The organism is uncultured Limosilactobacillus sp., from assembly GCF_934202235.1.
Classification (GTDB): domain Bacteria; phylum Bacillota; class Bacilli; order Lactobacillales; family Lactobacillaceae; genus Limosilactobacillus.
Map to the genome: position 1 here is coordinate 1 of NZ_CAKPXS010000001.1, position 112346 is coordinate 112346.

A 112346-nucleotide genomic window follows, 5' to 3' on the forward strand; every position below is an offset into this window, starting at 1 on the left:
GTGCACACCAGAACGGGCCGACTATTGCTGAAGTGATCAAACACGTTGATTTGAGCGTTGACGATATTGAGCAAATTGAAAAAGTTCTGGAAGAAAAAAGAAAAACAGCACCAGCAGTGGTGCGTTGCGACTGTGTAGGTTGCGATCACCAAGCTGATGCTTCTTAATGTGAATGGCTCCCGAGGGGGGCTTTTTTTAGTTAGTAAAGCCGATGCGGTGTTCTTCCGTTTGCATGGACATTTTCTTCATGTAAGCTGGAAGGGCGCGACTGATCTGGTGGGGCAAAACGATGTATTGTTGCGCGGCAATTTGTTCGGCGACGTCACTGTGGGCGTAAACTGCGGCCAGGACAGCCCGCACGCCTTGCTGGTGGAACTGGGCCGTGAAACCGCCAACCATTCCCGCCAGGGTGTCGCCCATCCCGCCGACTGCCTGGGCAGGCGTCCCAAGTGGTAACTGATAAATTTGGGCGCCGTTATAGATTTCCGTGCGGTGGGACTTGAGGACGACCGTTGCCCCCAGTGACTTGACAACTGGCTTGTTGACACTTGGCTGTTGGTCAGCAATTTTAATTTTTGATAATCGTTGCCACTCCATCTGGTGGGGGGTTAAGACGACATGTGAGTCGGGCATTGCCAGGTGGTCACGAGCCATAATGGTGATGGCCGACCCATCAATGACGACCGTCTGCTCCGGCTTTAAGTGGGCTAAAACAACGTGGAGGGTGTGAGTACTAGCTTGGTCATCACCTAATCCCGGACCAACGACAACGGTTGTTGCTTTTTCGACGAGTGCTGCTAATTGAGAATCGTTATTCATGTCAGCAAACATTGCCTCGGGGACCTGGGCATGGAGTGCGCCAGCATTCAGTGGTGCTGTACAAGTGGTGACGAGCCCGGCGCCAGAATAAACGGCGGCCATGGTGGCCATAATGATGGCGCCACCGAAGTTCTCATTGCCGCCGACGAGGGTCACCTTGCCAAAAGTTCCCTTGAAACTATCAGCCGGACGGGGCCGGACGACTTCCGAAACGATCTGACTGTTAATTTTTTTCACGATAAACCCCTTCCCTTTCTACTAATTGCCCCTATTATGACATTCTTTGACTACCAAAACCAGAAAGGTTGGCGGACTAATGATATAATTAGCGTAATTGATTACGGGAGGCGGTATTATGACGGCGTATCAGAAAGTACTAGTGGGGATTGATGGTTCGAAACAGTCAGCGATGGCATTGAAGAAGGCAATCGCAACGGCTAAGCGTAACCAAGCGCAACTTTACCTTCTCAGTATCGTTAATGGGCCAGCGAGTGGTCGGCAGTCGTCTTTTGGTTTTCTTGACCAGTCAGCTTACCAGCAAAATACCACAGCAATGGAGAAGCTATTAGCCCAAAAGAAGAACGAAGCAGTAGCGGCCGGGGTGTCGGCAGTGGCAACGAAGGTCCTCAGCGGTAATGCGAAGGTTGAGTTAAGTACCGGCTTTGTTACCCGGGAAGGGATCGACTTGGTTGTCGTGGGAGCTTCGGGCCTGAACGTTGTGGGACGGATGATTGTTGGTTCGACTACCGCCTATGTTGTTCGGGAAGCCCCTTGTGATGTCATGGTTGTCAGAACAGATGAGGATAATCAGCCCTTAGCAATTGAGAAGGCGTCATACCCAAAAATGTAAGGAAGTAACGGTCGCTGCGACCGTTTTTTAGTTTAAGCTTTCTTTTTTTGCCGTACTTAATAGTGAGGAGGGCAAAATAATGAAAGCAAGGATATTGGTGACAACTCTCGTGATTACCCAGCTCATTGGTCTTGTTCCGATGAAAAGTGTCAATGCTGTGGAGTCGACAGAAGAACAACGCTATTGGTCCGGTTACCGCGTGGGGAGGAATGACGCTCGTCAGCATTGTCAGCGGCAGTGGCAGGATCCTTTTATCTTGGCAGGTTATCAGCGGGGGCTAAAAGAGCAACAGGAAGAAGATCGGCAGCAAGAATCTGCAGTTCCCAAAGAGCAGCCGGCACCACCAGCGGCCCCGGCAGCGTCGGTGGTCGACGAAGAAAGGCCGCCAGCTGACAAGGCACTGCCGATGTCAGTCAGTCAGCGTCAGTTTGTGAATCACTTGGCGCCAGCAGCCCAGCAGCTGGGTTCGCAATACGATCTTTTTCCGTCAGTGTTGCTGGCCCAGGCAGCTTTAGAGAGTAACTGGGGGCAAAGTGATTTGGCACTCGGCCACCATAACTTATTTGGGATTAAGGCGTTACCGCACCAACGGGCAGTCACTTTGCCCACAACTGAAGATAGTGGGTCGGGGATGGTGAAGACTACCGCTGCATTTTGCCACTACGCGAGCGATGCAGAAGCACTAGCAGCCTATGCTCAGCTTTTGCAGTCGCCACTTTATGCGGGAGTCCACCGGCAACAGGCTCACAACTATCAAGCAGCAACGCGGGCGCTCACTGGTGTCTTTGCAACCGACCATCTCTATCATCAAAAGCTGAACTACCTGATTGAAGCTTACCAGCTGGATCGTTACGATCGTCCGGCAACTGCGGAGAATCAGCAAGAAAAAGATCAACAGCCACCGGTTCCAGCAGCTAATGAAAAGAAACCGGCTGCTGCGGCTAGACAAAAACCAGCTGAGTCGATTGAGACAAATAATGTCGGGGCAACGAAGAAAATGGCTTGGTATTGGTGGCCAGTCTCAATTATCAGTGGCGGGTCACTGACCTGGTTAGTTGACTTTTGGCGTCACCGGGTCCGTTGAGTTTGTCAAACCTCTCCGGCAATGAGACAATAAATTGTTTGAGGAGGAAAGATTAATGAAAAAAATGAGTCCGGCAGTAATTCGTAGTGAACTGACAATTGCGCAGCAACAGGGAACCCTCGTTGAGATTTATAACCTGGGGAGTGACGACAGCTTTGATGTGGGCTTTGTCATTACAATGGATCATTTGTATGTCTTGATGCTGGTAATCGACTGGGATGGTAAACTCAATTGCCTGATGGTGACCCGTTTGTCAAGCGTTGACCGGGTACGGAGCAACACTGACTATTTGACGACGGTAACCGCAAAGAGCAAAGTCGCCCGGGAAAATGGTTACTTTGATATTTGGCATTTGCAGCACTTTTTACAAACTCATGATTTTACCAACCAACCACTACTGATGACATTATTAAAGGATTCGGCGGAAAATCACCTGCCAGTGGTTGTTGGCACTAATAAGTACAAGGGGCGGGATGATTTTGAAGGCATTATTACCGTTATCTCACCACGTTCTTTGACAATGAATTACTACAATGAACACGATCTATCATCATTGTGGGAATACCAGGTACTGCTCGCTAACGTTGACTACCTCCGGGTGCGTGGCTACCAGATGGCACAGACGCGTGGGGTCTTTCGTGATATTTTTCACCAATAAAAGTCGAGAAAGCGTTTGCTCATTAAAAACAGTTGGCGTAAACTGGATACAGTAAACTGATTTACTGAAATCGGAAGGATATCTTTTAATGAAGAAAAAAGTGACTATTCGCGATGTCGCCCGCCAAGCGGGAGTATCCGTAACGACTGTTTCACAGATCCTCAACGGCAAGGGCCAGCGCTTTAGCAAACGAACGCGTGAACATGTTTTGGAGTTGCGTGACAAGCTGAACTATGTTCCCGACTTTAATGCTCGGAACCTGATCCTCCATAGTTCACAAACCATTGGGGTTCTCGTTCCTAGCATGTCGAATTCATTCTTTAGTTCTTTTATCCAGGGAGTACAGGACAAGTGCCGGACGCGAGAAATCATGCCACTGGTTTTTGGTGCTAACCATGATGAAAAATTGGAGCGTTACTACTTAACTCAGCTGGTGGCACGGTCGGTGGATGGCTTGATTATTGCCTCGTCAACGATTACCACCAAGACGATTGATGAAATTTTGCTCCCAGCTCACTTGCCATATGTTCTCTTTGACCAAAATGGCAGCCGGGGTGGTGACCGCTTGGGTGTTGATGATTACCAAGGAGGGCGTCTTGCCGCTCAGCACCTGGCGTCACTGGGGCACCGGCACGTGGTAATGGTGATGCCGGATGATGCCACGACAAATATTCAACAGCGGCTGGCGGGATTTGTGGCCGGATTAGAAGAACACCACATTCACTTTGTTCCTGACGAAGATGTCGTTTCAGCCAAGTTAACAATGCGCGGCGGTTACGAATCGACCGCGGCAGTGCTGGCCAAGCAACCGACAGCTATTTTTGCTGCTAACGACGAAATTGCTGTTGGCCTGATGAGAGGGCTAAAGGAGCAGGGCATCCAAATCCCAGATGATATTTCCGTCATGGGCTATGATGGTATCAACTTTGATGAATACGTCACACCAACCCTGACCACCGTTCAGCAGCCGACCCACCAAATTGGTGCGGCAGCCGTTCAGATGCTTTTTAAGCGGATTGACAATAGTGCATTAGAGTTACAACGGGCCTTTTTGCCAGTTCAATTGATCAGGCGCCAGAGTACCGCAGAGTTGAAATAATCGGAGCCGTCCGTTAAGATAGGCACATTAATAACGGACAGGTGATAATAATGGATAATAAGCGACAGATGATCCACCAGCGACCGTCAACCAGTCTTTTCAAGCGAGTGTTAATCATGGTTGGCCTCGGGTTGATTATTCAGATTCCACCGACGATTTTGCTGGCATTGCATGACCACCGGCAATTTGACAAGGTAACGTGGTCAGTTTTAAGTGTTTATCTTGTCGCCTTTGCTCTTATTATCTTGGTAGCCTTGAAAGTTTATCGGACCTACGATCGTCATTTGCACCGCCCGCAGGGGTTAGGGAGTCGGTTAAAATGGGTGGTTGGCGGTTATGTTGCCATCCTTATCGGTGAGGGGGTGCTATCACGGCTTAATTACCTGCTTTATCACCAAACATCAACGGCTAACAATAATAATATTGCGCAGCTAATGGGTAATAACCCGGTAACAGTGATCACAATGGGACTAACCGCTGTGATTTTGACACCAATCGCGGAGGAACTGATTTTCCGTGGAGCCTTGATGAACCTGTTCTTTAAGGACGGGTCAGTCCTTTGGCAAGTCATCTTATCTGGTGTGGTTTTCGGGAGCGAGCATGCTAGTACCAACCCCGTTAGCTTCTTAATCTACGTTTACCTGGGGATGGTTCTGGCAGTTGTTTATGTGAAGAGTGGTGACATTAAAAATTCAATGTTGCTGCACGCGCTTAATAACCTTATTGCGATGATGATGCTCCTTAATAGCCTCCACGGCTGAAGTAAAGATGATAAACGTTTCGTTAAGACGACGGAACGTTTTTGTTTTTCTTTAAGAAAAGGTAAAGCCTTAGCATTTAATTGCAACCGCTTACAAAAGGTGGTATATTAAAGGTGTGGAAGGACAGATCAGAAAGTACGAGAGTAGTTTTCTGTGGACGCCTGGCAGTCGAAAGTTAGTAGGCTAGCAGCAGCGTAAGGATGACTAGAAACAGTAACTATAAAGATAAATCATAAAGTCATCAGCGTGCACCAGTGCTTATAATTAGCAGCTTTGCGGAAGATTGAATCAAAAGAAAAGATACCAATACTTATCAAACACATGCTTCAGCGCAAAGGTGCAAATAGATTCCTTCCCAAAGTGGCTCGTCCCGTCCCGGGGCGGGCTTTTTTGATTTTAGTGTTGACAAGCATGAAAATGAGTGTATTATTAAAACAACATTAAAAAACAAAGAACAGACTAGTAGCGGGAAAGTTGTTACCAGAAAGTCGCCGGTTGATGCAAGGAGACAGCAAGCTGACCGTGAATCACATCTGCGAGTTGATTTTCTGAAATTAGTAAGAAATTCCGGTAGCCGCCCGTTACAGCGCAGAGTTTACTTTTGAACTTGCTAAGGCTGCTTTTGTGAGAAAGCAGCACGATGAGGTGGAACCGCGGAATCGCCCTCGTACCAGAGATGGTACGGGGATTTTTCTTTTTCAGGAGTGAACTTATTGAGGTGGTCAGTGTAAGCTGGCCATAAAGGTGAGGTGGAACCGCGACTAGTCGTCCTCCATGGGGTCAAAGCCATGGGGGACTTTGTTTTTATTAAGGGGAGGTTTTTAACCATGTCATTACACTATATTAGCGAAATCCTACCGTCGATCTTTAGCGGCTGTGGGGTGACCTTATCATTATTCTTTTGGACGTTACTGGGCTCATTGCCGCTAGGAATCTTAGTCAGTCTCGGCTTGAATTCACGTTTGGCACCACTACGCTGGGTGTTGAATATCTATGTTTGGCTGATGCGGGGGACACCATTGCTGCTGCAACTGATCTTTGTCTTCTATGGACTGCCGATTTGGGGGATTGTCTTCCAACGGTACCACGCCGCAGTGTTTGCCTTTATTTTTAACTATGCTGCTTACTTCGCGGAGATTTTTCGTGGCGGCTTCCAGTCAATTGACGATGGGCAATATGAAGCAGCCCGCCTGTTGGGACTCAGCTATGGTCAAACCATTCGCAAGATTGTGATTCCACAAGTGGTTAAGATTGTGATCCCGTCGATCGGTAACGAAGTCATCAACTTGGTTAAGGATTCATCACTGGTTTACGTTATTGGGTTGGGCGACTTGCTGCGTGCTGGTAACGTTGCAACGGCGCGCGATGTCACGCTAGTTCCGCTCTTGGTTGTGGCGCTGATGTACCTGTTAATGATTGCAATTTGTACCTGGGGATTAAACCGGGTTGAAAAGCGCTATGCCTACTTCAAGTAAGGGGGAAATAAGATGTTAACTGTCAAAAATTTAAACAAGGCTTTTAATGGTCGCCAAATCCTTGATAACGTAACTTTAACGGTCAATGATTGCGAGGTCCTTTGTATTGTGGGACCTTCTGGGGCAGGGAAAACAACCTTACTGCGGTGCATCACTGGACTGGAAACGGCCGATAGCGGTGAATTTAAACTGAATGGTCAGTCATTTGACCCCCAAACAGAGGGGGAACGGATCTTTGGGGTTGTTTTTCAAGACTTTAACCTCTTTCCGAACCTGTCAGTCAACGAAAACATTACGTTGGCGCCGCGACTAGTCCAAAAGCTCTCCGTTGCCGCAGCCAATCAGAAGGCGGCAAGGCTGGAACAAGAACTAGGGTTAGTTCAAGTTAAGGACCAGTATCCCTGGCAACTCTCTGGTGGTCAAAAACAACGGGTGGCAATTGCCCGTGCCCTGGCCATGAAACCCCAGATTCTTTGCTATGACGAACCGACCTCGGCACTTGACCCGAACTTGCGGGATGAAGTTGCCAAATTGATCCTCAAGCTAAAGCAGGGGGGAACTACCCAGCTGATTATTACTCACGATATGGAATTTGCGCAGAAAGTGGCCGACCAACTCTTGCAGGTTGAAGCAATCGCTGATGGTCAAGACTAGGATGAAAGGGGGATACTTTATGAGCAAGAAAAGGGTCAAATATGTCTTATTCTTGTTATTGTTACCGTTCTTTTTGCTTAGTGGCTGTACCAATGAAACCCAGCGGGCTAACCACCAGGATACGTGGCAACGGATCGAGCGTCGCCACAAGGTGATCATTGGTCTCGACGACAGCTTTGTGCCCATGGGTTTTCGCAAAAAAAATGGCCAACTGGTGGGCTATGACGTTGACTTAGCGCGGGCCGTCTTTAAGCAGTACGGGATTAAGGCCGAATTTCAGACTATCGACTGGTCAATGAAGGAAACTGAACTGAAAAACGGGACGATTGACCTTCTCTGGAATGGTTATTCCGTCACCCCGCAACGGGCGAAAAAAGTTGCCTTTAGCCGGGTCTATTTGAAAAACGCCCAAGTCTTGGTCACAAAGAAGAAGGCTGGGATCAAGAACTTTAATGACATGAAGGGCAAAACATTGGGGACCCAGAGTGGTTCCACCGGTCAACAAGCACTGGAAGACAAGCCCCACCTGCTGTTAGACAAAATTGCGAAGAAAAAGCCTGTCCTCTACGATACTTACCCGGATGCTTTTATCGACCTCAACGCCGGGCGAATACAGGGAATTTTGATGGATAAGGTTTACGCTGAGTACTACATCAAGCACATGGCAAAGCCAGATGAGTACTCCATTTATTCCAACCCACAAATGCCTGCCGACCTTTTTGCTGTTGGGATGCGCAAGGGTGATAAAACACTGCGTCGGAAAATTAATGCCGGCTTAGGACGGTTGCAACGGGATGGACAGTTAGCCAAGATTAACGAAAAGTGGTTTGGGGTAAAAAGTTCTTACCTGGGACCAGCTAATTGAGAGCAGAAGAAAAGCACAGCGTGGCGAATGAAGTGCCAGGCTGTGCTTTTTAAATTGTTACATAGCAATGGTTAGGATATGCGCTTGGGCGGTTTCGAGTTCATCAGCGGAAAGGCTGATGTACTTGGCCACTATTCGTAGATCGACGTGGGCATCGTTGATTAAGAAATCATGGATGCTGACGGGATCGATATGCGCATGGTACAAGTGCTGAACGGTCATGGCAACGGCTAGCTCAGTTGTTTTGGCCGCCGAAAGCGCCGCCGGGGCCGTTTCGATAACGCCCTGGAAATAGCCAAGCATAAATGTTCGATTCATCATAACACCCTCCTTCGTCAATTATATAACGCGACTGGTGTTTCGGTTATCGATTTGCTTAGTCCAGGTTAGTGACGGTCCGACTATTTTTCGCTAACATGAAGTGAACAGCTAAGCCGAGAACCAGTCCGACTAGTGCTGGCACCACCCAGGAGAGGTCCATTGAGGCCAGCGGTAGCATGGCACGCCATCCAGCAACCATTTTGCCAAAGTGACTCGCGCTTACGACGCTGGGGAAGGCAACAACCATGTCGCCCAGTGCCGGGAAAACTGTGAAGAGGACGACAAAGAAATAAACGACGCCGTCGCGGTGGAAGAGTGGTGAAGCTACTGATAAAACGATGAGGACCATTGACAAGGGGTACAGGAACATCAGCATTGGCGTTGACCAGGCGATGATCTGATCCAAGCCAAAGTTAGCGGTGAGAAACGATGCCAGGCAGGAGAGCGCTAACCAGGTGTGGTAGGAAACACTTGGGAAGTGTTTGTGGAAGTCCTGAGCAAAGGCGGCCACTAAACCGACGGCCGTCGTTAAACAAGTCACGGTGATCAGAAAGGCGAGGACGACTTGGCCAAAGACACCAGCGTATTCGTTTACTAACTGGTTAAAGGCGACTCCACCATCGGCTGACACTTTAAACCGTCCCAGTGACATTGCGCCCATCAGGATAAGCAGGAGATAGATAACGCCGATGGCACCAACCGCGAGAACACCAGATTTGGCAACTACCCGGGAAACAGCGGAAGCACTACGTTGGCCCATGGACCGGACGGCAGTAACCACGGTAACCCCGAAGGCCAGGCCGGCTAAAGCATCCATCGTGTTATAGCCTTCCAGAAAACCGTTCGTTAAGGGAGCATTCAGGTAGGCTTTCGTGACTGGTGCAGTTGCTGGATTACCAAGCGGTTTGGCAAAAGCAACAACAAAAACAAGGAATAATAGTGCCAAGAATACAGGGTTTAAAACCTTCCCGACGTTCGCAAGGATATCATTTTCCCGGTATGAAAAGGCAAAGGCAGCTGCGAAGAAGAGGGCGGAAAAGCCAAACAGTGCCCAGTGTTCGACCCCCTTCGGTAAGAATGGTGCTACCCCAACCGTAAAGGAAACAGTAGCGGTCCGGGGAGTCCCAAAGAGCGGGCCGATGGTTGCGTGGATAAGTACCATAAAGGTCAAAGCAAAGGCAGTGCCAAGGGGGCGACCAATGTCATAAACCCCGTTTGCCCGGGTGATGGCAACTGCCAGGACAGAAAATAGTGGTAATAAAACACCGGTAACCAGGAACCCGAGTGCGGCGGTTCCCCAATTTGCGCCCGCCAGCTGCCCCAGGTGTAAGGGAAAAATCAGGTTGCCGGCACCAAAGAACAGGCCGAAAAGTAGGGATGCAACCACCAGGTAATCTCGCCAGGTGAGTGATCGTTTGCTGAGATCTTGCATGAATAATTCCTCCAATCGATAATTACGCTTGACTCGATCCCAACAAAAAAGTCCCTTAACCAGCGAAAGCTGATTAAGGGACGCCTGAGCGCGGTACCACCCTTTGATTACAGTGTTGGACACTGCCTTCACATACGGCCACTTGGCGATATGCTGACACGGTAATGGGTGTAACCACTAGGTCTTATTGGTAGTTAAGACTTAGACTCGAAAGTGATTTTCACCAGGCAGTTAAACTATCCCCTTGCACCAAACGGGACTCGCTGAAGCTAAGCTGAGTGGTTACTCTTCTTTCTCATTGAGATCGATTAATTAAATTGTTGTCTAACATTCTAATGATATTTTAATGATTGTCAAGAGCAAAAGTGGGAAATTTTTTGTTGGGGGAGAAAAAATAGATTGTTGTTGCGAAAACCCCTGGTTTAATAACGATTCAGAGCATTCAAAAAATAAATTCAAAAAATTTGCCAAAAGGCCTTGCAAGAAATGAAGATATCAGGTATATTAAATATCGTTGTTTGAGGGCAAGCCAATGACAACTAATTAAAGAAATGCCCCAGTGGCGGAACTGGCAGACGCGCAACGTTCAGGTCGTTGTATGGGTAACCATGTACAGGTTCGAATCCTGTTTGGGGCATTAGCGAGGAAATCTGAGAAGATTTCCTCTTTTTTGTTGTTATTGAAAAAGTGCTATGAACGTTGATATATCAACGTTTATCGGCATTTTATATAGACTTACTAAAAGTGAGCAAAAACCAAGAAAAACCCAGAAAATTTCAATTTGGGCCACAAATGGGCCACAAATAGGACACGCGATTCTGCCCGTCATCACAGGGTATTCAGCGCCGCCACAATTTGTTTGTCCCGTTTTTCCTTATATTCGTCGAACATATCCCCATAAACATCGAGGGTGATTGAAATACTACTGTGACCAAGTCGCTTACTAATGTCATAAGCATCGATGCCTTGATCAACCAGTAGAGCCACATGGCTGTGCCTAAGACTGTGAAAGTGGAAATTCTTTTTACTGATATTAAGGCTAGCTAACAGGTTACGCAGGGTCTTATTGACACCGTTACTAGTGGGGATGGTGCCAAAGATATTTTGAAAAACCATTGTCGAGTTATTTTTAGCGCGTAACTGTCGCAGGTATGTCAAAAGCTGATCGTTAATAATGATGGTCCGATTGCTTGATTGTGTCTTAGCCGGCTTAAAAGTATATTCCGTAGCGTCCCATGATTTATTGATTGTAATGGTGTGTTTCAGGAAGTTGATGTCTTTCCAGGTTAAAGCTTGTAATTCAGATAGACGGGCACCAGTATAGATCGCTGCAATGATCATGTAACGGGAAGTGTATCGAGGGTCTAAGCGGCTTGTAGCAGCTCCTAGCAGTCGTTTAATCTCTTTGAGGTTTAAGTACTCAACTTTTAAAATACGATTGCGATTGGCTGTCAGGGTAACTCTCTGGGTGAAGTCGCGATAAATATAGCCATCTAAGATAGCCGATTGAACGCATGCGCGGATGATGGAATTAGTTTTCTTGACCGTTTCTGGCGCATGGTCGCTGCCAAACTCATTGATAAAGTGCTGATACTGACTTCGAGTAATGTCTTTAAGTTCAACATTACAGAAGTACCTATCAAGAAATTTCTCGATGATTTTATAGCGGTTTAAGGTAATATGGGAAAGTTTAGGCTTTTTGTATTCCTCAACCCAACTATGGTAGTAATGTAGCAGGGTAATGTCTTGCGATAGATCAACACCTTTATGAAATTTTTCGTTAACTTCGGTTGCCCAGATACGGGCAGCAGCCTTAGTCTTAAAACCGCCTTTAGACATGTTATGACGTTTGCCATTGCGGTCATAAGGACGCAGGCGGGCTTCCCAGCCACTGCCACGTTTAACAAATTGTGCCATAGTAATTTATACCTCCTATGTGTTAGAATGAAAGAGCACGCCTCCTATAGCTTTTTAGAGCATAGCAGGATGTACTACGCCTCTGCGTAGTTTGTTGATTAAACGTGTCTGGTTTTATATCAACATTTGGTCCACTGACAGCTGCCACTGTCGGTGGGCTTTTTTATCTACAATAATCTTTCTTGTGCCGATAAGATATGTGGTAGGTCATGATCCTCAAATGGATTGCAAACTGCCCAAGAATCCCAAAAATCAATTTGTTGCCAAATGAATTCCTTAGTAGCTAGTTCTTTGCTGATACCCTTGCGTCGTGCGTATTGAGCAATAATTTGTTTCCATTCATCTAGTGAGTAAAAACTATCAAGACTGGCTGGTTCAATCTTAAATCCAGGAAATTTTTTGCCGTTATTTTTCACGTTATAAATAGCTTGCATAATCATGTTTGACGACTCAACAAGTTTCTTGGCGGTATCATACCAGTAGATAAGGGCGTGTTTTTTGCTAGATTCATTTGAAACATCGGCCGATTTGCAAAGATACAAACCGGTATCTAAATTCTTAATCCTACATAGTTCCATAATTGTCTCCTATTGCTATTAATAATCATATTTAGGGCGTTTTATTACAATGTCACCGACTCGTATTGGTTTCATATCATCAGTAGGCAGATCACCGGTAATTTGATTGGGGTCAACATTTAAATCGTCTTGCTCATCAAAACCATAGATGCTACTTGCACTGCGAAGGATACCTGACAACTGTTGCTTTGGAGAAAAATTGGCTGATAAGGTAGAATCGACATGGTGACTTGGTGCGTCAGCAATTGCCATTTTTGGATATACCTTAGAAACATAAACAATGCCTTTGCTTACGTCTAACGTCCCAAGGTTTTCTCCAGTATCCGGATCTATTACCGGTTCAGTCCCAAATTTGTCAATAATTTCTAATCTATCTCCAACTTTTAGACCATCATCCTTACCTGAATTGACAACAATTTGCTTAGTACTAATTATCTTCGCTATTTTCATTTGTTTCTTCAATTTCCTTAATCTCCTTCATTAACATCAATTTTTGATTAATGTCTTTTGCTTGTTGCTCAGATAGAGAATTCATTATCAGATTAAGAACTGATTCTTGAAAAGAAATTCTCTGTTTCAGTGCCTTTTTATCCTTAACATCTATCTCATGTTGATTTTTAAGGCCATCTCGATTTCGGTTGAGGTCTTCGATGTTTTTTGTAAGTTGATATACGTTGGTAATTAGACATATTACATAGCTCAAAGCAAGAAAAACAATATAGGCTATAATGATGGTAGCACCATGCCCACTAAACCAATGGGCCATGCCATACGCACCTTCCGTTATAGCAAAGATAAAGCTACCGATTCCAAACAGTGTTCCACAATGAGGAGGCCAGAGTATATGTTTAAAAGAACGAATGTTATCAACTCCTTTCTTGAGAGATTAGACTATTGGCAAACCATTAATCTGCACGTAACTTTATTACAGGCAGAACAAGATATTTCGTTTGAAAAGGCTCGGGAACGAGCGGTAGTTGATTACAGTGATCCTAGTAAATTAAGATATTTGCTAGAAGAAGCTATTAATAGCCCAAAGCCTAAACACCATTTAAATTTGTAAACATAGCCAACTACAAATTAGCAGAATAACTAATTGCTTTACCGATGATACGGCCCGGATGTTCTTTATCAAGGACAATCGGGTCGTATTGTTGGTTCTCGGGCATCAGCATGACTAACTTGTCCAGATACTTGATGCGTTTGAGGGTAGCCTCCGTGTCACCATCAACCAAGACGGCAGCAATCTCACCATTCTCAACTTCTGATTGTTGGTGGATAATTACCAACGAGCCATCGGGTATGGTTGGTTCCATGCTGTGACCTTTGCAACGCAGGGCAAAGAGGGTGCCATCAGGAACGTGGCCATCAAAGACCTGCTCGGTATAGCCTTCGATGTTCTCTTCAGCGGTGATCGGGTCACCACAGGCAATCTCGCCGACGATGGGGATGTGATGTAGGTTTTTACTTTGTGGATAAAAGATATTTGAAGTGTGAGCTTTTACATCCGTTGGTGCAAAACGAGGATCGATTTCTGATTTTTTTACGTTGAAGAAATCAGCTAATTTTTGTACATTTCCTGGTGTAGGTAGTGTGCGTCCTTTAAAATACCCAGTTAATGTACTACTGGGAATGTGTGTTGTTTTATGAATGTCTACTTGTTTTTTCCCGTGTGATAGAAGTAGTCGATTAAGCCTATTTGCAATAACCTTTTTATACTTCTCGTCCTGCGGAGTAAGACCAGATCGTGCCATAACGGGGATCTCCTTTCTTAATTACAATATTATTTTCACATTAACTCATATTTTTTTCAAGTATATTCGACATTTGTATTGAAATACGTATTAATTCGTAATATAATTCGGTATGAATAGAAAGGAGGTAAACCATGAAGAATATGTTCAGCTTAGAAGCATGTCGTAAAAATGCTGGCTTAACACTTCGCCAAGCGGCATCATATGCAGGTATTTCCTATCAGACGTTGTCTAAATATGAAAACAATAGTGCAGATATTCCAATTTCATTGCTGAATAAATTAGTATTTCTGTATCAAGTGGATAAGGATCTTATTTTTTTGGGCAATAAATACGAATTAATTCGTAAAATAAAAGAAAAAAGACAAAAGAAGAAAGCTAGTTAGGGGGATGAGGACATGAGCGTAAAAGAAAAAAGCTTACAAACTACCGCCAGTAGTCTGCAAGCCTTAAAAATCATTATTCCTGATGCTGTTCATCGCCATCAACTAAAAATTCTTTTAGAAGATTATGTACCAGCGTATCGGTATAAGCACGACCCATTATCATTGCTACGCGAACTGGGTCATCGCCTTTTTTCACACCGTAAGAATTGAGAACTTTTTCGACGTTTTCTTTATTGTCAACGATGTCTAGAGTTTGATTGTAAATTTTTTGAAAACGTTGTTCAAATTCTTCACTTGTCATAAGATTCACCTCCTTTCACGAGGATCTGAATCAAGTATAGCAAAGAAGAAAGTTAGCTAGGGGGTGAGAACTTGAATATCTACGAAGCATGTAAGCTAGCTGGCGAAGGTGGCAAAATTGCCCAGCGCTCCGACTTAACTGACGACAACTTTTATCTAGTTACTGACCGTCATTCAGGCATTTCAATGTTTGCTGATGGTCAACGGATCAGTGGGATGTGGAATCCACAATATCGTGACTTAGTTGCTACTGATTGGGTAGTAATCAAAAAAGGCCCCTTTAGAGGGCCTATGCCAGATGTTATTAAAGAGAACAGGTTTTAAGGACTACAAGGGGTTTGTAGATGATAATAGTCTTTTCAATCTTTTTAATATTTTTTCTCCTTTTGGTTCTTCACGTTCCACTGCCTTTAATTGCTCTTGGGTTTGCTGTTTACGTCTTTTTTGCCACCCGGTAATGTCGTAATGCATTCCTTTGTACCAGTACTTTTGGAACAAGCCGGAACTGAATGGGTCACGATTGGTAAATTCGTAAGCACGTTGATGACGAAGATAAAGGGGTCGCCAAAATGGAGACCCCTGGTGGGATACAAAGCCTACAGGTAATCAACGAATCAGGACTTTATGCATTGATTCTTAGCAGTAAACTTCCACAATCAAAAGAATTTAAACGCTGGGTAACAAGCGAAGTTTTACCAGCCATCCGTAAGCATGGTGCTTACATGACACCTCAAACAATTGAGAGGGCATTGCTAAATCCAGACACAATTATCAATTTGGCAACCCAGCTGAAAGATGAACAGGAGAAAAGGAAGAAACTTCAGGCAGAAAATAACACGATGAAACCAAAAGCTATATTTGCTGATGCTGTTACCACTAGCCACACAAGTATTCTTGTTGGGCAGTTGGCTAAAATTTTACGTCAAAATGGTGTTGATACAGGCCAGAATCGCTTATTTAAATGGTTGCGTGATAACGGTTATCTCGGCAAGCGTGGTAGCAATCGGAATGTTCCCACTCAATATGCGATGGATTTGGGATTATTTACGACTAAGGAAACTGCTGTTACTCATGCTGATGGCCATACAACGGTTCAAATTACTACAAAAGTAACCGGTAAAGGACAAACATACTTTATTAATAAGTTCTTAGGAGATTAATCAATGAAGACATTAAAATTTTCTGACGGCGTTGTAAATATTGATCTTGCTAAAGAGGTCCAAGTTGAGGTCAATTTGGAAAGAGAGCAAACGATTCTTATAATTCCCGATCGGCCCACTAATATGTGCGACCTTGATTAGAGAATATGGAAATGAATTTTATAAAACAATTACTTAAAAGCTTGCGACACCTTTTAGAAGACATATGGAATGTAATAGATGATTGGATTTGGGACCATCCACATATCGTAGCATTCGTTGTATCAGTTTTCATTACAAGTTTGTTGTGGGGTTTCTACGCGTGGTGTTACTGGTATGAGTACTTACGACATTAGCGCATAAGTGCGTCGAGTATATTCTTGTTCGTTGATTAGTAATTCTTTAACTGATAACTCAATCGTTTTTTTACTTCGCTTGTTGTACTTAAGGATTAGTTCACATTGTCCAGGTTTCAGTTTTTCCAAGTCGATATCTACAGATTGAAAAGGCAAAATAATATTCCTACTTGTAAAAGGATTTATATTGACTGGAAATCCTGTAGACCAACATACCTTAGCTGGGTCAGTGAATGTGGCTAACTGATATGACTTCTTATCTTTTAAATGATGTTCAGGTTCTTGAGAAGAAAGAATTAACGGGTAGCTTATGGCTTTGAACTTAATTTTTCTGTTAATTGTGATGTTTGCTTTTCGTAAAGAAATCGGTTTTGAAGATGGGTTGTATATCTCTAATGAAATGTTGTATTGGCTAGAAATTTTATGTATCCAATTAATATGGAAAAGTGGTTTGGCATGTTTAGTAATCCAAGTATTGACCCCAGAATACACGGACAACAGAAAAGCTAAAGTGGCGACGATTGGGCTCCAGTACTTCAAGAAAAAAGAAATTATCAGATGTGTGTTCATAATTAGTTTTCACCTCAATGAGATTATATCAAAGCATAAATATTATCAGACACGACAAATCAACAGGTAGGAGGTATAACCGGTGGAATTAAATTTAAGCGATGACGAATTAACGAAGATTGCAGTTCAACTTCAACCATATGTCGAGAAGCTGATTAGCAAACATCAACAGCAAGAAGCTATCACTCATCCGGAGATAACCCGGTGGCTAACAACCCCGGAGTTTAGGAAGAAGTTGCCGCGTCGGAAAAATGATAATTGGATTCGTGAGGTGCTACTTGAGGCACCCAAGTTTCAGAAGTACGTCGATAAAGGCGGCGCTGATCGTGGCAGAGGTCATGCGTGGGCCATCGACCCGAAACTATTGCACTGGATCGACAAGCATCCAAACCACATTAACTGGAAGGCTAAGAACCCAGCGGAGGTGTATCTGTATTGAAAGGATTTCGCAGACAGAACGGTGTTAATTGGCTAAACGAAGAAGTTGTCACTTATAGCAACAGTCGAGTATTCGGCGGTGTGGTAACTAAGAACATCCTACGGAACAACTTACCACCTAGCGATTGGTATGCCGCCAAAGAGTTTTTGTATGGGAGGAGGATGCCTCATGTTTTACATCGCCATTGTCATGGGCGTAATCGTTGGCTGCTTACTTATAGCGGCTATCATCACACTGGCCCAGCACGAGCAACGACTGCGTCAGTTGGAAGATGAGAGGGGTGAACACAGTGTACACAACGCTTAGTTTGTTTGGAGTTGCCTGGACCGCAATCATCGCTTGGGGATTGCACACCGGTAATTTCTGTCAGGCATGTGGTGGAATAGTCGTGTTAATTATTTGGTTCATCATGACTTTAACCACTGATATCAAGACACAAAAAAAGCGCTAACTGCCGGTCGCAGTTAGCACCAAAACAAAAAATTCTACGTAACCAGTATATCACACAAACAGGAGATTCTACGATGATACACGATCAATACTTACGAATTAAATGCTATCGTGCCTGCCTACGAGAGGTTTGGCACCAAATCATGTTGACACCTAATGACATGGTTAAGCCCTTATATCAGCCGCAAAATAACATCATGACCATGATTGATCTGGTTTACAAGGATATGGGGGTGATCGGGGATGCTGAATAGTGTCATGATTCAGGGCCGCATCACAAAGGAATTAAAGCCAACGCGGACCCAGAATAATACCCCGATGCTGCGGTTTACTTTAGCTTGCGACGCTGATCGAAAGGACCAACAAGGCAACCGTGATGCAGATTTCATCAACTGCATGGCTTTTGGCAAGACTGTCGGCATGATGAACCAATACCTCCACAAAGGCAGCAAGATCATCGTTCATGGCCGCTGGGTAACCAGTCAGGGGCAGGATCAGAATGGCAATACTACTTACTACAATACCTGTGCTGTACAGCGTTTCTGGTTTGATGAGCCGGCACCAAAGAATCGGCAAGGGAATAATCATCCCCAGCAAGGTGGTCCGCAGGGGCAGCCTAACTATCACCAGAATGATCAGTATCATGGTGGACCTCAGCAAGGCAATCAAAGCTATAACGGCCAACAAGGCTACAACAATGCACCAAATGGCGGATACGGCAACCAGCCGCCGCAGGATAACAATTATCAAGGCTACAACGGCTACTAAGTAAGGAGTGTAGACCATGCGAAGAATTATCGGTAATGAGAAACGAGCCTTCAAAGGCGTCTTCATTCCTGCTGAATTTTGGCTGGATGAGAACCTCAAACCAATGGAACTGCTACTAATCACGGAAATTGATAGTCTCCAGTCCAAAAAGGGTTGCTATGCCAGCAATAAACACTTTGCTGACTTCCTTGACGTTTCAGAGAGTTGGATATCGCGTATTATCAAGAGTCTGGCTGATCGGGGTTACTTGGAACTTCACTACAACAAGAAAGGCAAGCAATACTTGGGCCGTGTGATTCAGGTGGTTCGTAAAGGAAATACCCCTATTTCTAATCCGAAAGAGGGGTATGTCGAATCCGGTGAGACCCCTATTTCTGATCCGAAAGGGGGGTATTTCGGATCGTTAAAAGAGAGTAATACATCTAAAGTAATACAAGATAGTAATACAGATAGAGTATTAGGTACTGGTAATGAGTATCCGGACGCGCGCGACAAAAAATCTGACGAACCACAACCAGACAATCTGCGTTCGTTTGGTCTCTGGGAACAAAACTGGGGATGGCCAAACGCTATCGCAACCCAGGACCTGACTGATTGGGTCCATGAGTTCGGGGACGATTTGGTTGCTTGGACGATTGAGTTTGCGCTGCGGCGCAACGTTTCATCGCAAGGAGCTAACAGCTGGCTACGGAAAGCCTTTGACCGTTACCGCCAAGAAGGGGTGTCAACGGTCGAAGAAGCTGAACAGAAAGCTGAGGCTCATCGCCAGCAAGTCGACCGGGAAATGAAGGGTAGGCAATCACGGCATTACAGTCGTACCAAGCGAGTTGAGAAGCTGCCGGACTGGGCAAAGGATCAACATCCGCAACAGGATCAGGAAGGCAACAACGATCATTACGGGGATGATAGTCAACCTGCTGCGAATGAGAAAGCCACTCCGGAACAACTTGCGGAAACGCAGCGCCTGCTGGCTCGGTTGCGAGAAAAACATAAAAAGCATCAGGAAGAACAGGCAGATCAAGAAGAACAACGAGTACAGCAGAAACGTGATGAGGGGAGAGACAAGAATGGCTTGGCGGACTTGTTACACAGCAACGGTTAATGGGCGGCAGATTGTGGTGCGTCACCGAACTCCTGATCCGGATGAAATGGCGTTGCATCTGTCAATGTCATTGGACTGGTATACAGGCTACGTTGAAGTATTGCCAACTGACGGCATTGATGCGGAAGATTATGAACGCTATGACAGTGAGATTGAAGCTCCTGGTGGTTTGACCTTCGGAGGTTCACTCAATGAATATCCAGATCAGCAGTTCTTGGGTTTTGATACTGCGCATTGGGGCATGGAGGGTTACACAATGGCCGATGCGATTAACGGCACAGCAAAAATGCAACGAGACATTGAAAAATATCGTGAACAACACGGAAAAGAGAGTGAGAACTAATGGCTAAACAAGCAATTAATTTTGAGATTAGCAAAATCGCCAATGGGGGGGCACAGGTCAAATTGGATCGGGCCCTCAAACCGGTATTGGCGTAATGATTAAGCTAACGTTTGATATTCCGCCAGTACCGCAGGCTCGACCACGTGCGCGGCACATCCCGGCAAAGATGGCCCGTGCGGTTACTAGCATGGGAATCAAGATGAAACACCGCAAAGGTAAAACTTATCTTTACGATCGCAAAGATGTCAAGATTTTTAAAGGTCAGTTGGGGATGTTGGCACGTAACCAATACAAGGGCGAACCGTTGGATGAGCCATTGATGGTTTCACTGCACTTCTATCGGCTAAGTGCCAAAGTCAGCAAGAAAGAATTGGCACGGCGTTACTCCGGACAAGAACCACATGGCGATTCGGGGGATGAATGGTGCCATTGTTCATGGTGATTCACTTGAGCCGAAAGGCCAAAGATGTTTACTTTATCCGCAATGATACTGACAACTTTTTAGCGTTTAGTGAAGTACATCGAATGCAGCACACGGAGGAGTTAGCAAAAATGTATGACATACATGAATGGGTTGATCAATTATGAATTATGCTAAAGCGCGAATGCGATTGGAAGCTATGTCAGTAGTCTACTGGCACGGCCACCACTGGCGCATTCAAGGGCTGAATAAGATTAAGCAGACAGCGGACATGATCATGGACGACGGGGATGAGGTTGCCATGAAGTCAGATGTGCCATAAAAGAGATTAGTGAGTAGGGGTGCCAGATGAAAACGCAAGAACTAATTAATAAACTGCAAAATTTACCGTTTATTCAGTTAAAAGTTACAAATATGGTTGAATGTCCGACGGAAATTAGCATTGGCGATCAGAGTGATGTGGGCGCACGAATTCATTTCAAAACAAATGCGATTGGTTGGCTGAGGGTTGATAACTTCAGTTCAAGCAGTATTTGGACTGATGAAGAATGCAAGACTATTGAAGACTTACTTGATGAGTATTTAAAGACTCCTGTTAAACAACGGGCCCCGGAGAAGAAATACCGGTTATATCTGGGCTTAATCCCTGGCACACGCGACACAGAGTATTGGTTAATGAAGTCGGAGTTTCCTAACGATACAACGCCCTTTCAGTTAGCACGCGATTATAAGAATCCAAGAACAATTTGGACAGAAGATGAGGTAAATCAGCTAAAACGGCAGCTTCCTATCATGGCAGACAGCATCGAAAAAATGAAAGCACCTGTGATTGATAGCGATAAACCACTCCATACTCGGATAGAAATCAAACGAGGTTTAAATAATGACATTAACTAAACAACAGAAGAACTGCCCGTACTGTCATGGGATGCTGGATTTACTTCCAGCCATCCCCAATCATCCAAGACATTTGTTGATGTGTGGAGGGTAAAAACGAGAAGTATGCAGAAATTATGTACAACAAAGAGGGACGTGTAGATTGGTTAATCTATATTGATTACTGCCCTGAATGCGGACGCAAGTTAGGAGAATCAAGTGATGAGTAGGCAGCGAAAGAAACATCCCAGAATGGTTGCTTGGCAGCAGGATATGAAATTATATGACAGGTTTTATCATGATCGAATTCATTTTCAAAATTGGATGGAAACAGAAATGATGATTTTTAACCTTCCACCGTATCGAGGCACCAAATATCGAGGATACAGGAGGTGGGCCGGAAAATGCAGGTAAGTGATTTTTTACTGCTTATCGCAGTAGTGCTGATCTGGATGGTGCTATCGCTTTTCTCACCCTTCTGGGCTGCCTGGGCGACCTTTCCGGTGATGGTGACCATATCGTGGCTGGTAGTGAAGACTTTGGAAGGTAACGAATGAGTGACAAAAACGTCATTATTAAAGGCGCTCGTTCTTTTATGAAAACAAAATTGTCGGATTATTTAGCTTTAACAGGAGAACAGCGGGCAGATCTTAAAAGTGGCCCTTGTGTAAAAATATCCAATTCTGTTTACTCTGGAAATTCTACTGAGAAACGCTTCCTTGATATTGTGGAAGCTGAGAAAGTGATTAACTGTGTTAAACATGCAATTGAAAATTGTTCGAATATGAACCGACATATTTTAACGTTGTGTTATTTAGATGAAATCATGGATAAAAATGTAGCTATTCGTCTGGGCTACAGCATTTCCAGGTATAAAGATTTAAAAAGGCAAGCACTTTATGAATTTGCTTTACGATACCGGTATCAAGCTGCTAAGGCTGGGTTAAAAACAAAGGTGGGGATGGCTGATGAGTAAGCGTCGCAAAAAGAAAAAGCGGTCGCAGGTCAAGAAGAAACTGCGCCGCATGAAGCGTCATGCTGAGGAACATCAAAGAAAGGCGGTTAAGTAATGGATAAAGAGATTTCAATTCTTTTGAAGATGCTGAATGGGACATTAAGTCATGCACCAGCTTTTCTACATCGCACCATAATCCAATATCAATGGCAACAATCAATTGAAGGCTTAATGTATTTAATTGGTGCCGTTGTCATCGGAGTCATTGTATTGAAGGCGGTCCGCTTTATTATCCAGCGCACAAATGATAAGGATTATAGGGTGCTTGATGATTCATTTTTCTTTGTATTCTGTTTGCCAATGATCCTATGTGGAATGGTTATGTGTGCTGCTTATTGTTTCAAGACGGGTATTAGCGATATCGGTCATGCGATTTCGCCAATTACCAGTTTAATCCAGACCCTACATACCATTTAAAAAGGAGAAAATAATGCAAACTTGGATATACTGGATAGTATTTGGATTAATGTGTATTGCAACAGTGCTAAATGTTATTGGCTGTTTTAAAGCCCGAAGAATAAGATTAAATTTGCGTGATTCTTTAAGGGAAGTCAATAATCAATTACAGCAATTTCCAATAGCAGCGGCTAATGATGAGATTTACTATGTTATTAAAGTTAGATCATTATTTTTAATGGATCATCACTATCCTAGTGATCAATTTGAATTTACAAAGAAGGCTGCTTGGGCAAAGCAATATACGGACCTATCCTTAGCCATTGATATAGCTAACGACTGTAATGGCAAGGTAATCGCATATGGACCAATTAATCCGGTTGAAAAAGCTAACAAATAAAAAAACACCCCAGCTCGGCTGAAGTGCTTAACAATCCAATAAGCTAAGTATACCACAGCGAGTGAGGGGCGTAATGATGAGGAAATCAACGATTTTACGGGTAGAAGATATTTTGCGGGATTATCCCAAACTTGACCGTTATATTGCCCAACGGTTGGACGATTTAAAGCATCCGGTTTATGAGCGCGATGAAAATGTGGGTGGCGGCAGAGCGGAGAACAAGCGACGTAATCCTATTTTAGACATGCTCATCACGATTGACGAGGATGAGCGCATCAATGCTTTAAAGCGACAGAAGAGAGCCATCGCTGATTGCTTGGATGAGAGTGATCAGCTAACTCAAGTCTTGATTGAAGATTACTACTTCTATAATCGCAAGCACTTATCGCTATCAGGCGTTATCGCTGAAAAGCAGCTAGCAGTATCTAATCGGACAGCATTCCGTTTGCGCCATGACTTCATCAGTCGCCTAGCTCACAAGCTGGGGATGTACGATCCAGATTAATATCATCCCCCAAAAATCGTTATTATGCGAGTGTATGGTACCAGCAGCCTTTCTTGACACGAGAAACTCCTTTGATCGGAACAGATAACAATTGTACGTATGCTGCTGATTGGGTTCGATCCCCAGTGCTCGCTTTGCAGGCACCATGTCACAGGTGGTGGTCCGCATAGCTGACGTCCTACGGCTAGGGCCTTGATAGAAGCTCGACAAACCACGAGAGTTTAATCATCGCATGAAGTCCGGTTCAACTCCGGCTCTCAGCTTTGTCCGAAATGACGTTAAACTACATCATATATTCACTTACGAAGTCTGGCAGGAAGTGCTGGACTTTTGTATTATTGTGATGAGGTGAATATTTGATGATTAAAGATTTATATGATGAACCAAATGATGTTAAATGGAAGGCTGAAAGTATAATGTCTGCTAAATATGTATGTGGTTATTGTGGTGCTTTAGTTTCTAGCGAAAAAGGAATGCCAATTACTGAACAAGGTGACTATAGCACACGACCTCAAAAGGGTAATTATGGTGTCTATGTTTGCACAAATTGCCATATGCCAACTTTTTTATACGAAGACATTCAGGTGCCTGGTAGCAGATTTGGCGCTCCTGTTAAAAACGTTCCTGATAATGTTAATTCTATTTATGAAGAAGCGCGAAGTTCATATGCAGCAAATGCTTATACAGGTGTTGTTTTGCTTTGCCGAACTCTGTTAATGCATGTTGGTGTTGATTTTGGTGCTGACACTGGAAAGAGCTTTCAATACTATGTAACTTATTTGAAAGAAAAAGGATACGTAAGTATTCGCAGCAATGAATGGGTTGATGAAATTAGGAAATATGGGAATACATCAACGCACGAAATAAAAATAAATACTAAAGTGGAAGCGCAAACCATTTTGCAATTTTGTGAGATGCTATTAAAGATGAACTATGAGTATCCATCAATTGTTAAACACGAACAGAATGATTAACGTCTATACTTTGGAGTCGGCTTAACCTTGGGGTTTTATTTCATTATTTCCCTAAAAGGCTTGCATCATATGAGTTAATAACTTATAATATAAGTGTAGTTAAGTAAGGGACGCCTGAACGACTACAGCGTTCCGGAAGTGATTCCCTGAATCCGGAAAGGGGATGATCGGATGGAAATACAAGTTTGCCGGAAAGCGAGGATGCCTGGTTATCGCTCTGACGATATGGCTGTTGTCCATAGCCGCGATTAATTTCGCGAGAGCTTATGCGATAATAAAAAAAGCCAATCGCAAGTAGCGATTAGCTAGCAAAATCAATTTCCGGAACGCAATGGGTCAAGAGCTACTACCTCTTGGCCTTTTGCATATCTAGTATATCATATCAGACGAGAAGGTAAAATTATGAAGACTAGCAAAGCCCAGATGAAGGCTACTAATAAATGGTCAAAGAAGAATCCTGATAAAAAGCGGCTCTATCGCTATCGATCATATGCGCGAAAGTATGTCCGTGACCTAGCGAGCGAGGAAGATTTAAAAGAGCTGCAGGGGATGATTAATGAACGACTACAAAATAAAGATTGAAAGTTGGCACTAATTTGGCACTAGCGGGGTCAACTTCCGTGTTATATTGATAGTGTCGAAAAGTAATGAGGCGATAGCTTATGGCTGTCGCCTTTTTTAGTGGAGTGATTTACATGCAACGAATCAACGTCTATAAGATTCATAGCCAGCAAGCGCTCAAGGATAAGATTGAAGAACTGCGGGAGCAAGGGCAGCATCCATTTAGCGTGGCACGAACCATCGGGGATGATAGTGATTGGCATGGCGATCCAACTTATCTGCTGGATCCGCCAATCGGTTACTCAACACGGCCAGCCGATGCTATCCAGCAGTATGTATCTCAGTACAACATCATTGAGGTTAAGTCATGAGGACACATGAATGTTGGAAACGTGGTTGTCATGTTTTGTGTCGTCCTGGACATGACTATTGTCCCAAGCATGAAGCAGAACATCAGCAAGAACGACTCGCTGCTCTGAAACGGTTTAAGCAAAGCAAGGCATATCAGCAGTACAACAAGAACCGTTATCGTAAGTACAATGCTGAACAACGTGATCCTGAAGCCAATGTTTTCTACCAATCTAATCGTTGGGCGAAGACACGCGACTTCATCAAGATTAGAGATATGATGATCGATGGTGCGACTGGTCGAGTGTTAGCTGACCATGACTACATTGTTGACCACATCGTGCCACGAAGGCTTTGTAAAGATCCTTTTGATCCAAACAACCTTTGGCTGCTGAGCCGCAAGGAACATTATCGCAAAACGCAGATTGAAGAACGGATTGCCAGCCAGTCACATGGTGACATCAAGCTGCGGCATATCGATAAAAAAATTTGGATCAAATGGTTGAACGAAAAACAAAAAAATTAATCAAACATCCCCCGCCCCGGTGCCTCCGAAAAAAGCACCACAGCCAACTCCATGTAACTAATGGACGGCGGCAGAAAAAATTAGTTTTAGGGGAGGGGGGTCCATAAAAATTGAAAATGGTTGAATACCGCTGAAATTCAGCGGATTCGGCCATTTTGCGTTAAGGGGGTGACAAGATGGGACGTAAAAACAAGATTACCGATAGCAGAAAAGCCAAAAAGTATCAACGCGACCGGACTAAGCAGCTAAAAAAGGTGACTGACGGTTGGGATGGCTTGCAAAAGACACCGCCGCGTTATCTCAGCAAGACTGGTGCCCGGCTATATCGTCAATTGTGGCTCCTGTTGCAAGATACACAGGTCGTCAAGCAAGCCGATCATTCCGTTGTGGAAGCGTTAGTCGTTCAAATGGAGCTTGCACGAATGGCTTATGCCGACATTCAAGAGAACGGGATCCAATCTGCCATCTATCAAACCCCTGTATCACCAACCGGTGAGATGGGTGAAAAGGAATTTGTTGGTTTTCGGAAGAATCCAGCGGTCAATACGTTATCGGATTCAACACAAAAAATTAAACAGCTATCTGCTGAATTGGGATTAACACCAGAGTCGCGGGCTTCGTTACTAAATATGACGAAACCAGATGATGAAGGGGATCCAATGGCCCAGATTGCGGCAATGTTAAACGGTAAGGGGGATAAGTAATGGCAGAATATGACTTTACAGATTCCAGTAACCTTGCCGCTGACGTGGTGAAGGCTTACCGACATGAGAAAAGCGCTGGTAGCTATGACCATATCTTTCATACCTATAATGACCCGGCTACTGTTTACGCTATTAAATGCTTAGAAGGCGACTTTCTATCATCGAATATGATGAAGCTAGACAGCTTTCGCCATTTGCAGGACTTGGTGCGGTCAGAGACTGATCCAGACTTCCCTTATCATTACGATCTGGACAAGTGTCGGGTAATTTTGAACTTTGCGCGCCTTGTCCCTGATGTCTCAACGGGTAATCCATTGCCGCTTATGTTGTGGCAACAGAAAATTCTCTGCACAATGCAGGGATGGCGTAACAAGGATGACAACAAACGGTTTGACCGGGTGATTGTCAGTGTGGCGCGGACCAACGGGAAGACTTATCTTTCTAACATTATTTTGGCCTTTGCTTACATCATCGAATCGGCGGGTAAAACCAACCAGGACTTGGCCTACATTGCTCCAGTTACTCAGCAAGCTAAAAAGGGCTTTGCCTATGTGAAGACGACCTTTAATTACTTGTCTGAGCAACCAGGATTCAAGCAGCTGTTCAAACAGGATGCTGTGGCAGTCCTGAACGACAACGTGATTTCCCGTAAATCGCAAAACGTCATTCTCCGGTTGTCTCATGAATCCGGGCATTTCGATAGTCGGCACTTCGTTTCGGCGATCCTAGATGAATCGGGGTCCAATGGGGCACATGGGTCAACAGCTGCCATTGGGAAGATCAGAGAAAACGTTGGTAAGGTCACTTCGGGGATGATTCAGACTCCCAATCACCAACTATTCCAGATTTCCACTGCTTATCCCGATAGTAACTCTTACTTCTACCAAGACGAGCGGATGATGGAACGGGCGATGCGTCAAGACAACAACCGTGATCTTGATACCTATGCTTGCATGGTCTGGGAACAAGACGATGTGAAAGAAACGGAACAGCCTGATACCTGGGAGAAGTCGAATCCTTTACTGACATTGAGCGCAAAAAAGCACGACCTGATGATTAAGTCGATGTTGTCCGAACGGGACACCAAGATGAACTCCGGATCGCTAGCTGAGTTTCAAAATAAGAACCTCAACATGTGGCTGGCTACTAAGCAGAACACCTACTTACACCTGGATGATATCAACAATGCGGTGGTTAAACGGCCGCCAATTGATATCGACGGGCGCGATTGCTTTATTGGTTTTGACAAGTCGCAGTTTGCCGATGATACAGCGGTTGCCTTCATCTTCCCGTATCTCGACGGGAATGAGCACCGTTGGTTCGTCATGCAGCATACTTGGGTGCCATTAGCTCATGCGCAGAACTCCGTGACCGTCAAAGAGAAGATGGATGGGGTTAACTACCGACAAGCTGCTGATTTAGGCTTTGCCGACATCACCAAAGATCGCTTCGGATATATCGATGATGAAGTGGTCTTTAAGTGGATCCTGGCATTTGTCGGTAAACATCATTTAAAGGTTCAAGCCTTCTGCTTTGACGCTTGGCACTCCGAAGAACGGGTTAACTTGTGGATCGATCAAAAGACCGACTGGTTAACGATTCCAGTGCGGCAGGGGACATTGACTCTGAACCAACCAACGGTTGAATTTCGCCGTGCGATCGGTTCAGAACAGATCAAGTGGCTTGATGATCCGTTGATTCAGTATTCTTTCAAGAACGCCATCTTGTTGCAGGATAATAACGGGGTCAAGGTCGATAAGAACCTACGTACTGCGAAGATTGATATTGTCGACGCGACGATTGATGCCTTTTTCCGGGCCCAATACGCTTTCGATGACATCAATCTGGATAAAGACAGCAAGGATGCCTTTGCAGGAATGACCAAGCAACAGCTGGAAGACTATTGGAACCACTTCACCTTTTAAGGAGGCAAAGACTATGAAGACTTATTTACTTAGTTTAGGCATTATCATTATCACTTTAAGCTGTATTACTGGTGTGGGTTGGGGACTGTACCTTATTCTGCGCGCGCTATTTGCATGGTCGGCAATTGTTGGCGGCATTGTATTAGGTATAGTAGTCATTTATTTTGCTGTTTCAATTCTTCTTGGACTTTCCAAAGCAATCGACCGTTATAACGCGAACCAAGGTGATAAATAATGCATCTACCGAACCCACTGCATTTTATTCAACGTAATCGCTATTTAAACAGCAGTACTAGTCATTTCATGGTGGTTGGTAATGGCAAAATCATTACCACGCAATCGGTTGATCCACAGGAAGCCATGAAGAACTCAGATGTCTTTGCGGTGATTAATCGGATCAGTTCAGACATCGCTGCCTGCAGTTTTTCAGCGCCACAATATGAATCCTTGTTGAAAGATCCCTTTAACCTGATGAACCCTTACGCCGGATGGCAAGAGATTATGGTGCAGTTGCTGCTGTACGGTAATTCGTATGTGGTCATGCACCAAAATCCCAAGACTCATCAAGTTGCTGCATTAGAACCAGTGCCTAGCGACAACGTGACGCTGGAACTCACTAATGACGCTAAGGACATTATTTATCACGTTCAATACAACGATGAACGCGAAAATGTTGATTATATGAGTGCTCAGATGCTGCATTTTAAGTTAGTTGCGCCGGGGATGTCAGACAACCAGTACGTGGGGATTAGCCCTTTACAATCATTGGTTCCAGAACTAGGAATCCAAGACCAATCCCACAAACTGATGTTAGCTAGCCTGAAACACGCGATTGCACCAACCAGTCTTTATGAGACCCCATCTGCTTTGACAGAACCGGGGGCTAAAGAGAAGATTCGGGAGCAGTTTGAAAAAGCCAATACGGGTGATAATGCCGGTAAATTGTTAGTGATGGATGCGGGAGCTAAGTTATCCACGATTGATGTGACACCTAACATTGACAAGCTCCTCCAAAATGCTAACTTCTCACAGACCCAGATTGCGAAGGCATTTGGGATTCCAGATAGCTATTTGAACGGGCAAGGGGATCAGCAGTCCAGTATTGAGATGATCCGCTCAATTTATCAGAATGCTTTGACGATGTACATCCGTCCATTGGAATCTGAACTGTCTTATAAACTAGGAACTCCAGTTAAGCTCAACATCGCTGACACGATCGATGTGGATGGTCAACAACTGGTTGATAACGTCCAGAACCTGGTTAAGAATGGCGTACTAACTCCACGCCAAGCCCTGGGGATGATGATTGCTCGTGACGTGATGCCTGGACTGACAGTCACGGACGATGACATTAATCAGTTAAACCAAGCACAAGCGAAAAATTCAATGAAAGGAGGTGATACTAATGCCGAAGATCAAAACGAAAACGGCGCATGATATTCGTACCTTTTCAATTCATGATTTGACTATCTCACGTGACACCTCATCAGGTGGTCGACAAATCAGTGGGTATGCGGTGATGTTTAATGAACCCTCCAAACCATTACCATTTACGGAATATATCCAACCAGATGCATTTAAAGATGTTGACTTTTCTGAAGTTCAATTACTTTATGCACATGACTATGACAACATTCTGGCGCGGGTCGATAGCAGCACTTTATCTCTCAAGGTAGATGATAAAGGGCTGTTTTTTTCTGCCCAAATTCCGGATACCACACTGGGTAATGACGTGTATGAGAACGTCGCAAACGGCAATTTGAAAGGATTGTCGTTCAGCGCAGATATCGCACCAAATGGTGATGACTGGGACACACAAGATGATGGCACTGTAATCCATACGATTACACAGTTTGCTCATCTATTTGAGATTTCACTGACGTCGATTCCGGCCTACACCGAAACCAGCGTTCAAGTGTCACGAGACTATAAGGAGGTACTCAGAGACATGAATAACGACAACGATAAATCTTCAACCACTCAACCAGCTGATGGGTTGAGCAAAGAAGAAGTTCTTAGTTTTTTAACAAAGCTGTTAGGCGAAAAGCAAGGTAGTCAAGGCGGCAACAGTAATGCTTCTGACGATCAAAAGCCAGCTGATAATGCTCAGCGTGCCGATGACCCTAAGAAGGATGATGATACGTCAGATCCAGCACCAGAAGAAAAACCTGCAGCAAACCAAACGGCTGAAAAGCCTACAAATCCAGCACCCGCCCCGACTTCTAATCCTGCACCTGCAGCAAAACCTGCAGATAATCCAGCTCCAGCTGCTAACACTGATTCAGGTGACAGCGACACTGGAGATGATAGCAAGAAGAAGCAACCAGTATCACGGGATGCAAATCCAACAGAAAAAGAGGTAAACAAAATGGATATCACGCCAAAGAATCAAGATAAGAAAAACACTGTCGTCCGTGACTTTGCTAACTTTCTGAAGACTGGCCAAGTCGCAGATAGCATTCGTCGGGATACCACTGGTGTCGGTTTGTCAGATGGTTCAGTAATTATTCCTGAAACCATTCTGACGCCAGAACATGAGCAGCACCAATTCCCACGTCTAGGATCATTAGTACGAACGATTAAGGTTTCGACTACTACTGGTAAGCTGCCAGTATTCCAAACTTCTGACGACAAGCTGTCGCTGCACACTGAATTTACTCCGTCGCAACGACACGAAGCACCAAAGATTGTTCCAATTAATTGGGATCTTAAAACTTACACCGGTAACTATCCTTTCTCACAAGATCTGATTTCTGACAGCTCATACAACTGGGAGTCAGAACTGCGTGAGCGGCTTCAAGAGCTGAAGGACAACACAAACGATTCACTAATCATGGGTCAATTGACCAATGGCGTGAACGCTGTGAAGTCGACCGATTTAATTAAGGACATGAAGACGACCTTAAACGTTACTCTGAAGCCACAAGATTCAGCAGCTGCTACGATCGTACTTAGTCAGTCAGCTTTTAATGAACTGGATCAGATGAACGATAAGGAAGGTCGTCCACTAGTTCAACCAGATGTTACTAAGGCCACTGGCAAGTCGATCCTGGGCAAGACAGCAGTTGTGGTCGATGACTTATTGTTCCCATCTGCAAAGGCCGGTGACACTAACGTCATTATTTCGCCACTTCAAAAGTCAATCATTAACTTCCAGAACAATGAAATTACTGGTCAGTTCCAGGATAGCTATGACATCTGGTACAAGCTTTTAGGTATCTACTTGCGTGAAGACGTTGTTCAAGCACGTAAGGACCTGATTACTCTGATTACTACAACTACTGCTACCCAGAAGGCAGCATCCGAACCAGCTGCACCGGCATCTGGCAAGTAAACATCAAGAACTGAGAGGAGGTGACACGATTGGCAGAAATTAACACCATAGATAGCCTGGTTAATGAAGCGATGGCCGAACTTAACTTAGATGATGTGGGAACTACGAAACAAACCATTCAATCATTAGTCGTCCAGTCCATTGAAATCGTTAAGCATTCGGTCAACTCAAAGATCGATACCGATAAGTATCTACAAGATGAATTATTTAAACGGGCCGTTCTAACAATGACCACGCAGCTGTTCTATGATCGAACACTTGAGAGTGGAATGAGCCTGGGTTTTCAAATGCTAGTCGTTCACCTGCAAGCTGAGTATGGATTGGAGGGATCAGACGATGGCAATGCCAAGAACAGTTAAGTATCAACCATACTTGTTCAATTCGGTTGCTGAATTTGGGGATGTTAAGTCCACGACTAATCGCCACACAGGCATGCAAGTGCCACAGTTTATTCGTAAGTTCTCCCTTCACGTCTATCCGCAAAAAACTACGCTGAATCGTCTGTTTGCTCAATTTGGTACCCAGTATCAGGACTCCATTACGCTGGTCATCAAACATAATCCAGCAGTTCATGACAAGTTAAAGGTTAAGTACCAGGGAACGCTGTATAAGATCATCAATATTTCGGTTGATGATTCCGCCAACTACCAGACCTATGATTTTCTGTCACTTCAGAAATTAGAAAGGACGGGGAATGCCAATGGCTGAGTTTGATGACCAAGTGAACGCCTTTTTAAAGCAGGTTAAGCGATTGGTTCCTAATCAGGAAACTAAGCGTCAGATGACACGGGCTGGTGCCCAGGTCTTGTCAAAGGGATTAGCCGAAGATACTAGGTCGAAGCACTACGATGCTAATCATCAAGTGCCCAAACGTCTGCGTGGACGAGTCAAGCACCTGGCCGATTCTGTTGATTACACCGATACTACTTTGGACGGTTTAGTTGATGGAACTTCAACGGTCGGTTTTAAAGGCACCCAGACAACGGGTGTCAATCATGGTCGCATTGCCCGTTTCCTAAATGATGGGACTAAAAAGATGCACGGCGACCACTTTGTAGAGCATTCACGTGAAGATCACGCCAATACAATGTTCCATAAGATGGCTGATGTTTATCATAAGTCAGTGAAGGAAGGGAAGTAACAATGGACCTTCCAGTTAATCAAGCAGCTGATCTAATTAAAGCGGCCCACTTTTCGTGGATCGCTGACGATCATATTTTTACAACGTCTATTCCTGATGAGTTTGTCAATGACACTTCTCAGACCGTGATGCGGATTGACGAGTATCAGAACCAACCATCGGGTTATGCTAATCGACGTTTTAACACGATGGAAATCGGGGTTGAAGTTCAGATCTACTATGCAGCTGATGCGGATTTTGATATCCAATCAGCTGAGATTGCTTTGCAGCGTTGGTTTAAGAACCATCGTTGGGAAGTAGCAATCTCACGCGAACATTCTTTTGACCCCGACACGGATCAACTGACTAAAACGATTTATTTTGTCAAAACTGAATTTTTAAAGGCGACCGATTAGTCGTCTTTTTTTATTGGAAAAAGGAGGAAAAAACTATGGCTAAAAAGATGGGTGCTAGCTTTACCGGTATCGATTACGTCGCCTTTGGGATTATCGATGGCGATACTGGCAAGCTAGTTGCTGATAAGGATAAGGGCCTATCCGCTGACGGGGTTGTGATCGTCGATGGGGATGGGCAAGGTGCTACAACCGCCAATATCACTCAATTGGGTGCTACGGGTGCTGATCAGTACGCTAACAACAAGCTGAAGCGGATTGCTTATGGTCTGCAACGGCCACAGCTCGCATTGACCATGCTGGACATGCCATTTGACATTGCTCAGAAGATCAAGGGTTATGTTTCAGATGGCAAAGGTGGCTATGTACTGGGAAAGATTCGACCACATGTGGCTGTCCTGGTTGCCAGTGAAGACTACTGGGGCAACATGGTCTTTGATGCTTTTGCCAATTCTAGCGTTGATGAAACGGCTCACAATCACGGGACTGATAATCAAAACGAAGTTGACTACAATGCTGCACTGACGATTCAAGCCTTGAATCCAATTGACGATAATGTATTTATCGACCCAGATACTGGTACACAACGTGCTTACAAGCAGTTCCAATCAGGGGATGACGGATTCACTTATGATGCAATGCTGAGTGAAGTCTTTGGTGGTTACAAAGATACTAACAAGCAGTTTGCAAATCACGGCAAGACTGCCGCAACTTATGATCCAACTAACCAGTCACACACTTCTGGGACTGGTCAGGATACTACCCCAGTTTCCTAATTAATATAGCGGTTTAGATTCTAATTTTTTTGGAGGGATTTCGAATGAAGATTAAAGCAAATGCAATGGGCTTTCAAAAACCTTTCACGGTTAAGCCATCTGTAAAGAAGTACAAGCTTGCTAACAAGATGCTTATCAAGGTGCTTAAAATGCAAGCTCTGTTCACTAAAGCAGATGCAATTAAGCCATCAGACGATCACTATGTGGATGCCATTACTGACATTCTGGAAAGCGAAGATCAGTTTATGGACGATGGCATGAAGTTTTTACAGGAAACTTTCCGCTTGAACGATAAGCAGATGGAAGTGGTCGAAAGCCACTTAACTGACAGCAATTCTCTTGCTGATTACATCAGTTATGTGATCCAACGTGTTAAGGGTGCTTCAGATCAGCAAATCGAAGCTGATGAAAAACGGACCCGCCAAGAACGAAAGAATCAAGACCCAAAAAAATAGTTGGTGACCTGTTCCAGGCAATTGATGATACCAAACAAGAACAGGAAGACATCGAATACTTTGAACAGCAATTATTGTTTAACAGCGGGGTTTTGCCGTCTCAAATAGAAGATGAGGATATGGTTGAACTGCTTAAAGTTCGGTCTGCTCGCAGTCGTGATGATCGGCCAATGTCTAGTGCTGAAGCTCACGCAAAACTGCGAAGTATGTAACCTTGCCGGGAATCTTTGAGGAAAGGAGGTAAGCACATGGCAAATTCAAACGACATTCAAGCCTTGATGTCGACCAAAATTAGTGTCGATTCTGCACAAGCAAGTGACAACGTCACTCGATTGACGAACGGCTTTAAAGAGCTGACTTCCAGTTGGAAGGCGGAACAGGCAGTTGCTAAGGCTAACGGGGATGTTGTTAAAGCTGCTGAAGTTCGGTATAAAGGATTATCCGACACACTAGATGTTCAAAAGCTCAAGCTGGAACAGTTACAGACTCGTCGCCGGGCTTTAAAGTCTGAGATGGAATCATCGGCAGTGGTCACTAAAGACCAAACTGATGAGATGAAGGTCTTAGACCGTCAACTTGGATCCACAGCTCGTAGTGTTGCCAGCCTGTCTAAGCAACAGGAACGCGCTAAACACAGTTTTGAGTATGTTTCTTCAGGACTCAAGGAACTGAGAAACGAATACTATACCAATAACCGGGCAATTGACGCTAATGTTGCGAAGTTGGAAGCACAAGGCCACAGTGCTGAAGCCCAGAAGGCTAAGTTAGCTGGTCTACGTGAGTCACTGCAAAACCTGTCAAAGCAAGAGAGTGCTGCTCAAAAACTAGCTGAGAAGGCTGCTGATTCTGAAGGCAAACAGTCCAACATTTATTTGCGCCGGAAGACTGACCTGGACAAAGTTTCGCGATCAATTGCTGAAACTAAAAACCAGATCAAGTCAATGGAGTCCACCATGCAGAGCAACACCGGCTGGTCGAAATTCCATCGTGATCTTTTCGGAGTATCTCGTGCGGAAAAACAGGTAGTCGACAATGGACACCGGATTCGTGATATTTTCACCGGGGCTTTTCTCAGCAACCTTGCGACTAGTGCATTAACGACGTTGCAAACGCACTTAACCGGGATCATCAAAACCGGGTACAAGGTTGCATTAGCTGGTCGTGAAATTCAAGCTCGTTGGTCTAACTTAGGGGTTTCTAACAACGGTGTTCAACGGTTGACTAAGGAAATGGCCGATCTGAAGGCTAACAGTAATATGTCGGCTGACTCAGTTACAGCGTTGCAAATGCGCTTCTATGACTTAACAGGTCACTCAATTCCGCAGACGATGAAGCTAACTAAGGGTGTTGCATCACTGACTGATACACTCCACTTGTCATCTGAACAGACGGAGAGCTTTAGTCGGACACTGACCCGAGTCGAATCGGCTGGTAAGGTTACTCAACAGAGCTTAGGACGAATTGAACGAGCTGCACCTGGTTTTTCAACTGCCTTACAGCGGGCCAGTGGAATGAGTCGGAAGTCATTTGACCAACTAGTTCAATCTGGGAAGATGACTAGTAGCCAGTTCAACGACATTTTGGCTAAGGCGTCAAAAGACTACGGTAAAAACGCTAAGTACTTTAACAATACTTATGATGGGGCAATGCACCATCTAAGTGAAACATGGAAGAGTACTCAGCGGACGATTGCACGACCGTTGATGAACGTTGCAACGGCAGGATTGCAAAGTTTGGACAAGGTTTTGTCTAACAAAAACATTCAGAATGCCTTAAACGGCGTTGCGCAGGCTGTTGCACATGTTGCTGACGGGGCAGCTAAGGTTCTAACTAAGCAAAATATCACTGGAATGGCAGAAGTAGCCATTTCTTTGACGAAAATTGCCGAAATCATGCTGAAGACCGTGTGGAACACGTTCTCCGGCATTATTTTGGGTATTGCTAAAGCATTTCATCTTGCTGGTAAAGGTAGTAAGACTGCTAAGAGTGGAATAAAAGTCTTTGGGGATGCAATGGAAGGCATTGCCAAACATCAGAAGGCGATTGAGGGGATCACTAAAGCCCTCATCGCCCTTTTTGCGATCAAGAAAACCGTTAAGCTGATTAATGACCTGAACGCTTTTCGCCGGAGCGTAATAGCTGCGGCTCGTCACGTTAAAGTGTTGGGCAAGGATTTATTATCTCTGCCAAAAGACACTAAAACCCGAGTCGTTGCTATGACGCAACAAGCAAAAGTGCGGATTCAAAAACTAGGTTCATCGATCAAGAAGGTAACCAAGTTTGTTAGGGTGAAAATTGGTGCAGCGACTACGGCCGCTCGTAATGGTGTTCGCAAGGTGGGCGCTGCAGTCAAAAGATTGCCAAAGAAGGTGAAAGTTGTTGCGACTGCAGCAACTCGTTCGGCTCAAGCCAACATTCGCAAAGTTGGATCAGCAGCTAAATCGGCAGCTAGGACCACCAAGAATGCGTTTGTGGAAACTGGACAAGTTATTGGATCAGTAACAAGATCGTTTGCTTCTAAAAGCAAAATTGCTTTTCTTCAAATCGGACAAAGCGCTAGGACTCTTGGTACTACGCTGAAAATGGCCTTTATGAGTAATCCATTTGGAGTAATCATGACGGCCATTAGTACTTTGATTGCTGCTTTTCAATGGCTTTATGACAACGATAAGCCTTTCAGAAAATGGGTTGATGGAATCAAAAAAGGTTTAGTCAAGACACTGAATGGCGCTTTTGGTAAAGCTGTTAAATTCATTACTGGCTTTGGTAAAAGCGTCGCTAGAATTTTCAATTCACTTGGCAAAACATTTGATAGATTCCAAAAGAACGTTAAGAAGCGCCATATTCAGTCGGAAAAGGAATGGGATAAACACAATCGTTCTTTACAAAAGTCCCTTTCTCGCGCTGGGAAAAACATGGCAAAACAAGCTAGTCGTGATGGCAAGACTATCTGGCAACAGATGACCCGTTGGGGCGGTCAAGGTAGTAAAAAGATTAGCCGCCAATTTGACTGGTTAAGCCGGCAGACCCAAAAGCAAACCCGACAGATGTTCCGTCGCCACCGTCAAGTATTCCAATCAGGATATAAGGTCCTTCAAGATCGTACACGAACCTGGCACGATGTCATGACTGGTCATTGGGATCGTTTATCTCGCGATACACAACGTACATCTCGTGATATGAGTCGGTATCACCATGCGATCTTCCGAGACATGTACAACCGGTTGAACGACCTCACTGATGGTCGGCTGGGCGATATGGTTAAGTCTTGGCAATCTAAGATGGGCAATATTGGCGATACAGTCGCTAATGCAAAGAAGTCCATACATGATCACTTTGTTGACTTAGTTCGTGGAATCATTCAGCCGTTTAACGATATGCTGGAGGACTTACATAAAGGTATCAACTGGGTTTTGGAAAAGGTCGGTGCTTCCAAGATTGGTGGCACCTGGTCGGTTCCAATGCCTAGCTATGCTGTGGGTACTCCTGGTACTCATCCGGGCGGATTAGCAAAGGTCAATGATGCACCTACCAGTCACTACCGAGAACTTTATCGTCTGCCAAACGGCAAGATGGGGATGTTCCCGGCTGTCCGGAATATGGTGGTTCCTTTACCAGCTGGTACGTCGGTATTAGATGGGGAACGAAGCTATCAGCTGTCACGAATGATGGGGATCATTCCTCATTACGCTGATGGGACGTTGGATGCCGTTGGTAACTTCTTTGGAAATCTTAAAGATGATGCTGAGAATTTCCTGGATAATACAGAAAAGTTCTTGGCACACCCAATCCAATTTATGGAGTCTGTTTTCAATAAATTTGTTAAGGTATCTACACCTGTCCAGTTTGCTACTGATTTGGTACAACACGTACCTGTATTTATTGCTAAGAACATGGTGAACTGGGTTAAAAAGCAATTGGAAGTCATGGCTAATCCTGGCGGTTCTGGGGTTGCCCGTTGGCGTCCATATGTCCGGCGTGCTTTAGCTATGTTGCATTTGTCTTCGAGTCTCGTTGATAAGGTTTTAAGACAAATTAAGACAGAATCAGGTGGCAATCCTCTTGCTCGTCAACCAGGTGCTGACCCTGATGGTGACGGCTCAGGACCTGCATTAGGTCTAATGCAAACTAAGATGGGTACTTTCAATGCGTACAAGCTACCTGGGCATGGCAACTTATGGAACGGCTTTGATGATATTCTTGCTGGATTGAACTATGCCTTACATCGTTATGGACCAAGTTTATCCGCTTTAGGTAATGGTCATGGGTATGCCAATGGTGGAGAAATTACAACTCATGGTCTGTATGAAATTGCCGAACGCAACAAGCCAGAATTCATTATTCCGACTGACATTACGCGACGCGATCGTGCTTACCAGTTATTAGGTCAGTTGATGACTCGCTTTAAAGCTGACGATCCACGCATTAGTACTTTAGGATCAGGTAATGACAACCTAAAGAACGTTGAAAAGAAGATGGATACCATGATTGGTTTGCTATCTGAATTATTAGGCAGTGGCAATGCAACTGTCCAAGCCATTAAGAATCAAGGCAGCTTAGATGTAAAGCGCCTTTACAAGCGCCAAGCACTAGATGCCTCAATGCGTGCTTTTAGCTAGGAGGTGGATGCATGAAACCATTTTTTAAAGTCAAAATCAGTAGCGGGGATGAATTCGATATCACGGATAAGATTCCTGGTTTATCCTATTTAGGGCTAGATGATGGATCATCATCTCCGCAGTTTACTAATGCTTATCAAGACGCGTCCGGTCGAGACGGGTCTATTTTTATAGGACGAACTTTTGCTAAGCGGACTTTCAACGAAAGATTCTTGTTGTCATTTCGGAATTGGACTGATTATCAACTTGCTAAGCACCACATTTATAAGATCTTTGGTACAAGGCAGTTGACTAGGGTCAGAACCGATACCAATAGTGCCAAAGTTTACTTCGGATATGCGACGCCTTTTGATATTGCACCAACTGAGGCCGGATCATCCTTTGCTAACTTTACAATTCCGTTTGAAGTGCCCTCCGGATATCGCTACAGCTTGTACCGCAGTGATAGTCCTTACACCTTCAAACAGAATGGTTGGCAAATGGGGATGAACTTACCGCTGCATCCGGGGAATACTGGTTATCACTTTATGACTGACCAGTTCAAGGTGTACAACGCTTCTGACATTGATGTTGATCCTTATTATCAGAACCACGACTTACAGATGATTATCCGTTTTACGGGTAGTTCGCTAAAAGTCCACAACAAGACCACTGATACCACATGGACTTATAACGAGAGTTCTGATAACAGTCATAAGATTGTTTGGGATGGACGTTTGTTGACGACTTACTTGGATGATCAACAAGCTAATGGGAAAACAGACTTTGGCTATATCAAATTAGCCACTGGCTGGAATGATATTGAGTGTACTGGAGCAGATAATCTCGATGTCACTTTTAGTTTTCCATTTATCTATCTGTCATGAGTAAGACACTTACGACCCCACTTAAGGTGTTGAAACCAAAGAGCGGTGCTTTTAATCCGCTAAAGGCTTCGTCACAGGATACGCTGGCAGTGCTCCAGTCTGTTTTAAGCGACTCTGTGTCCGTTGAGTGGGAAGTTAACTCAAACTACCAAGCCAGCTTTACTGCCTTTGATGACGGCAGTGAAGCTTTTAATTTGCTGCAGGTACAGAATATGATTGAAATTGAAGGTCAATGGTTTGTCATTAAGCAATTACAGTCGGACTATTCAGCTGGTATTACGACTGTGCAGGTTAGTCTGACGCATATTTCTAATGAGCTATCTCGATTTAGAGTCTATAGCGACGATATTGACTGGGGAGATATAGAGCATAGCGGCGGGAGTGGTAATCCATCAACAACCGTTCCAAACGATGATAATAGTGATCAGCAAATATCTGTCACACCTGATGCATTGTTGAAGTGGATTTCAACAAACAACTCTTATGGGGTCACTTATCAGATCATCGGTAACTTCCAAGCAGTCAACGTCACTAATCCATATACCTCAATGTCATACAAGGATATGATTGATCACATCCTTGAGTATTGGCCCGGCACGGTATTTTTCCCAGATAATTTGAATCTGCGGTTTTATACCAACGAAGCTTTTTATCAGAATCATGGACATCGTATTGATTACTTGCACGACACTTCCGAAATCTCGCTAACTTACGACAGCACGAACATGATTAATGGCGCGCGTTTAGTTGGCGCGACGTATACGCAGGATACCTCTACGGATACTGGTTTACCCAATGGCGCTGCAGGTAAAGGTGCTGCCGCAGTTCAAGCAGACGCTCGTAAGTATCTCGGTGTTCCATATGTTTGGGGCGGTGCTGGTGGTGCTCGTGGTGGTAACCCGATGTCAGGGATGGATTGCTCATCCTTTGTGAGTCAAGTCTACAAGGACTTTGGGATTAATATCCCAGCCTACACAGTTTCGATGGAAGCCTATGGTCATGAGGTCAGTTCACCACAAACGGGTGACATGGGATTCTACGGTTCTCACGGAAGTAGCTATCACATCACTTTAGCTTTAGATGGCTCAAACATGATTTTTGAACCTCAGCTGGGCGAAGTATGTAAGGAAGAACCAATTAGCTGGTATCCACCGTCATGGTGGGAACGTAACGATGATATGGCTAAGGTAGTTGGTGATGGTGGAGATGATGGAACTGATGCCACCACTACTGACAGCAAGGAACTGTACTACTTTCCGCCATTCTGGTATCAAGATGATGACAGCATAAAGCGTTGGGGTCCCTTCGACGGAGATGACATCACTTCTGACACAATCCAAGACAAAGAAGCGATGAAGTCTTATGCAGAGACACAATTTAAGCCCAACCCGGACTTATCGATTGAGGCCACCCTGGATCCAAAAGATCAGCCAACTCCTCAGCCAGTCGCACGGCCGATTGCCGGAGATGTGGTCCGTGTCGCTGTACTGCCCAAGAATTGGATCACCACAGTCAATCTAGTTGGATTTACCTGGTATCCAAGATCGAACAGCACACAAACCACGATCAGCTATAACTCCAATGCTAAGAACATCCTAGACTTCGATAACTCAACCACGTCTAACGCTGGGAGTGCTCGTCAACGTGAACAAGTAGTTGTCAATGAAGCTACCAATTCTGGTCGTGAGACGTGGACAGAAAGTGAGGTGCAGCAGTATGACACAAGCCAACGTGGTTGATGTTTCTGAATACCAACCAAGAACCATTGATTTTGAAGATTTGAAAAACAATGGTGTTAAGGCAGTGATTGTCCGGCTAGGTCATGGGACCACGCAGGATAAGAATGCTGCTAGTCACCTCACTAGAGCTAAACAGGCTGGTCTGTTCGTACATGGTTATCACTATTACGAAGGCGTAGATGGTGAAGTTTCCTGGTCAATCAAGAACGCTCATGACTTAGGTCTATTTACCAATGCTTATTATTTCCTAGACATAGAAGGGAAGATCACTGGTAGTTGGCCTGGTATTTTTCGCGGTTTTTATCGTAATTGGCTTCAAGCTGGCTACCGCACGGGATTGTACTGCTCACTGAGTAAGTACAGTCTTTTTAGCAACAAAGAGTTAACCAGTAATAATGTCTACCGGTGGATCGCTGATTGGGATGTTGACCAGGCACCTAGCCAGGCAGATGTCTGGCAATTTAACTGTTCAACAGGGCTTGGCCAGTATCAAGACAAGTTAGATAAAGATGTTGATCTAACTGGACATCTTATTGAGCAACAAGAAACACCAAGTACTGTAACTGATCCTGATGGTGATTATCCACTCAAAACCGGAGCATTTGTCGACTTTGATTTTTCTACCACATCACTTAGCGGTGGGAAGATGCTAGTGGCTTCACCAGACGGAATCAATAAGATACCAAAGCTGGATCCAAAAGGCGACTTTCTATTTGGTAAAAGAGATTATCAACATATCTGGGACCATATTAAAGCCAATATCGACTTGCCAAGTGTAGCCAATTTAGTGACACAGGATGATTTAAAAAAGATTGAGTTAACGCCCGGACCACAGGGACCACCTGGCAAAGGCGGTGCACCAGGACCCGCAGGACCGAAGGGTGATGTTGGTGAAACCGGGCCAGCTGGTCCCAAAGGTGACGCAGGCCCTCAAGGACCACAAGGGGAGCCTGGCCCAATTGGTCCTCAAGGCAAGACAGGCGCTGATGGTCCAGTAGGTCCACGTGGTCCACAGGGACTACCAGGACAAAAGGGTGATCCAGGTCCACAAGGAACCCCAGGGCCACAGGGGCCAAAGGGAGACAAAGGTGATCGTGGACCGCAAGGACCTCCTGGCCAAGATGCGACGATTGTCATTGATTCAACTTCACAAAACACAAACAAAAAGCCTTCCGAATACTCGGAGGGCTTTTATCGTGAAATAAAGTCAATGTCAGTCATGGGCATTAACCGTTCGCAACTGGCATCTGATGCTCAAGATGGTAATACTGCGCTGGTGTTGACCTACTCATATGGCGGTTTTGCCCGTCAAACAGTGATGGTCATAGATAGTCAACGGCCCATGACTTATAAGCGTAATGGCAACGGTGACCGGTGGTTCCCGTGGGAAGTCGTCACAACCACTGGTGGCGATTGGCTACAAGGATAGCGAGGCGATTTAAGTGAAATTACATACTACTGATCTATCCGATGATCTAGATGATAAGTTTTGGAACCAACTCGTCGAAAACTTTTTGATAATTGAAAAGAATTCCAATCGAGGTAATTCAGACGATGGCGAAAATTCGATTGATGATAAGTTCAAAGCTCTGGAATCAAGAATCAATCACATATCATCAGCTGGGATTGATCAGTTAGCTTTAGAGAATGCAGTTGAAGATGTACTTCGTAGAAAGGAGGTAATTAGCTAATGGAACAGTTAACATTTCATATCAATCATGACCGACGCGGTATTCAAGGAACACTAGATAGTGATGTCTTCAATATCGATTGGGCTGACAACAAATACCAATGGATTGAGGCTCGCCAGTATGATTCGGGAATGCGTCAAGCAATCGTTAAGATCTTAACCGGGGATGGTAGCAAGAGCGATCCTTTTATCCCGATGGATTTAACAGGTATTAACCCGGTTCTTGAGGGTGTGCTACCTGACGGAAAGCATCGGATCTTTGATTCAAAGAGTGCGACTATGCTGGATGCAACAGGCGGAGAATTTCGTTATGATTTCCCAGCCCAAGCTTTCGCAGTCGCTGGATCATATAAACAAATCTTTTTCCGTTTAATGAAGAATGGACAATCGGTGGCCACACTGGAATTTAGCATGGATGTCATGGCCGATAAGGTTATTTCCGGATTAATTCCGAGTGACTACATCACGCCATTCAACGACTTATATAGTCAGCTTGAAACCATCGTTAAGAATGCTGGCGGCGACCTCGATAAGTTCAAGGCTGATTGGGACGCTAAGCTGCAAGAACTGGTGTCCAAGTACGGCAAGGACTTTGACAGTCTGCAAGAAATCATTACTCGTCTGCAAGATCGAATTACCGATATTGCGGCGCAGGTCAAGGCTAACAACGTGGTCACTCTGCCAATGCTGAGTAAGTATGCCGGTTGTCCAGTGATGATTGGTGTTGCTCACCTGGAACTGGGCACGGGACCGGACGGCTTCCCGGACATGTATCCGTCAGTTCATGCTTACATCGGTAAGTATGGTGCTGGTCTGGGTGGCGCGGGGACAACGCCGGCTGGTGGTTCGGCGGTTTATGACGTCAACGTCCGGGCCGTTCGGAACGAGCCAACGGAGATTGAGATTTATGTTTCGCCAGAAAACATTACCGGCTTTATGCAGGACTTCGACATGACGGACCCAGACGCTACCTTTGGTGGAGCCTTTGCCTACATCTACTCTGGCATTTATACGCTAGAAGTCGAATTCAAGGGTGCAAAGGTCGTTAAGTTCGATGTCGACAGCACCTTCAAAACCAAGTTTACTGACGAAAAGACATCTGCTACTACTCCAGCAGCAGGAAAATAAGAAAGGAAGATGAACGATGGATTTAAAAAAGTTATTGATGGAACATAGCGAGCTCCAATGGGATCAAAAGTGGAATCTTCTGGTTAACGTAGTCGCACAAGCGTTCGGGGGGGGACAGTAACCCACGTTGATAACCCGCTTGTATTGACTAATGGAGTAACGTGCGAAAGTAATGATGCTTACTATATCCCGTTTAATGGTGGGAAACTGGTATTCTTGTCTGTCAATGGTCTTACCATTCCGAGTGATATTCGTAAAACTTGGATGCCGCAAATCGGGATCATTGCACGAAGTCTGACGCCAGTTGCTTTAGCGACAACGAATATCAAATATGATGAGCAAGTGTTCTTAGGCAGTGATGGTACTGTCGCATATATTTGGCACAATACTACTATTAATAATTCCGATACAAAAGGTTATAACCTTGATGTGATGTATTTTGCGGGGGAGTAGTCATGCGCTGCTCCCCTTTGCACTTGAAAGGAGAACAATATAACTATGGCAACTCTTAAACATATTCCACATTCATACCTGCAATGGGACGAAATCTATAATAATAATCTTGATGAACTAGACGCACGTAGTACCGCAAATGGGGGGGGTATCATACCCACTGTTGTTAGTGACAGTATAATCTGGATGAACGGTGTTACCAGCCACGACTGTAAGGTTGAGTATTATCAACTGTCAGGAAAAAAACGAGTCCACATAATGGCAAGTTCTGTCATTATTAAGGCACCAAAAGATGGTCAGAGTAATAACGGATTAACCGTCGGTCGGCTACCGCAAAGCCTTGCACCAGCAATTAATACTTTCGTGCCTATGAGTGACGCTTGGACATTTGAAGTATTAGCGGACGGAACATTAAAGGTTTGGACTAACGTTAGCGGCCGCGATAAGGTCGATATTCCTGCTGGTTCTACCACGCTTAATTTCGATTACGAAACAAACTAATAGGGGACAGCTATGAGGCTGTCCCTTTTGCATGAAAGGAGAACGTCTCATGGCAAACAACAAGGAACTTGTGTTACAAATTATTAATCATGGTGAACTGAACAGTGATAGCAAAACAAATGGCAATTTTCAAAGTGTAAAAGATTTTGTTCTAAATAATTTGGAACCGAATTTGTCATATGAAATCTATGATCACTCAAAAATCTTATTGCTTAATGGTGCAAGTGACGCTTGGGCTATTGTGATTAAGGCAGAAAACTTTTTGATCGTTAACTATGCCATTATGGTTGACCAAACTCAGCCAGCAAGTAAATGGATTGACTTCGCCAAATTGCCAGCAAGTGCTGTCAAAGGATTTTCAAAAGTTGACAATCTTACCGGTCTTAATGACGAAAATGCGATGAACGCTGACACAAAAGCTTGGCGCCTGGTTACAGTTAACTCTCAAATTGATTCAGATGGAACAATTCGAGCTTTTCTATATGGCACTGATAAGTGGTCATTTGCTTATCACGGAACCATGATTTTTCATAATTAAAATAGGAGGAGAATTTAAATGAGCAAACGAGTATTCGGCTGGGATGCTGACGGCCTACTTAACTTCTGGGATGTCGTTCCTGACGACTATCAGCTTCAATCCAACCAAACTTTTGACGACCCAACAACCGCTGGTGGCAACGGCGCACGGCTCTTAAACCGTTTGGTCAAGCGGGTTGCTGGTAATTGGCAACCGCTGACGGATGAAGAACTAGCCGCTTATCAGGCCGCCCAGCAAAAACTGCGGCCAAAGATTAACGTGCAACCGCAGGGTCCTTCTGCTGAACAACAGATGATTAATCTGCTCGGTAAGACCCAGATGACGCAAAGTGGGAAGATTGATGCCAACACGGCTGATATCAAACAGGTAAAGCAGATGATTAATTTCATCGGTAAGCAACAAATGGCAAGCAACAAAGAAAATGGAGGTAACTAATCATGGTTCAAAACGATTTTGATTTTGTAAAGACAATTTACTCATGGGGTATGGGCATCGAAGACTACGTTAAGGGCGGTGCAATCACCGCTGACCAGTACAAGCAGATCACCGGCAAGGACTACGTGGCGGCCTAAGTAAGACGTGCTCGCCATAGAAATGCACAATACATAATGAATAAGCTCACGGGAACTCTCGTGGGCTTTTCTTATGGGCGGGCGCTAAAAGAGGTGATCGAATGAATTGGAATTGGTTAATTACACGACACACCCTCTTTAGTCTTGGTTGGGACGAATGGGCCTCAATTTTTGCAATTCTAACTACGATTGTGATTGTCGTTACTTGGCTGGCAAAGAAGATTAAGAAAGATTTCTTAGGTGAAACCAACACTCAATTAAAGATACTTAACCACAACATGGAAGTGAAGAACCAGCATGACGCAAAGGTCGATAAACGGCTCAATGAAGGCCACGAGAAGTTCATGCGTCATGACTTTACACTGAAAGACCACGAAAAACGTATTAAGAGATTGGAGGACGACGAGTATGACAACAAACATCATTAATGCAATTCCGGAATACGTGATGACTGCCGTTGTGTCAGCGGTCATTATTTTTGTTATTCGGGCGGTTCACACGTACGTTCACAACAAGGCGCTGACGGCGAAGACTGCTCATGCTAAGCAACTGTGGTCCTTCATGGATCAGGTTGCTGATACGGCAGTAGCTTCACTGGTCAGTGCGGATAAGACAGGCGATCAAAAGTTCACTGCGGCAACGGCGATTGTGCAAGACGCACTGACTAAGCAGGGGTTCACGACTGTCGATGTCAAGGCGATTGAAGCGGCTGTCCAAGCGGCTTATGAGAAGTCACCACTGACACCTAACAGCACTCAACATTTGGTGCCTTATCCTTATGAAGGCAAGGAAGCTGTTATTACTCCAGCTGGAAAAGCAGTTGCGATTGATCCAAAGAAAGGTGATAAGAATGCGTAAGCAATTTATTGATGTATCAAGCTACCAGGAAGACACTAAGGAGTTTTTTCAAGCCGCTAAAAATCAAGGAGCTGAAGGCGTCGTCGTCAAGCTGACTGAAGGGTCAGAAGACGGCTCTAACTACGTCAACCCGAAGGCGGCGGCTCAGATCCGCAACGCCCTGGCAGTCGGGCTTCCGGTATCTTGCTACCACTTTGCCCGGTACACTTCGGTACCGGATGCACAGAACGAAGCACGGTTTTTCGTTAAAGTGGCCCGTCAAATGGGCATGGATGACACCACTCTGATGATTTCTGACGCAGAAGTTCACAGTGCTGCTGACTATCAAGCAGCTACGCTGGCCTTCCTTCAAGAAGCTGAAGCGCTGGGTTACAAACGTACTGGCGTTTACTCCATGAAGTCGTTCTTTACAGGTGGTATCCTTAATTCTCAAGGCTTTGGCAATCGTCCAAAGTGGGTAGCCGGCTATGGTGTCACTAGTCTTGGTATCGACAACGCGGCCGCTTGGCAGTTCACCGATCACGGCATTATGGGAATTGATACCAGCTATGACTTTACGGGCGCTTTCACTTCGACAGGCGCGGGTGGCACAGTACCAACTGTAGAAGTACCAAAACCACAACCAGTACAACACGTTGGCCATCCGGCAACTGGTACGTACACTGTCCAACCAGGTGATACACTATCTGGAATTGCGGATAAGTTTGGTACTACTTATCAGACACTGGCCGCCATCAACGGCATTGGTGATCCAAACAGGATTTTCCCAGGCCAAGTCCTCAAGGTAACTGGTCAAGCATCACCGCAGAACACGTACTATGTTCAAGCTGGCGACACCTTGAGTGGTATTGCTGCTAAGTTTGGCACGACTGTCTCGGCACTGGTTCAAGCCAACAACATCAGCAATCCGAACGTCATTTATGTTGGGCAGAAGATTATCTTAGGTGGTTCTTCGTCCGTTTACACGGTCAAGAGCGGTGACACATTGTCTGGTATCGCGTCAGCACATGGCACAACCTGGCAAGCATTGGCTCAAAAGAATGGATTATCTAATCCCAATATGATTTATGTTGGACAAACAATTTGCTTATAACATATAGACAACCCGATCAGCTTCGTGCTGGTCGGGTCTTTTTTGTTATACTATTATTGGAAGTGATATGGATGAAAAACATTAGTCAGTTGATTTGTCCTAAGCTAACTGCAAAGTATCATCAAGAAGCTAACAGTTTGGGGTTATCTGGTCACGCTTGTGAGAAGTACGTAAAAACTTGTCAGAATACACCACATTTTCAAATGTGCAAGATATGGGATAGCTTTATTAAGATGATCGAAGCTTTTCGCAATGGCTGGTAATTACTTTTACAGTTTTTCTTAGCCCTTTTCAGTTTTTATAATTTGGGCCACAAATAGGCCACAAAGAGTTGACAATATCCCATGATATCAGCGCTCGAGCGTACTTTTTAAACGCCTGTTTGGGGCATTAGCGAGGAAATCTGAGAAGATTTCCTCTTTTTTGTTGTTATTGAAAAAGTGCTATGAACGTTGATATATCAACGTTTATCGGCATTTTATATAGACTTACTAAAAGTGAGCAAAAACCAAGAAAAACCCAGAAAATTTCAATTTGGGCCACAAATGGGCCACAAATAGGACACGCGATTCTGCCCGTCATCACAGGGTATTCAGCGCCGCCACAATTTGTTTGTCCCGTTTTTCCTTATATTCGTCGAACATATCCCCATAAACATCGAGGGTGATTGAAATACTACTGTGACCAAGTCGCTTACTAATGTCATAAGCATCGATGCCTTGATCAACCAGTAGAGCCACATGGCTGTGCCTAAGACTGTGAAAGTGGAAATTCTTTTTACTGATATTAAGGCTAGCTAACAGGTTACGCAGGGTCTTATTGACACCGTTACTAGTGGGGATGGTGCCAAAGATATTTTGAAAAACCATTGTCGAGTTATTTTTAGCGCGTAACTGTCGCAGGTATGTCAAAAGCTGATCGTTAATAATGATGGTCCGATTGCTTGATTGTGTCTTAGCCGGCTTAAAAGTATATTCCGTAGCGTCCCATGATTTATTGATTGTAATGGTGTGTTTCAGGAAGTTGATGTCTTTCCAGGTTAAAGCTTGTAATTCAGATAGACGGGCACCAGTATAGATCGCTGCAATGATCATGTAACGGGAAGTGTATCGAGGGTCTAAGCGGCTTGTAGCAGCTCCTAGCAGTCGTTTAATCTCTTTGAGGTTTAAGTACTCAACTTTTAAAATACGATTGCGATTGGCTGTCAGGGTAACTCTCTGGGTGAAGTCGCGATAAATATAGCCATCTAAGATAGCCGATTGAACGCATGCGCGGATGATGGAATTAGTTTTCTTGACCGTTTCTGGCGCATGGTCGCTGCCAAACTCATTGATAAAGTGCTGATACTGACTTCGAGTAATGTCTTTAAGTTCAACATTACAGAAGTACCTATCAAGAAATTTCTCGATGATTTTATAGCGGTTTAAGGTAATATGGGAAAGTTTAGGCTTTTTGTATTCCTCAACCCAACTATGGTAGTAATGTAGCAGGGTAATGTCTTGCGATAGATCAACACCTTTATGAAATTTTTCGTTAACTTCGGTTGCCCAGATACGGGCAGCAGCCTTAGTCTTAAAACCGCCTTTAGACATGTTATGACGTTTGCCATTGCGGTCATAAGGACGCAGGCGGGCTTCCCAGCCACTGCCACGTTTAACAAATTGTGCCATAGTAATTTATACCTCCTATGTGTTAGAATGAAAGAGCACGCCTCCTATAGCTTTTTAGAGCATAGCAGGATGTACTACGCCTCTGCGTAGTTTGTTGATTAAACGTGTCTGGTTTTATATCAACATTTGGTCCACTGACAGCTGCCACTGTCGGTGGGCTTTTTTATCTACAATAATCTTTCTTGTGCCGATAAGATATGTGGTAGGTCATGATCCTCAAATGGATTGCAAACTGCCCAAGAATCCCAAAAATCAATTTGTTGCCAAATGAATTCCTTAGTAGCTAGTTCTTTGCTGATACCCTTGCGTCGTGCGTATTGAGCAATAATTTGTTTCCATTCATCTAGTGAGTAAAAACTATCAAGACTGGCTGGTTCAATCTTAAATCCAGGAAATTTTTTGCCGTTATTTTTCACGTTATAAATAGCTTGCATAATCATGTTTGACGACTCAACAAGTTTCTTGGCGGTATCATACCAGTAGATAAGGGCGTGTTTTTTGCTAGATTCATTTGAAACATCGGCCGATTTGCAAAGATACAAACCGGTATCTAAATTCTTAATCCTACATAGTTCCATAATTGTCTCCTATTGCTATTAATAATCATATTTAGGGCGTTTTATTACAATGTCACCGACTCGTATTGGTTTCATATCATCAGTAGGCAGATCACCGGTAATTTGATTGGGGTCAACATTTAAATCGTCTTGCTCATCAAAACCATAGATGCTACTTGCACTGCGAAGGATACCTGACAACTGTTGCTTTGGAGAAAAATTGGCTGATAAGGTAGAATCGACATGGTGACTTGGTGCGTCAGCAATTGCCATTTTTGGATATACCTTAGAAACATAAACAATGCCTTTGCTTACGTCTAACGTCCCAAGGTTTTCTCCAGTATCCGGATCTATTACCGGTTCAGTCCCAAATTTGTCAATAATTTCTAATCTATCTCCAACTTTTAGACCATCATCCTTACCTGAATTGACAACAATTTGCTTAGTACTAATTATCTTCGCTATTTTCATTTGTTTCTTCAATTTCCTTAATCTCCTTCATTAACATCAATTTTTGATTAATGTCTTTTGCTTGTTGCTCAGATAGAGAATTCATTATCAGATTAAGAACTGATTCTTGAAAAGAAATTCTCTGTTTCAGTGCCTTTTTATCCTTAACATCTATCTCATGTTGATTTTTAAGGCCATCTCGATTTCGGTTGAGGTCTTCGATGTTTTTTGTAAGTTGATATACGTTGGTAATTAGACATATTACATAGCTCAAAGCAAGAAAAACAATATAGGCTATAATGATGGTAGCACCATGCCCACTAAACCAATGGGCCATGCCATACGCACCTTCCGTTATAGCAAAGATAAAGCTACCGATTCCAAACAGTGTTCCACAATGAGGAGGCCAGAGTATATGTTTAAAAGAACGAATGTTATCAACTCCTTTCTTGAGAGATTAGACTATTGGCAAACCATTAATCTGCACGTAACTTTATTACAGGCAGAACAAGATATTTCGTTTGAAAAGGCTCGGGAACGAGCGGTAGTTGATTACAGTGATCCTAGTAAATTAAGATATTTGCTAGAAGAAGCTATTAATAGCCCAAAGCCTAAACACCATTTAAATTTGTAAACATAGCCAACTACAAATTAGCAGAATAACTAATTGCTTTACCGATGATACGGCCCGGATGTTCTTTATCAAGGACAATCGGGTCGTATTGTTGGTTCTCGGGCATCAGCATGACTAACTTGTCCAGATACTTGATGCGTTTGAGGGTAGCCTCCGTGTCACCATCAACCAAGACGGCAGCAATCTCACCATTCTCAACTTCTGATTGTTGGTGGATAATTACCAACGAGCCATCGGGTATGGTTGGTTCCATGCTGTGACCTTTGCAACGCAGGGCAAAGAGGGTGCCATCAGGAACGTGGCCATCAAAGACCTGCTCGGTATAGCCTTCGATGTTCTCTTCAGCGGTGATCGGGTCACCACAGGCAATCTCGCCGACGATGGGGATGTGATGTAGGTTTTTACTTTGTGGATAAAAGATATTTGAAGTGTGAGCTTTTACATCCGTTGGTGCAAAACGAGGATCGATTTCTGATTTTTTTACGTTGAAGAAATCAGCTAATTTTTGTACATTTCCTGGTGTAGGTAGTGTGCGTCCTTTAAAATACCCAGTTAATGTACTACTGGGAATGTGTGTTGTTTTATGAATGTCTACTTGTTTTTTCCCGTGTGATAGAAGTAGTCGATTAAGCCTATTTGCAATAACCTTTTTATACTTCTCGTCCTGCGGAGTAAGACCAGATCGTGCCATAACGGGGATCTCCTTTCTTAATTACAATATTATTTTCACATTAACTCATATTTTTTTCAAGTATATTCGACATTTGTATTGAAATACGTATTAATTCGTAATATAATTCGGTATGAATAGAAAGGAGGTAAACCATGAAGAATATGTTCAGCTTAGAAGCATGTCGTAAAAATGCTGGCTTAACACTTCGCCAAGCGGCATCATATGCAGGTATTTCCTATCAGACGTTGTCTAAATATGAAAACAATAGTGCAGATATTCCAATTTCATTGCTGAATAAATTAGTATTTCTGTATCAAGTGGATAAGGATCTTATTTTTTTGGGCAATAAATACGAATTAATTCGTAAAATAAAAGAAAAAAGACAAAAGAAGAAAGCTAGTTAGGGGGATGAGGACATGAGCGTAAAAGAAAAAAGCTTACAAACTACCGCCAGTAGTCTGCAAGCCTTAAAAATCATTATTCCTGATGCTGTTCATCGCCATCAACTAAAAATTCTTTTAGAAGATTATGTACCAGCGTATCGGTATAAGCACGACCCATTATCATTGCTACGCGAACTGGGTCATCGCCTTTTTTCACACCGTAAGAATTGAGAACTTTTTCGACGTTTTCTTTATTGTCAACGATGTCTAGAGTTTGATTGTAAATTTTTTGAAAACGTTGTTCAAATTCTTCACTTGTCATAAGATTCACCTCCTTTCACGAGGATCTGAATCAAGTATAGCAAAGAAGAAAGTTAGCTAGGGGGTGAGAACTTGAATATCTACGAAGCATGTAAGCTAGCTGGCGAAGGTGGCAAAATTGCCCAGCGCTCCGACTTAACTGACGACAACTTTTATCTAGTTACTGACCGTCATTCAGGCATTTCAATGTTTGCTGATGGTCAACGGATCAGTGGGATGTGGAATCCACAATATCGTGACTTAGTTGCTACTGATTGGGTAGTAATCAAAAAAGGCCCCTTTAGAGGGCCTATGCCAGATGTTATTAAAGAGAACAGGTTTTAAGGACTACAAGGGGTTTGTAGATGATAATAGTCTTTTCAATCTTTTTAATATTTTTTCTCCTTTTGGTTCTTCACGTTCCACTGCCTTTAATTGCTCTTGGGTTTGCTGTTTACGTCTTTTTTGCCACCCGGTAATGTCGTAATGCATTCCTTTGTACCAGTACTTTTGGAACAAGCCGGAACTGAATGGGTCACGATTGGTAAATTCGTAAGCACGTTGATGACGAAGATAAAGGGGTCGCCAAAATGGAGACCCCTGGTGGGATACAAAGCCTACAGGTAATCAACGAATCAGGACTTTATGCATTGATTCTTAGCAGTAAACTTCCACAATCAAAAGAATTTAAACGCTGGGTAACAAGCGAAGTTTTACCAGCCATCCGTAAGCATGGTGCTTACATGACACCTCAAACAATTGAGAGGGCATTGCTAAATCCAGACACAATTATCAATTTGGCAACCCAGCTGAAAGATGAACAGGAGAAAAGGAAGAAACTTCAGGCAGAAAATAACACGATGAAACCAAAAGCTATATTTGCTGATGCTGTTACCACTAGCCACACAAGTATTCTTGTTGGGCAGTTGGCTAAAATTTTACGTCAAAATGGTGTTGATACAGGCCAGAATCGCTTATTTAAATGGTTGCGTGATAACGGTTATCTCGGCAAGCGTGGTAGCAATCGGAATGTTCCCACTCAATATGCGATGGATTTGGGATTATTTACGACTAAGGAAACTGCTGTTACTCATGCTGATGGCCATACAACGGTTCAAATTACTACAAAAGTAACCGGTAAAGGACAAACATACTTTATTAATAAGTTCTTAGGAGATTAATCAATGAAGACATTAAAATTTTCTGACGGCGTTGTAAATATTGATCTTGCTAAAGAGGTCCAAGTTGAGGTCAATTTGGAAAGAGAGCAAACGATTCTTATAATTCCCGATCGGCCCACTAATATGTGCGACCTTGATTAGAGAATATGGAAATGAATTTTATAAAACAATTACTTAAAAGCTTGCGACACCTTTTAGAAGACATATGGAATGTAATAGATGATTGGATTTGGGACCATCCACATATCGTAGCATTCGTTGTATCAGTTTTCATTACAAGTTTGTTGTGGGGTTTCTACGCGTGGTGTTACTGGTATGAGTACTTACGACATTAGCGCATAAGTGCGTCGAGTATATTCTTGTTCGTTGATTAGTAATTCTTTAACTGATAACTCAATCGTTTTTTTACTTCGCTTGTTGTACTTAAGGATTAGTTCACATTGTCCAGGTTTCAGTTTTTCCAAGTCGATATCTACAGATTGAAAAGGCAAAATAATATTCCTACTTGTAAAAGGATTTATATTGACTGGAAATCCTGTAGACCAACATACCTTAGCTGGGTCAGTGAATGTGGCTAACTGATATGACTTCTTATCTTTTAAATGATGTTCAGGTTCTTGAGAAGAAAGAATTAACGGGTAGCTTATGGCTTTGAACTTAATTTTTCTGTTAATTGTGATGTTTGCTTTTCGTAAAGAAATCGGTTTTGAAGATGGGTTGTATATCTCTAATGAAATGTTGTATTGGCTAGAAATTTTATGTATCCAATTAATATGGAAAAGTGGTTTGGCATGTTTAGTAATCCAAGTATTGACCCCAGAATACACGGACAACAGAAAAGCTAAAGTGGCGACGATTGGGCTCCAGTACTTCAAGAAAAAAGAAATTATCAGATGTGTGTTCATAATTAGTTTTCACCTCAATGAGATTATATCAAAGCATAAATATTATCAGACACGACAAATCAACAGGTAGGAGGTATAACCGGTGGAATTAAATTTAAGCGATGACGAATTAACGAAGATTGCAGTTCAACTTCAACCATATGTCGAGAAGCTGATTAGCAAACATCAACAGCAAGAAGCTATCACTCATCCGGAGATAACCCGGTGGCTAACAACCCCGGAGTTTAGGAAGAAGTTGCCGCGTCGGAAAAATGATAATTGGATTCGTGAGGTGCTACTTGAGGCACCCAAGTTTCAGAAGTACGTCGATAAAGGCGGCGCTGATCGTGGCAGAGGTCATGCGTGGGCCATCGACCCGAAACTATTGCACTGGATCGACAAGCATCCAAACCACATTAACTGGAAGGCTAAGAACCCAGCGGAGGTGTATCTGTATTGAAAGGATTTCGCAGACAGAACGGTGTTAATTGGCTAAACGAAGAAGTTGTCACTTATAGCAACAGTCGAGTATTCGGCGGTGTGGTAACTAAGAACATCCTACGGAACAACTTACCACCTAGCGATTGGTATGCCGCCAAAGAGTTTTTGTATGGGAGGAGGATGCCTCATGTTTTACATCGCCATTGTCATGGGCGTAATCGTTGGCTGCTTACTTATAGCGGCTATCATCACACTGGCCCAGCACGAGCAACGACTGCGTCAGTTGGAAGATGAGAGGGGTGAACACAGTGTACACAACGCTTAGTTTGTTTGGAGTTGCCTGGACCGCAATCATCGCTTGGGGATTGCACACCGGTAATTTCTGTCAGGCATGTGGTGGAATAGTCGTGTTAATTATTTGGTTCATCATGACTTTAACCACTGATATCAAGACACAAAAAAAGCGCTAACTGCCGGTCGCAGTTAGCACCAAAACAAAAAATTCTACGTAACCAGTATATCACACAAACAGGAGATTCTACGATGATACACGATCAATACTTACGAATTAAATGCTATCGTGCCTGCCTACGAGAGGTTTGGCACCAAATCATGTTGACACCTAATGACATGGTTAAGCCCTTATATCAGCCGCAAAATAACATCATGACCATGATTGATCTGGTTTACAAGGATATGGGGGTGATCGGGGATGCTGAATAGTGTCATGATTCAGGGCCGCATCACAAAGGAATTAAAGCCAACGCGGACCCAGAATAATACCCCGATGCTGCGGTTTACTTTAGCTTGCGACGCTGATCGAAAGGACCAACAAGGCAACCGTGATGCAGATTTCATCAACTGCATGGCTTTTGGCAAGACTGTCGGCATGATGAACCAATACCTCCACAAAGGCAGCAAGATCATCGTTCATGGCCGCTGGGTAACCAGTCAGGGGCAGGATCAGAATGGCAATACTACTTACTACAATACCTGTGCTGTACAGCGTTTCTGGTTTGATGAGCCGGCACCAAAGAATCGGCAAGGGAATAATCATCCCCAGCAAGGTGGTCCGCAGGGGCAGCCTAACTATCACCAGAATGATCAGTATCATGGTGGACCTCAGCAAGGCAATCAAAGCTATAACGGCCAACAAGGCTACAACAATGCACCAAATGGCGGATACGGCAACCAGCCGCCGCAGGATAACAATTATCAAGGCTACAACGGCTACTAAGTAAGGAGTGTAGACCATGCGAAGAATTATCGGTAATGAGAAACGAGCCTTCAAAGGCGTCTTCATTCCTGCTGAATTTTGGCTGGATGAGAACCTCAAACCAATGGAACTGCTACTAATCACGGAAATTGATAGTCTCCAGTCCAAAAAGGGTTGCTATGCCAGCAATAAACACTTTGCTGACTTCCTTGACGTTTCAGAGAGTTGGATATCGCGTATTATCAAGAGTCTGGCTGATCGGGGTTACTTGGAACTTCACTACAACAAGAAAGGCAAGCAATACTTGGGCCGTGTGATTCAGGTGGTTCGTAAAGGAAATACCCCTATTTCTAATCCGAAAGAGGGGTATGTCGAATCCGGTGAGACCCCTATTTCTGATCCGAAAGGGGGGTATTTCGGATCGTTAAAAGAGAGTAATACATCTAAAGTAATACAAGATAGTAATACAGATAGAGTATTAGGTACTGGTAATGAGTATCCGGACGCGCGCGACAAAAAATCTGACGAACCACAACCAGACAATCTGCGTTCGTTTGGTCTCTGGGAACAAAACTGGGGATGGCCAAACGCTATCGCAACCCAGGACCTGACTGATTGGGTCCATGAGTTCGGGGACGATTTGGTTGCTTGGACGATTGAGTTTGCGCTGCGGCGCAACGTTTCATCGCAAGGAGCTAACAGCTGGCTACGGAAAGCCTTTGACCGTTACCGCCAAGAAGGGGTGTCAACGGTCGAAGAAGCTGAACAGAAAGCTGAGGCTCATCGCCAGCAAGTCGACCGGGAAATGAAGGGTAGGCAATCACGGCATTACAGTCGTACCAAGCGAGTTGAGAAGCTGCCGGACTGGGCAAAGGATCAACATCCGCAACAGGATCAGGAAGGCAACAACGATCATTACGGGGATGATAGTCAACCTGCTGCGAATGAGAAAGCCACTCCGGAACAACTTGCGGAAACGCAGCGCCTGCTGGCTCGGTTGCGAGAAAAACATAAAAAGCATCAGGAAGAACAGGCAGATCAAGAAGAACAACGAGTACAGCAGAAACGTGATGAGGGGAGAGACAAGAATGGCTTGGCGGACTTGTTACACAGCAACGGTTAATGGGCGGCAGATTGTGGTGCGTCACCGAACTCCTGATCCGGATGAAATGGCGTTGCATCTGTCAATGTCATTGGACTGGTATACAGGCTACGTTGAAGTATTGCCAACTGACGGCATTGATGCGGAAGATTATGAACGCTATGACAGTGAGATTGAAGCTCCTGGTGGTTTGACCTTCGGAGGTTCACTCAATGAATATCCAGATCAGCAGTTCTTGGGTTTTGATACTGCGCATTGGGGCATGGAGGGTTACACAATGGCCGATGCGATTAACGGCACAGCAAAAATGCAACGAGACATTGAAAAATATCGTGAACAACACGGAAAAGAGAGTGAGAACTAATGGCTAAACAAGCAATTAATTTTGAGATTAGCAAAATCGCCAATGGGGGGGCACAGGTCAAATTGGATCGGGCCCTCAAACCGGTATTGGCGTAATGATTAAGCTAACGTTTGATATTCCGCCAGTACCGCAGGCTCGACCACGTGCGCGGCACATCCCGGCAAAGATGGCCCGTGCGGTTACTAGCATGGGAATCAAGATGAAACACCGCAAAGGTAAAACTTATCTTTACGATCGCAAAGATGTCAAGATTTTTAAAGGTCAGTTGGGGATGTTGGCACGTAACCAATACAAGGGCGAACCGTTGGATGAGCCATTGATGGTTTCACTGCACTTCTATCGGCTAAGTGCCAAAGTCAGCAAGAAAGAATTGGCACGGCGTTACTCCGGACAAGAACCACATGGCGATTCGGGGGATGAATGGTGCCATTGTTCATGGTGATTCACTTGAGCCGAAAGGCCAAAGATGTTTACTTTATCCGCAATGATACTGACAACTTTTTAGCGTTTAGTGAAGTACATCGAATGCAGCACACGGAGGAGTTAGCAAAAATGTATGACATACATGAATGGGTTGATCAATTATGAATTATGCTAAAGCGCGAATGCGATTGGAAGCTATGTCAGTAGTCTACTGGCACGGCCACCACTGGCGCATTCAAGGGCTGAATAAGATTAAGCAGACAGCGGACATGATCATGGACGACGGGGATGAGGTTGCCATGAAGTCAGATGTGCCATAAAAGAGATTAGTGAGTAGGGGTGCCAGATGAAAACGCAAGAACTAATTAATAAACTGCAAAATTTACCGTTTATTCAGTTAAAAGTTACAAATATGGTTGAATGTCCGACGGAAATTAGCATTGGCGATCAGAGTGATGTGGGCGCACGAATTCATTTCAAAACAAATGCGATTGGTTGGCTGAGGGTTGATAACTTCAGTTCAAGCAGTATTTGGACTGATGAAGAATGCAAGACTATTGAAGACTTACTTGATGAGTATTTAAAGACTCCTGTTAAACAACGGGCCCCGGAGAAGAAATACCGGTTATATCTGGGCTTAATCCCTGGCACACGCGACACAGAGTATTGGTTAATGAAGTCGGAGTTTCCTAACGATACAACGCCCTTTCAGTTAGCACGCGATTATAAGAATCCAAGAACAATTTGGACAGAAGATGAGGTAAATCAGCTAAAACGGCAGCTTCCTATCATGGCAGACAGCATCGAAAAAATGAAAGCACCTGTGATTGATAGCGATAAACCACTCCATACTCGGATAGAAATCAAACGAGGTTTAAATAATGACATTAACTAAACAACAGAAGAACTGCCCGTACTGTCATGGGATGCTGGATTTACTTCCAGCCATCCCCAATCATCCAAGACATTTGTTGATGTGTGGAGGGTAAAAACGAGAAGTATGCAGAAATTATGTACAACAAAGAGGGACGTGTAGATTGGTTAATCTATATTGATTACTGCCCTGAATGCGGACGCAAGTTAGGAGAATCAAGTGATGAGTAGGCAGCGAAAGAAACATCCCAGAATGGTTGCTTGGCAGCAGGATATGAAATTATATGACAGGTTTTATCATGATCGAATTCATTTTCAAAATTGGATGGAAACAGAAATGATGATTTTTAACCTTCCACCGTATCGAGGCACCAAATATCGAGGATACAGGAGGTGGGCCGGAAAATGCAGGTAAGTGATTTTTTACTGCTTATCGCAGTAGTGCTGATCTGGATGGTGCTATCGCTTTTCTCACCCTTCTGGGCTGCCTGGGCGACCTTTCCGGTGATGGTGACCATATCGTGGCTGGTAGTGAAGACTTTGGAAGGTAACGAATGAGTGACAAAAACGTCATTATTAAAGGCGCTCGTTCTTTTATGAAAACAAAATTGTCGGATTATTTAGCTTTAACAGGAGAACAGCGGGCAGATCTTAAAAGTGGCCCTTGTGTAAAAATATCCAATTCTGTTTACTCTGGAAATTCTACTGAGAAACGCTTCCTTGATATTGTGGAAGCTGAGAAAGTGATTAACTGTGTTAAACATGCAATTGAAAATTGTTCGAATATGAACCGACATATTTTAACGTTGTGTTATTTAGATGAAATCATGGATAAAAATGTAGCTATTCGTCTGGGCTACAGCATTTCCAGGTATAAAGATTTAAAAAGGCAAGCACTTTATGAATTTGCTTTACGATACCGGTATCAAGCTGCTAAGGCTGGGTTAAAAACAAAGGTGGGGATGGCTGATGAGTAAGCGTCGCAAAAAGAAAAAGCGGTCGCAGGTCAAGAAGAAACTGCGCCGCATGAAGCGTCATGCTGAGGAACATCAAAGAAAGGCGGTTAAGTAATGGATAAAGAGATTTCAATTCTTTTGAAGATGCTGAATGGGACATTAAGTCATGCACCAGCTTTTCTACATCGCACCATAATCCAATATCAATGGCAACAATCAATTGAAGGCTTAATGTATTTAATTGGTGCCGTTGTCATCGGAGTCATTGTATTGAAGGCGGTCCGCTTTATTATCCAGCGCACAAATGATAAGGATTATAGGGTGCTTGATGATTCATTTTTCTTTGTATTCTGTTTGCCAATGATCCTATGTGGAATGGTTATGTGTGCTGCTTATTGTTTCAAGACGGGTATTAGCGATATCGGTCATGCGATTTCGCCAATTACCAGTTTAATCCAGACCCTACATACCATTTAAAAAGGAGAAAATAATGCAAACTTGGATATACTGGATAGTATTTGGATTAATGTGTATTGCAACAGTGCTAAATGTTATTGGCTGTTTTAAAGCCCGAAGAATAAGATTAAATTTGCGTGATTCTTTAAGGGAAGTCAATAATCAATTACAGCAATTTCCAATAGCAGCGGCTAATGATGAGATTTACTATGTTATTAAAGTTAGATCATTATTTTTAATGGATCATCACTATCCTAGTGATCAATTTGAATTTACAAAGAAGGCTGCTTGGGCAAAGCAATATACGGACCTATCCTTAGCCATTGATATAGCTAACGACTGTAATGGCAAGGTAATCGCATATGGACCAATTAATCCGGTTGAAAAAGCTAACAAATAAAAAAACACCCCAGCTCGGCTGAAGTGCTTAACAATCCAATAAGCTAAGTATACCACAGCGAGTGAGGGGCGTAATGATGAGGAAATCAACGATTTTACGGGTAGAAGATATTTTGCGGGATTATCCCAAACTTGACCGTTATATTGCCCAACGGTTGGACGATTTAAAGCATCCGGTTTATGAGCGCGATGAAAATGTGGGTGGCGGCAGAGCGGAGAACAAGCGACGTAATCCTATTTTAGACATGCTCATCACGATTGACGAGGATGAGCGCATCAATGCTTTAAAGCGACAGAAGAGAGCCATCGCTGATTGCTTGGATGAGAGTGATCAGCTAACTCAAGTCTTGATTGAAGATTACTACTTCTATAATCGCAAGCACTTATCGCTATCAGGCGTTATCGCTGAAAAGCAGCTAGCAGTATCTAATCGGACAGCATTCCGTTTGCGCCATGACTTCATCAGTCGCCTAGCTCACAAGCTGGGGATGTACGATCCAGATTAATATCATCCCCCAAAAATCGTTATTATGCGAGTGTATGGTACCAGCAGCCTTTCTTGACACGAGAAACTCCTTTGATCGGAACAGATAACAATTGTACGTATGCTGCTGATTGGGTTCGATCCCCAGTGCTCGCTTTGCAGGCACCATGTCACAGGTGGTGGTCCGCATAGCTGACGTCCTACGGCTAGGGCCTTGATAGAAGCTCGACAAACCACGAGAGTTTAATCATCGCATGAAGTCCGGTTCAACTCCGGCTCTCAGCTTTGTCCGAAATGACGTTAAACTACATCATATATTCACTTACGAAGTCTGGCAGGAAGTGCTGGACTTTTGTATTATTGTGATGAGGTGAATATTTGATGATTAAAGATTTATATGATGAACCAAATGATGTTAAATGGAAGGCTGAAAGTATAATGTCTGCTAAATATGTATGTGGTTATTGTGGTGCTTTAGTTTCTAGCGAAAAAGGAATGCCAATTACTGAACAAGGTGACTATAGCACACGACCTCAAAAGGGTAATTATGGTGTCTATGTTTGCACAAATTGCCATATGCCAACTTTTTTATACGAAGACATTCAGGTGCCTGGTAGCAGATTTGGCGCTCCTGTTAAAAACGTTCCTGATAATGTTAATTCTATTTATGAAGAAGCGCGAAGTTCATATGCAGCAAATGCTTATACAGGTGTTGTTTTGCTTTGCCGAACTCTGTTAATGCATGTTGGTGTTGATTTTGGTGCTGACACTGGAAAGAGCTTTCAATACTATGTAACTTATTTGAAAGAAAAAGGATACGTAAGTATTCGCAGCAATGAATGGGTTGATGAAATTAGGAAATATGGGAATACATCAACGCACGAAATAAAAATAAATACTAAAGTGGAAGCGCAAACCATTTTGCAATTTTGTGAGATGCTATTAAAGATGAACTATGAGTATCCATCAATTGTTAAACACGAACAGAATGATTAACGTCTATACTTTGGAGTCGGCTTAACCTTGGGGTTTTATTTCATTATTTCCCTAAAAGGCTTGCATCATATGAGTTAATAACTTATAATATAAGTGTAGTTAAGTAAGGGACGCCTGAACGACTACAGCGTTCCGGAAGTGATTCCCTGAATCCGGAAAGGGGATGATCGGATGGAAATACAAGTTTGCCGGAAAGCGAGGATGCCTGGTTATCGCTCTGACGATATGGCTGTTGTCCATAGCCGCGATTAATTTCGCGAGAGCTTATGCGATAATAAAAAAAGCCAATCGCAAGTAGCGATTAGCTAGCAAAATCAATTTCCGGAACGCAATGGGTCAAGAGCTACTACCTCTTGGCCTTTTGCATATCTAGTATATCATATCAGACGAGAAGGTAAAATTATGAAGACTAGCAAAGCCCAGATGAAGGCTACTAATAAATGGTCAAAGAAGAATCCTGATAAAAAGCGGCTCTATCGCTATCGATCATATGCGCGAAAGTATGTCCGTGACCTAGCGAGCGAGGAAGATTTAAAAGAGCTGCAGGGGATGATTAATGAACGACTACAAAATAAAGATTGAAAGTTGGCACTAATTTGGCACTAGCGGGGTCAACTTCCGTGTTATATTGATAGTGTCGAAAAGTAATGAGGCGATAGCTTATGGCTGTCGCCTTTTTTAGTGGAGTGATTTACATGCAACGAATCAACGTCTATAAGATTCATAGCCAGCAAGCGCTCAAGGATAAGATTGAAGAACTGCGGGAGCAAGGGCAGCATCCATTTAGCGTGGCACGAACCATCGGGGATGATAGTGATTGGCATGGCGATCCAACTTATCTGCTGGATCCGCCAATCGGTTACTCAACACGGCCAGCCGATGCTATCCAGCAGTATGTATCTCAGTACAACATCATTGAGGTTAAGTCATGAGGACACATGAATGTTGGAAACGTGGTTGTCATGTTTTGTGTCGTCCTGGACATGACTATTGTCCCAAGCATGAAGCAGAACATCAGCAAGAACGACTCGCTGCTCTGAAACGGTTTAAGCAAAGCAAGGCATATCAGCAGTACAACAAGAACCGTTATCGTAAGTACAATGCTGAACAACGTGATCCTGAAGCCAATGTTTTCTACCAATCTAATCGTTGGGCGAAGACACGCGACTTCATCAAGATTAGAGATATGATGATCGATGGTGCGACTGGTCGAGTGTTAGCTGACCATGACTACATTGTTGACCACATCGTGCCACGAAGGCTTTGTAAAGATCCTTTTGATCCAAACAACCTTTGGCTGCTGAGCCGCAAGGAACATTATCGCAAAACGCAGATTGAAGAACGGATTGCCAGCCAGTCACATGGTGACATCAAGCTGCGGCATATCGATAAAAAAATTTGGATCAAATGGTTGAACGAAAAACAAAAAAATTAATCAAACATCCCCCGCCCCGGTGCCTCCGAAAAAAGCACCACAGCCAACTCCATGTAACTAATGGACGGCGGCAGAAAAAATTAGTTTTAGGGGAGGGGGGTCCATAAAAATTGAAAATGGTTGAATACCGCTGAAATTCAGCGGATTCGGCCATTTTGCGTTAAGGGGGTGACAAGATGGGACGTAAAAACAAGATTACCGATAGCAGAAAAGCCAAAAAGTATCAACGCGACCGGACTAAGCAGCTAAAAAAGGTGACTGACGGTTGGGATGGCTTGCAAAAGACACCGCCGCGTTATCTCAGCAAGACTGGTGCCCGGCTATATCGTCAATTGTGGCTCCTGTTGCAAGATACACAGGTCGTCAAGCAAGCCGATCATTCCGTTGTGGAAGCGTTAGTCGTTCAAATGGAGCTTGCACGAATGGCTTATGCCGACATTCAAGAGAACGGGATCCAATCTGCCATCTATCAAACCCCTGTATCACCAACCGGTGAGATGGGTGAAAAGGAATTTGTTGGTTTTCGGAAGAATCCAGCGGTCAATACGTTATCGGATTCAACACAAAAAATTAAACAGCTATCTGCTGAATTGGGATTAACACCAGAGTCGCGGGCTTCGTTACTAAATATGACGAAACCAGATGATGAAGGGGATCCAATGGCCCAGATTGCGGCAATGTTAAACGGTAAGGGGGATAAGTAATGGCAGAATATGACTTTACAGATTCCAGTAACCTTGCCGCTGACGTGGTGAAGGCTTACCGACATGAGAAAAGCGCTGGTAGCTATGACCATATCTTTCATACCTATAATGACCCGGCTACTGTTTACGCTATTAAATGCTTAGAAGGCGACTTTCTATCATCGAATATGATGAAGCTAGACAGCTTTCGCCATTTGCAGGACTTGGTGCGGTCAGAGACTGATCCAGACTTCCCTTATCATTACGATCTGGACAAGTGTCGGGTAATTTTGAACTTTGCGCGCCTTGTCCCTGATGTCTCAACGGGTAATCCATTGCCGCTTATGTTGTGGCAACAGAAAATTCTCTGCACAATGCAGGGATGGCGTAACAAGGATGACAACAAACGGTTTGACCGGGTGATTGTCAGTGTGGCGCGGACCAACGGGAAGACTTATCTTTCTAACATTATTTTGGCCTTTGCTTACATCATCGAATCGGCGGGTAAAACCAACCAGGACTTGGCCTACATTGCTCCAGTTACTCAGCAAGCTAAAAAGGGCTTTGCCTATGTGAAGACGACCTTTAATTACTTGTCTGAGCAACCAGGATTCAAGCAGCTGTTCAAACAGGATGCTGTGGCAGTCCTGAACGACAACGTGATTTCCCGTAAATCGCAAAACGTCATTCTCCGGTTGTCTCATGAATCCGGGCATTTCGATAGTCGGCACTTCGTTTCGGCGATCCTAGATGAATCGGGGTCCAATGGGGCACATGGGTCAACAGCTGCCATTGGGAAGATCAGAGAAAACGTTGGTAAGGTCACTTCGGGGATGATTCAGACTCCCAATCACCAACTATTCCAGATTTCCACTGCTTATCCCGATAGTAACTCTTACTTCTACCAAGACGAGCGGATGATGGAACGGGCGATGCGTCAAGACAACAACCGTGATCTTGATACCTATGCTTGCATGGTCTGGGAACAAGACGATGTGAAAGAAACGGAACAGCCTGATACCTGGGAGAAGTCGAATCCTTTACTGACATTGAGCGCAAAAAAGCACGACCTGATGATTAAGTCGATGTTGTCCGAACGGGACACCAAGATGAACTCCGGATCGCTAGCTGAGTTTCAAAATAAGAACCTCAACATGTGGCTGGCTACTAAGCAGAACACCTACTTACACCTGGATGATATCAACAATGCGGTGGTTAAACGGCCGCCAATTGATATCGACGGGCGCGATTGCTTTATTGGTTTTGACAAGTCGCAGTTTGCCGATGATACAGCGGTTGCCTTCATCTTCCCGTATCTCGACGGGAATGAGCACCGTTGGTTCGTCATGCAGCATACTTGGGTGCCATTAGCTCATGCGCAGAACTCCGTGACCGTCAAAGAGAAGATGGATGGGGTTAACTACCGACAAGCTGCTGATTTAGGCTTTGCCGACATCACCAAAGATCGCTTCGGATATATCGATGATGAAGTGGTCTTTAAGTGGATCCTGGCATTTGTCGGTAAACATCATTTAAAGGTTCAAGCCTTCTGCTTTGACGCTTGGCACTCCGAAGAACGGGTTAACTTGTGGATCGATCAAAAGACCGACTGGTTAACGATTCCAGTGCGGCAGGGGACATTGACTCTGAACCAACCAACGGTTGAATTTCGCCGTGCGATCGGTTCAGAACAGATCAAGTGGCTTGATGATCCGTTGATTCAGTATTCTTTCAAGAACGCCATCTTGTTGCAGGATAATAACGGGGTCAAGGTCGATAAGAACCTACGTACTGCGAAGATTGATATTGTCGACGCGACGATTGATGCCTTTTTCCGGGCCCAATACGCTTTCGATGACATCAATCTGGATAAAGACAGCAAGGATGCCTTTGCAGGAATGACCAAGCAACAGCTGGAAGACTATTGGAACCACTTCACCTTTTAAGGAGGCAAAGACTATGAAGACTTATTTACTTAGTTTAGGCATTATCATTATCACTTTAAGCTGTATTACTGGTGTGGGTTGGGGACTGTACCTTATTCTGCGCGCGCTATTTGCATGGTCGGCAATTGTTGGCGGCATTGTATTAGGTATAGTAGTCATTTATTTTGCTGTTTCAATTCTTCTTGGACTTTCCAAAGCAATCGACCGTTATAACGCGAACCAAGGTGATAAATAATGCATCTACCGAACCCACTGCATTTTATTCAACGTAATCGCTATTTAAACAGCAGTACTAGTCATTTCATGGTGGTTGGTAATGGCAAAATCATTACCACGCAATCGGTTGATCCACAGGAAGCCATGAAGAACTCAGATGTCTTTGCGGTGATTAATCGGATCAGTTCAGACATCGCTGCCTGCAGTTTTTCAGCGCCACAATATGAATCCTTGTTGAAAGATCCCTTTAACCTGATGAACCCTTACGCCGGATGGCAAGAGATTATGGTGCAGTTGCTGCTGTACGGTAATTCGTATGTGGTCATGCACCAAAATCCCAAGACTCATCAAGTTGCTGCATTAGAACCAGTGCCTAGCGACAACGTGACGCTGGAACTCACTAATGACGCTAAGGACATTATTTATCACGTTCAATACAACGATGAACGCGAAAATGTTGATTATATGAGTGCTCAGATGCTGCATTTTAAGTTAGTTGCGCCGGGGATGTCAGACAACCAGTACGTGGGGATTAGCCCTTTACAATCATTGGTTCCAGAACTAGGAATCCAAGACCAATCCCACAAACTGATGTTAGCTAGCCTGAAACACGCGATTGCACCAACCAGTCTTTATGAGACCCCATCTGCTTTGACAGAACCGGGGGCTAAAGAGAAGATTCGGGAGCAGTTTGAAAAAGCCAATACGGGTGATAATGCCGGTAAATTGTTAGTGATGGATGCGGGAGCTAAGTTATCCACGATTGATGTGACACCTAACATTGACAAGCTCCTCCAAAATGCTAACTTCTCACAGACCCAGATTGCGAAGGCATTTGGGATTCCAGATAGCTATTTGAACGGGCAAGGGGATCAGCAGTCCAGTATTGAGATGATCCGCTCAATTTATCAGAATGCTTTGACGATGTACATCCGTCCATTGGAATCTGAACTGTCTTATAAACTAGGAACTCCAGTTAAGCTCAACATCGCTGACACGATCGATGTGGATGGTCAACAACTGGTTGATAACGTCCAGAACCTGGTTAAGAATGGCGTACTAACTCCACGCCAAGCCCTGGGGATGATGATTGCTCGTGACGTGATGCCTGGACTGACAGTCACGGACGATGACATTAATCAGTTAAACCAAGCACAAGCGAAAAATTCAATGAAAGGAGGTGATACTAATGCCGAAGATCAAAACGAAAACGGCGCATGATATTCGTACCTTTTCAATTCATGATTTGACTATCTCACGTGACACCTCATCAGGTGGTCGACAAATCAGTGGGTATGCGGTGATGTTTAATGAACCCTCCAAACCATTACCATTTACGGAATATATCCAACCAGATGCATTTAAAGATGTTGACTTTTCTGAAGTTCAATTACTTTATGCACATGACTATGACAACATTCTGGCGCGGGTCGATAGCAGCACTTTATCTCTCAAGGTAGATGATAAAGGGCTGTTTTTTTCTGCCCAAATTCCGGATACCACACTGGGTAATGACGTGTATGAGAACGTCGCAAACGGCAATTTGAAAGGATTGTCGTTCAGCGCAGATATCGCACCAAATGGTGATGACTGGGACACACAAGATGATGGCACTGTAATCCATACGATTACACAGTTTGCTCATCTATTTGAGATTTCACTGACGTCGATTCCGGCCTACACCGAAACCAGCGTTCAAGTGTCACGAGACTATAAGGAGGTACTCAGAGACATGAATAACGACAACGATAAATCTTCAACCACTCAACCAGCTGATGGGTTGAGCAAAGAAGAAGTTCTTAGTTTTTTAACAAAGCTGTTAGGCGAAAAGCAAGGTAGTCAAGGCGGCAACAGTAATGCTTCTGACGATCAAAAGCCAGCTGATAATGCTCAGCGTGCCGATGACCCTAAGAAGGATGATGATACGTCAGATCCAGCACCAGAAGAAAAACCTGCAGCAAACCAAACGGCTGAAAAGCCTACAAATCCAGCACCCGCCCCGACTTCTAATCCTGCACCTGCAGCAAAACCTGCAGATAATCCAGCTCCAGCTGCTAACACTGATTCAGGTGACAGCGACACTGGAGATGATAGCAAGAAGAAGCAACCAGTATCACGGGATGCAAATCCAACAGAAAAAGAGGTAAACAAAATGGATATCACGCCAAAGAATCAAGATAAGAAAAACACTGTCGTCCGTGACTTTGCTAACTTTCTGAAGACTGGCCAAGTCGCAGATAGCATTCGTCGGGATACCACTGGTGTCGGTTTGTCAGATGGTTCAGTAATTATTCCTGAAACCATTCTGACGCCAGAACATGAGCAGCACCAATTCCCACGTCTAGGATCATTAGTACGAACGATTAAGGTTTCGACTACTACTGGTAAGCTGCCAGTATTCCAAACTTCTGACGACAAGCTGTCGCTGCACACTGAATTTACTCCGTCGCAACGACACGAAGCACCAAAGATTGTTCCAATTAATTGGGATCTTAAAACTTACACCGGTAACTATCCTTTCTCACAAGATCTGATTTCTGACAGCTCATACAACTGGGAGTCAGAACTGCGTGAGCGGCTTCAAGAGCTGAAGGACAACACAAACGATTCACTAATCATGGGTCAATTGACCAATGGCGTGAACGCTGTGAAGTCGACCGATTTAATTAAGGACATGAAGACGACCTTAAACGTTACTCTGAAGCCACAAGATTCAGCAGCTGCTACGATCGTACTTAGTCAGTCAGCTTTTAATGAACTGGATCAGATGAACGATAAGGAAGGTCGTCCACTAGTTCAACCAGATGTTACTAAGGCCACTGGCAAGTCGATCCTGGGCAAGACAGCAGTTGTGGTCGATGACTTATTGTTCCCATCTGCAAAGGCCGGTGACACTAACGTCATTATTTCGCCACTTCAAAAGTCAATCATTAACTTCCAGAACAATGAAATTACTGGTCAGTTCCAGGATAGCTATGACATCTGGTACAAGCTTTTAGGTATCTACTTGCGTGAAGACGTTGTTCAAGCACGTAAGGACCTGATTACTCTGATTACTACAACTACTGCTACCCAGAAGGCAGCATCCGAACCAGCTGCACCGGCATCTGGCAAGTAAACATCAAGAACTGAGAGGAGGTGACACGATTGGCAGAAATTAACACCATAGATAGCCTGGTTAATGAAGCGATGGCCGAACTTAACTTAGATGATGTGGGAACTACGAAACAAACCATTCAATCATTAGTCGTCCAGTCCATTGAAATCGTTAAGCATTCGGTCAACTCAAAGATCGATACCGATAAGTATCTACAAGATGAATTATTTAAACGGGCCGTTCTAACAATGACCACGCAGCTGTTCTATGATCGAACACTTGAGAGTGGAATGAGCCTGGGTTTTCAAATGCTAGTCGTTCACCTGCAAGCTGAGTATGGATTGGAGGGATCAGACGATGGCAATGCCAAGAACAGTTAAGTATCAACCATACTTGTTCAATTCGGTTGCTGAATTTGGGGATGTTAAGTCCACGACTAATCGCCACACAGGCATGCAAGTGCCACAGTTTATTCGTAAGTTCTCCCTTCACGTCTATCCGCAAAAAACTACGCTGAATCGTCTGTTTGCTCAATTTGGTACCCAGTATCAGGACTCCATTACGCTGGTCATCAAACATAATCCAGCAGTTCATGACAAGTTAAAGGTTAAGTACCAGGGAACGCTGTATAAGATCATCAATATTTCGGTTGATGATTCCGCCAACTACCAGACCTATGATTTTCTGTCACTTCAGAAATTAGAAAGGACGGGGAATGCCAATGGCTGAGTTTGATGACCAAGTGAACGCCTTTTTAAAGCAGGTTAAGCGATTGGTTCCTAATCAGGAAACTAAGCGTCAGATGACACGGGCTGGTGCCCAGGTCTTGTCAAAGGGATTAGCCGAAGATACTAGGTCGAAGCACTACGATGCTAATCATCAAGTGCCCAAACGTCTGCGTGGACGAGTCAAGCACCTGGCCGATTCTGTTGATTACACCGATACTACTTTGGACGGTTTAGTTGATGGAACTTCAACGGTCGGTTTTAAAGGCACCCAGACAACGGGTGTCAATCATGGTCGCATTGCCCGTTTCCTAAATGATGGGACTAAAAAGATGCACGGCGACCACTTTGTAGAGCATTCACGTGAAGATCACGCCAATACAATGTTCCATAAGATGGCTGATGTTTATCATAAGTCAGTGAAGGAAGGGAAGTAACAATGGACCTTCCAGTTAATCAAGCAGCTGATCTAATTAAAGCGGCCCACTTTTCGTGGATCGCTGACGATCATATTTTTACAACGTCTATTCCTGATGAGTTTGTCAATGACACTTCTCAGACCGTGATGCGGATTGACGAGTATCAGAACCAACCATCGGGTTATGCTAATCGACGTTTTAACACGATGGAAATCGGGGTTGAAGTTCAGATCTACTATGCAGCTGATGCGGATTTTGATATCCAATCAGCTGAGATTGCTTTGCAGCGTTGGTTTAAGAACCATCGTTGGGAAGTAGCAATCTCACGCGAACATTCTTTTGACCCCGACACGGATCAACTGACTAAAACGATTTATTTTGTCAAAACTGAATTTTTAAAGGCGACCGATTAGTCGTCTTTTTTTATTGGAAAAAGGAGGAAAAAACTATGGCTAAAAAGATGGGTGCTAGCTTTACCGGTATCGATTACGTCGCCTTTGGGATTATCGATGGCGATACTGGCAAGCTAGTTGCTGATAAGGATAAGGGCCTATCCGCTGACGGGGTTGTGATCGTCGATGGGGATGGGCAAGGTGCTACAACCGCCAATATCACTCAATTGGGTGCTACGGGTGCTGATCAGTACGCTAACAACAAGCTGAAGCGGATTGCTTATGGTCTGCAACGGCCACAGCTCGCATTGACCATGCTGGACATGCCATTTGACATTGCTCAGAAGATCAAGGGTTATGTTTCAGATGGCAAAGGTGGCTATGTACTGGGAAAGATTCGACCACATGTGGCTGTCCTGGTTGCCAGTGAAGACTACTGGGGCAACATGGTCTTTGATGCTTTTGCCAATTCTAGCGTTGATGAAACGGCTCACAATCACGGGACTGATAATCAAAACGAAGTTGACTACAATGCTGCACTGACGATTCAAGCCTTGAATCCAATTGACGATAATGTATTTATCGACCCAGATACTGGTACACAACGTGCTTACAAGCAGTTCCAATCAGGGGATGACGGATTCACTTATGATGCAATGCTGAGTGAAGTCTTTGGTGGTTACAAAGATACTAACAAGCAGTTTGCAAATCACGGCAAGACTGCCGCAACTTATGATCCAACTAACCAGTCACACACTTCTGGGACTGGTCAGGATACTACCCCAGTTTCCTAATTAATATAGCGGTTTAGATTCTAATTTTTTTGGAGGGATTTCGAATGAAGATTAAAGCAAATGCAATGGGCTTTCAAAAACCTTTCACGGTTAAGCCATCTGTAAAGAAGTACAAGCTTGCTAACAAGATGCTTATCAAGGTGCTTAAAATGCAAGCTCTGTTCACTAAAGCAGATGCAATTAAGCCATCAGACGATCACTATGTGGATGCCATTACTGACATTCTGGAAAGCGAAGATCAGTTTATGGACGATGGCATGAAGTTTTTACAGGAAACTTTCCGCTTGAACGATAAGCAGATGGAAGTGGTCGAAAGCCACTTAACTGACAGCAATTCTCTTGCTGATTACATCAGTTATGTGATCCAACGTGTTAAGGGTGCTTCAGATCAGCAAATCGAAGCTGATGAAAAACGGACCCGCCAAGAACGAAAGAATCAAGACCCAAAAAAATAGTTGGTGACCTGTTCCAGGCAATTGATGATACCAAACAAGAACAGGAAGACATCGAATACTTTGAACAGCAATTATTGTTTAACAGCGGGGTTTTGCCGTCTCAAATAGAAGATGAGGATATGGTTGAACTGCTTAAAGTTCGGTCTGCTCGCAGTCGTGATGATCGGCCAATGTCTAGTGCTGAAGCTCACGCAAAACTGCGAAGTATGTAACCTTGCCGGGAATCTTTGAGGAAAGGAGGTAAGCACATGGCAAATTCAAACGACATTCAAGCCTTGATGTCGACCAAAATTAGTGTCGATTCTGCACAAGCAAGTGACAACGTCACTCGATTGACGAACGGCTTTAAAGAGCTGACTTCCAGTTGGAAGGCGGAACAGGCAGTTGCTAAGGCTAACGGGGATGTTGTTAAAGCTGCTGAAGTTCGGTATAAAGGATTATCCGACACACTAGATGTTCAAAAGCTCAAGCTGGAACAGTTACAGACTCGTCGCCGGGCTTTAAAGTCTGAGATGGAATCATCGGCAGTGGTCACTAAAGACCAAACTGATGAGATGAAGGTCTTAGACCGTCAACTTGGATCCACAGCTCGTAGTGTTGCCAGCCTGTCTAAGCAACAGGAACGCGCTAAACACAGTTTTGAGTATGTTTCTTCAGGACTCAAGGAACTGAGAAACGAATACTATACCAATAACCGGGCAATTGACGCTAATGTTGCGAAGTTGGAAGCACAAGGCCACAGTGCTGAAGCCCAGAAGGCTAAGTTAGCTGGTCTACGTGAGTCACTGCAAAACCTGTCAAAGCAAGAGAGTGCTGCTCAAAAACTAGCTGAGAAGGCTGCTGATTCTGAAGGCAAACAGTCCAACATTTATTTGCGCCGGAAGACTGACCTGGACAAAGTTTCGCGATCAATTGCTGAAACTAAAAACCAGATCAAGTCAATGGAGTCCACCATGCAGAGCAACACCGGCTGGTCGAAATTCCATCGTGATCTTTTCGGAGTATCTCGTGCGGAAAAACAGGTAGTCGACAATGGACACCGGATTCGTGATATTTTCACCGGGGCTTTTCTCAGCAACCTTGCGACTAGTGCATTAACGACGTTGCAAACGCACTTAACCGGGATCATCAAAACCGGGTACAAGGTTGCATTAGCTGGTCGTGAAATTCAAGCTCGTTGGTCTAACTTAGGGGTTTCTAACAACGGTGTTCAACGGTTGACTAAGGAAATGGCCGATCTGAAGGCTAACAGTAATATGTCGGCTGACTCAGTTACAGCGTTGCAAATGCGCTTCTATGACTTAACAGGTCACTCAATTCCGCAGACGATGAAGCTAACTAAGGGTGTTGCATCACTGACTGATACACTCCACTTGTCATCTGAACAGACGGAGAGCTTTAGTCGGACACTGACCCGAGTCGAATCGGCTGGTAAGGTTACTCAACAGAGCTTAGGACGAATTGAACGAGCTGCACCTGGTTTTTCAACTGCCTTACAGCGGGCCAGTGGAATGAGTCGGAAGTCATTTGACCAACTAGTTCAATCTGGGAAGATGACTAGTAGCCAGTTCAACGACATTTTGGCTAAGGCGTCAAAAGACTACGGTAAAAACGCTAAGTACTTTAACAATACTTATGATGGGGCAATGCACCATCTAAGTGAAACATGGAAGAGTACTCAGCGGACGATTGCACGACCGTTGATGAACGTTGCAACGGCAGGATTGCAAAGTTTGGACAAGGTTTTGTCTAACAAAAACATTCAGAATGCCTTAAACGGCGTTGCGCAGGCTGTTGCACATGTTGCTGACGGGGCAGCTAAGGTTCTAACTAAGCAAAATATCACTGGAATGGCAGAAGTAGCCATTTCTTTGACGAAAATTGCCGAAATCATGCTGAAGACCGTGTGGAACACGTTCTCCGGCATTATTTTGGGTATTGCTAAAGCATTTCATCTTGCTGGTAAAGGTAGTAAGACTGCTAAGAGTGGAATAAAAGTCTTTGGGGATGCAATGGAAGGCATTGCCAAACATCAGAAGGCGATTGAGGGGATCACTAAAGCCCTCATCGCCCTTTTTGCGATCAAGAAAACCGTTAAGCTGATTAATGACCTGAACGCTTTTCGCCGGAGCGTAATAGCTGCGGCTCGTCACGTTAAAGTGTTGGGCAAGGATTTATTATCTCTGCCAAAAGACACTAAAACCCGAGTCGTTGCTATGACGCAACAAGCAAAAGTGCGGATTCAAAAACTAGGTTCATCGATCAAGAAGGTAACCAAGTTTGTTAGGGTGAAAATTGGTGCAGCGACTACGGCCGCTCGTAATGGTGTTCGCAAGGTGGGCGCTGCAGTCAAAAGATTGCCAAAGAAGGTGAAAGTTGTTGCGACTGCAGCAACTCGTTCGGCTCAAGCCAACATTCGCAAAGTTGGATCAGCAGCTAAATCGGCAGCTAGGACCACCAAGAATGCGTTTGTGGAAACTGGACAAGTTATTGGATCAGTAACAAGATCGTTTGCTTCTAAAAGCAAAATTGCTTTTCTTCAAATCGGACAAAGCGCTAGGACTCTTGGTACTACGCTGAAAATGGCCTTTATGAGTAATCCATTTGGAGTAATCATGACGGCCATTAGTACTTTGATTGCTGCTTTTCAATGGCTTTATGACAACGATAAGCCTTTCAGAAAATGGGTTGATGGAATCAAAAAAGGTTTAGTCAAGACACTGAATGGCGCTTTTGGTAAAGCTGTTAAATTCATTACTGGCTTTGGTAAAAGCGTCGCTAGAATTTTCAATTCACTTGGCAAAACATTTGATAGATTCCAAAAGAACGTTAAGAAGCGCCATATTCAGTCGGAAAAGGAATGGGATAAACACAATCGTTCTTTACAAAAGTCCCTTTCTCGCGCTGGGAAAAACATGGCAAAACAAGCTAGTCGTGATGGCAAGACTATCTGGCAACAGATGACCCGTTGGGGCGGTCAAGGTAGTAAAAAGATTAGCCGCCAATTTGACTGGTTAAGCCGGCAGACCCAAAAGCAAACCCGACAGATGTTCCGTCGCCACCGTCAAGTATTCCAATCAGGATATAAGGTCCTTCAAGATCGTACACGAACCTGGCACGATGTCATGACTGGTCATTGGGATCGTTTATCTCGCGATACACAACGTACATCTCGTGATATGAGTCGGTATCACCATGCGATCTTCCGAGACATGTACAACCGGTTGAACGACCTCACTGATGGTCGGCTGGGCGATATGGTTAAGTCTTGGCAATCTAAGATGGGCAATATTGGCGATACAGTCGCTAATGCAAAGAAGTCCATACATGATCACTTTGTTGACTTAGTTCGTGGAATCATTCAGCCGTTTAACGATATGCTGGAGGACTTACATAAAGGTATCAACTGGGTTTTGGAAAAGGTCGGTGCTTCCAAGATTGGTGGCACCTGGTCGGTTCCAATGCCTAGCTATGCTGTGGGTACTCCTGGTACTCATCCGGGCGGATTAGCAAAGGTCAATGATGCACCTACCAGTCACTACCGAGAACTTTATCGTCTGCCAAACGGCAAGATGGGGATGTTCCCGGCTGTCCGGAATATGGTGGTTCCTTTACCAGCTGGTACGTCGGTATTAGATGGGGAACGAAGCTATCAGCTGTCACGAATGATGGGGATCATTCCTCATTACGCTGATGGGACGTTGGATGCCGTTGGTAACTTCTTTGGAAATCTTAAAGATGATGCTGAGAATTTCCTGGATAATACAGAAAAGTTCTTGGCACACCCAATCCAATTTATGGAGTCTGTTTTCAATAAATTTGTTAAGGTATCTACACCTGTCCAGTTTGCTACTGATTTGGTACAACACGTACCTGTATTTATTGCTAAGAACATGGTGAACTGGGTTAAAAAGCAATTGGAAGTCATGGCTAATCCTGGCGGTTCTGGGGTTGCCCGTTGGCGTCCATATGTCCGGCGTGCTTTAGCTATGTTGCATTTGTCTTCGAGTCTCGTTGATAAGGTTTTAAGACAAATTAAGACAGAATCAGGTGGCAATCCTCTTGCTCGTCAACCAGGTGCTGACCCTGATGGTGACGGCTCAGGACCTGCATTAGGTCTAATGCAAACTAAGATGGGTACTTTCAATGCGTACAAGCTACCTGGGCATGGCAACTTATGGAACGGCTTTGATGATATTCTTGCTGGATTGAACTATGCCTTACATCGTTATGGACCAAGTTTATCCGCTTTAGGTAATGGTCATGGGTATGCCAATGGTGGAGAAATTACAACTCATGGTCTGTATGAAATTGCCGAACGCAACAAGCCAGAATTCATTATTCCGACTGACATTACGCGACGCGATCGTGCTTACCAGTTATTAGGTCAGTTGATGACTCGCTTTAAAGCTGACGATCCACGCATTAGTACTTTAGGATCAGGTAATGACAACCTAAAGAACGTTGAAAAGAAGATGGATACCATGATTGGTTTGCTATCTGAATTATTAGGCAGTGGCAATGCAACTGTCCAAGCCATTAAGAATCAAGGCAGCTTAGATGTAAAGCGCCTTTACAAGCGCCAAGCACTAGATGCCTCAATGCGTGCTTTTAGCTAGGAGGTGGATGCATGAAACCATTTTTTAAAGTCAAAATCAGTAGCGGGGATGAATTCGATATCACGGATAAGATTCCTGGTTTATCCTATTTAGGGCTAGATGATGGATCATCATCTCCGCAGTTTACTAATGCTTATCAAGACGCGTCCGGTCGAGACGGGTCTATTTTTATAGGACGAACTTTTGCTAAGCGGACTTTCAACGAAAGATTCTTGTTGTCATTTCGGAATTGGACTGATTATCAACTTGCTAAGCACCACATTTATAAGATCTTTGGTACAAGGCAGTTGACTAGGGTCAGAACCGATACCAATAGTGCCAAAGTTTACTTCGGATATGCGACGCCTTTTGATATTGCACCAACTGAGGCCGGATCATCCTTTGCTAACTTTACAATTCCGTTTGAAGTGCCCTCCGGATATCGCTACAGCTTGTACCGCAGTGATAGTCCTTACACCTTCAAACAGAATGGTTGGCAAATGGGGATGAACTTACCGCTGCATCCGGGGAATACTGGTTATCACTTTATGACTGACCAGTTCAAGGTGTACAACGCTTCTGACATTGATGTTGATCCTTATTATCAGAACCACGACTTACAGATGATTATCCGTTTTACGGGTAGTTCGCTAAAAGTCCACAACAAGACCACTGATACCACATGGACTTATAACGAGAGTTCTGATAACAGTCATAAGATTGTTTGGGATGGACGTTTGTTGACGACTTACTTGGATGATCAACAAGCTAATGGGAAAACAGACTTTGGCTATATCAAATTAGCCACTGGCTGGAATGATATTGAGTGTACTGGAGCAGATAATCTCGATGTCACTTTTAGTTTTCCATTTATCTATCTGTCATGAGTAAGACACTTACGACCCCACTTAAGGTGTTGAAACCAAAGAGCGGTGCTTTTAATCCGCTAAAGGCTTCGTCACAGGATACGCTGGCAGTGCTCCAGTCTGTTTTAAGCGACTCTGTGTCCGTTGAGTGGGAAGTTAACTCAAACTACCAAGCCAGCTTTACTGCCTTTGATGACGGCAGTGAAGCTTTTAATTTGCTGCAGGTACAGAATATGATTGAAATTGAAGGTCAATGGTTTGTCATTAAGCAATTACAGTCGGACTATTCAGCTGGTATTACGACTGTGCAGGTTAGTCTGACGCATATTTCTAATGAGCTATCTCGATTTAGAGTCTATAGCGACGATATTGACTGGGGAGATATAGAGCATAGCGGCGGGAGTGGTAATCCATCAACAACCGTTCCAAACGATGATAATAGTGATCAGCAAATATCTGTCACACCTGATGCATTGTTGAAGTGGATTTCAACAAACAACTCTTATGGGGTCACTTATCAGATCATCGGTAACTTCCAAGCAGTCAACGTCACTAATCCATATACCTCAATGTCATACAAGGATATGATTGATCACATCCTTGAGTATTGGCCCGGCACGGTATTTTTCCCAGATAATTTGAATCTGCGGTTTTATACCAACGAAGCTTTTTATCAGAATCATGGACATCGTATTGATTACTTGCACGACACTTCCGAAATCTCGCTAACTTACGACAGCACGAACATGATTAATGGCGCGCGTTTAGTTGGCGCGACGTATACGCAGGATACCTCTACGGATACTGGTTTACCCAATGGCGCTGCAGGTAAAGGTGCTGCCGCAGTTCAAGCAGACGCTCGTAAGTATCTCGGTGTTCCATATGTTTGGGGCGGTGCTGGTGGTGCTCGTGGTGGTAACCCGATGTCAGGGATGGATTGCTCATCCTTTGTGAGTCAAGTCTACAAGGACTTTGGGATTAATATCCCAGCCTACACAGTTTCGATGGAAGCCTATGGTCATGAGGTCAGTTCACCACAAACGGGTGACATGGGATTCTACGGTTCTCACGGAAGTAGCTATCACATCACTTTAGCTTTAGATGGCTCAAACATGATTTTTGAACCTCAGCTGGGCGAAGTATGTAAGGAAGAACCAATTAGCTGGTATCCACCGTCATGGTGGGAACGTAACGATGATATGGCTAAGGTAGTTGGTGATGGTGGAGATGATGGAACTGATGCCACCACTACTGACAGCAAGGAACTGTACTACTTTCCGCCATTCTGGTATCAAGATGATGACAGCATAAAGCGTTGGGGTCCCTTCGACGGAGATGACATCACTTCTGACACAATCCAAGACAAAGAAGCGATGAAGTCTTATGCAGAGACACAATTTAAGCCCAACCCGGACTTATCGATTGAGGCCACCCTGGATCCAAAAGATCAGCCAACTCCTCAGCCAGTCGCACGGCCGATTGCCGGAGATGTGGTCCGTGTCGCTGTACTGCCCAAGAATTGGATCACCACAGTCAATCTAGTTGGATTTACCTGGTATCCAAGATCGAACAGCACACAAACCACGATCAGCTATAACTCCAATGCTAAGAACATCCTAGACTTCGATAACTCAACCACGTCTAACGCTGGGAGTGCTCGTCAACGTGAACAAGTAGTTGTCAATGAAGCTACCAATTCTGGTCGTGAGACGTGGACAGAAAGTGAGGTGCAGCAGTATGACACAAGCCAACGTGGTTGATGTTTCTGAATACCAACCAAGAACCATTGATTTTGAAGATTTGAAAAACAATGGTGTTAAGGCAGTGATTGTCCGGCTAGGTCATGGGACCACGCAGGATAAGAATGCTGCTAGTCACCTCACTAGAGCTAAACAGGCTGGTCTGTTCGTACATGGTTATCACTATTACGAAGGCGTAGATGGTGAAGTTTCCTGGTCAATCAAGAACGCTCATGACTTAGGTCTATTTACCAATGCTTATTATTTCCTAGACATAGAAGGGAAGATCACTGGTAGTTGGCCTGGTATTTTTCGCGGTTTTTATCGTAATTGGCTTCAAGCTGGCTACCGCACGGGATTGTACTGCTCACTGAGTAAGTACAGTCTTTTTAGCAACAAAGAGTTAACCAGTAATAATGTCTACCGGTGGATCGCTGATTGGGATGTTGACCAGGCACCTAGCCAGGCAGATGTCTGGCAATTTAACTGTTCAACAGGGCTTGGCCAGTATCAAGACAAGTTAGATAAAGATGTTGATCTAACTGGACATCTTATTGAGCAACAAGAAACACCAAGTACTGTAACTGATCCTGATGGTGATTATCCACTCAAAACCGGAGCATTTGTCGACTTTGATTTTTCTACCACATCACTTAGCGGTGGGAAGATGCTAGTGGCTTCACCAGACGGAATCAATAAGATACCAAAGCTGGATCCAAAAGGCGACTTTCTATTTGGTAAAAGAGATTATCAACATATCTGGGACCATATTAAAGCCAATATCGACTTGCCAAGTGTAGCCAATTTAGTGACACAGGATGATTTAAAAAAGATTGAGTTAACGCCCGGACCACAGGGACCACCTGGCAAAGGCGGTGCACCAGGACCCGCAGGACCGAAGGGTGATGTTGGTGAAACCGGGCCAGCTGGTCCCAAAGGTGACGCAGGCCCTCAAGGACCACAAGGGGAGCCTGGCCCAATTGGTCCTCAAGGCAAGACAGGCGCTGATGGTCCAGTAGGTCCACGTGGTCCACAGGGACTACCAGGACAAAAGGGTGATCCAGGTCCACAAGGAACCCCAGGGCCACAGGGGCCAAAGGGAGACAAAGGTGATCGTGGACCGCAAGGACCTCCTGGCCAAGATGCGACGATTGTCATTGATTCAACTTCACAAAACACAAACAAAAAGCCTTCCGAATACTCGGAGGGCTTTTATCGTGAAATAAAGTCAATGTCAGTCATGGGCATTAACCGTTCGCAACTGGCATCTGATGCTCAAGATGGTAATACTGCGCTGGTGTTGACCTACTCATATGGCGGTTTTGCCCGTCAAACAGTGATGGTCATAGATAGTCAACGGCCCATGACTTATAAGCGTAATGGCAACGGTGACCGGTGGTTCCCGTGGGAAGTCGTCACAACCACTGGTGGCGATTGGCTACAAGGATAGCGAGGCGATTTAAGTGAAATTACATACTACTGATCTATCCGATGATCTAGATGATAAGTTTTGGAACCAACTCGTCGAAAACTTTTTGATAATTGAAAAGAATTCCAATCGAGGTAATTCAGACGATGGCGAAAATTCGATTGATGATAAGTTCAAAGCTCTGGAATCAAGAATCAATCACATATCATCAGCTGGGATTGATCAGTTAGCTTTAGAGAATGCAGTTGAAGATGTACTTCGTAGAAAGGAGGTAATTAGCTAATGGAACAGTTAACATTTCATATCAATCATGACCGACGCGGTATTCAAGGAACACTAGATAGTGATGTCTTCAATATCGATTGGGCTGACAACAAATACCAATGGATTGAGGCTCGCCAGTATGATTCGGGAATGCGTCAAGCAATCGTTAAGATCTTAACCGGGGATGGTAGCAAGAGCGATCCTTTTATCCCGATGGATTTAACAGGTATTAACCCGGTTCTTGAGGGTGTGCTACCTGACGGAAAGCATCGGATCTTTGATTCAAAGAGTGCGACTATGCTGGATGCAACAGGCGGAGAATTTCGTTATGATTTCCCAGCCCAAGCTTTCGCAGTCGCTGGATCATATAAACAAATCTTTTTCCGTTTAATGAAGAATGGACAATCGGTGGCCACACTGGAATTTAGCATGGATGTCATGGCCGATAAGGTTATTTCCGGATTAATTCCGAGTGACTACATCACGCCATTCAACGACTTATATAGTCAGCTTGAAACCATCGTTAAGAATGCTGGCGGCGACCTCGATAAGTTCAAGGCTGATTGGGACGCTAAGCTGCAAGAACTGGTGTCCAAGTACGGCAAGGACTTTGACAGTCTGCAAGAAATCATTACTCGTCTGCAAGATCGAATTACCGATATTGCGGCGCAGGTCAAGGCTAACAACGTGGTCACTCTGCCAATGCTGAGTAAGTATGCCGGTTGTCCAGTGATGATTGGTGTTGCTCACCTGGAACTGGGCACGGGACCGGACGGCTTCCCGGACATGTATCCGTCAGTTCATGCTTACATCGGTAAGTATGGTGCTGGTCTGGGTGGCGCGGGGACAACGCCGGCTGGTGGTTCGGCGGTTTATGACGTCAACGTCCGGGCCGTTCGGAACGAGCCAACGGAGATTGAGATTTATGTTTCGCCAGAAAACATTACCGGCTTTATGCAGGACTTCGACATGACGGACCCAGACGCTACCTTTGGTGGAGCCTTTGCCTACATCTACTCTGGCATTTATACGCTAGAAGTCGAATTCAAGGGTGCAAAGGTCGTTAAGTTCGATGTCGACAGCACCTTCAAAACCAAGTTTACTGACGAAAAGACATCTGCTACTACTCCAGCAGCAGGAAAATAAGAAAGGAAGATGAACGATGGATTTAAAAAAGTTATTGATGGAACATAGCGAGCTCCAATGGGATCAAAAGTGGAATCTTCTGGTTAACGTAGTCGCACAAGCGTTCGGGGGGGGACAGTAACCCACGTTGATAACCCGCTTGTATTGACTAATGGAGTAACGTGCGAAAGTAATGATGCTTACTATATCCCGTTTAATGGTGGGAAACTGGTATTCTTGTCTGTCAATGGTCTTACCATTCCGAGTGATATTCGTAAAACTTGGATGCCGCAAATCGGGATCATTGCACGAAGTCTGACGCCAGTTGCTTTAGCGACAACGAATATCAAATATGATGAGCAAGTGTTCTTAGGCAGTGATGGTACTGTCGCATATATTTGGCACAATACTACTATTAATAATTCCGATACAAAAGGTTATAACCTTGATGTGATGTATTTTGCGGGGGAGTAGTCATGCGCTGCTCCCCTTTGCACTTGAAAGGAGAACAATATAACTATGGCAACTCTTAAACATATTCCACATTCATACCTGCAATGGGACGAAATCTATAATAATAATCTTGATGAACTAGACGCACGTAGTACCGCAAATGGGGGGGGTATCATACCCACTGTTGTTAGTGACAGTATAATCTGGATGAACGGTGTTACCAGCCACGACTGTAAGGTTGAGTATTATCAACTGTCAGGAAAAAAACGAGTCCACATAATGGCAAGTTCTGTCATTATTAAGGCACCAAAAGATGGTCAGAGTAATAACGGATTAACCGTCGGTCGGCTACCGCAAAGCCTTGCACCAGCAATTAATACTTTCGTGCCTATGAGTGACGCTTGGACATTTGAAGTATTAGCGGACGGAACATTAAAGGTTTGGACTAACGTTAGCGGCCGCGATAAGGTCGATATTCCTGCTGGTTCTACCACGCTTAATTTCGATTACGAAACAAACTAATAGGGGACAGCTATGAGGCTGTCCCTTTTGCATGAAAGGAGAACGTCTCATGGCAAACAACAAGGAACTTGTGTTACAAATTATTAATCATGGTGAACTGAACAGTGATAGCAAAACAAATGGCAATTTTCAAAGTGTAAAAGATTTTGTTCTAAATAATTTGGAACCGAATTTGTCATATGAAATCTATGATCACTCAAAAATCTTATTGCTTAATGGTGCAAGTGACGCTTGGGCTATTGTGATTAAGGCAGAAAACTTTTTGATCGTTAACTATGCCATTATGGTTGACCAAACTCAGCCAGCAAGTAAATGGATTGACTTCGCCAAATTGCCAGCAAGTGCTGTCAAAGGATTTTCAAAAGTTGACAATCTTACCGGTCTTAATGACGAAAATGCGATGAACGCTGACACAAAAGCTTGGCGCCTGGTTACAGTTAACTCTCAAATTGATTCAGATGGAACAATTCGAGCTTTTCTATATGGCACTGATAAGTGGTCATTTGCTTATCACGGAACCATGATTTTTCATAATTAAAATAGGAGGAGAATTTAAATGAGCAAACGAGTATTCGGCTGGGATGCTGACGGCCTACTTAACTTCTGGGATGTCGTTCCTGACGACTATCAGCTTCAATCCAACCAAACTTTTGACGACCCAACAACCGCTGGTGGCAACGGCGCACGGCTCTTAAACCGTTTGGTCAAGCGGGTTGCTGGTAATTGGCAACCGCTGACGGATGAAGAACTAGCCGCTTATCAGGCCGCCCAGCAAAAACTGCGGCCAAAGATTAACGTGCAACCGCAGGGTCCTTCTGCTGAACAACAGATGATTAATCTGCTCGGTAAGACCCAGATGACGCAAAGTGGGAAGATTGATGCCAACACGGCTGATATCAAACAGGTAAAGCAGATGATTAATTTCATCGGTAAGCAACAAATGGCAAGCAACAAAGAAAATGGAGGTAACTAATCATGGTTCAAAACGATTTTGATTTTGTAAAGACAATTTACTCATGGGGTATGGGCATCGAAGACTACGTTAAGGGCGGTGCAATCACCGCTGACCAGTACAAGCAGATCACCGGCAAGGACTACGTGGCGGCCTAAGTAAGACGTGCTCGCCATAGAAATGCACAATACATAATGAATAAGCTCACGGGAACTCTCGTGGGCTTTTCTTATGGGCGGGCGCTAAAAGAGGTGATCGAATGAATTGGAATTGGTTAATTACACGACACACCCTCTTTAGTCTTGGTTGGGACGAATGGGCCTCAATTTTTGCAATTCTAACTACGATTGTGATTGTCGTTACTTGGCTGGCAAAGAAGATTAAGAAAGATTTCTTAGGTGAAACCAACACTCAATTAAAGATACTTAACCACAACATGGAAGTGAAGAACCAGCATGACGCAAAGGTCGATAAACGGCTCAATGAAGGCCACGAGAAGTTCATGCGTCATGACTTTACACTGAAAGACCACGAAAAACGTATTAAGAGATTGGAGGACGACGAGTATGACAACAAACATCATTAATGCAATTCCGGAATACGTGATGACTGCCGTTGTGTCAGCGGTCATTATTTTTGTTATTCGGGCGGTTCACACGTACGTTCACAACAAGGCGCTGACGGCGAAGACTGCTCATGCTAAGCAACTGTGGTCCTTCATGGATCAGGTTGCTGATACGGCAGTAGCTTCACTGGTCAGTGCGGATAAGACAGGCGATCAAAAGTTCACTGCGGCAACGGCGATTGTGCAAGACGCACTGACTAAGCAGGGGTTCACGACTGTCGATGTCAAGGCGATTGAAGCGGCTGTCCAAGCGGCTTATGAGAAGTCACCACTGACACCTAACAGCACTCAACATTTGGTGCCTTATCCTTATGAAGGCAAGGAAGCTGTTATTACTCCAGCTGGAAAAGCAGTTGCGATTGATCCAAAGAAAGGTGATAAGAATGCGTAAGCAATTTATTGATGTATCAAGCTACCAGGAAGACACTAAGGAGTTTTTTCAAGCCGCTAAAAATCAAGGAGCTGAAGGCGTCGTCGTCAAGCTGACTGAAGGGTCAGAAGACGGCTCTAACTACGTCAACCCGAAGGCGGCGGCTCAGATCCGCAACGCCCTGGCAGTCGGGCTTCCGGTATCTTGCTACCACTTTGCCCGGTACACTTCGGTACCGGATGCACAGAACGAAGCACGGTTTTTCGTTAAAGTGGCCCGTCAAATGGGCATGGATGACACCACTCTGATGATTTCTGACGCAGAAGTTCACAGTGCTGCTGACTATCAAGCAGCTACGCTGGCCTTCCTTCAAGAAGCTGAAGCGCTGGGTTACAAACGTACTGGCGTTTACTCCATGAAGTCGTTCTTTACAGGTGGTATCCTTAATTCTCAAGGCTTTGGCAATCGTCCAAAGTGGGTAGCCGGCTATGGTGTCACTAGTCTTGGTATCGACAACGCGGCCGCTTGGCAGTTCACCGATCACGGCATTATGGGAATTGATACCAGCTATGACTTTACGGGCGCTTTCACTTCGACAGGCGCGGGTGGCACAGTACCAACTGTAGAAGTACCAAAACCACAACCAGTACAACACGTTGGCCATCCGGCAACTGGTACGTACACTGTCCAACCAGGTGATACACTATCTGGAATTGCGGATAAGTTTGGTACTACTTATCAGACACTGGCCGCCATCAACGGCATTGGTGATCCAAACAGGATTTTCCCAGGCCAAGTCCTCAAGGTAACTGGTCAAGCATCACCGCAGAACACGTACTATGTTCAAGCTGGCGACACCTTGAGTGGTATTGCTGCTAAGTTTGGCACGACTGTCTCGGCACTGGTTCAAGCCAACAACATCAGCAATCCGAACGTCATTTATGTTGGGCAGAAGATTATCTTAGGTGGTTCTTCGTCCGTTTACACGGTCAAGAGCGGTGACACATTGTCTGGTATCGCGTCAGCACATGGCACAACCTGGCAAGCATTGGCTCAAAAGAATGGATTATCTAATCCCAATATGATTTATGTTGGACAAACAATTTGCTTATAACATATAGACAACCCGATCAGCTTCGTGCTGGTCGGGTCTTTTTTGTTATACTATTATTGGAAGTGATATGGATGAAAAACATTAGTCAGTTGATTTGTCCTAAGCTAACTGCAAAGTATCATCAAGAAGCTAACAGTTTGGGGTTATCTGGTCACGCTTGTGAGAAGTACGTAAAAACTTGTCAGAATACACCACATTTTCAAATGTGCAAGATATGGGATAGCTTTATTAAGATGATCGAAGCTTTTCGCAATGGCTGGTAATTACTTTTACAGTTTTTCTTAGCCCTTTTCAGTTTTTATAATTTGGGCCACAAATAGGCCACAAAGAGTTGACAATATCCCATGATATCAGCGCTCGAGCGTACTTTTTAAACGCCTGTTTGGGGCACTAATGAGGGAATCTGAGAAGATTTCCTCTTTTTTGTTGTTTTCAGACAATACTCAGAAACGCTGCTTTATCAGTATTGACGGTGTAATTAAAAATAATGACGGGAAGCCGGCAAGATCAAGAATGAACAACAAAAATTAAAGATGATACACAATTTGCACACGTTTGATTGTCATTGTTGGTTGTCAATTTGTTGACAATACCGGTGAATGTTGTTGGTAAGACTAACAAATCAGTTTGAATGGTCCTGACCAGGGGGATAAATAATGGCTAAGCAGATTACTATCGGGGTGGTAGCACCAGTCGATGCTGGCAAGACGACCCTTTCTGAGGCATTGTTATACCAAGCGGGGACCATCCGTCATTTTGGCCGGGTTGACCACCAAGATGCCTTTCTGGATCCCGGGGCGCTGGAAAAGCAGCGGGGAATCACCATCAGTGCTCACCAGGCACAACTTGCAGTTGACCAGACAACAATTACACTGCTCGACACTCCCGGCCACGTGGACTTTGCTGCCACGACAGAGCAAGTATTAGCGGTCTTAGACTACGCCATCTTAGTGGTGTCGGCGACTGACGGTATCAACGGGGCGGTACAGTACCTGTGGGGATTGTTAAAGCGTGCCGGAGTGCCCACCCTAATTTTTGTTAATAAAATGGATGCACCAGGCGTCGATTCAACAGAAATCATTACTAATCTGCAGCAACACCTCAGTGGTGGCTGCTGTAGTTTTGCGGGAGCAGGGCGTCAAATGACGAGTGCGGTGGCCGACAACGTTGCGGCAGTCGACGAAACGGTTCTCGAAGATTACCTTTCAACGGGAACGTTGGCCGATGCCACCACTTGCCGGTTGATTAGCCAGCGCAAGGTCTTCCCGGTCTTCGTTGGTGCTGCCCTTCACCAACAAGGGGTCAGTGACTTGTTAGCCGCCCTCAACCAGTGGACAGTGGCGCCGCAAGGGGAAAGTACTTTTGCGGCCCGTTGCTTCAAGATTTCCCATGGTTCCCGTGGTGAACGCTTGACGTGGTTGCGAGTGACCGGCGGAATCCTTCACGCTAAGGATGAATTGTTGCCGGGGCAAAAGGCCGACCAGTTACGGATTTATAACGGGAGTAAGTTTACGACTGTCCAGCAGGTGCTGACTGGTCAGGTTTGTGCCGTCAGCGGGCCCACGACGACGTTTGCTGGGCAGGGATTGGGGCAGGCAGCGGACAACATTGGGACCGTTCAACCGGTTTTGGAATATGCGGTCCAAACTGCTGTTGATCCAGGGACCGTCCATGACGAGTTAACGCTGATTGCCGACGAAGATCCGGCCATTCGTTTATCCTGGCAAGCTGAGCGCCAGGAACTAACACTGGCCCTAACAGGAACGGTTCAAAAAGAAGTGGTAGAGCAGCGAATGGCGGCAAACGGTTTACCGATCCAACTAACTGCTGGCAACATTATCTACCAGGAAACGGTAACGCAGGCGGTAGAAGGGGTTGGTCATTTCGAACCCCTCCGCCATTATGCCGAAGTTCACCTCTTGATTGAGCCAGCACCACGGGGCAGTGGGGTCCAATTAGTTAACGCCGCCCGTGTTGAGGACCTGAAACCAAACTGGCAAAGCCAGGTGATGGCAGCGCTGGCCGCAAGAGTGCACCGCGGGGTCTTGATTGGGGCACCACTGACCGATGTCAAGATCACACTCCTTGGTGGTCGTGGCAGTATCGTTCATACGGTTGGTGGCGATTTGCGGGAAGCCACCTGGCGCGCAGTTCGTCAGGGACTCATGAAGATTCGTGCGAATGGTTGCCAGTTATTGGAGCCTTGGTACCAGTTCACGTTAGTGGTGAATAACAGGGTAGTCGGCCGCGCACTGAATGATATTGCTAAAATGGGCGGACAAACGGCTAACCCGTTACCACAGGGGACCGATTTGACGGTTTTATCTGGGAAGGCACCCGTGGCCGCGATGGTGGACTACGCGGCAGAAGTGAGAAACTATACCCACGGGCAGGGGCAGTTGTCATTGGTCGTTGCTGGCTTTGCTCCTTGTTACCACCAGCAGGCAGTGATAGAGCAAATTAATTATGACCCTTGTGCCGACCTCGAGAACAGTCCTGATTCGATCTTTTGCGCCCACGGGGCGAAGTATACGGTCAAGTGGGATCAAGTCGACCAGGCAATGCACCAAGATTATTACTGGCAAAAAGGCTCATGATATTTACCATCTTAGGAAAAGAATGCTATCCTAGAATCATTAGGCGTCCTTAGTGTAACTGGATAGCACATGAGATTTCGGTCCTCATACTCCGGGTTCAAATCCCGGGGGACGCATATGAAAGTACCTCAAACGTTAACTTGCCAACAGATAGCAAGATTAATGACTAATCACAAGCGACTGATTATAAGAAAGACCAGTTTATTACAAAACGGGCTGCGCAGCGCAGCCCGTTTTTGTTATTTAATTAACTTAATCATTGTGCCGTAACCGGTCAACACTAAGAATTTGGGAGCCACTTGGACATTGGCCACCGTTTGGTTAAAACGAACCCCGACGACGCCATCGGCACCATGATCTGCTGCCCGTTGTTTCAAGATTTCCTGCACGTCAGCAAATAACTGGTCAAAGGCTTCAAATTGGTCGATACTGTCACTGGGAAGCATTACCTTGGCAGTACCATTGACGATCCCTAAAACCTGGTGTTTACTAGGAAAATTTTCTGTGGATAAAAACATGATAACCTCCGCGTTTTCGTGCATTGTACCATATTTCTTCACCAAAACTTTTTGCTGACAACGTTTTTGCAGAAGAAATGGGTTATGATAGACATGCTAATTTTAAGGGAGATGATGACAATCGGCTGTATTCGGATCAACAACATGACTTTCTACACATATAACGGTGTGTTTCCGGAAGAACAAAAACTGGGGCAAAAGCTCGAGATTGATGCCGAATTAGGGTACCCGATCGAACAACAAGTCCGGCATGATGAACTGGACGAGACGGTTTCCTACGCTGACGTCTACGAGACGGTCAAAACCTTCGTTCATGCTCACCATTATCGCTTAATCGAGAGCCTAGCAAACCAACTACTGACGCAGGTCCTCAACAACTACCCACGACTAACGTCAGTGACGCTGCGGATTCGCAAGTACGGTGTGCCGATGGCGGGTGTTTACGACAACGTGGAAATTGAAGTTCACGGGGGACAAGATAATGATTAGACGGGCATACCTCAGTATTGGGACGAACATCGGCAACCGCTGTGATAACTTGCAGCGGGCATTACAATTGCTGGTTAAGAACCCCGCTATTCAGTTAACGGCAGTTTCGCCGCTTTACCAAACTGAACCGGTGGGACCGGTCAAACAGCGTAGCTTTTATAACCTGGGGCTTGCACTCAATACCAGTTTGACAGCCTTGGAGTTGCTTGACTGGTGCCACGTGGTTGAACAATCACTTCATCGTCGCCGGCTGATTCATTGGGGACCGCGGACAATTGACTTAGACATCATTTTCTACCAGCACCAAGTTATCGAATTGCCACGGCTGGTAGTCCCTCATCCCGAGGCAGCCAACCGCCGCTTTGTCATTCAACCACTCCTGGACGTGAGCCAGGACGACCCGCAGACACAGCGACAGTTAGAACTAATGTTAAAACAGACGCGTGATACCAACTGGGTGCACCGCCTTGACGATCAAGGAGTGACAATTTAATGGATCAAAAAGCAGTTGAACAGGCTGTTAAACAGCTGTTAATAGCAATTGGGGACGACCCACAACGGCCAGGATTAGTGGAAACACCCCAGCGGGTGGCTAAGATGTACGGCGAAATTGCTTCTTCACTGGGTCACCAGCCTGAAGATGTGGCTAACTACAAAGTTTTTCAGGTTGAGGACACACCCCGAATGGTGATGGTTGAGCATATTCCGTTTTATTCCCTGTGTGAGCACCACCTGCTTCCGTTCTTTGGTGAAGCCAACGTCGCCTACGTTCCGCGTAATGGCAAGGTGATTGGCCTGAGCAAGATTCCCCGCCTGGTGGACTTTGCTGCCCGGCGACCGGGAATGCAGGAACGGGTGACTACCGACATTGTGAAGGAACTGCAACGTTTGCTGAACCCGCGGGGGATCGCGGTGACGATTACGGCCCGCCACCTCTGCATGGAGATGCGGGGGATTAATAAACGGGGGCAAGACACCTACACGAGTCGTTTCACCGGGTTATTTGACGAAGATGACGGTCTTCGCCGTGAATTTTTAATGAAGAGTGAACATGGCCAAGTTAACCTATGAACAGTTACAAGCCAGCTTTAATCGCCAGATGAAGGGTGGTCAAACTAACCGGGTAACACTCCTTCGTCAGGTGCTGGCAGCGATGGGTCATCCGGAACACCGCTTCCGGGTCATTCATATTGCCGGTACTAACGGAAAGGGGTCGACGGGGCGGCTCCTCTCGCTGATCTTGCAGGAAGCGGGCTTGCGAGTTGGCCACTTTAATAGCCCAGCGATGGTTGACCAGCGTGAGCAAATTAAGATCGACGACCATCCCATTAGTAAGCAGGCCTTTGTGCGGGCTTACCAACAAATCGTTAGTGTCTTACCGGCGCCATTCCAACCGGGTGATTTCACCATCTTTGAATGGTGGACATTAATTATGCTGCAGGCTTTTGCCAATGCCAAGATTGATTGGGCAGTGATTGAGGTGGGATTAGGCGGCACTAATGACGCGACTAATTGCATTGATTTCCCCCAACTGGCAGTCATTACTCACCTGGCTTTGGACCATACGCAGATTTTAGGCCCCACCATTAAGGATATTGCCGCAGCTAAGGCCGGAATTATTAAGCCGGGCACCGCCAGCGTGGTGCTGGCGCCACACCAGGAGCAGGCGGCCCAGCAAGTGATTGAGTCCCGTGCGCAAAAAGCGGGGGTTCCACTGGTGGACAGTGCGCGTCAGGCAACAGTAGTGGCTGCGGGGCAGGCGTCATTGGCTGGGCAGCCGTTACTGATCGAGAGCCACACCGTTCCGCAGACGCCTGTTAAGCTTCGGCTACTCGGTGATTACCAACTAGATAACTTGACGACGGTGCTGGCAAGCATTGATTGTCTCCGTCAGCAAGGACTGTCATTAGCCAACCACGCGTTGTTTACTGCCATTGAGCGGGCGACATTGCCGGGACGGTTTCAACAACTTGATCGGCAGCCTGCCGTCGTTGTTGACGGCGCGCATAACCCCGATGGCGCCCGGCGGCTAGTTGAAAGTATCAACCACCTCAGCCTCACTCACCAGCCGCTGGCCCTGGTGGTTGGCTTTTTAGCGGATAAGGATGTGGCAGCGATGGTCAAACAATACCAGGCATTACCGGCAAAGGTCTTTGTGGCGACGCCAGATAATCCTGGCCGGGCACTGACGGCAAGTCAGCTGGCGCGGATGTGGCCGGGCGCCCAGTCATGTATAAGTGGTCCAGCAGCGCTATCCCGGGCGAAAAAAGCGGTGGGCGATCACGGCTGTGTTATCGTGACCGGTTCATTTTACCTGGTTAAGGAAGTCGAAGAGTTGTATCAACACTAGCGAGGAGGCGGCAAGATTGAAAATCAGTGAGATTCCGTTAGCAGCTGAGGATGGTTTAACATCTACGGTGATGAAAAATCTCCGGGAAGCAGACCAGCAGTTATTTTTATCCTGGCAAGCGGACCCAGCTAAGCTAGCAGCGGTTCAGCAATTACTTGCCGACTTTGATGTTCCCCAGGCGACGAAGGGGGCAACGGTACAATTTATGATGCCGTTGTCGGCGCTGCCCGTATTGGTGAGGTGGAGCCGCCAAATCTTTGCCGATCAGGAGCTCACAGCGTCGCTGACAACAATCACGGCTGCTCATCGTCAATTGTGGCGGGCCGGTCGCTTTTGTTTTGACGTTACCGCCAAACCGTTGATTTACGCGATTTTAAATATTACCCCCGACTCGTTTTATGATGGGGGTCGTTACTTTGCTACCGACCAATGGCAACAACAAGTGGATCAACTCGTTGTTGAGGGTGCGGATATCATCGAAGTCGGTGGTCAGACTACCCGTCCGGGTGGTTTTGCCGAAATCAGTCCAGAAGAGGAAATATGCCGGGTAGTACCGGCGGTGAAGTTTATTCGTCAACATTATCCGCAAGTAGCGATTGCAGTTGATACTTATAAGCTGCCGGTAATGGAAGCAGTGTTGGATGCCGGGGCTGATATCATTAATGATGTTCAGGCCTTTAACAGCCCTGACAAAAGGCAGTTGATGGCCCAGAGTTTGGCTGGCCTGGTTACCATGCACAGCAGTCGGCAACACGAATATCAAAATCTGACGGCCGGGATGCACCACTTTTTTGAGCGAAACTTAGCTGAACTGACAAGCGCCGGGATTGACCGGGAACGGATTGTCATTGACCAGGGAATTGGCTACTCAAAGGTGGCAGATGGTAACCAGGATTGCGCCATGATGCGTAACATTAACCAGTTTAACGACCTTCACCGGCCGCTCTTAGTTGCTGTGTCGCGGAAAGGCTTTGGTAAAAAATTGCTCGGCTTGGCAAAAAAAGACCGCCTGCCAGTAACACTGGTGGCGGAAACTTATATGTCTTTACATGGTGGCAGAATCTTGCGGGTGCATGACGTTGAAGAGACTCGTCAACTACTGGTAATGCTGGCGGCAATTGAAAAAGGGTACTGGAATTACCAGTTAAACGATGAACGTCAGGACGGCAAAGCCAACTAGCATCACGAGTAAAATGATGTTTAAAAAAGGTGAGCCAAAGGTTTCACGTTGCCGGCGAAAGAAGCTTTCCAGCAAAGCCGCCGTCACCACAAAGTAGATGACACGGACCAGTGGCCACAGCGGAGCGGTTTTCACCACCATCAGCAACTGGACGATGGCGAGGACGAGGATAACAATAGATAAAAGACGGTTAATACCAATGAGGGTATTAACCCTTTTTTCTGACCGCGCCCTGATGGCCGAGATGACCGTCCAAATCAGGAGGACGGTACACACTAATGGAATAATCGTGTAGGGTAGCGACATGACGTTACCTCCTTTTCGTTTATTTTACCATTTAATTGTCGGGCTGGTTATTTGATTGCATTTTCTTTTAAAAAGGGTATAATTTATCACTGTTATGCTAAGATTCTAACATGGAGGAGATAGTGACATGGCAACGCAGAAGAAAAAAGACGATCAGCCAAAATACGATTTTGCTGCTGGTGACGTGGTTGAAAGCACTAAGTTTGGTCCGCTTGACCATGGCTTCTCCGGCAAGGTCGAAAAAGTTTACAACAACTCAATGCTCGTTTCAATCGACAAATTTGATCCCGCCGATCAAAGCGGTGTCAACGAACTGAATGGTCGGGCGATTGTTCGGATGAGTAGCGCGAAGGCTCTTTCGAAGGTTCCTCGTCAGCCAAAAGAGGATGAAGAGGGTAGTGAAGAAGAAGCCAAGAAGTCATCATCCCGGAAAAAGACGACCAAGAAAAGCACTAGCAAAAAAACGTCAGCAAAAAAATCTCCAAAAAAGACTGACAAATAACGTGAAGTAGGTTATACTATTGAGGTGGTCAGAGGCCACCTACTGATGCGGGTATAGTTCAGTGGTAAAACTCAAGCTTCCCAAGCTTGCGTCGCGAGTTCGATTCTCGTTACCCGCTTGTCGCGCTGCTGCTCGTCAGTGGCGCTTTTTTAAACCAGTGAGTAGTAGTTGTTGGGCTTTCTATTAGCGATTCCGTGACGGTGAAAGGCGGAAAGATAGCGGCAATGAAGCGTGCGCTGGTGATTAACTTAAACAGCAGTAATTGAGTGGAACTAAACTTCAATTAGAGTGGTACCGCGGGTTAATCTCGTCTCTAAACAGCAGTGGCTGTTTAGGGACTTTTTTCTTACAAGGAGGAACTTCATAATGAGTGAAAAACAGCAAGTGGCAAAGGCCGTCTCAGCGGCGTTACCCGACCTGTCATTAACTGACATTGAAAACAAGATCGAACGGCCAAAGGATTCCAGTAACGGGGACTTTGCCTTTCCAACCTTTTTCCTGGCGAAGACGTTGCACAAAGCGCCACAAATGATTGCCCAAGAATTGGCAAAAAAGATCAGTGATGACGGGTTTGACAAAGTGGTTGTCGCCGGTCCATACATCAATTTCTTCTTAAATAAGGGGCAAGTGGGGGCCGAGATCATCAAGGCCATCCTGGCTGATCCTGCCAATTACGGTAAAAAGGACCTCGGCCACGAAGCTAACGTCGTGATTGACTACTCATCGCCTAATATCGCTAAGCCAATGGGGATGGGGCACCTGCGCTCAACCATGATTGGGGAAGCAATTGCCCGCATCCTAGAAAAAGAAAACTACAACCTGATTCGGGTCGACTACCTGGGTGACTGGGGGACCCAGTTTGGTAAGCTGATGGCGGCTTATGAAATGTGGGGGAACGACGAAGAGATCGAAAAAGACCCGATTAATACCCTCTTGAAATATTACGTGCGGATTAACACGGAAGCAGACGAACATCCGGAATACACTGATGCTGGCCGGGCTTGGTTCGCCAAGTTGGAACACGGCGATAAGGAAGCATGGCGCCTGTGGCATTGGTTCCGTAAGATTTCGCTGGAGCGGTTCCAAAAGGTCTACGACATGCTTGATGTCCACTTTGACTCGTTTAATGGTGAAGCTTTTTCCGCACGTCATATGGACCTGCCGATTCAGTTGCTGAAGGACAAACACTTACTGCAGGAAAGTCGGGGAGCGCAAATCGTCGACTTGGATGCTTACAACCTGACGCCACCGCTGATCATCAAGAGTAACGGGACCACGACCTACATTACCCGGGACCTGGCCACGGCTTTGTTCCGCAAGCGGATGTATGGGCATGCCAAGTCGCTATACGTGGTTGGTGCTGAACAAGAGAACTATTACAAGCAGTTAAAGGCCGTTTTGAAGGAAATGGGCTTTACTTGGTGGGACCAGTTGCAGCACATTTCCTTCGGATTGATGCGACTGAACGGCAAGAAGATGTCTACGCGGAAGGGGAACGTTGTTTCTCTCGAAGACGTGTTGAATGATTCGATCAAGCTGGCTCGTCAGCAGATTGCGGAAAAGAATCCGAACTTAGCGAATGCTGATGAAGTGGCCAAGCAGGTTGGTGTCGGTGCCGTTATTTTCCACGACCTGAAGAATTACCGGCGTAATGCCGTTAACTTTAAGCTGGAAGATGTTGTTCGCTTTGAAGGCGAGACCGGGCCGTATGTTCAATACGCCCATGCCCGTGCCGAGAGTATCCTCCGCAAGGGTGGCGTTGATGACTTTAGCAACGTCGACTTGACGGCGGTGGGCAGTGAAGCTTGGGATATCCTCAGCTTCCTTGGCCAGTACGCAAATGCAGTGGAGCGGGCAGCCGTTAACTACGACCCGTCCATCGTTGCAAAGTACGCCCTTGAATTGGCGAAGAAGTTCAACCAATACTATGCCCATAACCGTATCCTGCAGGACGATAGCGGTCAGGCAGGACGGTTAGCGCTGGTTAAGGCAGTTAGCTTGATCTTAAAGGATGCCCTGGCGATGTTAGACATTAAGGCACCGGATGAAATGTAAGCAGTCAATTAATCTTTAAAAAGTCTCCTAACGGCTGGTGGAAGCTAGCGTTAGGGGCTTTTTCATTGACCGGCACTAGTGGCAGTGAATTTTAAAAAATATTAAGTGGGCACAGGCTAAATTGATAAAAATGTTTGTGGTAAAATAGGCCCTAACATTTGAGAGAAGGACGACGAGTGATATGGATCCACAGCCATCAAAAATTCAGCAATTGAAGACCCGTATTCGGAAATGGTCACAACGTTTCTGGGTGCAGGCAAAGAAAAACTTTAAACATTTTTGGCATCGTTTCCAGTTAACTCGCTGGCTAATTGCGATTGTCCTTTTTTTCTTTCTCCTGGCTAGTGGCTACCTGACCTTTGTGGCGAAGACAGCCGGAGTAAAAAATTTGGAGGCCCGGCTTGAACGACCAACTCAGATTTATGACCGCAGTGGCAGTTCAGCAGGGAGTCTTTATTCACAAAAGGGGAGTTACGTCCCGCTTAGCAAGATTTCTCCCAACGTCCAAAAAGCAGTGATCTCCACAGAAGACCGTGATTTTTACCACGAACACGGTTTTAGTGTGAAGGGGATCGGTCGGGCAGTCTTCCTGCTAGTGAAAAACAAACTCCTGCACCGCGATTATATTTCTGGCGGTGGTAGTACACTGACCCAGCAGCTAGTCAAAAACGCCTTTCTGACGCAAGAACAGACTTTTTCTCGTAAAGCGAAGGAAATTTTTATCTCCGTGGAAGTGGAAAACCAATACTCGAAGAACCAGATTTTGACGATGTATTTGAATAACGCCTACTTTGGTCACGGTGTCTGGGGAGTCCAGGATGCCGCCAAGCGGTACTTTGACACCGACGCGGCTGATCTGACTGTTGCTGAAGGGGCGACGCTAGCGGGAATGCTCACTTCACCCGGGATTTACGATCCCGTGGAGCATCCGGAACACACGAAGACCCGGCGCAACCTCGTCCTCCAGTTGATGGTTGAAAATCATAAACTGACCCAGGAAGAGGCGGACAGTGCCAAGCAGGTCCCATTAACGGTTAAAAATGGCTACCACGGCAACGACAGCTACCGTTACCCATACTTCTTTGATGCGGTTATTAGCGAGGCAGCCAGCCAGTACCACCTATCGGAAAAAGAAGTGATGAATAATGGTTACAAGATTTACACTACCCTGGACCAGGGACAACAGCGCGCAATGCAGCGGTCGTTTGACAATGATGACAACTTCCCGTCAAATTCTGCTGATGGCAAAATGGTTCAGTCAGCGTCGGTCGCCATTAACCCGAAGACTGGCGGGGTCACGGCCATTGTTGGTGGCCGCGGAACTCACGTTTTCCGGGGCTATAACCGGGCAACCCAAATTCGGCGTCAACCAGGCTCGACAATTAAACCCCTAGTGGTTTATACGCCGGCACTAGAAAAGGGTTATTACTACGACTCGACCCTGCAAGATAAAAAGAAGTCATACGGGACTAATCACTATACCCCAAAAAACTATGATGATACCTACAGTGGGACGGTGCCGATGTATAAGGCGCTCTACGAAAGTCTGAACGCGCCAGCCGTTTGGTTGCTGAACAAGATTGGCGTTCAAAGCGGCTACAAGAGTGCTCAGAAGTTTGGCTTACCAGTTACCAAGAAGGATCAAAACCTGGCGCTCGCTCTCGGGGGGATGACCCACGGGGTCTCGCCGCAGCAGATGGCACGAGCCTATACCGTTTTTGCCAATGATGGCCGGATGAGTTCGCCGCACTACATTGTTAAAATTGAGGATGCTTCCGGAAAGGTGATTAAACGAGCACCTAAACCGCGGAGTAAACGAGTAACGAGTGCCAAGGTGGCTCGCGAAATGACCAGTATGATGTTAGACGTCTTTAAGGTCGGAACCGGGAAGTATGCCGAACCAAGTGGTTATCAGCTGGCCGGGAAAACCGGGACGACGAATTCCGGCGTTCACGGCTTTGGAACTGGTGACCGTGATAAGTGGATTGTTGGTTACACCCCCGACGTGGTGGTGGCAACCTGGGAAGGCTATGATGATACCAACGAAAACCACCAGCTAGACGACATTACCGAAAAAAATATTAACGTGATCTTCAAGTCGGAAATGGCGGGAATTTTGCCTGCCACCGCGGGGACCAAGTTTAACGTGAAGGATGCCCAGTCGCGGGCTAATGGCAGTTGGTCTAATAACAAGTCTGGTTCATTGGGTGATTGGTGGAACAAGGCCAAGGATTCGGGTAACCAAATTGGCCAGAAGGTTGGCCAATTTATCCAGGATATCCGGGGACTTTTCTAGGATTGGTGAACTTAGTTTTGGGATCAGATCACTTTTTGGTATAATAAAAGAGACTTATTTTGAGGAGGAATTAACCACTATGGTTGTCAATATTTACGACACTGCAAACGAAATGGAACGGCAAATGCGGGAGACGCAAGAGTTCCAGGCATTAAAGAAGGCCTTTGATGACCTGCAGAAGGATGCTGATGCATCATTGCTGTTCACGAAGTTCCAAGCCAAGCAGGCCGCTGCTGAAAAAAAGGAACGTTCTGGCCAACAGTTAACGAAGGATGAAATTACTGAAATCCAGAGCTTAGCCAAGGAAGTCAGCACCAAGCCGGCTGTTCAGAACCTGCTTAACCAGGAACGGGGACTGGACCAGATGATGCAAAAGCTGAACCAAATCATCACGGAACCAATTCGTGACCTCTACAATTCAGCAATGCCAAAGTCGACTGATACTGAAAACAAGTAGGATTTCACATAATAGAGAAGATGAGACTACTGGCCATGAATGGCAATGGTCTCATCTTTTTTGTAAGGAGCAGAAAATGAAGTTTATTCATACCGGAGACCTTCACCTGGATAGTCCCTTCAGGGGCCTCTCGGATAGTTTTCCTGAGCAATTATGGGACCAGGTTCACCAGTCGACCTTCTTCGCCTGGCAGAAGATCGTCGACTTGGCAATTGACCAGCAAGTGGATTTTGTCGTGGTGGTTGGTGATATTTTTGACCGGGAGCATCACGGAGTTGCTGCTGAAGACTTTTTTGTTAAACAGTGTCAACGCCTTAACCAGCACCGTATTCCGGTTTATTTGAGCTATGGCAACCATGACTACCAGGATGTTGCCGCCGATCCGTTAATGTTGCCGGAGAATGTTCACGTCTTTGCTAATCAGGTCGAAACAAAGTGCTTGCAGTTAGCCGATCACCGGCAGGTTGCCCTGACCGGTTTTAGCTACGGGAGTCGGTGGCTGGAAAAAGACCTCGCGGCAACTTACCCGTCACGGGTCAATGCTGATTTTCATATTGGCCTCCTTCACGGAGCAATTAACCAGGGGACTGACAACCATTACGCGCCCTTTGATGTAGAAGAGTTGCTAGCCAAAAACTATGATTACTGGGCACTAGGCCATATTCACAAGCACGGTATCATTAATCAGCAGCCGCCCGTTGTCTACTGTGGGGATCCGCAGGGCCGTCATATTAACGAAGATGGTGAACACGGTTGCTACTTAGTGGAAGAAGAAAATGGTCGACTGGTGCCGCATTTCCATCCGGTCGCGACGATTACTTGGCAAACGGTGATAGTGGACTTGCCAGCTGATTGTAAGACCCTAACAGCGGTGCGGTCAGCGATAGTTAAGCAGCTGAACCAGCAGTCCTCTGACCGGCTGACGATTATCCGGTTAGTAATTACACCACGTCAGCAGCTGAAAGTTGATGTGGACCGGCTACTGGATTACCTTCAGCACGACAGTCAGGACCAGCAGCCTATTTCCTGGTGGGTGATGGACCTAACAGTTAAGCAACAAACTGAGCTGCCGACAATTGACAAAAGTGATCTTCAGTACTGGCAACAAGCGGCATCAATGGTCTTTACTGAGGAGACGGTCAAGCAATTAATGACCGACAGCAAGCTGCAACGTTACCACTTCTTAGCTGACCAGGTGGATCAGCAAATGGTGAACGAATTACAGGGGCAAGCCGAACAATTGTTAGGGCAGAAAGGGGTCAGCGATGAAGATTCTGCAAATTAAAATTGACGGTTTTGGTCGCTGGATCAATGCTGACATTCAATTGGATTCGTCACTGCAAGTCTTCTTTGGTCCTAATGAAGCGGGCAAGTCCACCTTGGTCGAGTTTATCAAGGGGGTTCTCTTTGGGTTTAAGAATGCCCAGGGCAAAAACAAGTACAAGCAGTACGTTCCCAAGGCGACCGCAGCTTACGGTGGCAGCTTGCTGGTGGAGCAAGATGGGCAGCGCTACTGGGTTCACCGTTCGGGACGTCGTCAGGGCGGCCAGGTGACTATTAGTCACGAAGATGGTAGCAGGACCACGATGACGATTGAAAAACTGTGTGGCCCTCTCAATCGCCAGCTAGTCGAGGACATCTTTGTGTTTGGCCAGGGGGAACTCTCACGGATTGACGACCTTAGTGATGAGGAGTTACGTCAGGACCTCCAGCGGGTTGGTGCGGTCGGTAGTGCGCACTGGCAAGCGGTGAAGGCCGACTTACAAAAGCAGTCTCGCGACCTTTATAAGGCCCGGGGACGCAAACCTGAGCTAAACCAGGCCCTGACCAAAGTGAAGGACTTACAGCAGCGGTTGACGACGGCCCAGGAAAAAACGACCGATTACCGTCAGTTAGTGCACCAGCAAGCAACCATTAGGCACCAGGCAGGGCAAGTTGACCAGCAGCTAACAGCTGCTCGCCACCAGCTTGAGCAGCTCAAGCGTCAACAACAGTTATGGCCGGTATTTGAAGAATGGCAGGGGATCCAAAACCGGCATGGTGCTCTTGAGCAGTTATCGGCTAGTGACTTGACGCGGGTACAACAATTACAGGCTTCGTTGCCGGAAATAGAACGTCAGGTGAAAAGCGTTGAGGAAGCCGCTGCCGCAACAAAACAACAAGTTGCTGATCTCAGTAGTGATGGTCTGAACCTTTACCGGCAAAAGTGGCAGGGAGCTAATGACCCCACAGCTAAGTTACGAAGTCTTCAACTGGAGCAGCTAGCCCACGAACAACAACGGCCAGCTGCCGACAAGGCGCAGCAAACGTTAACTGATGTGCAGAAGCGACTAGGAAAAGATGACCTGCCTGCTCCGTTAACCGTTGACCAACGCAGCCAACTGGTGGCACTGCTCCAGCCAGCTAGCCGGCAGGATAAGCCTTCTCAGCGCTGGTCAGCGGCAATTAGCGTGGCGTTAAGTGGTGGCGCGGCACTCTTGTTAGGACTGGTGATGAAGTCAGCCTTGTTGGACATCATCGGTATTATTGTCCTGCTCATTGGTGTGGTTCTCGCCTACCAGCAACAGCAAAAGGTGAGTGACTGGCAACGGCAGACTGAGCGGGAAAGCCAGCAACGCCATCAAGCATTGGCTGACTTTGGCCAACAGCATGGCTTGGCAGCTTTTGACCAGGACCAGTGGTTAAGTATGCAGGCGGACTTGGAAAAGGCGGCGGCTGCCCAGCAAACACTCCACGAATTTGACCAAGCCGGTGATCAGTTAGGTGCTGCGTATCAGCAATGGCAAGCAGCTTTTACCAATATCAACGCCGATAATGTAACTGCTTTTTGGAACCAGACGCTCAACTACCTTCGTACTTGTCAGCAACAGGCCCAGCGGCAAGATGAGCTGAACCGTCGCCAAGATGAACAGCAGCGACTCCTGAGTGAGCGCCGCCAACAACTGGCTAAGCAGCGGGCTGACCTCACCGCTTTTTACCAACGGGTAGGCGCTCATAATCAGGCAGAATTCCAGCAATATCTTGAGCAACGGACAGCAGCACAAAATGAAGCAGCAACGAAGTCGGCAGCCGAAGTGCAGCTGACGCCAGCCATGAGAGAACAGCTCAGCCAGTACGCTGGCAAGGATGATTTAGTAGCCCAAGTGGGTGCGTCGACACAAGAAGTTAATTCCTTACTGGACCACCAACAACAACTAACCCGGCAGGCCGAAGAAATTAAGGTCCAACTTAAGAGCCTGGTCGAGGATTGGTCCGTTACGCGGCTCGAACAGGAACTGGCCAATGCAGAACAGGCGGCTCGCTCACTAGCCAAGAAATGGCTGACTGAGATGTTAACCAGTCAGTGGATTGACAGTTCATTAGCGCTGGCTTCGGCAGACCGTTATCCGCAGATTATTCAGCGAGCGACCAAGTACTTTGCGATCTTAACCAATGACCGGTACCAGACGATACAGTTTGACAATGACCAGTTAGTCGTTGCCGGGCCAGCTGGGCGCCAATTTGCGGTCGGCGAACTATCAACGGGGACGGCTGAACAATTGTATGTGGCACTGCGGCTCGGCTTTGTTAGTGTGATGAATGACACCGTGCAGTTCCCACTAGTAATTGATGACGGGTTTGTCAACTTTGATAATGATCGCAAAGTACGAGTCTTAGACCTGTTAAAACAGGCCGCGAAGAGCGGCCAAGTTATTTATCTGACCGCTGACGACCGGATCTTAGCCACCCATGACCTATCAGTAACCAACCTGGAAGGGAGTCAGGACCATGAGTAAACATTTAATGGACTACGAAGATGGGGAAACTGTCGATTGTTTTGCGCTCGTCAAGGATGCCAGTGAACGGCAAACCAAAGCAGGCAAACCGTTTCTCAGTTTAACCTTCGCTGATGAATCTGGTGAGCTCGGCGGGATGTTATGGGACAGTACCGCTGACGATGCGCAACAGTTCAAACCTGGTGTCGTTGTTCATGTAACGGGGAAGCGGGATTCTTACCGTGATAAACCGCAGCTCAACATTGATGAAGTCAGAGTCGCAGGGCCAGGGGAACCCCAGGATCCTGCCATGTTCGTTCCCCACGCACCAGAGAGCACCGAGCAATTAAAAAGTGACTTGCGGCCTTACATTCTCGCTATTCATAACCATGATTGGCAGCGCGTGGTCAATCACATGCTGAAAGAACACTTGCAGGACTTTTTTGTCAGTCCGGCGGCGAAGACTAATCACCATGCCTATGCTGGCGGTCTAGCCTTTCATACCCTTTCCATTTTAAGGTTGGCGAAAGCAGTTTGCGGACTTTACGAGGGGATCGACCGGTCATTAATTTATGCCGGAGCAATCCTGCATGATTTGGGCAAAACCGTCGAGTTATCGGGACCTGTCGCCACTCAATATACGACGGTCGGGACCCTGATTGGCCATATCTCCATTATTGACGGGGAAATTGCCCAGGCATGTGATGCGTTGGGAATTGATAGTGAGCGGGGGGATATGATGCTCTTGCGTCACGTGGTTTTAGCCCACCACGGGCTGATGGAATACGGGTCACCGGTAACACCACATTTGTTGGAAGCAGAAATCTTACACCGCCTCGACGAATTAGACGCTTCAATCATGATGGTTCAAACCGCGACGGCCAAGGTGGAACCAGGAGAATTTACCCCGCGGCTATTTGCGATGGACAACCGCGCCTTCTATAAGCCATTGCCGGCGGAATTAGGCCTGACTGGCGAAAATGAAGATAATGTGAACAAAAAGTAATTTATCCATTGATGTCCTGCTCGCAGTTACGGGTTGTGGTATATTAGACGGGTGAAACTGATAGCAATAAATAATTTAAGGATGTGTCAATTTTGAAAAACAAGAAACTACTGGCTATTTTTGCCGGTGTGACATTGATGCTACCGCTGGCCGCTTGTGGCAATAAGGCTGTTGCGACAACGAGTGGTGGTAAGGTTACCGAAAGTGAATACTATTCCAGCATGAAGCAAACCAGCCAGGGGAAACAAGTTCTCCAGCAGATGATCCTGGACAAGGTTTTGCAAAAGCAATACGGCAAGCAGGTTACTAGCAAGCAGGTTGATAAAGAATACAACAGCTACAAAAAGCTGTATGGTTCATCATTTAGCAGCATGCTGGCTCAGGAAGGGCTGACTGCTTCGACGTTTAAGCAGCAGATTAAGTCTAACCTGTTGCTGAAGGCAGCGGTACGCCACTACTCGCACATTACTAATAAGCAGATCAACAAGCAGTGGAAGAAGTACCAGCCGAAGGTAACAACTGCAGAAATCTTGGTCGGCAGCAAATCTGAAGCTGAAGATATCATCAACCAGCTGAACAATGCTAACGGCAACAAGTTTAAGACGTTCAAGAAGTTAGCGAAGGAAAAGTCGACTGACTCTTCGAACAAGAATAACGGTGGCCGTGTGCCAGCGTTTGACAACACTGATACGCAGTTAGATTCTGCTTACAAGAAGGCTGCCTTTAAGCTGAAGACTGGCGAATACACTACTGAACCAGTTAAGACGGACAACGGTTACCAGGTAATCTACATGATCAACCACCCGGCTAAGGGACTGAAGTCAGACCACATTGCTGACTTGAAGGACCAGATTGTGGAAGAAAACATGAATAACACCACCTTCCTCCACAACGTGGTCGCTAAGGTCCTGAAGAAGGGGAACGTTTCAATTAAGGATAAAGACTTAAAGAACGTTCTGGCGGATTACTTGAGCAATTCCACGACTGCTACGGGAACTGGTAGTGCGGGATCAACAACTCAGAACTCTAATTCCAGTAAGTAACAACCAACATTAATAGAAAAACTCCCTCAGTTGACGGCAGTCAGCTGGGGGAATTTCTGTTAGTTGGGAAGATTATTAGTCAAAATAATTAATACCCATCGCTCTTTTTACTTCTGCTAATGTTTGGGCAGCTATCATATTTGCCTTCTGTGAACCCTTGTTTAACATGTCATAGACAGAGGCGATATCTTTGGCATAGCTAGCACGCCGCTTCCGAATTGGTTCCAGTTCTTCATTTAGAACGTTAAATAAGTACTTTTTAATTTGAACGTCACCCAGACCACCGTGGCGATAATGATCCTTGAGCTCTTGAACCTTTTCTTTATCCTTATCAAAGATATCAAGATATGTAAATACAATGTTTCCTTCAATTTTTCCGGGATCATCAATATGGATATGATCTGGATCAGTATAAATCGACATGACTTTTTTCAGGAGAGTATCTTCATCATCGGAAAGGTAAATGGTGTTACCTAATGATTTACTCATCTTAGCGTTGCCATCAAGCCCTGGAATCCGTCCCTGGCCCTTTGGTGGAAATACACCTTCAGGCTCTACAAGGACGTTCCCATATGTGGAATTGAATGATCTAACAATTTCACGGGTTTGTTCCAGCATTGGTTCCTGGTCATCACCAACGGGAATTAAATTGGCTTTAAATGCTGTAATATCGGCCGCTTGGCTTACCGGATATGTTAGGAAACCAGCCGGAATAGACCGATCAAAATGTTTTTGTTGAATTTCAGATTTAACCGTTGGATTTCGTTCTAGTCGCGAAACAGTAACTAAGTTTAAATAGTACATATTGAGTTCAGATAGAGCAGGAATTTGTGATTGAACATAGATTGTTGTCTTTTCAGGATCTAATCCAACCCCAAGATAGTCTAATGCCACTTGTGCAAGACTATCTTGGATTTTTTTTGGATTTTTTGCGTTATCAGTCAAAGCCTGCTGGTCAGCAATCATGACAAACATTTTGTACTTACCAGAATCTTGCATTTTTACTCGATTACGAAGTGACCCCACATAGTGACCAATATGTAACTTTCCAGTAGGACGATCTCCTGTTAATACAACTTGTTTAGCTTTACTCATAGTAATAATACCTCCTAAATAAAAAACCTACTCTCATTTCTGAGAATAGGACGAATTACCGCGGTGCCACCTAAATTATAAGCTTTAAGCTTATCACTTTAATATGCATATTAAGTTAAATTAAACAGCTCCAATTCGTTTATTGTCATTTCATCTCAGCAAATAGAAATGTCTCTGTCATGAAAACTACTGCGCACTGTTTAAATTGACAATACTTTAAAACATCAAATTATTGTCTGTCAAGCTAAATAAAATTGCATATTTTTGCAAATAATTTATTTTATAAACGTAAAGGGAACCTGATAGGGCAAAAGAATAAACGTAATATGAAAAATAAATATTATTTTGTTAGTTGATAACTAGATGCGAATAGAAGCCGCCATTATGCGATTGACAAAAAAAAAAAAGTAATACCATTATAAGTGTTGATGTTGGAAAGCGATTTCACATCAACATTAATATTCAGTTGTTGTCATTTATTGGAGGCTACTACATTATGAGTACCAAAAAAGATTACAAGAACATGGACTTATCTGCCTATTTCCTTGGCCCACATGGTGAAAACGGGGACCTCTTTAAGGAATTAGCAACTAAGTTAACTGATGATCACATTGGCTGGCGTAAGAACTACAACGCTCAAGATAAGGATTCCATCAGTGAGGAAGAAAAGGCTACACCAGAATTTAGCAATGCTGTTGTTAATATGAAAGGTGTACTGAACGAACTGTCAAGCAAGCTTCGCGATGGCTCTATTCCTTGGGACACTGCTGGTCGTTATCTGTCACAAATGGACAACGAAACCTTGATGCCAGCTATTTTAGCTTACAACTTTGCCATGCTTTGGAATGGTAACGGTGTTGCTTGGGCCGGCAGTCCTGCATCTACTTTGATGGAACAGGAAGTTGGTCACCAGTTAGCTGAAATGCACGGGTATGACAAGAATGGTTGGGGTTATGTTGCTACCGACGGTTCAATTGCCAACGTCAGTGCATTGTGGATGGCACGTAATGTTGCGTCTATTCCATTGGCTATTAAGGAAGTTTGCCCTGAACTGGTAGAAGGCAAGAGTGATTGGGAACTTCTTAACATGTCTGTTAAGGAAGAGCTGGACCTTCTTGACAAGGCCGGAGACAAGAAGAACGATGTTAAGGCCCGTTCTGCACGTAGTGGTAAGAATCTCCAAAAGCTTGGTAAGTGGCTGGTTCCCTCAACAATGCACTACTCATGGCGTAAAGCTTGTGACATTACTGGCATTGGTGAAGATAACTTAGTTGTCCTTCCTGTAAATGATCACTACACAATTGACCTGGACAAGTTAGATAAGATTATTGCTGAAAATGTTGAAAAGCATATTCCTATCTTAGGGGTAGTTGCTGTAGTTGGTACTACTGAAGAAGGTCAGATTGACCATGTTGATAAGATTGTGGAAATGCGTAAGAAGTGGAACAAGAAGGGTGTAAACTTCTACATTCACGTTGACGCTGCCTACGGTGGATATGGTCGTACTGTATATCTTGATGAAGATGGCAACTTTATGCCATACGATCAACTCGAGGATAAGTTCAAGGAATATGGCATCTTCACTGAAAATAACCAATTCTTGAAGAAGGACGTTTACAACGCCTACAAGGCAATGGGTGAAGCTGATTCCATTACTGATGACCCTCACAAGATGGGATACGTACCTTACGATGCTGGTGGTCTGACTATTAAGGACACCCGTCTCAAGGATACTCTGACTTATTACGCACCATATGCCTTCCAAGAAGGAATTGCTGTTCCTGCTTCAATTGGTCAATTTACTCTTGAAGGTTCTAAGTCGGTAGGTTCTGCAGCTGCTGTTTGGGTTGCTAACAAGATTTTGCCACTTAACATTTCAGGTTATGGTCGTCTGGTTGCACGTACTCTTTATGGTGCACGTCGTATTCACGACTTATTTGACGGTCAGAAGTTTGAAGTTAAGGGTCACACAATCGTTTCACACGTTGTTTATGATCCAGACTTTAACATGGTTGATTGGATTTACAAAGAAGAAGGCAATGACAGCTTGAAGTCAATGAATGATTTGACTCAAGCGGTTATGGAATACACCACTACCGCAAAGGGAAAGCTATACAGTATGGATATTCAACTATCTGATACTAGCTTTGAAACAAATACATATGGTGATGCACCAGTTAAGTTTATTGAAAGCTTAGGCCTCAGTGCTGATGAATACCATAAATTAGGAAAACTTGAAGTGCTTCGTTCTTCATGCATGTCACCATGGATGTACAACGATGAAGAATTCAGCTACTGGGCAAAGATTATTACACAAGCTATTCAGAAAAAACTTGAAGAGGTCGCTGAGAATGAAGACATTCTTTAATTGATAATAATCGGAGCAAAGCATCATAGGTGAAAAAGCTCCAGTTAATTCTGGAGCTTTTTTAGCAATTATTAATTGCGTAATAAAGGCAGGCAAAAGTATGTTAATAACTTTAACAGGAACGTTTACTGATGCAGGTGGAGTGATCATTGCAGCTCTTTTAGGTAGTTTTATTGGTAAACATATGAATGATCGCTACAAGCAAATTTTAATTGGAATGTTGGGTTTTATTGCCCTTGCAGTTGGATTTCAAAGCTTCGCTTCTTATATGTCAAAGTCTAAGTATGCTGTACTTTTTATCATTGCCATGATCTTGGGTACTACTTTAGGTACATGGTGGAATTTGGATGGAAAAGTTAATAAGTTGGCTAGTAAAGGGTCAGCTGGGTTGGCACGTTCAATTGTAACGGAATGTACCCTGTCCTGTTTTGGGGCATTACCGATCGTTGGGTCAATTATGGCAGCTACGAGTCACAACTTTACTTTTCTCTTTGTCAATGCTTCGTTGGATTTTGTCATGGTTATGATCTTATCTGCAGCTGATGGTATAGGCATGATTGTTTGTGCCCCCATCATCTTTATTTATCAGTTTTTACTAATTTTAATTGCAACATTTGCTAGAACGTGGTTGACAACGGATTTAATTACAGAAATTGCTATGCTTGGTGGATTGATGGTTGCTTCCTCAGGTCTGAGCTTAATGAATATCAAAAATCTCAAGACGACTAACCAGATTCCATCACTTCTTATTCCGATTATCTTCTTTACATGTAAGGCAATTTTTCATTTTTAGTATCACGTTAAGGCGCTGAAATTTTACGGCGATATGAATATATTCAATTCAAAATTGTTAATTCTTATTACCCAGAATGATTCTCATCATGTTTGTGGATGTTGTTTTAGTTCATTGATTTAACTACCAAAATATCCTTGTGAGAAGCATTTATTTAAATGAACGAATTATAGGACAAATGAATTACTAAAGACATCCTATTGTCTTAGGAGGACATTTATATGTCAAAACAAAAGTATAAGTACACATTAATGACATTCGTCGGTGTTACTATGGCGATTGTTGCTAATGTCCGTAACATTCCAACCTTAGCAGCAACGGGTTGGTCGGGTATTTTTTATCTGTTATTGTCACTCCTCATTTTTGTTATTCCACTTGTTGGGATTATCAATGAGTTTGGATCTACATTTCCTGGTGCTGGTGGACCGCAATTATGGGCTAAGGAAAGCTTAGGAGCTCAGATGGGGTTTGTTATTGCCTTTGTGGAATGGGCTCAAATGTTTCCCGGATTAATTATGGTAACTTCAACGTTGGGGCCATTAACTGGACAGATCTTTGGTCAATCCGAATTAGCTAACAATCACTGGTTTATGTTTGGTGCTATTCTAGTTTCCATTTGGGGAATGAGTCTACTATCTCTTAAATTTGATATTCAAAAAATCGGTGGTGACTATGGTGTTTATATCGGTGTCTATATTCCTGCAATCATGTTATTGATTTTGGGAATTATGACGATGTTCAAGGTTGGAATTAACGTCCACAGTTACCTTGGTAGCTTCTCTACTGGAAAGCTGATTCCAAGTTTCACCGATAAGCAAACGTTAAGTTACGTTGGCGCAATCATGTTCTTATTTACTGGAATTGAAATGAGCTCTGTTTATATTCCGGAACTAAAGGATTCTAAACATAATTACGCTCGCGGAGTTATTATCTCTGTTATCTTTATCCTGTGCTTGAATATGTTTAATGGGTTACTTGTTTCTAACATTATTCCGATGGGAAAAATCCAACTATCTAACGTTGCTCAAGCAATTTTGCTAGATTGCGAGGCGCTTGGGCTCCCGACTTGGATTGCAAACATCTTTAGTGCTTGTGTTGTTGTGGGTGTTATTTTGCAACTTGCATCATGGATTAATAGTCCACAGCACTCCGTCTCTACAGCAGCAAAACAGGGGGCTGTACCTGCCAAGTGGGGTTGGTTTAAGACAAATAAATATGGTGTTTGTGACAATCTTATTTGGGTTCAATTGATTATTTTGACACTACTTGCATTTCTTTATGCTTTTATTAAAAACGTTAATCAGATGTTCTTAGCGTTAACAAACGCTACTAGTATTATTGACTTTCTTATTTACGCGATCTTTGGTATTTCTATTTTAGTATTGCGGAAGAAGCGTCCAGACCTGCCACGACCAAATAGGCTAGGTAAGCGAGGTAATGGTCTAGCATGGCTTTGTGCGGCGATGATGTGGATTTCTTGCTTATTTGTTATTTACTCCACTCTGATGTCGAGTAATTTAGTATCTATTATTATCATTGCCGTTATTGTCGTTGCCTGTTTCCTTATTCCTATTTGGATTTTTAAGTGTCAGAAGCCATCGTGGCGCACAGAAGCAGAGCAATGGGTTCAAAGTCATAAGAACAATAACTAATATTTTTAGTAACCTCATGATCAGTTAGGACTGATATGGGGTTATTTATTTAAGGTGAGGCAAGTGATAGTATGAATAAAAAATTATCGTTTTGGTCAATCTTTTTGCTTGGAATTAATTCGATAATGGGATCAGGTGCATTTTTACTCCCACAAACTATTTATCAAGATATGAATTTAATGGGAGTAGTTGTCCTGTTAGTTTCAGCGATTTCAATGGGGCTGATAGTTGTCTGTTATGCCAAATTAGCTGGTCGCTATGAGGAGTCTGGTGGGGCATGGATTTACTCTTACCATG

138 protein-coding genes, 3 tRNA genes, 2 pseudogenes and 1 other annotated feature (1 of these 144 running past the window's edge) are annotated in these 112346 nt (G+C 44.8%); of the genes and pseudogenes, 123 read left to right on the top strand and 20 right to left on the bottom strand.

The window, feature by feature from the left end:
* Positions 1-195 precede the first annotated feature (195 nt).
* On the bottom strand, positions 196-1056 hold the full coding sequence (locus tag Q0E49_RS00005; protein WP_295745289.1) for an NAD(P)H-hydrate dehydratase: 861 nt from the start codon (positions 1054-1056) through the stop codon (positions 196-198).
* Positions 1057-1174: 118 nt separating this feature from the next.
* On the opposite strand from Q0E49_RS00005, the gene Q0E49_RS00010 reads away from it, so the two are divergent.
* The 8 genes from Q0E49_RS00010 (at position 1175) to Q0E49_RS00045 (ending at position 8265) form a co-directional block, all read left to right on the top strand.
* Entirely contained in the window at positions 1175-1669 is a 495-nt protein-coding gene (locus tag Q0E49_RS00010) for a universal stress protein (RefSeq protein ID WP_295745292.1), read from the top strand.
* A 79-nt stretch (positions 1670-1748) separates the two neighbouring features.
* Positions 1749-2753: a glycoside hydrolase family 73 protein gene (locus Q0E49_RS00015; protein WP_295745295.1), complete on the top strand. Its 1005-nt coding sequence runs from the start codon at positions 1749-1751 to the stop codon at positions 2751-2753.
* 55 nt (positions 2754-2808) lie between these two features.
* Positions 2809-3411 (top strand): hypothetical protein, encoded by a 603-nt coding sequence (locus tag Q0E49_RS00020; RefSeq protein WP_295745298.1) that lies wholly within the window; start codon positions 2809-2811, stop codon positions 3409-3411.
* An 88-nt stretch (positions 3412-3499) separates the two neighbouring features.
* The gene (locus tag Q0E49_RS00025) at positions 3500-4510 is read left to right on the top strand and encodes a LacI family DNA-binding transcriptional regulator (protein WP_295745301.1); all 1011 of its coding nucleotides are present in this window, start codon (positions 3500-3502) and stop codon (positions 4508-4510) included.
* Positions 4511-4560: 50 nt separating this feature from the next.
* Positions 4561-5271, top strand: coding sequence for a type II CAAX endopeptidase family protein (locus Q0E49_RS00030; RefSeq protein WP_295745303.1), 711 nt, complete (start codon positions 4561-4563; stop codon positions 5269-5271).
* Between the two features lie 441 nt (positions 5272-5712).
* Positions 5713-6047: a binding site (T-box leader), on the top strand.
* Positions 6048-6098: 51 nt separating this feature from the next.
* A complete protein-coding gene (locus tag Q0E49_RS00035; protein ID WP_295745306.1) occupies positions 6099-6746 on the top strand; it encodes an amino acid ABC transporter permease in 648 nt (215 codons plus the stop codon).
* 12 nt (positions 6747-6758) lie between these two features.
* Positions 6759-7400 carry an ATP-binding cassette domain-containing protein gene (locus tag Q0E49_RS00040; RefSeq protein WP_295745309.1) on the top strand — a complete coding sequence of 214 codons (642 nt, stop codon included), beginning with the start codon at positions 6759-6761 and terminating at the stop codon, positions 7398-7400.
* A 19-nt stretch (positions 7401-7419) separates the two neighbouring features.
* Complete coding sequence (locus Q0E49_RS00045) at positions 7420-8265, top strand: amino acid ABC transporter substrate-binding protein (protein ID WP_295745312.1); 846 nt, start codon at positions 7420-7422, stop codon at positions 8263-8265.
* A gap of 57 nt (positions 8266-8322) precedes the next feature.
* Here the strand turns inward: Q0E49_RS00045 and Q0E49_RS00050 are convergent, their stop codons facing one another.
* Both Q0E49_RS00050 and brnQ read right to left on the bottom strand, forming a co-directional pair.
* Positions 8323-8583: a hypothetical protein gene (locus Q0E49_RS00050; RefSeq protein ID WP_295745315.1), complete on the bottom strand. Its 261-nt coding sequence runs from the start codon at positions 8581-8583 to the stop codon at positions 8323-8325.
* Positions 8584-8641: 58 nt separating this feature from the next.
* The gene (brnQ, locus tag Q0E49_RS00055) at positions 8642-10018 is read right to left on the bottom strand and encodes a branched-chain amino acid transport system II carrier protein (RefSeq protein ID WP_295745318.1); all 1377 of its coding nucleotides are present in this window, start codon (positions 10016-10018) and stop codon (positions 8642-8644) included.
* A 553-nt stretch (positions 10019-10571) separates the two neighbouring features.
* On the opposite strand from brnQ, the gene Q0E49_RS00060 reads away from it, so the two are divergent.
* Positions 10572-10655 (top strand) — tRNA-Leu (locus Q0E49_RS00060).
* Between the two features lie 191 nt (positions 10656-10846).
* Here the strand turns inward: Q0E49_RS00060 and Q0E49_RS00065 are convergent.
* The 4 genes from Q0E49_RS00065 to Q0E49_RS00080 form a co-directional block, all read right to left on the bottom strand.
* Positions 10847-11935, bottom strand: coding sequence for a tyrosine-type recombinase/integrase (locus Q0E49_RS00065; protein ID WP_295745321.1), 1089 nt, complete (start codon positions 11933-11935; stop codon positions 10847-10849).
* Between the two features lie 167 nt (positions 11936-12102).
* On the bottom strand, positions 12103-12513 hold the full coding sequence (locus Q0E49_RS00070) for a hypothetical protein (protein WP_295745324.1): 411 nt from the start codon (positions 12511-12513) through the stop codon (positions 12103-12105).
* Positions 12514-12531: 18 nt separating this feature from the next.
* On the bottom strand, positions 12532-12975 hold the full coding sequence (locus Q0E49_RS00075) for a hypothetical protein (protein WP_295745327.1): 444 nt from the start codon (positions 12973-12975) through the stop codon (positions 12532-12534).
* Positions 12941-13279 carry a hypothetical protein gene (locus tag Q0E49_RS00080; protein WP_295745329.1) on the bottom strand — a complete coding sequence of 113 codons (339 nt, stop codon included), beginning with the start codon at positions 13277-13279 and terminating at the stop codon, positions 12941-12943. Before Q0E49_RS00080 ends, Q0E49_RS00075 begins: the two co-directional genes overlap by 35 nt.
* 78 nt (positions 13280-13357) lie before the next feature.
* Between Q0E49_RS00080 and Q0E49_RS00085 the strand changes: the two genes are divergently transcribed.
* Positions 13358-13576 carry a hypothetical protein gene (locus Q0E49_RS00085; protein WP_295745331.1) on the top strand — a complete coding sequence of 73 codons (219 nt, stop codon included), beginning with the start codon at positions 13358-13360 and terminating at the stop codon, positions 13574-13576.
* Positions 13577-13586: 10 nt separating this feature from the next.
* Here Q0E49_RS00085 and Q0E49_RS00090 read toward each other — a convergent pair whose 3' ends face one another.
* Entirely contained in the window at positions 13587-14267 is a 681-nt protein-coding gene (locus Q0E49_RS00090) for an XRE family transcriptional regulator (protein WP_295745334.1), read from the bottom strand.
* 134 nt (positions 14268-14401) lie between these two features.
* On the opposite strand from Q0E49_RS00090, the gene Q0E49_RS00095 reads away from it, so the two are divergent.
* Positions 14402-14653, top strand: a complete 252-nt coding sequence (locus Q0E49_RS00095) for a helix-turn-helix transcriptional regulator (protein ID WP_295745336.1) — start codon at positions 14402-14404, stop codon at positions 14651-14653.
* 73 nt (positions 14654-14726) lie between these two features.
* On the opposite strand, the gene Q0E49_RS00100 is transcribed toward Q0E49_RS00095, so the two are convergent.
* A complete protein-coding gene (locus Q0E49_RS00100) occupies positions 14727-14954 on the bottom strand; it encodes a hypothetical protein (RefSeq protein WP_295745340.1) in 228 nt (75 codons plus the stop codon).
* A gap of 71 nt (positions 14955-15025) precedes the next feature.
* Between Q0E49_RS00100 and Q0E49_RS00105 the strand changes: the two genes are divergently transcribed.
* The 3 genes and pseudogenes from Q0E49_RS00105 to Q0E49_RS00115 all read left to right on the top strand — a co-directional run bounded on the left by Q0E49_RS00105 (position 15026) and on the right by Q0E49_RS00115 (position 16254).
* Positions 15026-15277: a hypothetical protein gene (locus Q0E49_RS00105; protein ID WP_295745343.1), complete on the top strand. Its 252-nt coding sequence runs from the start codon at positions 15026-15028 to the stop codon at positions 15275-15277.
* A 212-nt stretch (positions 15278-15489) separates the two neighbouring features.
* Positions 15490-16113, top strand: a pseudogene (locus Q0E49_RS00110) (phage antirepressor KilAC domain-containing protein); the annotation flags it as partial.
* Positions 16114-16116: 3 nt separating this feature from the next.
* The gene (locus Q0E49_RS00115) at positions 16117-16254 is read left to right on the top strand and encodes a hypothetical protein (protein ID WP_295745346.1); all 138 of its coding nucleotides are present in this window, start codon (positions 16117-16119) and stop codon (positions 16252-16254) included.
* 182 nt (positions 16255-16436) lie between these two features.
* Here Q0E49_RS00115 and Q0E49_RS00120 read toward each other — a convergent pair whose 3' ends face one another.
* Positions 16437-17018, bottom strand: a complete 582-nt coding sequence (locus Q0E49_RS00120) for a hypothetical protein (RefSeq protein ID WP_295745349.1) — start codon at positions 17016-17018, stop codon at positions 16437-16439.
* Positions 17019-17100: 82 nt separating this feature from the next.
* Here Q0E49_RS00120 and Q0E49_RS00125 point away from each other — a divergent pair, with 82 nt between their 5' ends.
* From Q0E49_RS00125 to Q0E49_RS00330, 42 genes are all read left to right on the top strand, one after another.
* A complete protein-coding gene (locus Q0E49_RS00125) occupies positions 17101-17457 on the top strand; it encodes a hypothetical protein (RefSeq protein ID WP_295745352.1) in 357 nt (118 codons plus the stop codon).
* Between the two features lie 524 nt (positions 17458-17981).
* Entirely contained in the window at positions 17982-18161 is a 180-nt protein-coding gene (locus Q0E49_RS00130) for a hypothetical protein (protein ID WP_295745355.1), read from the top strand.
* On the top strand, positions 18151-18675 hold the full coding sequence (locus Q0E49_RS00135; RefSeq protein ID WP_295745358.1) for a single-stranded DNA-binding protein: 525 nt from the start codon (positions 18151-18153) through the stop codon (positions 18673-18675). The genes Q0E49_RS00130 and Q0E49_RS00135 overlap by 11 nt, the downstream gene beginning before the upstream one ends.
* Positions 18676-18691: 16 nt before the next feature.
* The gene (locus Q0E49_RS00140) at positions 18692-19777 is read left to right on the top strand and encodes a helix-turn-helix domain-containing protein (RefSeq protein WP_295745360.1); all 1086 of its coding nucleotides are present in this window, start codon (positions 18692-18694) and stop codon (positions 19775-19777) included.
* Positions 19743-20120, top strand: a complete 378-nt coding sequence (locus tag Q0E49_RS00145) for a hypothetical protein (protein ID WP_295745362.1) — start codon at positions 19743-19745, stop codon at positions 20118-20120. The genes Q0E49_RS00140 and Q0E49_RS00145 overlap by 35 nt, the downstream gene beginning before the upstream one ends.
* 94 nt (positions 20121-20214) lie before the next feature.
* Positions 20215-20562: a RusA family crossover junction endodeoxyribonuclease gene (locus tag Q0E49_RS00150; RefSeq protein ID WP_295745365.1), complete on the top strand. Its 348-nt coding sequence runs from the start codon at positions 20215-20217 to the stop codon at positions 20560-20562.
* Between the two features lie 163 nt (positions 20563-20725).
* Positions 20726-20863: a hypothetical protein gene (locus Q0E49_RS00155; protein ID WP_295745368.1), complete on the top strand. Its 138-nt coding sequence runs from the start codon at positions 20726-20728 to the stop codon at positions 20861-20863.
* Positions 20864-20889: 26 nt separating this feature from the next.
* Positions 20890-21438: a hypothetical protein gene (locus Q0E49_RS00160; protein ID WP_295745370.1), complete on the top strand. Its 549-nt coding sequence runs from the start codon at positions 20890-20892 to the stop codon at positions 21436-21438.
* A 383-nt stretch (positions 21439-21821) separates the two neighbouring features.
* Complete coding sequence (locus Q0E49_RS00165; protein WP_295745371.1) at positions 21822-21974, top strand: hypothetical protein; 153 nt, start codon at positions 21822-21824, stop codon at positions 21972-21974.
* A complete protein-coding gene (locus tag Q0E49_RS00170; protein WP_295745374.1) occupies positions 21971-22393 on the top strand; it encodes an ArpU family phage packaging/lysis transcriptional regulator in 423 nt (140 codons plus the stop codon). The genes Q0E49_RS00165 and Q0E49_RS00170 overlap by 4 nt, the downstream gene beginning before the upstream one ends.
* Positions 22394-22486: 93 nt before the next feature.
* The gene (locus tag Q0E49_RS00175) at positions 22487-22849 is read left to right on the top strand and encodes a hypothetical protein (RefSeq protein ID WP_295745376.1); all 363 of its coding nucleotides are present in this window, start codon (positions 22487-22489) and stop codon (positions 22847-22849) included.
* Between the two features lie 13 nt (positions 22850-22862).
* Entirely contained in the window at positions 22863-23228 is a 366-nt protein-coding gene (locus Q0E49_RS00180; protein ID WP_295745379.1) for a hypothetical protein, read from the top strand.
* Positions 23229-23301: 73 nt separating this feature from the next.
* Positions 23302-23733: a transcriptional regulator gene (locus Q0E49_RS00185; protein WP_295745381.1), complete on the top strand. Its 432-nt coding sequence runs from the start codon at positions 23302-23304 to the stop codon at positions 23731-23733.
* A gap of 359 nt (positions 23734-24092) precedes the next feature.
* A complete protein-coding gene (locus Q0E49_RS00190; RefSeq protein ID WP_295745383.1) occupies positions 24093-24707 on the top strand; it encodes a DUF4145 domain-containing protein in 615 nt (204 codons plus the stop codon).
* Positions 24708-25109: 402 nt separating this feature from the next.
* Positions 25110-25289, top strand: a complete 180-nt coding sequence (locus Q0E49_RS00195; protein ID WP_295745386.1) for a hypothetical protein — start codon at positions 25110-25112, stop codon at positions 25287-25289.
* 80 nt (positions 25290-25369) lie between these two features.
* Positions 25370-25639 carry a hypothetical protein gene (locus Q0E49_RS00200; RefSeq protein WP_295745389.1) on the top strand — a complete coding sequence of 90 codons (270 nt, stop codon included), beginning with the start codon at positions 25370-25372 and terminating at the stop codon, positions 25637-25639.
* Positions 25636-26142, top strand: a complete 507-nt coding sequence (locus Q0E49_RS00205) for an HNH endonuclease signature motif containing protein (RefSeq protein WP_295745392.1) — start codon at positions 25636-25638, stop codon at positions 26140-26142. Before Q0E49_RS00200 ends, Q0E49_RS00205 begins: the two co-directional genes overlap by 4 nt.
* A 176-nt stretch (positions 26143-26318) precedes the next feature.
* Complete coding sequence (locus tag Q0E49_RS00210; RefSeq protein ID WP_295745395.1) at positions 26319-26846, top strand: phage terminase small subunit P27 family; 528 nt, start codon at positions 26319-26321, stop codon at positions 26844-26846.
* Positions 26846-28771 (top strand): terminase TerL endonuclease subunit, encoded by a 1926-nt coding sequence (locus Q0E49_RS00215; protein WP_295745397.1) that lies wholly within the window; start codon positions 26846-26848, stop codon positions 28769-28771. The genes Q0E49_RS00210 and Q0E49_RS00215 overlap by 1 nt, the downstream gene beginning before the upstream one ends.
* Before the next feature lie 13 nt (positions 28772-28784).
* The gene (locus tag Q0E49_RS00220) at positions 28785-29006 is read left to right on the top strand and encodes a hypothetical protein (RefSeq protein WP_295745400.1); all 222 of its coding nucleotides are present in this window, start codon (positions 28785-28787) and stop codon (positions 29004-29006) included.
* The gene (locus Q0E49_RS00225) at positions 29006-30208 is read left to right on the top strand and encodes a phage portal protein (protein WP_295745405.1); all 1203 of its coding nucleotides are present in this window, start codon (positions 29006-29008) and stop codon (positions 30206-30208) included. Before Q0E49_RS00220 ends, Q0E49_RS00225 begins: the two co-directional genes overlap by 1 nt.
* Positions 30177-32105, top strand: coding sequence for a phage major capsid protein (locus tag Q0E49_RS00230; protein WP_295745408.1), 1929 nt, complete (start codon positions 30177-30179; stop codon positions 32103-32105). Before Q0E49_RS00225 ends, Q0E49_RS00230 begins: the two co-directional genes overlap by 32 nt.
* 29 nt (positions 32106-32134) lie before the next feature.
* The gene (locus Q0E49_RS00235; protein WP_295745410.1) at positions 32135-32464 is read left to right on the top strand and encodes a head-tail connector protein; all 330 of its coding nucleotides are present in this window, start codon (positions 32135-32137) and stop codon (positions 32462-32464) included.
* Positions 32442-32813, top strand: coding sequence for a phage head closure protein (locus Q0E49_RS00240; RefSeq protein ID WP_295745413.1), 372 nt, complete (start codon positions 32442-32444; stop codon positions 32811-32813). Before Q0E49_RS00235 ends, Q0E49_RS00240 begins: the two co-directional genes overlap by 23 nt.
* Entirely contained in the window at positions 32806-33246 is a 441-nt protein-coding gene (locus Q0E49_RS00245) for an HK97-gp10 family putative phage morphogenesis protein (RefSeq protein WP_295745415.1), read from the top strand. Before Q0E49_RS00240 ends, Q0E49_RS00245 begins: the two co-directional genes overlap by 8 nt.
* Positions 33247-33248: 2 nt before the next feature.
* Positions 33249-33641 (top strand): DUF806 family protein, encoded by a 393-nt coding sequence (locus Q0E49_RS00250; protein ID WP_295745417.1) that lies wholly within the window; start codon positions 33249-33251, stop codon positions 33639-33641.
* A gap of 35 nt (positions 33642-33676) precedes the next feature.
* Positions 33677-34414 carry a phage tail protein gene (locus tag Q0E49_RS00255; RefSeq protein ID WP_295745419.1) on the top strand — a complete coding sequence of 246 codons (738 nt, stop codon included), beginning with the start codon at positions 33677-33679 and terminating at the stop codon, positions 34412-34414.
* 44 nt (positions 34415-34458) lie between these two features.
* Positions 34459-34869 (top strand): phage tail tube assembly chaperone, encoded by a 411-nt coding sequence (locus Q0E49_RS00260; protein WP_295745422.1) that lies wholly within the window; start codon positions 34459-34461, stop codon positions 34867-34869.
* Positions 34870-35117: 248 nt separating this feature from the next.
* Positions 35118-39488, top strand: coding sequence for a tape measure protein (locus Q0E49_RS00265; RefSeq protein ID WP_295745425.1), 4371 nt, complete (start codon positions 35118-35120; stop codon positions 39486-39488).
* An 11-nt stretch (positions 39489-39499) separates the two neighbouring features.
* Complete coding sequence (locus tag Q0E49_RS00270) at positions 39500-40354, top strand: phage tail family protein (protein WP_295745427.1); 855 nt, start codon at positions 39500-39502, stop codon at positions 40352-40354.
* Positions 40351-42093 (top strand): phage tail protein, encoded by a 1743-nt coding sequence (locus tag Q0E49_RS00275; RefSeq protein ID WP_295745430.1) that lies wholly within the window; start codon positions 40351-40353, stop codon positions 42091-42093. Before Q0E49_RS00270 ends, Q0E49_RS00275 begins: the two co-directional genes overlap by 4 nt.
* Positions 42071-43522 (top strand): GH25 family lysozyme, encoded by a 1452-nt coding sequence (locus tag Q0E49_RS00280; RefSeq protein ID WP_295745432.1) that lies wholly within the window; start codon positions 42071-42073, stop codon positions 43520-43522. Before Q0E49_RS00275 ends, Q0E49_RS00280 begins: the two co-directional genes overlap by 23 nt.
* 13 nt (positions 43523-43535) lie before the next feature.
* On the top strand, positions 43536-43784 hold the full coding sequence (locus tag Q0E49_RS00285) for a hypothetical protein (RefSeq protein WP_295745434.1): 249 nt from the start codon (positions 43536-43538) through the stop codon (positions 43782-43784).
* Positions 43784-44911: a phage baseplate upper protein gene (locus tag Q0E49_RS00290; protein ID WP_295745437.1), complete on the top strand. Its 1128-nt coding sequence runs from the start codon at positions 43784-43786 to the stop codon at positions 44909-44911. Before Q0E49_RS00285 ends, Q0E49_RS00290 begins: the two co-directional genes overlap by 1 nt.
* 144 nt (positions 44912-45055) lie before the next feature.
* Positions 45056-45364 (top strand): hypothetical protein, encoded by a 309-nt coding sequence (locus Q0E49_RS00295; protein WP_295745440.1) that lies wholly within the window; start codon positions 45056-45058, stop codon positions 45362-45364.
* A gap of 45 nt (positions 45365-45409) precedes the next feature.
* A complete protein-coding gene (locus Q0E49_RS00300; RefSeq protein ID WP_295745444.1) occupies positions 45410-45865 on the top strand; it encodes a hypothetical protein in 456 nt (151 codons plus the stop codon).
* 49 nt (positions 45866-45914) lie between these two features.
* Positions 45915-46403, top strand: a complete 489-nt coding sequence (locus Q0E49_RS00305) for a hypothetical protein (RefSeq protein ID WP_295745447.1) — start codon at positions 45915-45917, stop codon at positions 46401-46403.
* Positions 46404-46421: 18 nt separating this feature from the next.
* Complete coding sequence (locus tag Q0E49_RS00310) at positions 46422-46838, top strand: hypothetical protein (protein ID WP_295745450.1); 417 nt, start codon at positions 46422-46424, stop codon at positions 46836-46838.
* A 2-nt stretch (positions 46839-46840) separates the two neighbouring features.
* Entirely contained in the window at positions 46841-46975 is a 135-nt protein-coding gene (locus Q0E49_RS00315; protein ID WP_295745451.1) for an XkdX family protein, read from the top strand.
* A gap of 101 nt (positions 46976-47076) precedes the next feature.
* On the top strand, positions 47077-47403 hold the full coding sequence (locus Q0E49_RS00320; protein ID WP_295745454.1) for a hypothetical protein: 327 nt from the start codon (positions 47077-47079) through the stop codon (positions 47401-47403).
* The gene (locus Q0E49_RS00325; protein WP_295745457.1) at positions 47384-47833 is read left to right on the top strand and encodes a hypothetical protein; all 450 of its coding nucleotides are present in this window, start codon (positions 47384-47386) and stop codon (positions 47831-47833) included. Before Q0E49_RS00320 ends, Q0E49_RS00325 begins: the two co-directional genes overlap by 20 nt.
* Entirely contained in the window at positions 47826-48926 is a 1101-nt protein-coding gene (locus tag Q0E49_RS00330) for a LysM peptidoglycan-binding domain-containing protein (RefSeq protein ID WP_295745459.1), read from the top strand. Before Q0E49_RS00325 ends, Q0E49_RS00330 begins: the two co-directional genes overlap by 8 nt.
* 581 nt (positions 48927-49507) lie before the next feature.
* Here Q0E49_RS00330 and Q0E49_RS00335 read toward each other — a convergent pair.
* The 4 genes from Q0E49_RS00335 to Q0E49_RS00350 form a co-directional block, all read right to left on the bottom strand.
* Positions 49508-50596 (bottom strand): tyrosine-type recombinase/integrase, encoded by a 1089-nt coding sequence (locus tag Q0E49_RS00335; protein ID WP_295745321.1) that lies wholly within the window; start codon positions 50594-50596, stop codon positions 49508-49510.
* Positions 50597-50763: 167 nt separating this feature from the next.
* Entirely contained in the window at positions 50764-51174 is a 411-nt protein-coding gene (locus tag Q0E49_RS00340) for a hypothetical protein (protein ID WP_295745324.1), read from the bottom strand.
* Between the two features lie 18 nt (positions 51175-51192).
* Complete coding sequence (locus Q0E49_RS00345; protein ID WP_295745327.1) at positions 51193-51636, bottom strand: hypothetical protein; 444 nt, start codon at positions 51634-51636, stop codon at positions 51193-51195.
* On the bottom strand, positions 51602-51940 hold the full coding sequence (locus Q0E49_RS00350) for a hypothetical protein (protein ID WP_295745329.1): 339 nt from the start codon (positions 51938-51940) through the stop codon (positions 51602-51604). Before Q0E49_RS00350 ends, Q0E49_RS00345 begins: the two co-directional genes overlap by 35 nt.
* A gap of 78 nt (positions 51941-52018) precedes the next feature.
* On the opposite strand from Q0E49_RS00350, the gene Q0E49_RS00355 reads away from it, so the two are divergent.
* On the top strand, positions 52019-52237 hold the full coding sequence (locus Q0E49_RS00355; RefSeq protein ID WP_295745331.1) for a hypothetical protein: 219 nt from the start codon (positions 52019-52021) through the stop codon (positions 52235-52237).
* A gap of 10 nt (positions 52238-52247) precedes the next feature.
* Here Q0E49_RS00355 and Q0E49_RS00360 read toward each other — a convergent pair whose 3' ends face one another.
* Positions 52248-52928: an XRE family transcriptional regulator gene (locus Q0E49_RS00360; RefSeq protein ID WP_295745334.1), complete on the bottom strand. Its 681-nt coding sequence runs from the start codon at positions 52926-52928 to the stop codon at positions 52248-52250.
* A gap of 134 nt (positions 52929-53062) precedes the next feature.
* On the opposite strand from Q0E49_RS00360, the gene Q0E49_RS00365 reads away from it, so the two are divergent.
* Positions 53063-53314 (top strand): helix-turn-helix transcriptional regulator, encoded by a 252-nt coding sequence (locus Q0E49_RS00365; RefSeq protein ID WP_295745336.1) that lies wholly within the window; start codon positions 53063-53065, stop codon positions 53312-53314.
* Between the two features lie 73 nt (positions 53315-53387).
* Here Q0E49_RS00365 and Q0E49_RS00370 read toward each other — a convergent pair whose 3' ends face one another.
* Entirely contained in the window at positions 53388-53615 is a 228-nt protein-coding gene (locus Q0E49_RS00370; RefSeq protein WP_295745340.1) for a hypothetical protein, read from the bottom strand.
* 71 nt (positions 53616-53686) lie between these two features.
* On the opposite strand from Q0E49_RS00370, the gene Q0E49_RS00375 reads away from it, so the two are divergent.
* The 3 genes and pseudogenes from Q0E49_RS00375 to Q0E49_RS00385 all read left to right on the top strand — a co-directional run bounded on the left by Q0E49_RS00375 (position 53687) and on the right by Q0E49_RS00385 (position 54915).
* On the top strand, positions 53687-53938 hold the full coding sequence (locus Q0E49_RS00375; RefSeq protein ID WP_295745343.1) for a hypothetical protein: 252 nt from the start codon (positions 53687-53689) through the stop codon (positions 53936-53938).
* Positions 53939-54150: 212 nt separating this feature from the next.
* Positions 54151-54774 (top strand): annotated as a pseudogene (locus Q0E49_RS00380) (phage antirepressor KilAC domain-containing protein); the annotation flags it as partial.
* Between the two features lie 3 nt (positions 54775-54777).
* Entirely contained in the window at positions 54778-54915 is a 138-nt protein-coding gene (locus Q0E49_RS00385; RefSeq protein ID WP_295745346.1) for a hypothetical protein, read from the top strand.
* A gap of 182 nt (positions 54916-55097) precedes the next feature.
* Here the strand turns inward: Q0E49_RS00385 and Q0E49_RS00390 are convergent, their stop codons facing one another.
* Positions 55098-55679: a hypothetical protein gene (locus Q0E49_RS00390; RefSeq protein ID WP_295745349.1), complete on the bottom strand. Its 582-nt coding sequence runs from the start codon at positions 55677-55679 to the stop codon at positions 55098-55100.
* 82 nt (positions 55680-55761) lie between these two features.
* Between Q0E49_RS00390 and Q0E49_RS00395 the strand changes: the two genes are divergently transcribed.
* From Q0E49_RS00395 to Q0E49_RS00610, 44 genes are all read left to right on the top strand, one after another.
* Entirely contained in the window at positions 55762-56118 is a 357-nt protein-coding gene (locus tag Q0E49_RS00395) for a hypothetical protein (protein ID WP_295745352.1), read from the top strand.
* A gap of 524 nt (positions 56119-56642) precedes the next feature.
* Positions 56643-56822 carry a hypothetical protein gene (locus tag Q0E49_RS00400; protein WP_295745355.1) on the top strand — a complete coding sequence of 60 codons (180 nt, stop codon included), beginning with the start codon at positions 56643-56645 and terminating at the stop codon, positions 56820-56822.
* Complete coding sequence (locus Q0E49_RS00405) at positions 56812-57336, top strand: single-stranded DNA-binding protein (RefSeq protein ID WP_295745358.1); 525 nt, start codon at positions 56812-56814, stop codon at positions 57334-57336. The genes Q0E49_RS00400 and Q0E49_RS00405 overlap by 11 nt, the downstream gene beginning before the upstream one ends.
* 16 nt (positions 57337-57352) lie before the next feature.
* A complete protein-coding gene (locus Q0E49_RS00410; RefSeq protein ID WP_295745360.1) occupies positions 57353-58438 on the top strand; it encodes a helix-turn-helix domain-containing protein in 1086 nt (361 codons plus the stop codon).
* Positions 58404-58781, top strand: a complete 378-nt coding sequence (locus Q0E49_RS00415) for a hypothetical protein (protein WP_295745362.1) — start codon at positions 58404-58406, stop codon at positions 58779-58781. Before Q0E49_RS00410 ends, Q0E49_RS00415 begins: the two co-directional genes overlap by 35 nt.
* Positions 58782-58875: 94 nt before the next feature.
* Positions 58876-59223, top strand: a complete 348-nt coding sequence (locus Q0E49_RS00420) for a RusA family crossover junction endodeoxyribonuclease (protein WP_295745365.1) — start codon at positions 58876-58878, stop codon at positions 59221-59223.
* A gap of 163 nt (positions 59224-59386) precedes the next feature.
* A complete protein-coding gene (locus Q0E49_RS00425) occupies positions 59387-59524 on the top strand; it encodes a hypothetical protein (RefSeq protein ID WP_295745368.1) in 138 nt (45 codons plus the stop codon).
* 26 nt (positions 59525-59550) lie between these two features.
* Positions 59551-60099, top strand: a complete 549-nt coding sequence (locus tag Q0E49_RS00430) for a hypothetical protein (RefSeq protein WP_295745370.1) — start codon at positions 59551-59553, stop codon at positions 60097-60099.
* Between the two features lie 383 nt (positions 60100-60482).
* A complete protein-coding gene (locus Q0E49_RS00435) occupies positions 60483-60635 on the top strand; it encodes a hypothetical protein (RefSeq protein ID WP_295745371.1) in 153 nt (50 codons plus the stop codon).
* Positions 60632-61054, top strand: a complete 423-nt coding sequence (locus tag Q0E49_RS00440; RefSeq protein ID WP_295745374.1) for an ArpU family phage packaging/lysis transcriptional regulator — start codon at positions 60632-60634, stop codon at positions 61052-61054. Before Q0E49_RS00435 ends, Q0E49_RS00440 begins: the two co-directional genes overlap by 4 nt.
* 93 nt (positions 61055-61147) lie before the next feature.
* Positions 61148-61510 (top strand): hypothetical protein, encoded by a 363-nt coding sequence (locus tag Q0E49_RS00445; RefSeq protein ID WP_295745376.1) that lies wholly within the window; start codon positions 61148-61150, stop codon positions 61508-61510.
* A gap of 13 nt (positions 61511-61523) precedes the next feature.
* Positions 61524-61889 carry a hypothetical protein gene (locus Q0E49_RS00450; protein WP_295745379.1) on the top strand — a complete coding sequence of 122 codons (366 nt, stop codon included), beginning with the start codon at positions 61524-61526 and terminating at the stop codon, positions 61887-61889.
* A 73-nt stretch (positions 61890-61962) separates the two neighbouring features.
* Positions 61963-62394, top strand: a complete 432-nt coding sequence (locus Q0E49_RS00455; RefSeq protein ID WP_295745381.1) for a transcriptional regulator — start codon at positions 61963-61965, stop codon at positions 62392-62394.
* Between the two features lie 359 nt (positions 62395-62753).
* Positions 62754-63368 (top strand): DUF4145 domain-containing protein, encoded by a 615-nt coding sequence (locus tag Q0E49_RS00460; RefSeq protein ID WP_295745383.1) that lies wholly within the window; start codon positions 62754-62756, stop codon positions 63366-63368.
* A 402-nt stretch (positions 63369-63770) separates the two neighbouring features.
* Positions 63771-63950, top strand: a complete 180-nt coding sequence (locus tag Q0E49_RS00465; RefSeq protein ID WP_295745386.1) for a hypothetical protein — start codon at positions 63771-63773, stop codon at positions 63948-63950.
* An 80-nt stretch (positions 63951-64030) separates the two neighbouring features.
* Positions 64031-64300 (top strand): hypothetical protein, encoded by a 270-nt coding sequence (locus Q0E49_RS00470; protein ID WP_295745389.1) that lies wholly within the window; start codon positions 64031-64033, stop codon positions 64298-64300.
* Positions 64297-64803, top strand: a complete 507-nt coding sequence (locus Q0E49_RS00475) for an HNH endonuclease signature motif containing protein (RefSeq protein ID WP_295745392.1) — start codon at positions 64297-64299, stop codon at positions 64801-64803. The genes Q0E49_RS00470 and Q0E49_RS00475 overlap by 4 nt, the downstream gene beginning before the upstream one ends.
* A 176-nt stretch (positions 64804-64979) precedes the next feature.
* A complete protein-coding gene (locus tag Q0E49_RS00480) occupies positions 64980-65507 on the top strand; it encodes a phage terminase small subunit P27 family (RefSeq protein ID WP_295745395.1) in 528 nt (175 codons plus the stop codon).
* On the top strand, positions 65507-67432 hold the full coding sequence (locus Q0E49_RS00485; RefSeq protein ID WP_295745397.1) for a terminase TerL endonuclease subunit: 1926 nt from the start codon (positions 65507-65509) through the stop codon (positions 67430-67432). The genes Q0E49_RS00480 and Q0E49_RS00485 overlap by 1 nt, the downstream gene beginning before the upstream one ends.
* A 13-nt stretch (positions 67433-67445) precedes the next feature.
* The gene (locus Q0E49_RS00490; RefSeq protein WP_295745400.1) at positions 67446-67667 is read left to right on the top strand and encodes a hypothetical protein; all 222 of its coding nucleotides are present in this window, start codon (positions 67446-67448) and stop codon (positions 67665-67667) included.
* Positions 67667-68869: a phage portal protein gene (locus Q0E49_RS00495; protein WP_295745405.1), complete on the top strand. Its 1203-nt coding sequence runs from the start codon at positions 67667-67669 to the stop codon at positions 68867-68869. Before Q0E49_RS00490 ends, Q0E49_RS00495 begins: the two co-directional genes overlap by 1 nt.
* Positions 68838-70766, top strand: coding sequence for a phage major capsid protein (locus tag Q0E49_RS00500; RefSeq protein ID WP_295745408.1), 1929 nt, complete (start codon positions 68838-68840; stop codon positions 70764-70766). Before Q0E49_RS00495 ends, Q0E49_RS00500 begins: the two co-directional genes overlap by 32 nt.
* 29 nt (positions 70767-70795) lie before the next feature.
* Positions 70796-71125 (top strand): head-tail connector protein, encoded by a 330-nt coding sequence (locus Q0E49_RS00505; RefSeq protein WP_295745410.1) that lies wholly within the window; start codon positions 70796-70798, stop codon positions 71123-71125.
* Entirely contained in the window at positions 71103-71474 is a 372-nt protein-coding gene (locus Q0E49_RS00510) for a phage head closure protein (RefSeq protein ID WP_295745413.1), read from the top strand. The genes Q0E49_RS00505 and Q0E49_RS00510 overlap by 23 nt, the downstream gene beginning before the upstream one ends.
* A complete protein-coding gene (locus Q0E49_RS00515) occupies positions 71467-71907 on the top strand; it encodes an HK97-gp10 family putative phage morphogenesis protein (RefSeq protein ID WP_295745415.1) in 441 nt (146 codons plus the stop codon). Before Q0E49_RS00510 ends, Q0E49_RS00515 begins: the two co-directional genes overlap by 8 nt.
* Before the next feature lie 2 nt (positions 71908-71909).
* Complete coding sequence (locus Q0E49_RS00520) at positions 71910-72302, top strand: DUF806 family protein (RefSeq protein WP_295745417.1); 393 nt, start codon at positions 71910-71912, stop codon at positions 72300-72302.
* A 35-nt stretch (positions 72303-72337) separates the two neighbouring features.
* The gene (locus tag Q0E49_RS00525; protein WP_295745419.1) at positions 72338-73075 is read left to right on the top strand and encodes a phage tail protein; all 738 of its coding nucleotides are present in this window, start codon (positions 72338-72340) and stop codon (positions 73073-73075) included.
* 44 nt (positions 73076-73119) lie between these two features.
* Positions 73120-73530 (top strand): phage tail tube assembly chaperone, encoded by a 411-nt coding sequence (locus Q0E49_RS00530; RefSeq protein ID WP_295745422.1) that lies wholly within the window; start codon positions 73120-73122, stop codon positions 73528-73530.
* 248 nt (positions 73531-73778) lie between these two features.
* Positions 73779-78149 carry a tape measure protein gene (locus Q0E49_RS00535; RefSeq protein ID WP_295745425.1) on the top strand — a complete coding sequence of 1457 codons (4371 nt, stop codon included), beginning with the start codon at positions 73779-73781 and terminating at the stop codon, positions 78147-78149.
* An 11-nt stretch (positions 78150-78160) separates the two neighbouring features.
* Positions 78161-79015: a phage tail family protein gene (locus tag Q0E49_RS00540; protein WP_295745427.1), complete on the top strand. Its 855-nt coding sequence runs from the start codon at positions 78161-78163 to the stop codon at positions 79013-79015.
* Positions 79012-80754 carry a phage tail protein gene (locus Q0E49_RS00545; RefSeq protein WP_295745430.1) on the top strand — a complete coding sequence of 581 codons (1743 nt, stop codon included), beginning with the start codon at positions 79012-79014 and terminating at the stop codon, positions 80752-80754. The genes Q0E49_RS00540 and Q0E49_RS00545 overlap by 4 nt, the downstream gene beginning before the upstream one ends.
* On the top strand, positions 80732-82183 hold the full coding sequence (locus tag Q0E49_RS00550) for a GH25 family lysozyme (RefSeq protein ID WP_295745432.1): 1452 nt from the start codon (positions 80732-80734) through the stop codon (positions 82181-82183). The genes Q0E49_RS00545 and Q0E49_RS00550 overlap by 23 nt, the downstream gene beginning before the upstream one ends.
* 13 nt (positions 82184-82196) lie before the next feature.
* Complete coding sequence (locus tag Q0E49_RS00555; RefSeq protein ID WP_295745434.1) at positions 82197-82445, top strand: hypothetical protein; 249 nt, start codon at positions 82197-82199, stop codon at positions 82443-82445.
* The gene (locus tag Q0E49_RS00560; protein WP_295745437.1) at positions 82445-83572 is read left to right on the top strand and encodes a phage baseplate upper protein; all 1128 of its coding nucleotides are present in this window, start codon (positions 82445-82447) and stop codon (positions 83570-83572) included. The genes Q0E49_RS00555 and Q0E49_RS00560 overlap by 1 nt, the downstream gene beginning before the upstream one ends.
* A 144-nt stretch (positions 83573-83716) precedes the next feature.
* Entirely contained in the window at positions 83717-84025 is a 309-nt protein-coding gene (locus Q0E49_RS00565; RefSeq protein ID WP_295745440.1) for a hypothetical protein, read from the top strand.
* A gap of 45 nt (positions 84026-84070) precedes the next feature.
* Positions 84071-84526 carry a hypothetical protein gene (locus tag Q0E49_RS00570; RefSeq protein WP_295745444.1) on the top strand — a complete coding sequence of 152 codons (456 nt, stop codon included), beginning with the start codon at positions 84071-84073 and terminating at the stop codon, positions 84524-84526.
* A 49-nt stretch (positions 84527-84575) separates the two neighbouring features.
* Positions 84576-85064: a hypothetical protein gene (locus tag Q0E49_RS00575; RefSeq protein ID WP_295745447.1), complete on the top strand. Its 489-nt coding sequence runs from the start codon at positions 84576-84578 to the stop codon at positions 85062-85064.
* A gap of 18 nt (positions 85065-85082) precedes the next feature.
* Positions 85083-85499: a hypothetical protein gene (locus Q0E49_RS00580; RefSeq protein ID WP_295745450.1), complete on the top strand. Its 417-nt coding sequence runs from the start codon at positions 85083-85085 to the stop codon at positions 85497-85499.
* Between the two features lie 2 nt (positions 85500-85501).
* Positions 85502-85636 (top strand): XkdX family protein, encoded by a 135-nt coding sequence (locus Q0E49_RS00585; RefSeq protein ID WP_295745451.1) that lies wholly within the window; start codon positions 85502-85504, stop codon positions 85634-85636.
* 101 nt (positions 85637-85737) lie between these two features.
* Positions 85738-86064 carry a hypothetical protein gene (locus Q0E49_RS00590; RefSeq protein ID WP_295745454.1) on the top strand — a complete coding sequence of 109 codons (327 nt, stop codon included), beginning with the start codon at positions 85738-85740 and terminating at the stop codon, positions 86062-86064.
* The gene (locus tag Q0E49_RS00595; RefSeq protein WP_295745457.1) at positions 86045-86494 is read left to right on the top strand and encodes a hypothetical protein; all 450 of its coding nucleotides are present in this window, start codon (positions 86045-86047) and stop codon (positions 86492-86494) included. The genes Q0E49_RS00590 and Q0E49_RS00595 overlap by 20 nt, the downstream gene beginning before the upstream one ends.
* The gene (locus tag Q0E49_RS00600) at positions 86487-87587 is read left to right on the top strand and encodes a LysM peptidoglycan-binding domain-containing protein (RefSeq protein ID WP_295745459.1); all 1101 of its coding nucleotides are present in this window, start codon (positions 86487-86489) and stop codon (positions 87585-87587) included. Before Q0E49_RS00595 ends, Q0E49_RS00600 begins: the two co-directional genes overlap by 8 nt.
* 656 nt (positions 87588-88243) lie before the next feature.
* On the top strand, positions 88244-90184 hold the full coding sequence (locus Q0E49_RS00605; RefSeq protein ID WP_295745463.1) for a TetM/TetW/TetO/TetS family tetracycline resistance ribosomal protection protein: 1941 nt from the start codon (positions 88244-88246) through the stop codon (positions 90182-90184).
* Positions 90185-90227: 43 nt separating this feature from the next.
* Positions 90228-90300: transfer RNA gene (locus tag Q0E49_RS00610), tRNA-Arg, on the top strand.
* Positions 90301-90423: 123 nt separating this feature from the next.
* Here the strand turns inward: Q0E49_RS00610 and Q0E49_RS00615 are convergent.
* Positions 90424-90702 carry a hypothetical protein gene (locus tag Q0E49_RS00615; protein ID WP_295745465.1) on the bottom strand — a complete coding sequence of 93 codons (279 nt, stop codon included), beginning with the start codon at positions 90700-90702 and terminating at the stop codon, positions 90424-90426.
* A gap of 84 nt (positions 90703-90786) precedes the next feature.
* On the opposite strand from Q0E49_RS00615, the gene folB reads away from it, so the two are divergent.
* The 5 genes from folB to folP are packed head-to-tail and all read left to right on the top strand — an operon-like array spanning position 90787 to position 94721.
* The gene (gene folB, locus Q0E49_RS00620; protein WP_295745467.1) at positions 90787-91191 is read left to right on the top strand and encodes a dihydroneopterin aldolase; all 405 of its coding nucleotides are present in this window, start codon (positions 90787-90789) and stop codon (positions 91189-91191) included.
* On the top strand, positions 91184-91684 hold the full coding sequence (gene folK / locus Q0E49_RS00625) for a 2-amino-4-hydroxy-6-hydroxymethyldihydropteridine diphosphokinase (RefSeq protein ID WP_295745470.1): 501 nt from the start codon (positions 91184-91186) through the stop codon (positions 91682-91684). The genes folB and folK overlap by 8 nt, the downstream gene beginning before the upstream one ends.
* Positions 91684-92262, top strand: coding sequence for a GTP cyclohydrolase I FolE (gene folE, locus Q0E49_RS00630; protein ID WP_295745472.1), 579 nt, complete (start codon positions 91684-91686; stop codon positions 92260-92262). Before folK ends, folE begins: the two co-directional genes overlap by 1 nt.
* Positions 92243-93541, top strand: a complete 1299-nt coding sequence (locus Q0E49_RS00635) for a folylpolyglutamate synthase/dihydrofolate synthase family protein (RefSeq protein WP_295745475.1) — start codon at positions 92243-92245, stop codon at positions 93539-93541. Before folE ends, Q0E49_RS00635 begins: the two co-directional genes overlap by 20 nt.
* Before the next feature lie 16 nt (positions 93542-93557).
* Positions 93558-94721, top strand: coding sequence for a dihydropteroate synthase (folP, locus tag Q0E49_RS00640; RefSeq protein ID WP_295745478.1), 1164 nt, complete (start codon positions 93558-93560; stop codon positions 94719-94721).
* Here the strand turns inward: folP and Q0E49_RS00645 are convergent.
* Positions 94686-95027 carry a hypothetical protein gene (locus tag Q0E49_RS00645; protein WP_295745481.1) on the bottom strand — a complete coding sequence of 114 codons (342 nt, stop codon included), beginning with the start codon at positions 95025-95027 and terminating at the stop codon, positions 94686-94688. The genes folP and Q0E49_RS00645 overlap by 36 nt on opposite strands.
* A 127-nt stretch (positions 95028-95154) precedes the next feature.
* Here Q0E49_RS00645 and Q0E49_RS00650 point away from each other — a divergent pair, with 127 nt between their 5' ends.
* From Q0E49_RS00650 to Q0E49_RS00690, 9 genes are all read left to right on the top strand, one after another.
* Positions 95155-95529 (top strand): hypothetical protein, encoded by a 375-nt coding sequence (locus Q0E49_RS00650; RefSeq protein WP_295745483.1) that lies wholly within the window; start codon positions 95155-95157, stop codon positions 95527-95529.
* Between the two features lie 47 nt (positions 95530-95576).
* A tRNA-Gly gene (locus Q0E49_RS00655) sits at positions 95577-95647 on the top strand.
* Between the two features lie 248 nt (positions 95648-95895).
* On the top strand, positions 95896-97584 hold the full coding sequence (gene argS / locus Q0E49_RS00660) for an arginine--tRNA ligase (RefSeq protein ID WP_295745485.1): 1689 nt from the start codon (positions 95896-95898) through the stop codon (positions 97582-97584).
* Between the two features lie 181 nt (positions 97585-97765).
* Entirely contained in the window at positions 97766-99880 is a 2115-nt protein-coding gene (locus tag Q0E49_RS00665; RefSeq protein ID WP_295745487.1) for a PBP1A family penicillin-binding protein, read from the top strand.
* Between the two features lie 79 nt (positions 99881-99959).
* Positions 99960-100337, top strand: a complete 378-nt coding sequence (locus Q0E49_RS00670; RefSeq protein ID WP_295745488.1) for a YlbF family regulator — start codon at positions 99960-99962, stop codon at positions 100335-100337.
* Positions 100338-100413: 76 nt separating this feature from the next.
* On the top strand, positions 100414-101622 hold the full coding sequence (locus tag Q0E49_RS00675) for a DNA repair exonuclease (RefSeq protein ID WP_295745491.1): 1209 nt from the start codon (positions 100414-100416) through the stop codon (positions 101620-101622).
* The gene (locus Q0E49_RS00680) at positions 101603-104113 is read left to right on the top strand and encodes an AAA family ATPase (RefSeq protein WP_295745493.1); all 2511 of its coding nucleotides are present in this window, start codon (positions 101603-101605) and stop codon (positions 104111-104113) included. Before Q0E49_RS00675 ends, Q0E49_RS00680 begins: the two co-directional genes overlap by 20 nt.
* Positions 104106-105098 (top strand): HD domain-containing protein, encoded by a 993-nt coding sequence (locus Q0E49_RS00685; RefSeq protein ID WP_295745495.1) that lies wholly within the window; start codon positions 104106-104108, stop codon positions 105096-105098. Before Q0E49_RS00680 ends, Q0E49_RS00685 begins: the two co-directional genes overlap by 8 nt.
* Positions 105099-105190: 92 nt before the next feature.
* On the top strand, positions 105191-106141 hold the full coding sequence (locus Q0E49_RS00690) for a peptidylprolyl isomerase PrsA (protein ID WP_295745497.1): 951 nt from the start codon (positions 105191-105193) through the stop codon (positions 106139-106141).
* Positions 106142-106216: 75 nt separating this feature from the next.
* Here the strand turns inward: Q0E49_RS00690 and trpS are convergent, their stop codons facing one another.
* The gene (gene trpS / locus Q0E49_RS00695) at positions 106217-107236 is read right to left on the bottom strand and encodes a tryptophan--tRNA ligase (protein ID WP_295745498.1); all 1020 of its coding nucleotides are present in this window, start codon (positions 107234-107236) and stop codon (positions 106217-106219) included.
* A gap of 496 nt (positions 107237-107732) precedes the next feature.
* Between trpS and Q0E49_RS00700 the strand changes: the two genes are divergently transcribed.
* The 4 genes from Q0E49_RS00700 to Q0E49_RS00715 all read left to right on the top strand — a co-directional run.
* The gene (locus Q0E49_RS00700) at positions 107733-109604 is read left to right on the top strand and encodes a pyridoxal-dependent decarboxylase (protein WP_295745500.1); all 1872 of its coding nucleotides are present in this window, start codon (positions 107733-107735) and stop codon (positions 109602-109604) included.
* Between the two features lie 100 nt (positions 109605-109704).
* Positions 109705-110397 (top strand): DUF554 domain-containing protein, encoded by a 693-nt coding sequence (locus Q0E49_RS00705; RefSeq protein WP_295745502.1) that lies wholly within the window; start codon positions 109705-109707, stop codon positions 110395-110397.
* Between the two features lie 221 nt (positions 110398-110618).
* The gene (locus Q0E49_RS00710) at positions 110619-112049 is read left to right on the top strand and encodes an amino acid permease (protein WP_295745504.1); all 1431 of its coding nucleotides are present in this window, start codon (positions 110619-110621) and stop codon (positions 112047-112049) included.
* A gap of 71 nt (positions 112050-112120) precedes the next feature.
* A protein-coding gene (locus Q0E49_RS00715; RefSeq protein WP_295745506.1) for an amino acid permease crosses the window boundary here: on the top strand, positions 112121-112346 show its 5' portion. 1061 nt of this gene lie beyond the right edge of the window; only the first 226 of its 1287 coding nucleotides appear in the window; it begins with the start codon at positions 112121-112123; its stop codon lies off the right edge, out of view.

Bases quoted from the DNA above. Each gene is read 5' to 3' on its own strand.
- Q0E49_RS00600 (WP_295745459.1), top strand. From the start codon at position 86,487: ATGCGTAAGCAATTTATTGATGTATCAAGCTACCAGGAAGACACTAAG.
- Q0E49_RS00385 (WP_295745346.1), top strand. From the start codon at position 54,778: ATGAAGACATTAAAATTTTCTGACGGCGTTGTAAATATTGATCTTGCT.
- Q0E49_RS00220 (WP_295745400.1), top strand. From the start codon at position 28,785: ATGAAGACTTATTTACTTAGTTTAGGCATTATCATTATCACTTTAAGC.
- Q0E49_RS00175 (WP_295745376.1), top strand. From the start codon at position 22,487: ATGGATAAAGAGATTTCAATTCTTTTGAAGATGCTGAATGGGACATTA.
- Q0E49_RS00255 (WP_295745419.1), top strand. From the start codon at position 33,677: ATGGCTAAAAAGATGGGTGCTAGCTTTACCGGTATCGATTACGTCGCC.
- Q0E49_RS00460 (WP_295745383.1), top strand. From the start codon at position 62,754: ATGATTAAAGATTTATATGATGAACCAAATGATGTTAAATGGAAGGCT.
- Q0E49_RS00615 (WP_295745465.1), bottom strand. From the start codon at position 90,702: ATGTTTTTATCCACAGAAAATTTTCCTAGTAAACACCAGGTTTTAGGG.
- Q0E49_RS00425 (WP_295745368.1), top strand. From the start codon at position 59,387: ATGCGATTGGAAGCTATGTCAGTAGTCTACTGGCACGGCCACCACTGG.
- Q0E49_RS00290 (WP_295745437.1), top strand. From the start codon at position 43,784: ATGGAACAGTTAACATTTCATATCAATCATGACCGACGCGGTATTCAA.
- Q0E49_RS00355 (WP_295745331.1), top strand. From the start codon at position 52,019: ATGTTTAAAAGAACGAATGTTATCAACTCCTTTCTTGAGAGATTAGAC.
- Q0E49_RS00305 (WP_295745447.1), top strand. From the start codon at position 45,915: ATGGCAAACAACAAGGAACTTGTGTTACAAATTATTAATCATGGTGAA.
- Q0E49_RS00325 (WP_295745457.1), top strand. From the start codon at position 47,384: ATGACAACAAACATCATTAATGCAATTCCGGAATACGTGATGACTGCC.
- Q0E49_RS00315 (WP_295745451.1), top strand. From the start codon at position 46,841: ATGGTTCAAAACGATTTTGATTTTGTAAAGACAATTTACTCATGGGGT.
- Q0E49_RS00230 (WP_295745408.1), top strand. From the start codon at position 30,177: ATGCCGAAGATCAAAACGAAAACGGCGCATGATATTCGTACCTTTTCA.
- Q0E49_RS00550 (WP_295745432.1), top strand. From the start codon at position 80,732: ATGACACAAGCCAACGTGGTTGATGTTTCTGAATACCAACCAAGAACC.
- Q0E49_RS00485 (WP_295745397.1), top strand. From the start codon at position 65,507: ATGGCAGAATATGACTTTACAGATTCCAGTAACCTTGCCGCTGACGTG.
- Q0E49_RS00245 (WP_295745415.1), top strand. From the start codon at position 32,806: ATGGCTGAGTTTGATGACCAAGTGAACGCCTTTTTAAAGCAGGTTAAG.
- Q0E49_RS00120 (WP_295745349.1), bottom strand. From the start codon at position 17,018: ATGAACACACATCTGATAATTTCTTTTTTCTTGAAGTACTGGAGCCCA.
- Q0E49_RS00570 (WP_295745444.1), top strand. From the start codon at position 84,071: ATGGCAACTCTTAAACATATTCCACATTCATACCTGCAATGGGACGAA.
- Q0E49_RS00430 (WP_295745370.1), top strand. From the start codon at position 59,551: ATGAAAACGCAAGAACTAATTAATAAACTGCAAAATTTACCGTTTATT.
- Q0E49_RS00015 (WP_295745295.1), top strand. From the start codon at position 1,749: ATGAAAGCAAGGATATTGGTGACAACTCTCGTGATTACCCAGCTCATT.
- Q0E49_RS00160 (WP_295745370.1), top strand. From the start codon at position 20,890: ATGAAAACGCAAGAACTAATTAATAAACTGCAAAATTTACCGTTTATT.
- Q0E49_RS00705 (WP_295745502.1), top strand. From the start codon at position 109,705: ATGTTAATAACTTTAACAGGAACGTTTACTGATGCAGGTGGAGTGATC.
- Q0E49_RS00420 (WP_295745365.1), top strand. From the start codon at position 58,876: ATGATTAAGCTAACGTTTGATATTCCGCCAGTACCGCAGGCTCGACCA.
- Q0E49_RS00070 (WP_295745324.1), bottom strand. From the start codon at position 12,513: ATGGAACTATGTAGGATTAAGAATTTAGATACCGGTTTGTATCTTTGC.
- Q0E49_RS00010 (WP_295745292.1), top strand. From the start codon at position 1,175: ATGACGGCGTATCAGAAAGTACTAGTGGGGATTGATGGTTCGAAACAG.
- Q0E49_RS00370 (WP_295745340.1), bottom strand. From the start codon at position 53,615: ATGACAAGTGAAGAATTTGAACAACGTTTTCAAAAAATTTACAATCAA.
- Q0E49_RS00100 (WP_295745340.1), bottom strand. From the start codon at position 14,954: ATGACAAGTGAAGAATTTGAACAACGTTTTCAAAAAATTTACAATCAA.
- Q0E49_RS00470 (WP_295745389.1), top strand. From the start codon at position 64,031: ATGGCTGTCGCCTTTTTTAGTGGAGTGATTTACATGCAACGAATCAAC.
- Q0E49_RS00210 (WP_295745395.1), top strand. From the start codon at position 26,319: ATGGGACGTAAAAACAAGATTACCGATAGCAGAAAAGCCAAAAAGTAT.
- trpS (WP_295745498.1), bottom strand. From the start codon at position 107,236: ATGAGTAAAGCTAAACAAGTTGTATTAACAGGAGATCGTCCTACTGGA.
- Q0E49_RS00265 (WP_295745425.1), top strand. From the start codon at position 35,118: ATGGCAAATTCAAACGACATTCAAGCCTTGATGTCGACCAAAATTAGT.
- Q0E49_RS00635 (WP_295745475.1), top strand. From the start codon at position 92,243: ATGGCCAAGTTAACCTATGAACAGTTACAAGCCAGCTTTAATCGCCAG.
- Q0E49_RS00530 (WP_295745422.1), top strand. From the start codon at position 73,120: ATGAAGATTAAAGCAAATGCAATGGGCTTTCAAAAACCTTTCACGGTT.
- Q0E49_RS00665 (WP_295745487.1), top strand. From the start codon at position 97,766: ATGGATCCACAGCCATCAAAAATTCAGCAATTGAAGACCCGTATTCGG.
- Q0E49_RS00445 (WP_295745376.1), top strand. From the start codon at position 61,148: ATGGATAAAGAGATTTCAATTCTTTTGAAGATGCTGAATGGGACATTA.
- Q0E49_RS00170 (WP_295745374.1), top strand. From the start codon at position 21,971: ATGAGTGACAAAAACGTCATTATTAAAGGCGCTCGTTCTTTTATGAAA.
- Q0E49_RS00150 (WP_295745365.1), top strand. From the start codon at position 20,215: ATGATTAAGCTAACGTTTGATATTCCGCCAGTACCGCAGGCTCGACCA.
- Q0E49_RS00480 (WP_295745395.1), top strand. From the start codon at position 64,980: ATGGGACGTAAAAACAAGATTACCGATAGCAGAAAAGCCAAAAAGTAT.
- Q0E49_RS00275 (WP_295745430.1), top strand. From the start codon at position 40,351: ATGAGTAAGACACTTACGACCCCACTTAAGGTGTTGAAACCAAAGAGC.
- Q0E49_RS00650 (WP_295745483.1), top strand. From the start codon at position 95,155: ATGGCAACGCAGAAGAAAAAAGACGATCAGCCAAAATACGATTTTGCT.
- Q0E49_RS00090 (WP_295745334.1), bottom strand. From the start codon at position 14,267: ATGGCACGATCTGGTCTTACTCCGCAGGACGAGAAGTATAAAAAGGTT.
- Q0E49_RS00710 (WP_295745504.1), top strand. From the start codon at position 110,619: ATGTCAAAACAAAAGTATAAGTACACATTAATGACATTCGTCGGTGTT.
- Q0E49_RS00040 (WP_295745309.1), top strand. From the start codon at position 6,759: ATGTTAACTGTCAAAAATTTAAACAAGGCTTTTAATGGTCGCCAAATC.
- Q0E49_RS00675 (WP_295745491.1), top strand. From the start codon at position 100,414: ATGAAGTTTATTCATACCGGAGACCTTCACCTGGATAGTCCCTTCAGG.
- Q0E49_RS00450 (WP_295745379.1), top strand. From the start codon at position 61,524: ATGCAAACTTGGATATACTGGATAGTATTTGGATTAATGTGTATTGCA.
- argS (WP_295745485.1), top strand. From the start codon at position 95,896: ATGAGTGAAAAACAGCAAGTGGCAAAGGCCGTCTCAGCGGCGTTACCC.
- Q0E49_RS00680 (WP_295745493.1), top strand. From the start codon at position 101,603: ATGAAGATTCTGCAAATTAAAATTGACGGTTTTGGTCGCTGGATCAAT.
- folE (WP_295745472.1), top strand. From the start codon at position 91,684: ATGGATCAAAAAGCAGTTGAACAGGCTGTTAAACAGCTGTTAATAGCA.
- Q0E49_RS00515 (WP_295745415.1), top strand. From the start codon at position 71,467: ATGGCTGAGTTTGATGACCAAGTGAACGCCTTTTTAAAGCAGGTTAAG.
- Q0E49_RS00335 (WP_295745321.1), bottom strand. From the start codon at position 50,596: ATGGCACAATTTGTTAAACGTGGCAGTGGCTGGGAAGCCCGCCTGCGT.
- Q0E49_RS00535 (WP_295745425.1), top strand. From the start codon at position 73,779: ATGGCAAATTCAAACGACATTCAAGCCTTGATGTCGACCAAAATTAGT.
- Q0E49_RS00165 (WP_295745371.1), top strand. From the start codon at position 21,822: ATGCAGGTAAGTGATTTTTTACTGCTTATCGCAGTAGTGCTGATCTGG.
- Q0E49_RS00670 (WP_295745488.1), top strand. From the start codon at position 99,960: ATGGTTGTCAATATTTACGACACTGCAAACGAAATGGAACGGCAAATG.
- Q0E49_RS00495 (WP_295745405.1), top strand. From the start codon at position 67,667: ATGCATCTACCGAACCCACTGCATTTTATTCAACGTAATCGCTATTTA.
- Q0E49_RS00130 (WP_295745355.1), top strand. From the start codon at position 17,982: ATGATACACGATCAATACTTACGAATTAAATGCTATCGTGCCTGCCTA.
- Q0E49_RS00415 (WP_295745362.1), top strand. From the start codon at position 58,404: ATGGCTTGGCGGACTTGTTACACAGCAACGGTTAATGGGCGGCAGATT.
- Q0E49_RS00340 (WP_295745324.1), bottom strand. From the start codon at position 51,174: ATGGAACTATGTAGGATTAAGAATTTAGATACCGGTTTGTATCTTTGC.
- Q0E49_RS00490 (WP_295745400.1), top strand. From the start codon at position 67,446: ATGAAGACTTATTTACTTAGTTTAGGCATTATCATTATCACTTTAAGC.
- Q0E49_RS00025 (WP_295745301.1), top strand. From the start codon at position 3,500: ATGAAGAAAAAAGTGACTATTCGCGATGTCGCCCGCCAAGCGGGAGTA.
- Q0E49_RS00685 (WP_295745495.1), top strand. From the start codon at position 104,106: ATGAGTAAACATTTAATGGACTACGAAGATGGGGAAACTGTCGATTGT.
- Q0E49_RS00270 (WP_295745427.1), top strand. From the start codon at position 39,500: ATGAAACCATTTTTTAAAGTCAAAATCAGTAGCGGGGATGAATTCGAT.
- Q0E49_RS00590 (WP_295745454.1), top strand. From the start codon at position 85,738: ATGAATTGGAATTGGTTAATTACACGACACACCCTCTTTAGTCTTGGT.
- folK (WP_295745470.1), top strand. From the start codon at position 91,184: ATGATTAGACGGGCATACCTCAGTATTGGGACGAACATCGGCAACCGC.
- Q0E49_RS00540 (WP_295745427.1), top strand. From the start codon at position 78,161: ATGAAACCATTTTTTAAAGTCAAAATCAGTAGCGGGGATGAATTCGAT.
- Q0E49_RS00465 (WP_295745386.1), top strand. From the start codon at position 63,771: ATGAAGACTAGCAAAGCCCAGATGAAGGCTACTAATAAATGGTCAAAG.
- Q0E49_RS00390 (WP_295745349.1), bottom strand. From the start codon at position 55,679: ATGAACACACATCTGATAATTTCTTTTTTCTTGAAGTACTGGAGCCCA.
- Q0E49_RS00300 (WP_295745444.1), top strand. From the start codon at position 45,410: ATGGCAACTCTTAAACATATTCCACATTCATACCTGCAATGGGACGAA.
- Q0E49_RS00185 (WP_295745381.1), top strand. From the start codon at position 23,302: ATGATGAGGAAATCAACGATTTTACGGGTAGAAGATATTTTGCGGGAT.
- Q0E49_RS00500 (WP_295745408.1), top strand. From the start codon at position 68,838: ATGCCGAAGATCAAAACGAAAACGGCGCATGATATTCGTACCTTTTCA.
- Q0E49_RS00155 (WP_295745368.1), top strand. From the start codon at position 20,726: ATGCGATTGGAAGCTATGTCAGTAGTCTACTGGCACGGCCACCACTGG.
- Q0E49_RS00065 (WP_295745321.1), bottom strand. From the start codon at position 11,935: ATGGCACAATTTGTTAAACGTGGCAGTGGCTGGGAAGCCCGCCTGCGT.
- Q0E49_RS00195 (WP_295745386.1), top strand. From the start codon at position 25,110: ATGAAGACTAGCAAAGCCCAGATGAAGGCTACTAATAAATGGTCAAAG.
- folB (WP_295745467.1), top strand. From the start codon at position 90,787: ATGATAGACATGCTAATTTTAAGGGAGATGATGACAATCGGCTGTATT.
- Q0E49_RS00510 (WP_295745413.1), top strand. From the start codon at position 71,103: ATGGCAATGCCAAGAACAGTTAAGTATCAACCATACTTGTTCAATTCG.
- Q0E49_RS00250 (WP_295745417.1), top strand. From the start codon at position 33,249: ATGGACCTTCCAGTTAATCAAGCAGCTGATCTAATTAAAGCGGCCCAC.
- Q0E49_RS00365 (WP_295745336.1), top strand. From the start codon at position 53,063: ATGAAGAATATGTTCAGCTTAGAAGCATGTCGTAAAAATGCTGGCTTA.
- Q0E49_RS00440 (WP_295745374.1), top strand. From the start codon at position 60,632: ATGAGTGACAAAAACGTCATTATTAAAGGCGCTCGTTCTTTTATGAAA.
- Q0E49_RS00605 (WP_295745463.1), top strand. From the start codon at position 88,244: ATGGCTAAGCAGATTACTATCGGGGTGGTAGCACCAGTCGATGCTGGC.
- Q0E49_RS00585 (WP_295745451.1), top strand. From the start codon at position 85,502: ATGGTTCAAAACGATTTTGATTTTGTAAAGACAATTTACTCATGGGGT.
- Q0E49_RS00350 (WP_295745329.1), bottom strand. From the start codon at position 51,940: ATGGCCCATTGGTTTAGTGGGCATGGTGCTACCATCATTATAGCCTAT.
- brnQ (WP_295745318.1), bottom strand. From the start codon at position 10,018: ATGCAAGATCTCAGCAAACGATCACTCACCTGGCGAGATTACCTGGTG.
- Q0E49_RS00260 (WP_295745422.1), top strand. From the start codon at position 34,459: ATGAAGATTAAAGCAAATGCAATGGGCTTTCAAAAACCTTTCACGGTT.
- Q0E49_RS00310 (WP_295745450.1), top strand. From the start codon at position 46,422: ATGAGCAAACGAGTATTCGGCTGGGATGCTGACGGCCTACTTAACTTC.
- Q0E49_RS00080 (WP_295745329.1), bottom strand. From the start codon at position 13,279: ATGGCCCATTGGTTTAGTGGGCATGGTGCTACCATCATTATAGCCTAT.
- Q0E49_RS00475 (WP_295745392.1), top strand. From the start codon at position 64,297: ATGAGGACACATGAATGTTGGAAACGTGGTTGTCATGTTTTGTGTCGT.
- Q0E49_RS00020 (WP_295745298.1), top strand. From the start codon at position 2,809: ATGAAAAAAATGAGTCCGGCAGTAATTCGTAGTGAACTGACAATTGCG.
- Q0E49_RS00095 (WP_295745336.1), top strand. From the start codon at position 14,402: ATGAAGAATATGTTCAGCTTAGAAGCATGTCGTAAAAATGCTGGCTTA.
- Q0E49_RS00595 (WP_295745457.1), top strand. From the start codon at position 86,045: ATGACAACAAACATCATTAATGCAATTCCGGAATACGTGATGACTGCC.
- Q0E49_RS00205 (WP_295745392.1), top strand. From the start codon at position 25,636: ATGAGGACACATGAATGTTGGAAACGTGGTTGTCATGTTTTGTGTCGT.
- Q0E49_RS00525 (WP_295745419.1), top strand. From the start codon at position 72,338: ATGGCTAAAAAGATGGGTGCTAGCTTTACCGGTATCGATTACGTCGCC.
- Q0E49_RS00030 (WP_295745303.1), top strand. From the start codon at position 4,561: ATGGATAATAAGCGACAGATGATCCACCAGCGACCGTCAACCAGTCTT.
- Q0E49_RS00135 (WP_295745358.1), top strand. From the start codon at position 18,151: ATGCTGAATAGTGTCATGATTCAGGGCCGCATCACAAAGGAATTAAAG.
- Q0E49_RS00545 (WP_295745430.1), top strand. From the start codon at position 79,012: ATGAGTAAGACACTTACGACCCCACTTAAGGTGTTGAAACCAAAGAGC.
- Q0E49_RS00400 (WP_295745355.1), top strand. From the start codon at position 56,643: ATGATACACGATCAATACTTACGAATTAAATGCTATCGTGCCTGCCTA.
- Q0E49_RS00405 (WP_295745358.1), top strand. From the start codon at position 56,812: ATGCTGAATAGTGTCATGATTCAGGGCCGCATCACAAAGGAATTAAAG.
- Q0E49_RS00320 (WP_295745454.1), top strand. From the start codon at position 47,077: ATGAATTGGAATTGGTTAATTACACGACACACCCTCTTTAGTCTTGGT.
- Q0E49_RS00240 (WP_295745413.1), top strand. From the start codon at position 32,442: ATGGCAATGCCAAGAACAGTTAAGTATCAACCATACTTGTTCAATTCG.
- Q0E49_RS00435 (WP_295745371.1), top strand. From the start codon at position 60,483: ATGCAGGTAAGTGATTTTTTACTGCTTATCGCAGTAGTGCTGATCTGG.
- Q0E49_RS00035 (WP_295745306.1), top strand. From the start codon at position 6,099: ATGTCATTACACTATATTAGCGAAATCCTACCGTCGATCTTTAGCGGC.
- Q0E49_RS00575 (WP_295745447.1), top strand. From the start codon at position 84,576: ATGGCAAACAACAAGGAACTTGTGTTACAAATTATTAATCATGGTGAA.
- Q0E49_RS00050 (WP_295745315.1), bottom strand. From the start codon at position 8,583: ATGAATCGAACATTTATGCTTGGCTATTTCCAGGGCGTTATCGAAACG.
- Q0E49_RS00085 (WP_295745331.1), top strand. From the start codon at position 13,358: ATGTTTAAAAGAACGAATGTTATCAACTCCTTTCTTGAGAGATTAGAC.
- Q0E49_RS00045 (WP_295745312.1), top strand. From the start codon at position 7,420: ATGAGCAAGAAAAGGGTCAAATATGTCTTATTCTTGTTATTGTTACCG.
- Q0E49_RS00520 (WP_295745417.1), top strand. From the start codon at position 71,910: ATGGACCTTCCAGTTAATCAAGCAGCTGATCTAATTAAAGCGGCCCAC.
- Q0E49_RS00115 (WP_295745346.1), top strand. From the start codon at position 16,117: ATGAAGACATTAAAATTTTCTGACGGCGTTGTAAATATTGATCTTGCT.
- Q0E49_RS00700 (WP_295745500.1), top strand. From the start codon at position 107,733: ATGAGTACCAAAAAAGATTACAAGAACATGGACTTATCTGCCTATTTC.
- Q0E49_RS00180 (WP_295745379.1), top strand. From the start codon at position 22,863: ATGCAAACTTGGATATACTGGATAGTATTTGGATTAATGTGTATTGCA.
- Q0E49_RS00360 (WP_295745334.1), bottom strand. From the start codon at position 52,928: ATGGCACGATCTGGTCTTACTCCGCAGGACGAGAAGTATAAAAAGGTT.
- Q0E49_RS00145 (WP_295745362.1), top strand. From the start codon at position 19,743: ATGGCTTGGCGGACTTGTTACACAGCAACGGTTAATGGGCGGCAGATT.
- Q0E49_RS00280 (WP_295745432.1), top strand. From the start codon at position 42,071: ATGACACAAGCCAACGTGGTTGATGTTTCTGAATACCAACCAAGAACC.
- Q0E49_RS00455 (WP_295745381.1), top strand. From the start codon at position 61,963: ATGATGAGGAAATCAACGATTTTACGGGTAGAAGATATTTTGCGGGAT.
- Q0E49_RS00645 (WP_295745481.1), bottom strand. From the start codon at position 95,027: ATGTCGCTACCCTACACGATTATTCCATTAGTGTGTACCGTCCTCCTG.
- Q0E49_RS00200 (WP_295745389.1), top strand. From the start codon at position 25,370: ATGGCTGTCGCCTTTTTTAGTGGAGTGATTTACATGCAACGAATCAAC.
- Q0E49_RS00560 (WP_295745437.1), top strand. From the start codon at position 82,445: ATGGAACAGTTAACATTTCATATCAATCATGACCGACGCGGTATTCAA.
- Q0E49_RS00330 (WP_295745459.1), top strand. From the start codon at position 47,826: ATGCGTAAGCAATTTATTGATGTATCAAGCTACCAGGAAGACACTAAG.
- Q0E49_RS00215 (WP_295745397.1), top strand. From the start codon at position 26,846: ATGGCAGAATATGACTTTACAGATTCCAGTAACCTTGCCGCTGACGTG.
- Q0E49_RS00140 (WP_295745360.1), top strand. From the start codon at position 18,692: ATGCGAAGAATTATCGGTAATGAGAAACGAGCCTTCAAAGGCGTCTTC.
- Q0E49_RS00225 (WP_295745405.1), top strand. From the start codon at position 29,006: ATGCATCTACCGAACCCACTGCATTTTATTCAACGTAATCGCTATTTA.
- Q0E49_RS00580 (WP_295745450.1), top strand. From the start codon at position 85,083: ATGAGCAAACGAGTATTCGGCTGGGATGCTGACGGCCTACTTAACTTC.
- Q0E49_RS00410 (WP_295745360.1), top strand. From the start codon at position 57,353: ATGCGAAGAATTATCGGTAATGAGAAACGAGCCTTCAAAGGCGTCTTC.
- Q0E49_RS00190 (WP_295745383.1), top strand. From the start codon at position 24,093: ATGATTAAAGATTTATATGATGAACCAAATGATGTTAAATGGAAGGCT.